We start from the raw sequence: 115343 nt of genomic DNA on the forward strand, positions 1-115343 counted from the left end.
CGCCTCACCGGGCGAACCCGGCTTGGCGTCGATTCTACTGCTCCGTGTCATCGCCTTCACCACGCCCTTCGGCAATCTGCGAGGCGCATTCCAGCAACCAACCACATTCTGCGTGCAGCCTGGCAAAACGAAAAAGGCCGCAGGAGAATTCCTGCGGCCTGTTCGGGCGCAAATTGCCAACGCAGCAGACTCACGCCCGCCGGTCCGTCACTTCTGGTTATGCATCCAGCTGACGATAATGCTGACCACGATGCCAGCGATTATCGGCGCCGCCAGATCGTCCCATAAGATCAGACCTAACTGTGTGAGCGTCATAGAGCCGCCTGTATTGCAATGGCAACCGTTCGCGGCTATCTTTAACTTGCTTGGAGTTAGTGATAGCCCTCGTTCAGTTGCCTGGTTAACACCAGCAACGTGCGAGGGTTTTCTCTTTCCAGCAACTTATCTATGCCGCCGGGGTTCAAGCCCCCGCAACATTGCGCCTCACCGGGCGAACCCGGCTTGGCGTCGATTCTACTGCTCCGTGTCATCGCCTTCACCACGCCCTTCGGCAATCTGCGAGGCGCATTCCAGCCCTCCCCCGCAGAATTCATCACGCGACAACCCGCCTACCATCACGCTCGCGCTTTCTCCGGATTCTCATCCTGATCAACGGCAAAGCAGGCCACCAGTTGGCCGCCGTAATCCTTTAGCTGCGGCTGAAGCTGGGTGCATGGGCCAAAGCGTCGGCGGCAGCGCGCATTGAAGGCGCAGCCCGGCGGCGGATTCAGCGGGCTCGGCAGTTCGCCGGTCAGCTTGATACGCTCGCGACGATCGTCCGGGTTCAGACGCGGCGTCGCCGACAATAGCGCCTGGGTATACGGATGACGTGGGTTATTAAAGATCTGGTCTTTGGTCCCCTTCTCCACGCAGCGGCCAAGATACATCACCATAACTTCATCAGCGATGTGCTCAACGACCGATAAGTCGTGGGAGATAAACACGTAGGACAAACCTAAATCCTGCTGCAGGTCCATCATCAGGTTCAGCACCTGGGCGCGTACCGAAACATCCAGCGCGGAAACCGGCTCATCGGCAATCACCACGTCCGGATCCAACATCAGCCCGCGAGCAATGGCGATACGCTGACGCTGACCGCCGGAGAACATATGCGGGTAGCGATCGTAATGCTCCGTTTTGAGGCCCACCTTCGCCATCATCGCCAGCGCCTTTTCACGTCGCTGCTCTTTGCTCAGACTGCTGTTAATCAACAGCGGCTCTTCCAGAATCTGCCCCACTTTTTTACGTGGGTTCAGCGAGCCATACGGGTTCTGGAACACAATCTGGATTTTTTGCCGCCGCAGCTTTTGCGCCTGCGGGTCGTGCTTAAGCAGATCCTGCCCTTGATAATACAGCTCGCCGCCGGTGGGAATTTCAATCATCGTCAGCAAACGACCCAGCGTCGATTTGCCGCAGCCTGATTCCCCCACCACTGCCAGCGTTTTACCGCGCTCAAGAGTAAAGGAGACGCCGTCCAGCGCTTTCACCAGCCGTTCCGGAGCGAACAGCCCCTTCTTTACCGGATAGTGTTTTTTCAGATCAATGGCCTGCAACAGCGGTTGTTGCGTGGCGACCTTTTGCGTACTCATAATCCAGGCCTCCCGGCATCATCGAGTGGGTAGTGGCATTTAGACTGACGGCCGCCGTCGAGATCCGCGAGCGCGGGCTCTTCGCTCCGGCATTTATCCGTTGCATAGGGGCAGCGCGGGTTCAGCAGGCAACCATTCGGACGATCGTATTTCCCCGGCACCACGCCCGGTAACGACGCCAGACGCGCTTTATCCTGGGCAAACTCCGGCAGCGCGCGCAGCAGCGCCTGGGTGTAAGGATGACGCGGCGCGCGGAAGATATCTTTCGCATCGCCGGTCTCCACCACCTGACCCGCGTACATGACGATAATTTTATGCGCGGCTTCCGCTACGAGCGCCAGATCGTGGGTAATCAGCACCAACGCCATATTCTCTTGCTGCTGCAACTCCAGCAGCAGTTCGATAATCTGCGCCTGGATGGTCACATCCAGCGCGGTGGTCGGTTCATCGGCAATCAGTAGCTTTGGCCGGCAGGCGATCGCCATCGCGATCATCACGCGCTGGCTCATCCCACCGGAAAGCTGGTGCGGATAAACGTCCAGCCGCGACGCCGGGTCAGGAATACCCACCAGGTTCAGCAGATCGATCGCCCGCTGGCGCCGGGTTTGCTTATTGCCGCCCTGATGGACCTTAATCGCTTCCATAATCTGGTAGCCGACGGTAAAGCACGGGTTGAGGCTGGTCATCGGATCCTGGAAGATCATCGCCACTTCCGCCCCCACCAACTGGCGCCGCTCTTTTTCCGAAATTCGCTGCAAATCGCGGCCGTTAAATTCCAGTTTGTCCGCCATCACCCGGCCGGGGTAATCAATCAGCCCCATAATCGCCAGCGAGCTCACCGACTTACCGGAACCCGATTCACCCACGATGCCAACTACTTCACCCTGCTTCACGCTATAGCTGATGCGGTCTACGGCGCGGAACGGCGCATTCTCATCGCCGAAATGCACCGATAACTTATCTACATTTAATAACGCCATCTCGAACCTCTTACTGCTTCAGTTTGGGATCGAGCGCGTCACGCAGACCGTCACCCATCAGGTTAAATGCCAGCACCGTCAGCAGGATCGCCACACCCGGGAAGGTCACCACCCACCAGGCGCTTTGCGCGAACTGCAATACGTCGGAAAGCATAGTGCCCCACTCAGGCGTCGGCGGCTGCGCGCCCATACCGAGGAACCCCAGCGCTGCCATGTCGAGAATGGCGTTAGAGAAGCCCAGCGACGCCTGAACAATCAGCGGCGCAAGACAGTTAGGGAGAATATTAACGAACATCTGGCGCATCGCGCCGGCGCCCGCCACGCGGGAAGCGGTAACGTAATCGCGGTGCACTTCCACCAGCACCGCCGCGCGCGTCAGACGCACATAGTGCGGTAGGGCAACGAAGGTGAGCGCCAGCGAAGCATTGACGATTGATGGTCCGAAGATAGCCACCAGCACCAACGCCAGTAGCAGGCTCGGCAGCGCCAGCATGATATCGACCACGCGCATGATGATGGAGTCCACCACCCCGCCGAAATAGCCAGCAACCAGCCCCAGCACCACGCCGAGGATCAGCGACAGCACCACCACCAGACAGCCCACCAGCAGCGACAGGCGCGCGCCGTACATCAGGCGCGAGAGAATATCGCGACCCACGTCATCGGTGCCTAGCAGATGCGTCAAGCTACCGCCATCCTGCCAGAACGGCGGCGCCAGCAGCGAATCACGGAACTGATCTGCCGGGTTATAAGGGGCGAGAAAGTTGGCGAATACCGCGATGATAATCATCACCGCCACATACACCAACCCGACGACGGCACCCTTATTGCGTTTGAAATAGTGCCAGAACTCCTGCAGCGGGGTCATTGGCACCGGTGCGGCGACAACTTTATTTTCTGTAATTTGTGACATGATGGCCCCTTACTTCTTATGCCGGATACGCGGGTTCACCACGCCATACAGCAGGTCGACCAGCAGGTTGACGAGAATAATCATCGTCGCCACCAGCAGAACCCCGCCCTGCACAACTGGATAATCGCGGCGCTGTAGCGCATCGATGAGCCAGCGGCCTAAACCTGGCCACGAAAAAATAGTTTCGGTCAGAATGGCGCCCGCCAGCAGCGTGCCCACCTGCAGACCAATCACCGTCACCACCGGCAGCATCGCGTTGCGTAGCGCATGGATGACAATCACCCGCATGCGGGTCAACCCCTTAGCGCGTGCGGTACGGATGTAATCCTCGCCCAGCACTTCAAGCATCGACGATCGGGTCATACGCACGATCACCGCCAGCGGAATCGTGCCCAGCACGATGGCGGGTAGGATCATATGCATTAAGGCATCGATAAAGTCGCCCTGCTCGCCCCAGATGGCGGTGTCAATCAGCATAAAACCGGTCAGCGGCAGGGTATCATCAAGGAATACCGTATCACTGATACGCCCGGAGACCGGCGTCAGGTTCAGCTGTACCGAAACCAGCATAATCAGCATCATGCCCCACCAGAAGATAGGCATCGAGTAACCAGTCAGCGCCAGGCCCACGGCGGTGTGGTCAAAGATGGAGCCGCGTTTTACCGCAGCCAGCACGCCCACCGGAATACCGACCGCGACGGCGAAAATCATCGCGCAGACGCCCAGTTCGAGGGTGGCCTTGAAGCGCGGCACAAACTCTTGCCACACGGGAATTCGGCTTTTCAGCGAGATCCCTAAATCACCGTGCAGTACGCCCCAAATATAATGGGCATATTGCTGCCACAGCGGCTTATCAAGGCCCATTTCGGCCAGCAGCTGCGCGTGACGTTCGGGGGAAATACCACGTTCGCCCGCCATAATCATCACCGGATCGCCGGGGATCATATGAACGAAAGCAAAGGTGAGAAGGGTAATACCGATAAATGTCGGGATGACGAGTCCCAAACGTCGGAGAATAAACTGCAACATAACCCGGTTTCTCTATAGTGACGCCAGGCCTGGTGACAAGGCGTCTGTATTGCTCACAAAAGTATTCCCCGAATAGCGGGAATACGCCCCCCCCTCTCCCGCGCGGGGAGAGGGGGTCAGGCATCGTGCTTATTATTCGACAGAGACGTTATCGAAGTGGTGTTTGCCAAGCGGATCAACCACATAGCCTTTGACTTCTTTACGCACTGGCTCGTAAACGGTGGAGTGGGCGATGATCAGCGCCGGAGCCTGGTCATGCATCACTACCTGAGCCTGTTTGTACAGTTCAATACGCTTGTTGTGGTCGTCGGTGGCGCGCGCCGGTTGAATGAGGTCTTCAAACGGCTTATAGCACCAGCGAGAGTAGTTAGAGCCGTCTTTCGCCGCGGCGCAGCTGAACAGGGTCGCGAAGAAGTTATCCGGATCCCCGTTGTCGCCGGTCCAGCCCATCATCACGGTCTGATGCTCGCCCGCTTTCGCGCGTTTCAGGTACTCGCCCCACTCGTAGGTGACGATCTTGGCCTGTACGCCGACTTTCGCCCAGTCGGCCTGGATCATTTCAGCCATACGGCGCGCGTTCGGGTTATACGGACGCTGTACCGGCATTGCCCACAGGTCAATGGTGAAGCCTTTTTCCATGCCTGCTTCTTTCAGCAGTTGCTTCGCCTTCTCAGGATCGTAGGTATAGTCTTTAACGTCATCGTTATAGCCCCACATGGTCGGCGGGATCAGGTTCTTCGCCGACTGGCCTGCGCCCTGGTAAACGGCTTTGATGATCGCTTCTTTGTTCACCGCATAGGTCAGCGCCTGGCGAACTTTGACGTTATCCAGCGGTTTTTTCTCGGTGTTGAAGGAGAGATAACCCACGTTCAGACCCGGCTGTTCCAGCAGGTTGATGTTTTTATCTTCCTTCATGCGCGCGATGTCAGCCGGGTTCGGATACGGCATCACCTGGCATTCGTTTTTCTGCAGCTTGGCGTAGCGTACGGAAGCGTCCGGAGTGATGGAGAAGACCAGGCGATCGATCTGCGGCTTGGTGCCCCAGTAGCCCGGGAAGGCTTTATACAGAATGCGCGAGTCTTTTTGGTACTGCAGCAGCTGGAATGGACCGGTACCGATTGGGTTAAGGTCTACTTTTTCCGGCGTGCCGGCTTTCAGCATATTGTCGGCATACTCTTTCGACAGGATAGAAGCAAAGTCCATCGCCAGGTCAGCAAGGAACGGCGCTTCCGGGCGAGTCAGCACGAACTGGACGGTATTATCGTCCACTTTCTTCACTTCGCTAATCAGGTCCTGCAGGCCCATCCCTTCGAAGTACTCATAGCTGCCGCCAGAGACTTTATGGTACGGGTTTTTGTCATTTTTCTGGCGGTCGAAGGAGAACACCACGTCGTCGGCATTCAGCTCGCGCGTTGGTTTAAAGTCTTTATTATCCTGCCACTTCACGCCTTTACGCAGGTGGAAGGTATAGGTTTTACCGTCCTCGCTGACATCCCACTTCTCAGCCAGGCCAGGAATAACTTCTGTCGTACCGGTTTTGAATTCAACCAGGCGGTTGTAAATAGGCACCGAGCTGGCGTCATAGGTGGTACCAGAGGTGAATAGCTGTGGGTTAAAGCCTTCCGGCGAACCTTCAGAACAATAAACCAGGGTTTTAGCTTGTACGCTTGCGGCGACGGTCATGGCGACCAGGCTCAGACCAAGCTTCAGCATCCCTGACTTTTTCAAGGAAATACTCATTATTCTGCTCCAAAACTGTGATGTTGTTTGCATATAGCCGCCAGACCTTTATTTATTTTTTACCCGGTCTGGTCGGTGGTGCCCGAAGGCGTTGAGAGAGATGGGGATTCCGTTCGCTAAAACGACTGAGTTGCAGTACGGATTCTCCATGAAATGCCCCTCATGCCGTACAATCTGTCAACAGAATGGAGAAACGTCAATACAGCTAACCGGGTTTTGCGTCAGGGGTGAGAATCGGTGGGCAAAGATTAAAAAAACTTGATGGCGCTATTTTCAGCAGAGAAATTTATGCTACCGGCAATAAACCAGAATAAAGCCCTTAATAGTTTGCAACATCTGGTGATAAACAATTCTTAAAAATGGTGAAAATTTCTTCCCGTGTGACCATTATGTGAGCGATTAATAGCGCGAACGTTAAAACGCACAGCGGAAAATGCTGTAGTTAGCCATAAGCTTCGCGAAAAAAGATCTGTTCATCGATAAAAAAATGCAATGGAAGATGTCACAAAATAGCGAACAGCTGGCGAGATACCTGGGGAGATGCGATTTTTGTGACTCTGGCGGGGTTTTCGCCCCGGCTTGCGCTGCGCTGAGCCGGGCTACCGGGCTGCGATCGAGTCGAACCTCTGCCCCCGGAGGTTCTCATCCTCTTCGGACCGCAGATGCAAAAAAGCCTGCTCATTGAGCAGGCTTTTCGAATTTGGTCGGTGATAGAGGATAACTCGCCACTTCGTGGCTCGCCCTACGGGCCGTTGCTGACGCAACGTTCTCTCGCTACGCTCGAGTCGAACCTCTGCCCCCGGAGGTTCTCATCCTCTTCGGGCCGCAGATGCAAAAAAGCCTGCTCGTTGAGCAGGCTTTCGAATTTGGTCGGTGATAGAGGATAACTCGCCACTTCGTGGCTCGCCCTACGGGCCGTTGCTGACGCAACGTTCTCTCGCTACGCTCGAGTCGAACCTCTGCCCCCGGAGGTTCTCATCCTCTTCGGGCCGCAGATGCAAAAAAGCCTGCTCGTTGAGCAGGCTTTCGAATTTGGTCGGTGATAGAGGATTCGAACCTCCGACCCCTTCGTCCCGAACGAAGTGCGCTACCAGGCTGCGCCAATCACCGAATGCGGGGCGCATCTTACTGCTGGGATGCACACCCGTCAATGCCTTATTAGCAAAAAATCAATCAAGCGACGAAAAACTCAGCAACTTATCGCTCGCTTCGCTTTTTCAGTTTCTTCAATGACACTTCGCCTCAAACTCTTTGCGGTGTTCCGATACCGTGCAGGTTACCGTTTGTCCCATATATTGCGTCCCTGCAGGCTTAAATTCAAAACTGCCCAGCAGCATGGTCAATTGCCCTAGCCCAGGACAATCCTGCCGATGCATCATAATGTCTGGACGAGAATCACCGCTAATCGAACGGGCAATATCCGAATAAGCGAGTGAATCCGCTAACTTATTCGCACAGAACCGGAGCTCGCTTTGCGCCATCAGCGCAACCTGTCCCGTTAAATCAGCATGATTATCGATTAATAACTGGCGTATTTCTCCGCTACGGCTATATCCTATCGCCGTATATCCCGCTTTGTTTTTAAGATTGACGTTAGCACCAGCGGCAAGCAGGGCAACAACGCTCGATTTTTTCTCCATTTTCACGGCCATCATCAACGCGGTGAAATCTTTTGAAGAGAGAAAATCAACCTTTGCCCCTCGCTCCACCAGCGCTGAAATTACAGCTGGCGCACCATAGGCGGAGGCAATCTGCAAGGGTGTCAACCCATCGCGGTTGGTTTGATCGACATCCAGCCCCGGTAACGCCAGCATGTTTATCAGTGTAGGGTCAGTGCTTACCGCAGCCAGCATCAGAGGCGAAGTTCCTTCGTTGTCCGCCTTGTTCACATCCGCGCCAGCATCTGTTAACGCTTTAATCACCGACGCTGAACGATTGTGGTTAATCGCCTGGTAAAACGCCGTCTCGCCATCATTATTGACCGCATTCACATCCGCTCCGGACTTTAAAAGCAGTGCGACGATCTCCTCACCATTTTTCTTCAATATACCGGGCGCGGCTTTTAAGGCCATATCTTCGGTCATCAGCGCGCTACCGTTTCTGGCCAGCGACCGCTCCGCTGTCGCTGCGACTATTTTATCAAGCACGCTCTCTTCTTCTTGAGGGGCGCCCGGTTTTTTCAACTCGATAATATGCAGATAGTCATCCTTAACCTCCTCACCATCAGAAATAGCAGACATCAGTGCCGTATTCTTGTTTCGGGTAACCAGATTCACATCCGCTTTTGCATGAATCAAATCGGAGATAATGGCAGCTTCACTTCCCCTTGCTGAAGCCAGCATAAGAGCCGATGTACCGGCGCGAGTCTGGATATTTGGTTTAGCATGATGCTTCAGCAGCAGTTCAACGACTTCCCGGCGATTTTCTGCAGCCGCCAACATTAACCCGGTAATGCCTGCTTTGCTTTTACCATTAACATCAATGCCGTTATTCAGCATGGTTTCAATATTTACGACGCTGTCGTATTTACAGGCCAGCAGAAACGACAGGGTTTCCTCCTCTGACTGACAACCAGCCAGTAAAAACAAAAATAACAGGCTCAAACACTTAATGAGGTTCATTCTTTCTCTCCATGAAAGCACGAGCACAGGGTGGAACGAGAGAAACAGGAAAGGAACAGCGAGGAGAAACAGCCTGGTAAACGCGTCCATTGTGCGAAATAAAAAATCCCTCACACGGCACAAGCCTTGTGAGGGATTAACTTATCCTGGTCTCAGGAAACGAAAACAGACCCGAGATTCTGAAAATAGACCGTACGTCTTACTTTTTCCGACACCAATTGTTGTTTTCATTAATCCCGCCATCCGGCGAGGTATAACCAAGACAACCCATAATGGTGTCATACAGCTCAACGTGACGGTGCGGAGCCTTCGTCGCCGCCTGCTGCTTGAGACGCGCAAAGGAGGCGGCATGGTCCGGGTTCGCCAGATATTTATCCGACATCCAGACCATCATCGGCACGCGGAACTGCTCCGGCGGCGCCATCATGCGCGGCGTACCGTGCAGATGTTCGTGTTCATTAATCGACTCGCCGTGATCGGCGGCGTAGAACACGATAGCCTTTTTATCCCGCAGTTGGTCCAGCACGCTGACGATAAAGTGATCCACGTAGGTGACGCTGTTATCGTAGGAGTTAATCAACTCGGCCTTCGAGCATTTGCTGTCCACGCCGATACACTCCGGTTTCCATTGCGCGAAGCTGCGCGGATAACGCTGGGTGTAGTTAAAGTGCGATCCCTTGGTATGCAGGATAATCAAGCGCTTGCCATCAGGATTTTGCTCCATGCCGCGCTTCATTTCATCGACCAGCAGCATATCATCCACGTTCTTGCCGCGATTGCGCGGCTCGGCGCCGATCTGCTCGCGATAGGCGATATTGTTGGCCATCGTATTGCTGTAGAACCACATCTCACTCTGCATGGCGTACAGGTCGCCTGCAAAGCCCAGCTGATGCAGTACGGCAAACACATTCTGCTCTTTCAGCGTCCGTTGCGGATTATCATCCGCCCCGCCCTCGCGTACGAACATACAGCGCAACGATAACTTGGTGGCGGTATCGCAAGAGGTGCCGCGGAAGGCGACAAGATTCTTCTCCTGCGCCAGCTTCGGCGTGGTATTACGGTTATAGCCGAGAATACCCATATGATCCCAGCGGGTGGTCTCGCCGATAATAAACACCACGTAAGTATCATCAAGATCCTGCGGCGCCACATAGGTAAATTTTTTCGCTGGGTTAATCAGCGACTTATTATCAGACGATTCATCCACCTGCGCCCAGGCGTACAGCCCAAGCGCCGACAGCCAGTTCGAAGGCAGATACGAGTTGGCAATGACGCCGCCGTAGCTTGGCATATCGACTTCAGAGTTACGCTCGATATCATGCTGACGTAGCTCAAGCAGGCGAATCGGCCCCCAGACCATCAGCCCGGCCAGCACGACTATCAGGATATTTTTCACCCGCTGACCCGGCGTTTTGACCTGTTGCAGCAGCGTCTTACGGCAGCGGTTGCTCCAGATAAGAAGGAGCGGCAAAACGCTAACCGCGGCCAGCCACAGGATCAGATGCCAGCCGATAACCTCTTTCGACAGGTCAATATCGGTGGTCATCACCGAAGCGATTATGCCGTAGCCAATGACCACATTAAGGAAAGTCATGTAATAACTTGCCCCAGCGGAAAACAACACCACCAGCGTAGCTAAGATGCGCCAGACCCGGCGACCAAATAACGAGAGCAGACGCAGCAGGAAGAAGGTGACCAGCACCGTCGCCACCAGTTCCACCACTCCGGACAACCCTTTCCAGACGGTAAACTCTTGAGCGTAACCATCGAAACGACGGAAAAACACCGCGGCGTTCATAAACCAGCCGATGTACAGCGCAAGCCAAAAACTCAGCTTCTGCTGTGACATCGTTTTAATGTATTTCATGCAAGCAAACCTGGGAAACGAAGAGATAAAACCGCCCTGATTAAAACGATATAAACAGGAAGATTAATTAAGTGCGTCTGGGTTGGTTATCGGAAACCTCTACAAAGCGCGCTAAGTAGACCACAGCAAATGGCAAAAGTATCCGCGAGGAATGTGATTCAGCCAGATATTTACAAAATATCTGGCTGGCAAGGCATTATTAGCTTAGGAAAGGTGACGCTATCAGGCGTGCGCCTGGTGGTAAATTTCGCTTTTCGGCTGGCGAATTGTGGTGGAAAGCGCCAGTGACAAAATCAGCAGAGCGAAGATGACACAGAAGGTGACATAGAAGCCGCCGAACACGGAGGCAATCAGCGAACCGCAAATACTACCGATACCGAAGCCGAGATAAATCACACCGTAGTTTTTCGCCAGGTTATTGAGGCCAAAGAACTCGCTTACCAACGAAGGGAAGACGGTAATGGTGCCGCCGAAGTTAAAGGCCACACAGGCAATCGCCGCAAAGAAGGTCATCGCATTTAGCGGCGCGAACAGCAGGGCCGCCATACCGACCAGGGAGACCACCTGACCGATGGTAATCACGCGGATACGGGAGATCTTATCAGACAGGATGCCCAGCACCAGGCGGCCGCTCAGGTTGGCGATAGAAATCACGGTAACCGCATTCGCCGCCGTCGCCACATCGAGGTGCACCATACCCTGGGCGATATCTTTTGCTACGCCAATCACATACAGTCCGCTCATGCAGGCCGTCAGGAACATCACCGCCAGCATCCAGTACTGCGGTTTACGCATGGATTCAGCGAGGGTGAAATCATTTTCGACGACGCCGTTAGCGGTGGTCGTCGCGGGATGATTCGGCGCATCTTTCATCAGGGTGGCGCCAAAGACGATCATCACCAGTACGATAGCGCCCCAGATAACAAAGGTTTTTTCCAGCCCGACCGTCGCCAGCAGGTGGCTATCGATAAATTTAAAACCGAGGCTGCCAAGGCCATAAGCGCCAATCGAGAAGGCGGAAATCAGACCTTTACGCTCCGGGAACCACTTCACGCAGTTCGACAACGTCAGCAGATAGCCCGCGCCGTCCGCCAGACCGACCAGCAGGCCGGCGCTCAGCCACAGCATCATCAGGCTGTTGGCATGGGCCGTGAGGAAAAACCCGACGCCAAGCAGGATACCGGATGCCATGGTGACGCGCTTCACGCCAAAGCGTTCCTGCAATTTACCGGCAACGGAAGAGGATAACGCCAGCCCAAGACTTAACAGGCCGAAGGAAAATGCCACCTGGCTTACTGGCTCGTCCAGTTTGCTGGCCAGAGAACTATTAAACAAACTCCATGTATAAACCGATCCCAGTGCGAATTGCGTAATGATCGTGCCAATCAGCGTGAGCCAACGGGTATATTGAGTGTTTGCAGCGTTCATAGCAGATGTCCTGAAGGATTAACTGCCGCCACAATAACCAAATCCCCAAATCCGGTGGGGGAAAACGGCATGAACTGCCATCAACGAGGAATGAAATGCATTTATGGCGGAATGAATGACATTGCAAAACATTCATTCCCTAAATTTTACCTAAAAAGTTAGTGTGCGCTATCTCACAGAAACGCGCCGTTACTGAGATTTAACAGTAACGACTGAGTTTCAAATGCGTAACAAAATAGGTTAGAAATTGGCGCTGACGCCCATCAGATATAGCGTGTTTTCACCCGACGGCACATTATCCGCCTGCGAAAGTGTGGCCCATGCCGCCAGATGAGAACCAAGCGGCATATCGGCGCCCAGCGTCACATCGCCCCAGCTACCGTCTTTGCCGCGGCTAATCGACGCATTGTTATCGATAGAGATAGACTGGTTATAGCTCACCTGCGCCCATGGATGCACGCCCCACAGCTGCTGATAATCCATACGCCAGCCGAGCGTGTTGACGTAAATACTTTCGCCCGCGCGACGCGTCGCTGGCGGCGGGTTGAGATCGCTACGCAAGCTGGCGACCGGCCCGGAGGTCACGCCGCTGGCCAGTGAATAGTTCCATCCCACGCTCATGCCGTGCCCCAAATCCGGCGGCGCCAGCGCCTGATTCAATGCCAGTCCGGCGGGCGCTTCTGACGCTCTCATACGCTCGGCAAGAATGTCTTCATAACGCGGTTGGTGATCGCTATCCCATGTATAGCGTTCGGACGTATTACTTTTTGTATCGTTAGCGATATATTCCTGTTGCCAGGCATTAGCGCCTGAAACACACGACACCCAGATAGTGATGCACGCCGGGATCAACCCACCCCGGAGGCCATTGCATTTCTTTATTATCATTAATGCGACTCCAAAAGAGCCGAATCGGCAATGTTGCTGTGTTTTTATACTCAAAATAATTCGAGCTGCCGCCCACTTCTACGCAACTTGAAGTATAAGGAGTTGATGGGAAGTGGTTTCCCTGTATTAACTATTATCTTTATCTTTCAGCCGTCAAGGCGGATGAAAAAGTTTTCTGACGAAAGGGAGAGAAACATGCAACGTTGCGGATGGGTAAGCCAGGATCCTCTTTATATCCAGTATCACGATAACGAATGGGGAGTCGCCGAGAGAACGCCGCAAAAGCTGTTTGAAATGATCTGCCTCGAAGGCCAGCAGGCGGGGCTTTCGTGGATAACCGTACTGAAAAAACGGGAAAACTATCGTCAGGCCTTTCACCAGTTCGACCCAGTTCGCGTAGCGGCCATGGATGAAGCAGACGTCGAGCGCCTGCTACAGGATGCGGGCATCATCCGCCATCGGGGAAAGATCCAGGCCATCATCGGCAATGCGCGGGCGTTTCTCGCCATGGAAGCCAACGGCGAAGCATTCAGCGATTTCGTCTGGTCATTTGTCGAGAACCAGCCGCAAATTACCCATGCCGCGACGCTCGCCGAAATCCCCACCACCACACCAGCCTCTGATGCCCTATCTAAGGCGCTGAAAAAGCGCGGCTTTAAGTTTGTCGGCTCCACCATCTGTTATTCGTTTATGCAGGCCTGCGGGTTAGTCAACGATCACGTGACAGGCTGCTTTTGCCACCCAGGGAGACCTGCATGATCCAAAAATGGGATGCCACAGAGACCGGCCCGCTGCTCGAGTTGTGGCTGGAAAGCACCATTTATGCGCATCCGTTTATTGCCGAAAGCTACTGGCGGGAGAGTCTGGAAGTCGTGCGTGATGTCTATCTCCCCGCCGCCGCCACCTGGGTGTGGCAGGAGAATGACGCGCTGAAAGGGTTTGTAAGCGTGATGGATTCGCGCTTCGTCGGGGCGCTTTTCGTCGCCCCGCAAGCGATCCGCCACGGTATCGGCCGCGCGCTGCTTGATGAGGTCAAGCAGCACTACGACTGGCTAAGCCTGGAGGTTTATCAGAAAAACGTGCGGGCGGTGAATTTCTACCACGCGCAGGGCTTCCGAATAGAAGACTGCGCATGGCAGGACGACACCCAGCACCCAACCTGGATTATGCATTGGCCGGCGGATCAAATGCGCTGAGCGCCAGCGCGGGCCCATCATATTTTTCCAGCCATGCCAGCGCCGTATTCCCGGCGCAACCGTTGCCCAGACGCGAGGTCGGAATATCTTTCGTCAGCACGTTCACCGCACCGTTTTTGCATATTCCGGCATCGGGGTCGATATCCGGCCATGCGCCTTCATGCAGGCAAATCACCCCCGGACGAATACCTTCCGTGACCACCGCGCCGGCCAGTACCTGACCACGTGAATTCCACACCCGCACCAGATCGCCGTCGGTGATATTGCGCGCCTGCGCGTCCAGCGGATGGATAGTCAGCGGCTCACGCCCGGCCACCGCATACCTTTCGCGCAGCGAGGTCTGGTTCAACTGGCTATGCAGGCGGTGCGCCGGATGGGCGGAAAGCACCTGTAGCTGACCTTCCTCGGCGTTGCCGTGCCACTCATCAGGTTCGAGCCACATCGGGTGCGGCGGACAATCGGCATAGCCAAAGCCGGCAATGGTCGGCGAGTGAATTTCAATTTTCCCGCTCGCGGTTTTTAACGGGTTAGCCTGCGGGTCTGCGCGGAATGCCGCGAAACGAGAGAAACGGGCGTTATCCGGGTTTTCCGGCATTTCAATTAGCTGGTTAGCCTGCCAGAATTCGGCAAACGGCGGCAGCGTCACCTGCTGCTGCGCCCCGCGCTGGGCGGCAATCTGGTAGAAGCTCTCCAGCCATTGCAAATCGTTTTTTCCTTCGGTGAAACGTTCGCGGCCGCCCGCCTCCCAGCGTTCGCTCAGATCCGCAAAGACATCAAAATCGTCGCGCGCTTCATCGCGTGGCGCGACCACCCGCTTCATCGGCACCAGATGCTGATTGCTGTAGTCCCCGGTCATGGTCAGATCGTTGCGCTCAAACGAAGTGGTCGCCGGTAAGACGATATCGGCATGGCGCGCGGCGGCGGTCCAGAAGCATTCGGAAATCACAATCAGCTCCGGCTTCTGCCAGGCCTGAATCAGGCGGTTGGTATCTTGATGATGGGTAAAGTTGGCGCCGCCCGCCCACCAGATAAAGCGGATGTCGGGAAAGCGCCGCGTCATCCCGTTGTGCTGATAGCTTGCCCCTGGGTTTTCCAGCGCCTCAACGATGCGGGCAACCGGGATTTTTTCCACCGCGTCTACGCCGCCCGCTACGCTGCCCTGCATGGAGGCCAGCACCGCGGCGCGGCGCGTGGGGTTGCCGCCGTTGGCAAAGTGGTAAGAAAGACCAAAACCGCCGCCGGGCGTGCCAATCTGCCCCAGCATCGCCGCCAGCGTCACCAGCATCCAGTGTTTTTGCTCGCCAAACTGCTGGCGCTGCATGCCCCAGCCGGACATCAGCATGGTGGTGTTTTCGTGGAAAAGTTTCGCCAGTTCGCGGATTTTTTCCGCCGCTACGCCGCAGATTGCCGCCGCCCATTCGGCGGTTTTGGCGACGCCATCGCTTTCACCACTCAAATAGCGGGCGAAAATGTCATAACCGCTGGTACAGCGGGCGAGGAATTCATCGTCCTGCCAGCCATGCTCTACCAGCGTATGGGCGATCCCCAGCATCAACGCAACGTCAGTGCCCATATGCGGCGCGATCCATTCCATCGATTCGCCAAAGAAATCAACGCTTTCCGATCGCATAGGATCGATACAGATCAGCCGCTTGCCGCTCTGGCGCAGGCGATCAAACCAGGGGATCCCCTGTTCATCCGAGGCGTTCCAGGCGATTTTCAGCGTATTCAGCGGATTAGCGCTCCACAACACCACCACCTCGCTGTGCTCCAGGATAAGCGGCCAGCTGGTTTGCTGTTGATAAACTTCATTACCGCCAACCACATAAGGCATGATCGCCTGCGCCGCGCCGGTTGAATAATCGCCGAGGTGTCCGGTATAGCCCCCGGTAAGACTCATATAGCGCTGCAGCAGGGTTGCCGCCTTATGCAACACGCCGTTAGAACGCCAGCCATAGGAACCGGCGAAAATCGACTGCGGGCCGAAGCTTTCGCGGATCCGTCGATGCTGAGCATCAATCAGGTCAAGCGCCTGCTCCCAGCTTACCCGCACGAATTCATCCTGGCCGCGTACGCCCTGCGGCTGTTGTGGCGAAGCAAGAAAGCCCTTTCGCACCATCGGATAGCGAACGCGAGTTTTACTGTGCACCTGTTCGCGCACCGCCGTTTGCAGCGAGTTGGCGAAGGGGGTGTCCAGCGCGCCGCGGGACGAAATCACATTTTCACCATCCGTCTCCACCAGCATTGGCCCCCAGTGGGCCGCGGTTAAGATGGTTTTAGTTGCAGATGAGGTTGGCAAAGCAGGCTCCTGGGTCAGCGAATGCAGGTGTTGTGACGGTTTGTTAGTCAACCGTTCAATGTTACTTACAAAAAGAGATACCCTGCGGGGAATTTTCTCCGTATTCGGACGTCATAATCAACCGTCACGCTTGCGGTGGCAAAGAATAAAAAGGATTAAGGAAATAAGATGAAAAAACGCGTACTCATGATTGCTGCTATCGTTAGCGGCACACTGGCTATTTCTGGTTGTACTACCAACCCTTATACCGGCGAACGCGAAGCGGGAAAATCCGGCATCGGCGCGGGTATCGGCTCCTTAGTGGGCGCAGGCGTCGGCGCGCTCTCCTCTTCCAAGCATGACCGCGGCAAAGGCGCGCTGATTGGCGCAGCAGCAGGCGCGGCGCTCGGCGGCGGCATCGGTTACTACATGGACGTGCAGGAAGCGAAGCTGCGCGAAAAAATGCAGGGAACCGGCGTCAGCGTGACGCGAAATGGCGACAACATCGTGCTTAACATGCCGAATAACGTCACTTTTGACAGCAGCAGCGCCAACCTGAAACCTGCAGGCGCCAACACCCTGACCGGCGTCGCGATGGTGTTGAAAGAGTACGAGAAAACCGCCGTTAACGTCGTCGGCTACACCGACAGCACCGGCAGCAACGATCTGAACATGCGTCTGTCGCAACAGCGTGCCGATAGCGTCTCCAGCGCGCTCATCACTCAGGGCGTGGCGGCCAACCGTATTCGCACCACCGGCATGGGCCCGGCGAACCCGATCGCCAGCAACAGCACGGCGGAAGGCAAGGCGCAGAACCGTCGCGTGGAAATTACCCTCAGCCCGCTGCAGTAATCCTCTTGTTTCCGGCCCGGCAGCCTTCCTGCCGGGCAAAATGCTTGATATCGCTATTTTTCGCGCTAAGGTGTTGGCAGATTTTCAGCAAAGGAAGCCATCATGGCGAAAGCGGCGCGAGCAACCATCAGCGACGTGGCGAAAGCCGCGAAAACCGGTAAAACCAGCATTTCACGCTATCTCAACGGCGAAAAGCATCTGCTTTCCGACGATCTGCTTGCGCGGATTGAGAAAGCGATTGCCGAGCTCAACTACCGTCCCAGCCTGATGGCCCGTGGCCTAAAACATGGTCGTACCCGCCTGATTGGCCTGATCATCGCCGATATCACCAACCCTTACTCCGTGAACGTGTTAAGCGGGATTGAAGCCGCCTGCCGCGAAAAAGGCTTCACCTTGCTGGTGTGTAATACCAACAACGAAATCGATCAGGAGCTTCACTATCTCGACCTCCTACGCAGCTATCAGGTTGAAGGGATTGTGGTTAATGCGGTCGGCATGCGCGAAGAAGGCCTCAACCGCCTGCAGCAATCCTCGCTGCCGATGGTGCTTATCGACCGTAAAATCCCCGATTTCGCCTGTGATGTCGTGGGGTTGGATAACACTCAGGCCGCCACCACCGCCACCGAGCATCTGGTGGAAAAGGGTTTCGAAGCGCTGTTGTTTTTAAGCGAGCCGATAGGCTCCGTAAACACCCGCCGCGAGCGCCTGGACGCCTTTCGCGCGACCCTGCAGCGCCATACCGGAATAGTGGCGGAAAACGCCGAGGTCCCGCTCAACGACGGCGCCATGATGGATAACGTCCTGCGTCAGTTCCACGCCCGCCACCGCGGAATGCGCAAAGCGGTGATTTCCGCCAATGGCGCCCTGACGTTACAGGTCGCCCGTTCACTGAAGCGCGTTGATCTCATCTGGGGCAGCGATATCGGCCTGCTGGGCTTCGATGAGCTGGAATGGGCGGAGCTGGCGGGCGTCGGTATCACCACCCTCAAACAGCCAACCTGGCAGATTGGCTATGCCGCGGTCGAACAGGTCGTCAGACGTATCGAAGGCGGCAGCGACCCCATCTGCGAGCGGGTCTTCTCCGGCGAACTTATCGTCCGGGGATCAACGTCTCGTTAACGATTCATCGTGATGACGATCATAAATTAAACATCCTGGCCTTTTCTTTGGAACCGGTACCATCTAGCGTAATAGGGAGTTAAGCCCCACCACGCCAGGAGTTTGTTCAATGGCCAGAAAAATCATTGTCGTCACCGCCGCTTATGGCAACGACCACGTTAAAGCGCTTGGCGGGCAGTCCGCCGTATTACCCTTTATCGCCGGTTCCGGCGCCGATGGCGTGGAAATTCGCCGCGAGCTGTTCAGCGCGGCGGAACTGAAGCAGTTGCCAACGCTGGCGGCCGACATTGAAAAACAGGGGCTGCTGGCCTGCTACTCCGCGCCGCAAGCGCTGTTCGCCGACAACGGCGAGCTCAATCCCCATCTCCCCTCGTTACTTGAGGAAGCGCAAACCCTCAATGCTCTGTGGCTGAAGCTCTCCCTCGGTCATTTCATCCATAACCAACAGCTGGAGACGCTGCGCGACATTCTGAGCGCCAGCGGCATGGCGCTGGTGGTGGAAAATGACCAGACCGATTGCGGCCAACTGGCGCCGATGCAGCGTTTCAAAGCCGCCTGTCGGGTCCATCAGATGCCGGTGACGCTGACTTTCGACATGGGGAACTGGCTGTGGGTCGGCGATTCGCCGGAAGAAGCCGCGCGCTACCTCGCCCCTGCAGTCAGCTATATTCATGTGAAGGCGGCGGAGCCTCATCATGAGAAGTATCGCGCCGTCCCACCGGACCAGGCGGACGCTCGCTGGCTGGCGCTGCTCGATAACCTGCCCGCCGACGCGCCGCGCGGTATTGAATTCCCGCTGGTCGGCGACGATCTGACCGCCGTCACCCGCCATTATGTTGATCTGTTACGCGAGGATTAAGCCATGGAAAACTTAGATGTCATTACCATTGGCGAAGCCATGGCGATGTTTGTCGCCACCGAAACCGGCGAACTGGCGGAAGTCGAACGCTTTATCAAACGCGTCGCCGGCGCTGAACTGAACGTGGCGACCGGCCTGGCGCGCCTGGGGCTGAAGGTGGGCTGGGTAAGCCGCGTCGGCAACGATAGCTTTGGCCGCTTCGTGCTGAATTCGCTGGCCAAAGAAGGTATTGACGCGCGCGGCGTAGCCGTTGACGAGCGCTACGCTACCGGCTTCCAGATGAAATCTAAAGTCGAAAATGGAACCGATCCCATCGTGGAATATTTCCGTAAAGGATCGGCTGCCAGCCATCTGTCGACGGAAGATTTCCGCGCCGATTACTTCACCAGCGCCCGCCATTTGCATTTAAGCGGCGTCGCCGCCGCGCTGTCCGATAGCTCGTATGCATTGCTGGAACATGCGGCCAGGGTGATGAAAGCCGAAGGGAAAACCCTCTCTTTTGACCCAAACCTGCGCCCGGTACTGTGGAAAAGCGAAGCCGAGATGGTGGAGAAACTGAACCGCCTCGCCTTCCAGGCTGATTGGGTTTTGCCAGGCTTAAAAGAGGGCGTCATTCTCACCGGCCAACAGACGCCGGAAGGTATCGCTGATTTCTATCTGTCGCGCGGCGTTAAGGCGGTGGTGATTAAAACCGGCTGCGACGGCGCATGGTTCAAGACCGCCGACGGCGAACAGGGTGCCATCGCCGCGATTAAAGTCGATAACGTGGTGGACACCGTCGGCGCGGGCGATGGCTTTGCCGTCGGGGTGATCAGCGCGCTGCTGGAAGGCAAAACGCTGACGCAAGCCGTGAACCGCGGTAACAAAATTGGCTCGCTGGCCATTCAGGTACAGGGCGATAGCGAAGGGCTGCCCACCCGCGAAACGCTGGGCGAATAAACTTTTCACCTAAAACAGCCGTCCTGTACCCTACATGCAGCGCGGCACAGCAGCGCCCGTCCCGGCGGGCGTATGTCACCTCATTGACAGAGGCAAGCCTATGAACAGTTCAACAAATGCAGCAAAACGTTGGTGGTATATCATGCCTATCGTGTTTATCACGTATAGCCTGGCGTACCTTGACCGCGCCAACTTCAGCTTTGCATCGGCCGCGGGCATTACCGAAGACCTTGGCATCACTAAAGGCATCTCATCGCTGCTTGGCGCCCTTTTCTTCCTTGGATATTTCTTCTTCCAAATCCCTGGGGCAATTTACGCCGAACGCCGCAGCGTGCGTAAACTTATCTTTATCTGTCTGATCCTTTGGGGCGGCTGCGCCTCGCTGACCGGCGTAGTGCATAACATTCCGGCGCTGGCGGCCATCCGCTTTATCCTTGGCGTGGTGGAAGCGGCGGTCATGCCGGCGATGCTGATTTACATCAGTAACTGGTTCACAAAATCAGAGCGCTCGCGCGCCAACACCTTCCTGATCCTCGGCAACCCGGTCACCGTACTGTGGATGTCGGTCGTATCGGGTTATCTGATCCAGGCCTTCGGCTGGCGTGAAATGTTTATCCTTGAAGGGATCCCTGCGGTGATTTGGGCCTTCTGCTGGTGGGTACTGGTGAAAGACAAACCGTCGCAGGTGAACTGGCTGGCGGAAAGTGAAAAAGCGGCGCTGCAGGAACAGCTGGAGCGCGAACAGCAGGGTATCAAAGCGGTGCGTAACTATGGCGAAGCCTTCCGTTCACGCAACGTGGTACTGCTGTGTATGCAATATTTCGCCTGGAGCATCGGCGTGTACGGTTTCGTACTGTGGCTGCCGTCAATCATCCGCAGCGGCGGCGAAAACATGGGGATGGTCGAGGTAGGCTGGCTCTCTTCAGTACCCTATCTGGCGGCAACGATTGCGATGATCGCCGTCTCCTGGGCTTCCGATAAGATGCAGAACCGTAAGCTGTTTGTCTGGCCGCTGCTGCTCATTGGCGGGCTGGCGTTCATCGGCTCGTGGGCCGTCGGCGCCAACCATTTCTGGGTCTCTTATACCCTGCTGGTGATCGCCGGCGCGGCCATGTACGCCCCGTATGGCCCGTTCTTTGCGATTATCCCGGAGATGCTGCCGCGCAACGTCGCCGGCGGCGCGATGGCGCTGATCAACAGTATGGGAGCGCTGGGTTCCTTCTTTGGCTCGTGGTTCGTCGGCTATCTCAACGGCGCAACCGGCAGTCCGTCCGCCTCGTACATTTTCATGGGTGTGGCGCTTTTCGCCTCGGTATGGCTTACTTTAATTGTTAAGCCTGCTAAGAATCAAAAACTTCCGCTTGGCGCTCATCACGCCTGAACTACTTACGCTACGGAGATTCGCATGAAGCCGTCTGTCATTCTCTATAAAACGCTTCCCGACGACCTGTTACATCGTCTGGAGGAACATTTTTCCGTCACCCAGGTGAAAAACCTGCGTCCGGAAACCGTTTCGCAACACGCGGAGGCCTTCGCCCAGGCGGAAGGTTTACTGGGTTCGAGTGAAAAGGTTGACGCCGCGTTACTGGAGAAAATGCCGAAGCTGCGTGCGACCTCTACCGTTTCCGTCGGCTACGACAATTTTGATGTCGATGCGTTGAACGCGCGCAAGATTTTGCTGATGCATACGCCGACCGTGCTGACCGAAACCGTCGCCGATACGGTGATGGCGCTGGTGCTGAGCACCGCGCGTCGGGTGGTTGAGGTCGCTGAACGCGTGAAAGCGGGCGAATGGACCAAAAGCATCGGGCCGGACTGGTTCGGCTGCGATGTGCACCATAAAACCTTAGGCATCGTCGGCATGGGCCGCATTGGCATGGCGCTGGCGCAGCGCGCGCATTTCGGTTTCGGCATGCCGATTCTGTATAACGCGCGTCGTCAGCATCCGCAGGCGGAAGAGCGCTTTAACGCCCGCTACTGCGATCTCGATACCCTGTTACAGGAAGCGGATTTCGTCTGCCTGATCCTGCCGCTGAGCGAAGAGACCCACCACCTGTTCGGCGAAGCGCAGTTTGCCAAAATGAAATCTTCCGCCATCTTCATTAACGCCGGGCGCGGTCCGGTCGTTGACGAGCAGGCGCTGATTGCGGCGCTGCAGGCCGGTGAGATTCACGCCGCCGGTCTTGATGTCTTTGAACATGAACCACTGGCAAAAGATTCGCCATTACTGAAACTGCCGAACGTGGTCGCGCTGCCGCATATTGGTTCAGCTACCCACGAGACCCGCTATAACATGGCGGCCTGCGCGGTAGACAATCTGATTGACGCGTTGAACGGCAAGGTAGAGAAGAACTGCGTGAACCCGCAGGTGAAGTAAGCGAGGAAAGGAAAAGCCCGGCTGACGGCGTTTGCGCAGTCAGCCGGGAGAACAGCGATATACTGATTAACGCGTGGCGTTAACCGCCGCCGTCCAGGCCTGATTAAAGGCCTGATGCTGAGCGGCCAGCGGAGCAATCAGCGCATTATACTGACTCGCCTGTTGAGACGTCGGGAACTGAATACCGTTAGCCACGAAGCTCACCTGCGTCCCCTGCTGAGCGACAAAATCACCCACCTGGACCAGCTGCTGAGTAAAGATCTGCGCGGCCGGGATCAGCGGCTGCAGCGCATTCGCCGGCGCCGTCACGACTTTATTAAACACCTGGTCATAAACCGGCTTAAGGTCTTCAGCCTGCTTCAGCGCGCCATGCGCAGCATCGGCCTGCATTTTGGCGTTTTCCAGCTGCTGGCTCAGCACGCCCAGCGCGCCGTTAGCCTGACGCAGCGGTTCACGCTGAGTGGTATAATCCTGCGCCACGCGAATGGCGTTAACGCTATCAACCACCGGGCGCAAACCCGCATCCATCGCCTGGCTGACCTGCTGTGAATAAGCGTAAATCACCGCATAATCGGAAACGAAGGGGCCGAACTGTTTTTTCTGATCGGCAGTAAGCGTTGGCAGACGTTCGCCGCTACGCATCGCCGTATTCTGCAGGAAGTCGATGAACGCTTTGCGCTGATCGCCTTCTTTATCAAAACACCCACTCAGGCTAACCACCATTAATATGGCCGCAACGGCCGCAAACCAGCGAGAGCAGGACTTTCCTGTCGCCATTTTTTTACTCCTTCAGCCAAAAAAAGCGCAAACAGGCACACGCGTGCCAGACGCTGACAAGGATAGTCCAGGACGGGCTTGCAGGATACCCTTTCCTGATAATCTTACCGCGGAAAACGCCCTTTTTCGCCTCCCCGCGTAAGCCAGGCCCGCTGTTAAGTTCATCACATTTAACGCGATAACGTAACCCGCAAAAATAGTAAATATCTTTTTGATTTAATTAAAATTAATGAAATCACCAGCCAAATAAATGGGCAAAGCGGACGATAATCGCACGCTTCCTGAAGGCGGCGCATTGTCTACAGGCAGGTTCAATGGTTTGATTAATGAGCGATTAACGGCGTTATGTTCGATTATCGCACAAACAACATCAATGACAGCGAGGGAGACTATAACAATACCTCTGTCCCCCGCTCAGCCTGCCAGGAATGCCGTATGAAGAAAACAACCATCGATATTCAGGCTTTTATCAACGAACATCCATTCACGAAGTACCAATGGATGATTCTCGCCTTATGTTTTATTACCGTCGCGATGGACGGATTTGATACCGCGATTATTGGTTTTATCGCCTCAGACCTGGTACAGGAATGGGGCGTTGAGAAATCCGCGCTGGGCCCGGTAATGAGCGCCGCTCTGGTCGGGCTCGCCGTCGGCGCGCTGACGGCCGGGCCGCTCGCCGACCGTATTGGCCGCAAGAAAGTGTTGATTATGTCGATCCTGGTATTCGGCGGCTTTAGTTTGTTAACCGCGTTTGCCAGCAGCCTTAACCAGCTGACATTATTACGCTTCCTCACCGGGTTGGGCTTAGGCGCGGCAATGCCGAATGCCGCGACGCTAATGAGCGAATATGCTCCGGAACGCCGCCGCGCGCTGATGGTAAACCTGATGTTCGTCGGCTTTCCGATGGGGTCGTCGCTGGGAGGGTTTCTGTCAGCCTGGATGATCCCGCATTATGGCTGGCAAAGCGTGCTGGTGCTTGGCGGCGTGATGCCGCTGCTGCTGGCGGTAGCGTTAATATTCCTGCTGCCGGAATCCGCCCGCTATATGGTCGTGAAACGACAGCCGGCACAGCGGATCGCCGCTATCCTGAAGCGTATCGCGCCGCTGCCGGATGCGGTTGAATTTGAGCTACGTGAAGCAGGCCAGGTGAAGGAAAAGTCAGCCATTGGCGTGATTTTCTCCCCGCGCTACGCCGTGGGCACCGTGATGCTGTGCCTGACCTATTTTATGGGATTGCTGATTTTCTATCTGCTGACCAGTTGGCTACCGCTGCTGATCCGTGAAACCGGAGCCTCGATGAGCCAGGCTTCTATCATCACCGCCCTGTTCCCACTCGGCGGCGGGATTGGCGTGCTGATCCTCGGCGCGCTAATGGACAAGATCAACCCTAACAAGGTGGTTGCCGTCGGCTGGCTGCTCACCGGCGTCTTTGTTTGCCTGGTCGGATTCTCAACCAGCAGCCTGCTGTTGATGGGAGTAATGGTGTTTATCGCCGGCAGCATTATGAACGGCGCGCAATCATCAATGCCGGCGCTGGCTGCCGGTTTCTATCCAACCCAGGGCCGTGCCACCGGCGTTGCCTGGATGCTCGGTATCGGCCGCTTCGGCGGGATCCTCGGCGCCTTCAGCGGCGCTTTCCTGATGCAGGCGCAATTGTCGTTTGAGACCATCTTCACGATGCTGGCGATCCCGGCGTTTTTATCCGCCATCGCCCTGGTAGTGAAATACAAAATGAGCCAGCGCCAACCTGCCGTTAAGCCAAATGACGGTAAAAACCTACAGAAAGCCTAATCAATCCAGCCAGCGCCTGCGCTGGCTTTTTCTTCCGCTAACCATCATTTACATAAATTTTCCAAAGCCGCTGTCGATGTTAGTAATCATCACCTTAGCTTTCACACCCGCCTCTTTTGCGGGTGATTAACGAAACCACGCTAACAAATAATCACAGTGGTTATTATTTTCCTTGCTTTTGCGACTATTCTTAAATGGCTCGATGTATTTTCCTCTCCGCAGTGAGACAGAATAGGAGCTCTCAATGGAATATAAAGATCCCGTATTTGATTTGTTGAGTAACCTGGAACAAATTGTTTTTAAAGATCAGCCGCAAACGGCCACGCTTGCCCGTACCCCAAGCGTTTTTAATGAATTTGAACAGCTGCGTAAGGGCACAGGACTTAAGACCGATGATTTCGCCAATGCCATGGGCGTCAGCGTGGCGATGGTTGAAGAGTGGGAGTCGCGACGGGTTAAACCGTCATCCACTGAGCTCAAACTGATGCGCCTGATGATGGCCAATCCGCAGCTCTCAAGGCAGCTAATAGATTGAAAAACTGGTTTACTATCTTCTTTTGGTAACGGTCCTGATGCAGGGCCGTTTTATATCCTGATGAAAAAAAGTTTGCTATCCGACTGAGAACATGCGTTAATGCTCGCAGGTTTGATTTACAGACCACAGAGCAGTCGAATAGAGCAGTCCTTCAAAGGTTATCCATTAGATATCCCCGTAGTGAACTTTCCCTTTATCGCTTTAAATCTGTAGTCCAGACCACTACGCCGCAAGGCTCACTAATTTTTTTAAAGGTAATTCACTATGTCCGGTAAAATGACTGGTATCGTAAAATGGTTCAACGCTGACAAAGGTTTCGGCTTCATCACTCCTGACGATGGCTCTAAAGACGTGTTCGTACACTTCTCTGCTATCCAGAACGATGGCTACAAATCCCTGGACGAAGGTCAGAAAGTTTCCTTCACTATCGAAAGCGGCGCTAAAGGCCCGGCAGCTGGCAACGTAACTTCTCTGTAAGTTCAAGCCGCTAAGAATAATAAATCCCTGCCTTATGGCGGGGATTTTTTTTATCTGTCGTCAACAGGCGCCATCAGCAGATGGCGCCTGTTGTCATTCAGAGGACGGCAAAATGCCAGCCCGTTTCCCTCCACTCCAGACAATGGGTCAGCTTCAGACCCTGTAAAAATGCCTCGTCATGCGATACCACCAGCATCGCGCCGGGAAACGTCGCCAGCGCGCTTTCAATTGCCTGGGTCGACGCCAGATCGAGGTGATTGGTTGGCTCATCCAGCAGCAGCAATTGAGTTGACTCCCGCCGCCAGAGCACGCAGGCAAGCGCCGCTTTCAGTCGTTCGCCGCCGCTTAGCGCCGCTAGCGGAAGACTCACCTTGTCAGCCCCCAACTGGAGCTGCGCCAGACGGCTACGCAGCATTCCTTCATCCAGCGGAGTGTTTCCTAAGTTCAAGTGCTCCATTGCCGATAGTGATAAATCCAGCTGCGTCAGATGCTGATCGAGATACGCCGCGCTCACCGACAGCCGAACGTCGCCAGCAGTTGCCTGCTCCAGCCCCATCAGGGTTTTCAACAATGTTGTTTTGCCGCAGCCGTTTGGCCCCCTTAGCGCAATTCGCATCGGGCCATCCACCCGCCAGTCGAGCGGGGCGGGGGATGAGTGAGCTAACTGCAGTGATTCCAGCACCAGTACCTGCTTGCCGGCGGCCACTTCACTGCCCGGCAGCGTAAACATCACCGGATTATCTTCTTCTACCCGCTCCCGCGCCTGCTGCACGGCGGCATTCAGGCTACTGTTCTGCTCTCGATGCTGACGGCGCAGCGTTCCCGGACGCTCTTTTGCCGCCCCTTTGTACTTCACGCGTTCGAAAGAAGCGATATTCAGCGTATCGACGGTACGCAGCGTCTGCGCCGATCGCCGCTGGGCCGCATCATGCTCCTTTTGCATCCGCGCCCGGGTGCGCCGCCGTTCGATTGCGGCATGCTCCAGCGCCGAGCGGGCGGCCTGTTGCTCCGCTTCATGCTGCTGCTGATATTCGGCATAATTACCACCGTAGCTGCGTAGCGCCGCCGGCGTCAGCTCAATAATCTTCGACATTCGAGCCAGCAATTCACGGTCGTGGCTGGCGATTAATGCCCCGCCACGCCAGATTTCCAGTTGCTGATACAGCCACTCCCGGCCCTGACGATCGAGATGATTAGTAGGTTCATCCAGCAGCAGATAGTCCGCGCCGGAAACTAACGCGCCGCACAGCAGCGCCTTCATCCGTTCGCCGCCGCTGAGTGAAAAAGCGGGACGATCGGCGGAGAATGCCGGGAGATCGGCATCGCGAAAGGCTGAACTCAGGCGATCGGGCAGATCCCAACGACCATCTAACAGTTCGAAGTCATCCGCCAGCCCTTTCCCCTGTTCAAGACGGGACAAGGCGTCAAATAGCGGTGCATAACCCAATAGCGAGGCAATGGTGGTCCCGGCCATGAGGGTCGGCTGCTGCGCCACCCAGGCAACCGTAGCCGACCGTTCGATATGCCCGCCGGAAGGGGAATCAAGGCCCGCCAGCAGACGCAACAGGCGCGTCTTGCCAACGCCGTTGCGTCCAACAAGGCCGCAAAGCAACGGTTCCAGCGATAAATTCAGCGGGCCAAAAAGCGTCTGTCCCGTCGCGAACTGACAGGTGACCTGATGTAAAACAAAAGAGGGGGTGTGGGCGCAATGAGCCATAAGCACTCCTGAATGAAATCAATACTCCCCTACCCGCAGCCTCTGCGAGGTAAGGCGTGAAATTCATCAGTCGTGTTTGTTCATTTGTCGTGTGCGCTCCAGTGAGACGAGGGATTCGTCGGGACATAGGATAGCCAGGCCTGAACCTGGATTTCAAGATTATTTTTTCACCATCGCGATAAGGCAAAAAAAAGCCTGCCGGATGGCAGGCTTTTGACCTTTCTCGAGATAGTTACTGCAGCAGTGAAATATCCGCAACCTGCAGGAACAGCTCGCGCAGTTTGGACAGCAGCGTCAGACGGTTGATGCGAACATCTTTGTCTTCAGCGTTAACCATCACATTTTCGAAGAACTCATCAACCGGCTCGCGCAGCGCAGCCAGCTCAATCAGCGCATCCTGATAACGGCCTTCGGCGAAGTACGGCTGCAGCTTATCGCGCAGCACCACCAGATTACCGGCCAACTTGATTTCCGCCGCTTCTTTCAGCACCGAGGCATGAACGATATCGTTCAGGGTCTCGTCGGATTTCGCCAGGATGTTGGATACGCGTTTGTTTGCCGCCGCCAGGGCGGAGGACTCTTCCAGCGTACGGAAGTGTGACACGGCCTTCATGCGCGCATCGAAATCCGCCGGGCGGGTCGGACGACGCGCCAGTACCGCCTGGATAGTGTCAACACCGTAGCCTTCGTCCTGATACCAGGCACGGAAGCGGCCCAGCATGAAGTCGATAACGTCATCAACGACGTTGGCGTTAGTCAGCTTCTCGCCGTACAGACGCACTGCTTCTTCAGTCAGCGTTTGCAGATCGAGATTCAGGTTCTTCTCAACGATGATACGCAGCACGCCCAGCGCGGCGCGGCGCAGCGCAAACGGGTCTTTATCGCCTTTCGGATGCTGGCCGATACCGAAGATACCCGCCAGAGTGTCCATCTTGTCGGCAATAGCCACCGCGCAGGCAACCGGGTTAGACGGCAGCGCATCGCCGGCAAAACGCGGCTGATACTGCTCGTTCAGCGCCACTGCGACATCTTCCGCTTCGCCGTCATGACGCGCGTAGTGCATACCCATCACGCCCTGCGTGTCGGTAAACTCGAAGACCATGTTGGTCATCAGGTCACACTTGGAGAGCAGACCCGCGCGGGTCGCATGGTTAACGTCAGCGCCAATTTGTTCGGCAATCCAGCCCGCCAGCGCCTGAATGCGATCGGTCTTGTCGCGCAGGGTTCCCAGCTGCTGTTGGAACAGCACGGTTTCCAGACGCGGCAGGTTATCTTCCAGACGTTTTTTACGGTCGGTATTGAAGAAGAACTCGGCATCGGCCAGGCGCGGACGAACGACCTTCTCATTACCAGAGATGATCTGCTGCGGATCTTTGGACTCGATATTCGCCACGAAGATGAAGTTCGGCAGCAGTTTGCCGTCATTAGCGTAGACCGGGAAGTACTTCTGGTCGCCCTTCATGGTGTAAACCAGCGCTTCGGACGGCACCGCGAGGAATTTCTCTTCAAACTTCGCCGTCAGCACTACCGGCCACTCGACCAGAGAGGTCACTTCTTCCAGCAGGCTTTCGCTCAGATCAGCGTTACCGCCAATCTTACGCGCCGCCGCTTCAGCATCCGCTTTGATTTTGGCTTTACGCTCGGCGTAGTCCGCCATCACTTTACCGCGCTCCAGCAGAATCTGCGGATACTGGTCGGCATTGTCGATGGTGAATTCCGGCTCGCCCATAAAACGGTGTCCGCGAATGATACGGTCGGAAGCGATACCCAGAATGGTCGCCGGGATAACCTGATCGCCCAACAGCAGGGTTACGGTGTGTACCGGACGCACGAAGTGAACGTCGGAAGCGCCCCAACGCATCAGTTTCGGGATTGGCAGCTTCGCCAGCGAGGTCGCAACCATGTTCGGCAGCAGCGTTTGCGCGCTTTCACCTTTAACGTGGGCGCGATACAACAGCCATTCGCCTTTATCGGTGGTCAGACGTTCAGCCTGATCGACGGTAATACCACAGCCACGCGCCCAGCCTTCGGCCGCTTTGCTTGGTTTACCTTCCGCGTCAAACGCCTGGGCAATGGCCGGGCCGCGTTTTTCGACTTCACGATCCGGCTGCGAGGCGGCCAGATCCGCCACTTTCAGCGCCAGGCGGCGCGGCGCGGCAAACCATTCGACGGCGCCGTGCGCAAGGCCAGCGTTGTCCAGTTCCGCAGTAAAGTTGGCAGCGAAGGATTCAGCCAGGCTGCGCAGTGCTTTTGGTGGCAGCTCTTCGGTGCCGATCTCCACCAGGAAAGTTTTCTCAGACATGGCCGCCTCTTATTTATCTTTGTTGCACATCGGGAAGCCAAGGGCCTCACGGGAAGCATAGTAAGCTTCTGCCACTGCTTTAGTCAGGGTGCGAATGCGCAGAATATAGCGCTGACGCTCGGTGACGGAGATGGCTTTACGCGCATCCAGCAGGTTAAAGCTATGGGCGGCTTTCAGAATACGTTCGTAGGCTGGCAGCGGCAGCGGGTTTTCCAGCGCCAGCAGTTGCTGCGCTTCTTTCTCATACTGCTCGAAGCAGGTGAACAAGAAGTCTACGTCCGCATATTCAAAGTTATAGGTGGATTGTTCCACTTCGTTCTGGTGGAACACGTCGCCGTAGGTGGTTTTGCCCAGCGGACCATCGCTCCAGACCAGATCGTAGACGCTGTCCACGCCCTGGATGTACATCGCCAGACGCTCCAGGCCGTAAGTGATTTCACCGGTCACCGGTTTACATTCCAGGCCGCCAACCTGCTGGAAGTAAGTGAACTGCGTCACTTCCATACCGTTCAGCCACACTTCCCAACCCAGCCCCCAGGCGCCCAGCGTCGGGTTTTCCCAGTTATCTTCAACGAAGCGGATATCGTGGATAGTCGGGTCCATACCCAGCTCTTTCAGAGATCCGAGGTACAGCTCCTGAATGTTGTCCGGAGACGGCTTAATCACCACCTGGAACTGGTAATAGTGCTGTAAGCGGTTCGGGTTTTCGCCATAGCGACCGTCGGTCGGGCGACGAGATGGCTGCACGTAAGCGGTCGCCATCGGCTCTGGCCCCAACGCGCGTAAGCAGGTCATCGGGTGAGATGTGCCGGCGCCGACTTCCATGTCCAGTGGTTGAACAATGGTGCAGCCCTGACGAGCCCAGTAATCCTGTAAGGTCAGGATCAGGCCCTGGAAGGTCCTGGTATCAAACTTTTGCATATTATTTCGTGCTGGATACGTGTGGATTTAAAGGAAGGGATCAGTATACCCGCTGGCTGCGAGATATACAGTATGAAACGCCTTTGTTTAGCGAAATTTGAGCAAAGCGGCGCCATCATGCGGCGTTTAAGCCGCATTTAGCGCATAGAAAGATGCAAAAACTGGCCGTCCGGATCAAAAGAACAGATAAAACGCTCATTCCGCGAAGTCAGGCCGGAAAGCTCATAGCTTGCCTGGAACTGCTCGAAATGATTAACGTCGACGCGACGGGTGTCTGTGCTATAACGTAACGCCGCCTGATCCTTGCATAGTTTCTCCATGTTCAGCGTCGTTTGCGGCGTGATACGTGCCTTTTGCGCTTTTTGGACAGGTTGAGCAGGTGTCTGGCTGCAGCCAACCAGCAGCAGCGCCACCAGGGCAGATACGAAATATTTCATCACCATTTTTCTCAACCGCCTTGTTAGCCAATTGTTATCGTGCAGACCATGTAAAACCAGACAAACATTTTGCGAATCTCGCGGATGCTCTACAAGAGTGTGGCGATAAACTCAGAATATTCCATTGTGATGACGACAAACTACGGGAGTCAGACTCTTTTTACGCAGGAGCCAATGAGGTACAGATGCAGGAAAAAATAAGCTGGATTACCAACTTGCGCGGCATAGCATGTCTGATGGTCGTGATGATTCACAGCACCACCTGGTACATTACCCATCCTCATAACATCAGCTTGTTTGAATGGGATATCGCTAACCTGCTTAACTCGGCATCGCGCGTCAGCGTCCCGCTTTTTTTCATGATTTCAGGTTATCTGTTTTTTGGCGAGCGCAGCGCCCAGCCGCGCCATTATCTGCGCATCGGGCTGTGCATTCTGTTCTACAGCGCGCTGGCGCTGCTCTATATCACCCTGTTTACCCATATCAACGTTGAGCTGTCATTAAAAAATTTACTGCAAAAGCCGGTGTTTTATCACCTGTGGTTTTTCTTTGCCATTGTGGTGATTTATCTGCTCTCGCCGCTGATTCAGGTGAAGCAGGTCAGCGGCAAAATGCTGCTGGCGCTGATGCTGGTGATTGGCCTCATCGCCAACCCCAATACGGTAAGCATTAAAGCCGGCGGCATTGAATGGCTACCGGTAAACCTCTACATCAACGGCGATACCTTTTACTACATACTGTACGGAATACTGGGCCGGGCGATCGGCGCCATGAACACCGACAGAAGAGGATTAACCCTGCTGTGCGCGCTGCTGTTTACCGCCGCGGTGTGGATCATTTCACGCGGCACGCTGCATGAACTGCAATGGCGCGGTGATTTCGGCGATACCTGGTATCTGTACTGCGGGCCGGCAGTGTTTGTCTGCGCGACCTCGTTGCTGACGCTGGGCAAAAACGTCCTCAATAGCCGTGAGCTTCCGGGTATTGCGTTAATTTCCAGACATTCATTAGGCATTTATGGTTTTCACGCGCTGTTTATACACGCGCTACGCGCAAGTGGCCTGGAACTTAACCGCTGGCCATTACTGGATATTGCATGGATTTTCGCCGCCGCGCTGTTGGGTAGCCTGGCGCTATCTATACTGGTTCAACGAATTGATCGTCGCCGGTTAGTGAGCTAAAAAAAGCGCCCGCCGTTTAACGCGGGCGCCGTCGATTACTCCGCGGTCTCTTCTGTTACTGCGCTCCCCTCACTTAGCGGCGAGCGATCCCAGGCATCGCGAATATTCTTCTGTACTGCTACCGCGCCGAACAGGCTCAAAAAGAATGCCAGGCCATAAAAGCCTTTCTCGCTTAGCATCAGCGTTGCGTTCCACAATCCCACCACCAGCAGACCCACCGCAATCACGAAAGCGATCAAGCAGGACATGTAATACATAGCGGTGGTTGGAATTTTGTCGTATTTATCACGAACCGTTTTCTGATAAGAAGCGGCGGAAAAAAGACCCAGCACCAATACGGCAAAATAGTAGCCCTTTTCATTGAGCTCCATTGGCGCATTCCACAGGCCAATCAAATACACGAGGATACCGCCCACCAGCGCAATCCATGAGATTAGGTGAAACGCGGGTGAATATGTCGTCGCTTTCATTTCCATTGCTGACTACCTCTCTTCGCTGTCGACTGACAGCTTATTCCACTGAGCTATTGCGAGCTTTATCCGCGACTCTGGCGGGATAAGATATCGCTGAAGCGCCATACATACAGACAAACCATGCCACCACGTAGATGCTTTTTTCACGCCACGGCGCCGGGACAAACCAGGCGCCGACCAGCAGCAATCCCACCGATAGCAACAGCACCAGCCGGCACAGAGAGATAAAATCATCGTCTCGCTGCGCTTCCAGCTCCGTTCGCTGATGCGTAAGTACGGCAAACATTCCCATCACCAGTACACCAAGAAAGTAACCTTTGCCGCTGAATAGCGGGCACGTTCGCCAGATACCGATTAAGTAAACCAGCGAGCCCAGCAGCATGACTAATCTTGCCGTCGTACGTTTTAATTTCATTGCGCCTCCCTGGCCATGGTAGCGCTCATTATGACCGGGGAATTGCCGGTTGCGGCAGTTTCCGCAAATTGAAACCCACAATTCGGAATAAATAAATATGTGAATTAAATCAATGCAAAGCGAATCATTCAGAAAGGAAATTCGCCCCAATAAATGGGGCGAGAACAACTTATGACATCAGTGGCTTAAGCTGCTGATAGATCTGGCGGAACGTTTCACGACGCGGCGCATAACGGGCAAACCGTTGAGCATCAGGCAGGTGCGCCTGCTCCAGCGGCAGCTGCGGCAGGAGGTCAGAGAAAGCCGCATCGTGATGAACGCCCAACTGCGCCAATCTTGCCGCGCCTAACGCCGGGCCGACATCGCCGCCGGTGCGGAAATCCAGCTGCTGGCCGCTGATATCGGCAAGCATTTGCCGCCAGTATGCGCTACGCGCGCCGCCGCCGATAAGGGTAACGCTGTTCGGTTTCACGCCGCAGGAGTGCACAACATCCATGCCGTCGGCCAGCGCGTAGCCCACCCCCTCAAGCACCGCCCGCGCCAGTTCGGCGGGACCATGTTGATGGGTAAGGCCGAAGAACACGCCTTTAGCCTGCGGATTGTTGTGCGGGGTACGCTCGCCGGAAAGATAAGGGAGAAACCACACCGGATCGCTATTGTCATCCGCCGACTGCGCCGCGGCGATCAGCGCCGGTACGCTGCTAAGGCCGGTCAACTTCGCCGCCCAATCCAGACAAGACGCGGCGCTGAGCATCACCGACATCAGGTGCCAACGGCCCGGTAGCGCGTGGCAGAAACTATGCACCGCGCTTTCCGGTTTACTCAGAAAACCATCGCTGACGGCGAAATAAACGCCGGAGGTCCCCAGCGATAACATCGCCTGACCGGCATCGGCCATGCCAACACCGACAGCGCCTGCCGCGTTATCACCGCCGCCCGCTACCACCAGCGCCCGCGGCATATTCCACGCCTGGGCTACCTCAGCACGCAGTTGGCCGGTCACTTCGCAGCCTTCAAAAAGGGCCGGCATATTGTCACGGCCGAGCCCGCAGGCGGCGAGCATCTCATCGCTCCAGTCGCGTCGCGCGACGTTCATCCACATCGTGCCGGCGGCGTCGGACATATCGCTGGCGAATTCGCCGCTCATGCGTAGCCGCAGGTAATCTTTCGGCAACAGGACCTTATCGACCTGTTTAAAAATTTCGGCTTCGTGACGCTGTACCCACAGCAGCTTCGGCGCCGTAAAACCCGGCATCATCAGGTTGCCGGTGATTTGCCGCGAAGCGCCGACTTTTTCTTCCAGCAGCATGCACTCTTCGCCGCAGCGGCCGTCATTCCACAAAATCGCCGGACGCAGGACCCGCTGCTGTTTGTCGAGCAACGTGGCGCCATGCATCTGTCCGGCAATCCCTAAAGCTTTTACCTCGCGCAGGGAATGTTGCGCGCCCAGCGCTTGCATCGCGGTATTCGTCGCCTGCCACCACTGTTCGGGATCTTGTTCGGACCAGAGCGGATGTGGGCGCGAGACGGTCAGTTTTTCGGTATGCGTCGCCAGTACGTCGCCCTGTTCATTGAGCAGAATGGCTTTTACGCCCGAGGTCCCTAAATCAATCCCGATATACATGCAGCGTCTCCTTAACACGAACGCCACGGCAAAGCGTGGCGCAGCAAAAATGGTTACAGCCAGCGCCCGGATTTACCGGGCGCTTTTGTCGGCATTACTTATCGAACAGGTAATGATTCACCAGGTTTTCCAGCAGTTCCTGGTGCCCGCTGTGGTGCTGCGGCGCCAGGTTGTGCTGAGTCGCATAGTGCGCGATGTCGGTCAGCGTCATCTGGCCTTTAAGGATCTGCTGGCCCAATTCACCGTTCCAGCCGGCGTAGCGTTTCGCCACGCGTTTATCCAGCTCGCCATCTTCAATCATGCGCGCCGCGACCTTCAGCGACAGCGCCATGGTGTCCATCGCGCCGATATGACCGTAGAACAGGTCGTATTTGTCGGTGCTCTGGCGACGAACTTTAGCATCAAAGTTCAGGCCGCCGGTGGTGAAGCCGCCCGCTTTGAGGATCTCATACATCACCAGGGCGTTCTCTTCCACGCTGTTCGGGAACTGGTCGGTGTCCCAGCCCAGCTGCGCATCGCCGCGGTTAGCATCAACCGAACCGAACAGGCCCAGCGCAATAGCCGTGGCGATTTCGTGATGGAAAGAGTGGCCGGCAAGGGTGGCGTGGTTGGCTTCAATGTTCAGTTTAATCTCTTTTTCCAGACCAAACTGTTTCAGGAACCCGTAAACCGTGGAGGCATCATAATCATATTGGTGCTTGGTCGGCTCCTGCGGCTTCGGCTCGATCAGCAGGGTGCCCTGGAAACCAATTTTGTGTTTGTGTTCAACCACCAGTTGCATAAAGCGGCCGATCTGCTCGCGTTCCTGACGCAGGTCGGTATTAAGCAGGGTTTCGTAGCCTTCGCGACCGCCCCACAGCACGTAGTTTTCACCGCCCAACTTGTGGGTCGCATTCATTGCGGTAACTACCTGAGTCGCCGCCCAACTGAAGACTTCCGGATCGGGGTTCGTCGCCGCGCCTGCGCCATAACGTGGGTTGGTAAAGCAGTTTGCCGTCCCCCACAGCAGTTTCACGCCGCTCTGCTGCTGTTTTTCCGCCAGCACGTCCACCATCTGAGCAAAGTTGTTGCTGTACTCTTTCAGCGAAGCGCCTTCCGGGGAAACGTCGACATCATGGAAGCAGTAATACGGCACATTCAACTTATGGAAAAACTCAAATGCCACTTCGGCTTTACGTTTCGCCATTTCCAGCGCTTCGCCCGGCTGCTGCCATGGACGATCGAAGGATCCCACGCCAAACATATCCGCGCCATTCCAGCAGAAAGTGTGCCAGTAGCAGGCGGCGAAACGCAGGTGGTCTTCCATGCGCTTACCCAGTACTAATTCATCCGGATTGTAGTGACGAAAAGCCAGCGGGTTAGTCGATTTCGGGCCTTCATAACGAACGCGATCGAGTTGATCGAAATAGGTTTGCATAGAGAACTCCATATTCAGGGGTGCGGCGAGTAACAAGTGATACGCCAATATAGAATTCCATTTTCACCTTCCTCAATTACGTTATTTCACACCGCCATTGAGAGAATCCACAAACGTGCGCCAGCTCGCAAAAACAATTCCTCTTTGCATCATTTCTGGAACCCTATGATGGAAGAAGAATGAAATAACCTGCATACTCTTGAATAAAATACGATCGCGGTCATAAATTACGAAACAAACTAAATTTCATAATGCGAAAATAAGAACAGGTAATTGCCAGCCCTCGCTTCCCCGTTAAGAATCTGCAACGTATCTGCAACCTGAAGTTTATTCCTGTTCGCCTTACCTACCCTTTGAAAAGGTATCGTTATTATGAAGATAAAGAACCTTTGCCTTACGCTCTGCGCCTCATCGCTCCTTCTCGCCAGCATGGCGGGTATGGCTAAAGAAGTTAAGATTGGGATGGCCATCGACGATCTTCGTCTGGAACGTTGGCAAAAAGATCGCGATATTTTCGTTAATAAAGCGGAATCCTTAGGCGCCAAAGTATTTGTGCAGTCCGCCAATGGCAACGAAGAAACGCAAATGTCGCAAATTGAAAATATGATCAACCGCGGCGTCGATGTTTTAGTGATTATTCCTTACAACGGCCAGGTGCTCAGCAACGTTATTAAAGAAGCGAAACAAGAAGGAATTAAAGTTCTCGCCTACGATCGCATGATTAATAATGCTGACATCGATTTTTATATTTCTTTCGATAATGAAAAAGTCGGTGAAATGCAGGCCAAAAGCCTGGTCGACAAAGTGCCGCAGGGAAATTATTTCCTGATGGGTGGCTCGCCGGTGGATAATAACGCCAAATTGTTCCGCGCCGGTCAGATGAAGGTGCTCAAACCTTATGTTAATGACGGCAAAATTAAGATCGTCGGCGATCAGTGGGTCGACGGCTGGCTGCCGGAAAACGCGTTAAAAATCATGGAAAACGCGCTGACGGCGAATAACAACAAAATTGACGCGGTAGTGGCTTCCAATGATGCGACCGCCGGCGGCGCTATCCAGGCGCTTAGCGCCCAAGGGCTGGCGGGTAAAGTCGCCATTTCCGGGCAGGATGCCGATCTGGCTGGCGTGAAACGTATTATTTCCGGCACCCAGACGATGACCGTTTATAAACCGATTACCACGCTTGCCACTAACGCTGCCGAAATCGCCGTTGAATTAGGCAACGACCAGCAACCCAAGGCCGACGCCACATTGAATAACGGCTTAAAAGATGTCCCTTCGCGCCTGTTAACGCCAATTGAAGTCAATAAAGAGAATATTGACGCCACGGTAATTAAAGACGGTTTCCACAAAAAGAGTGAACTGTAATGGCTGACGCCCCGCCTCGGGGCGTCGTTTTCGTCCTGCCGGATATCGCTTTTGCGGAGTCTCTATGTCCTGGTTACTCGAAATGAAGAACATCACCAAAGCCTTCGGCGCGGTTAAGGCCGTGGATAACGTCAGCCTGCGGCTGAATGCCGGGGAAGTGGTGTCGTTATGCGGTGAAAATGGTTCGGGAAAATCGACGCTAATGAAAGTGCTGTGCGGCATCTATCCACACGGCAGTTACGAAGGTGAAATCATTTTCGCCGGCGAGTCGCTGCAGGCGAATCATATTCGCGATACCGAGCGCAAAGGTATCGCCATTATTCACCAGGAGCTGGCGTTGGTGAAACATCTCACGGTGCTGGAAAATATCTTTCTCGGCGCCGAGATCTCACGCCATGGCCTGCTGGATTACGAAACCATGACCCTGCGCTGCCAGAAACTATTAGCGCAGGTGAATTTATCGATCTCGTCCGATACCCGCGTTGGCGATTTAGGCCTCGGCCAGCAGCAGTTGGTCGAGATCGCCAAGGCGCTGAATAAACAGGTACGGCTGCTGATCCTCGATGAACCCACGGCATCGTTAACCGAACAAGAAACCGCGACGCTGCTGGCGATTATTCGCGATCTACAAAACCACGGCATCGCCTGTATTTATATTTCGCACAAGCTCAATGAAGTTAAAGCCATCTCCGACACTATCTGCGTGATACGTGACGGCCAGCATATTGGCACCCGCGACGCCAGCGGGATGAACGAAGATGACATCATCACCATGATGGTCGGGCGCGAGCTCACGGCCTTGTATCCAAACGAACCACATAATCATGGCGATGAGATATTGCGGGTCGAGCATCTCACCGCCTGGCACCCGGTTAACCGCCATATCAAGCGCGTCAACGACGTGTCGTTTTCCCTCCGCCGCGGCGAAATCCTCGGCATCGCCGGGTTAGTCGGCGCCGGGCGCACCGAGGCGGTACAGTGTCTGTTTGGCGTCTGGCCGGGGCGCTGGCAGGGAAGCATCTTTATCGACGGACAGCCGGTAACGATTAAAAACTGCCAACAGGCGATTGCCCATGGTATCGCCATGGTGCCGGAAGACCGCAAAAAAGACGGCATCGTGCCGGTGATGGCAGTCGGCAAGAACATCACTCTCGCGGCGTTAAATCAGTTCACCGGCCCGGCGAGCAGCCTCGACGACGCCGCGGAGCAGCACTGCATTCAGCAATCGATTCTGCGGCTGAAAATCAAAACGTCATCGCCGGATCTGGCGATTGGCCGCCTGAGCGGCGGCAATCAACAAAAGGCGATTCTGGCCCGCTGCCTGCTGCTCAACCCGCGCATTTTGATCCTCGATGAACCAACCCGCGGCATCGATATCGGCGCGAAATACGAAATCTACAAGCTTATCAATCAACTGGTGCAGCAAGGCATCGCCGTCATCGTGATCTCATCCGAATTGCCTGAAGTGCTCGGGCTAAGCGATAGGGTACTGGTGATGCACGAAGGCAAGCTTAAGGCCAATTTGCATAATCAAGGTCTGACCCAGGAACAGGTGATGGAAGCCGCGCTGAGGAGCGAACGCCATGTCGAAAAACACGTCGTCTGAAATCAAACTTACCCCATCCGCCCCTGCCGCTTTCCCGGCGCTGAAAGGGCTTAACCTCCAGGTTTTCGTGATGATCGCCGCGATTATCGCCATTATGCTGTTCTTTACCTGGGTTACCGACGGCGCCTATTTGAGCGCGCGTAATATTTCCAACCTCCTGCGGCAAACCGCCATCACCGGCATCCTCGCCGTCGGCATGGTGTTCGTGATCATTTCGGCGGAAATCGACCTCTCCGTCGGCTCAATGATGGGTTTGCTCGGCGGGGCGGCGGCGATTTTCGACGTTTGGCTCGGCTGGCCGCTGCCGCTCACCATTCTCGTTACGTTGGTCATGGGGCTACTGCTCGGCGCGTGGAACGGATGGTGGGTCGCCTATCGCAAGGTGCCCTCTTTCATTGTGACCCTTGCCGGCATGCTGGCGTTTCGCGGAATTTTAATCGGCATTACCAACGGTACCACCGTCTCGCCCACCACGCCGGCGATGTCACAAATCGGTCAAAGTTATTTACCGGACGGCATCGGCTTTGGAATCGGCGTTATTGGCATGGCGGCTTTTATCATCTGGCAATGGCGCGGTCGGATGCGCCGACAGGCGTTAGGGCTGGCGACCACCAGTTCTACCGGCGCGGTTGGCCGTCAGACCATCACCGCGGTTATCGTGCTGGGCGCTATCTGGCTGCTCAATGATTATCGCGGCGTGCCGACGCCGGTACTCATACTCGCCGCCCTGCTGCTGGCGGGCATGTTTATGGCGACCCGTACCGCTTTTGGCCGCCGCATCTATGCCATTGGCGGTAATCTGGAAGCGGCCCGCCTCTCCGGGATTAACGTCGAGCGCACCAAGCTTGCGGTCTTCGCCATTAACGGCCTGATGGTCGCCATCGCCGGGTTGATTCTCAGCTCGCGACTGGGAGCGGGATCGCCTTCTGCCGGTAATATCGCCGAACTCGACGCTATCGCCGCCTGCGTGATTGGCGGCACCAGTCTGGCCGGCGGCATCGGCAGCGTGGCAGGGGCGGTAATGGGGGCGTTTATTATGTCGGCGCTGGATAATGGCATGAGCATGATGGACGTCGCCACCTTCTGGCAATACATCGTTAAGGGCGCCATTTTACTGTTGGCGGTCTGGATGGATTCGGCTACCAAACGGAGAACATAACGGTATCACGATGAAAAATGCCCGAATAACTTGCGCCACCGCCAAACTTCGCCATAAGGCGCTTGAAATAATTCGGGCATTATCCGGTATTGTATGACCGGAGTAAGAGCAGGAATATCATCTATGTTTGAAAAGCGTCACCGCATTACGCTGTTATTCAACGCCAACAAAGCCTATGACCGTCAGGTGGTTGAAGGCGTTGGCGAATATCTGCAGGCATCGCAGCTGGAATGGGATATTTTTATCGAAGAGGATTTTCGCGCGCGTATTGAAAACATCAAAGAGTGGCTGGGTGATGGCGTTATCGCCGATTACGACGACCCGGAGATAGAAAAACTGCTGGCAGATGTCAAAGTACCGATTGTCGGCGTCGGCGGCTCCTATCATCAACCAGAGTGCTACCCGCCAGTCCACTATATCGCCACCGATAATGCCGCGCTGGTCGAAAGCGCGTTCCTGCATCTGAAAGAAAAAGGGGTGAACCGTTTCGCTTTTTACGGGCTGCCGACCTCCAGCGGCAAGCGCTGGGCGAGGGAGCGCGAACATGCCTTCTGCCAGCTAGTCGCCAAAGAGAAATACCGTGGCGTCGTCTATCAGGGGCTGGAGACCGCGCCGGAAAACTGGCAGCATGCGCAAAATCGGCTCGCCGATTGGCTGCAAACGCTGCCGCCGCAAACCGGCATTATCGCCGTGACCGATGCCCGCGCCCGTCACGTCCTGCAGGCCTGCGAGCTGCTGCATATTCCGGTGCCGGAAAAATTGTGCGTTATCGGTATCGATAACGAAGAACTGACCCGCTACCTCTCCCGCGTCGCGCTCTCTTCCGTGGCGCAGGGTACCCGGCAGATGGGCTACCAGGCGGCGAAACTCCTGCATCGATTACTGGAAAACGAAGCGCTACCGCTGCAGCGGCTGCTGGTGCCGCCGATGCGCGTCATTGAGCGGCGCTCCACCGATTATCGCTCGCTCACCGACCCTGCGGTGATTCAGGCGATGCATTACATCCGCAATCACGCCTGCAAAGGCATTAAGGTTGAGCAGGTGCTCGACGCCGTCGGTATTTCCCGATCGAATCTGGAGAAACGCTTTAAAGAAGAGGTCGGGGAAACCATCCACACGGTGATCCACAGCGAAAAGCTGGAAAAAGCGCGCAGCCTGCTGGTCTCCACCACGCTATCGATAAACGAAATTTCGCAGATGTGCGGTTATCCGTCGCTGCAGTATTTCTATTCGGTGTTTAAGAAAGAGTACGATGTGACGCCGAAAGAATACCGCGATCGGCACAGTGAAGTGATGATGTAGCGGGAAAGAAAAATGCCCGGGCTTACGCACCGGGCATTGATGATTACATATGAGCGGCAATTAAGCGCTGATTGTCCTGATACATGGCGAAGAGATAGTTGTTATAGCTCGACCCTTTCGTCGAGTACCCCTTCAGCTTGTGGATCATCGCGCTGGCAGTTACTTCCTGGTCCGTCTTACGCAGCTGTGCGCGAGACTTACGGAAGGATGAATAAGCCGGGTGCGTATTCAGGTTTTTAACATAGGCCTGAACCGACTGCTCGACAGATTCAAACTGGGAGTAGCCTTTCATTGCACCGCGGCAGTTGCCGCCGCCACACTTCATACCAAACAGGTTGTTGTTCTCACGCGCCAGCTTCGAGGTGCCCCAACCGCTTTCCGCAGCCGCCATGGTTGCCACCATGCTGTTCGGAATAATGTCGACGCGCTCAAGCAGCGAATTCCACGGTATATGACGAGTATTGCCAGACCACTTCACTTTGTAACGTGAAGCGATGTCTTTCAGACGCGCCTGCTCGCTCGGCGACCAACGGCCGTCGTATTGCTTAGAGACAAGCCAGTTACGATCTGCCGTGATCGCTTGATTTTGCTTTGTAATGTAAGGCATAACCGTCCGGAGAAACGCTTTTTTCCTTGGTGTCCCGGAAGGGTATTTTCGCAAATCAGGAAGTGAACTGCTCTTTACACTATTGCGAGAATACTCTTGTTTACTGCTAACCTTGATACTACTGGGCTTCTTTACTTTCTTAACTACTGAGGCTTTATGACTCTTTGTTGCTGTGTGCGTTGTCGCCAACACACTACCTGAAAATATACAGGTAAGTAACATGAGTATCGCAGCCCCATATCGTCGCATGGGAATCGATATCATTAGGTCTCCTGGTCGGATTTACTCATTCCAACACCTTGTTTTTCGCAAAAAATCGATAGTTGAATCGCGAATAGTATCAAAAATACCCAGAGAGAGCATCAAGAGAAATAGTCCAATTCCGAATCGCTGTCATCTGAAATCGGTTTCTGCACCGTCGCGAAGGTGCAGAAATGCTATCTCCGTCTCATTTATAGCTCATTTTTTGAACTAAATCACTCACCCCTTTTCATCCTCCCCGCAAAATTACCGGCAGGATGAGTTCAACCTTATGGCGCGCAGGCACACTGTGATAAAAACCGCTAACAGGACTCCGGCATGAAACTCGCTGCGCTCGCCTCGCTACTGCTGCCCGGGATGGCCTTTGCCGCCTGGACAACCGCTGACTTTCCCACCTTCACTGAACAGGATACTGGCCGCTTCACGACGCAAAATGAGGTGACGAAGGGTACCCGCCCTTTGCGGATAAGTTTTGACCAACAGTGCTGGCAGCCTGCGGGGGCGATAAAACTCAATCAGATGCTGTCGCTGGAACCTTGTCGGGATACGCCACCGCAGTGGCGCGTGTTCCGCGACGGGCGCTATACGCTGGAAGTCGATACCCGCTCCGGCACGCCAACGCTGATGCTGTCGCTGGCGGCACAGGACACGGCCAGCACGCAGCCGCTGATGCGCCAGTGTCCGAAATGGGATGGTAAACCGCTGACGCTCGATGTCGGCCAGACGTTTGCCGAGGGAAGCCAGGTGCGTGATTTTTACAGCGGTAATCTCGCCACGGTGAAAGCAGGTAAAATCACGCTGCAGCCCGCCGCAGGCAGTAATGGGCTCGTGCTGCTTGAAAAAGCGGATAGCGCCGCCAGCGCGCCGTTTAACTGGCATAACGCCACTATCTATTTTGTCCTGACCGATCGCTTCGTTAACGGCAATCCGGCCAACGACAACAGCTACGGGCGCCATAAAGACGGTATGCAGGAGATAGGCACCTTCCACGGCGGCGATTTACAGGGGCTGACCAGCAAGCTGGATTATCTTCAACAGCTTGGCGTCAACGCGCTATGGATAAGTTCACCGCTGGAGCAAATTCACGGCTGGGTCGGCGGCGGCACCAAAGGCGACTTTCCCCACTACGCCTATCACGGTTACTACACCCAGGACTGGACCCGTCTTGACGCCAACATGGGCGACGAAGCCGATCTTCGGCAACTGGTTGATGAGGCCCATCGGCGCGGCATGCGCGTCCTGTTTGATGTCGTCATGAACCATACTGGTTACGCCACGCTTGCCGATATGCAGGAATTTCACTTCGGCTCGCTGTACCTGAAAGGCGATGAACTGAAAAAAACGCTTGGCGAGCGCTGGACCGACTGGAAACCGGCGCCAGGGCAAAGCTGGCACAGCTTCAATGATTACATCAACTTCAGCGATAAAGCAGGCTGGGAACAATGGTGGGGAAAAAAATGGATCCGCACCGATATCGGCGACTACGACAATCCCGGTTTCGACGATTTCACCCTGTCGCTGGCGTTCCTGCCGGACCTGAAAACCGAATCGACGCTCCCTTCTGGCTTGCCAAATTTCTACCGTCACAAGCCGGATACCGCCGCCAAAGAGATAGCCGGCTTCACGCCGCGCGACTATCTGACCCACTGGCTCAGCCAATGGGTACGCGATTACGGTATTGACGGCTTTCGCGTCGATACCGCAAAACACGTCGAACCGGACGCCTGGCAACAGCTCAAAACGCAGGCCACGGCCGCGCTGGCGGAATGGAAAAAAGCGAATCCTCAGAAAGCGCTGGATGACGCGCCATTCTGGATGACCGGCGAGGCCTGGGGCCACGGCGTGATGCAAAGCGACTACTATCGCCACGGCTTCGACGCGATGATCAATTTCGATTATCAGGATCGGGCGGCGAAAGCGGTGGACTGTCTGGCAAACATGGACGCCACCTGGCAGCAGATGGCGGACAAGCTGCAGGATTTCAACGTGCTGAGCTATCTCTCCTCGCACGATACCCGCTTGTTCCGCGAAGGCGGCAGCCGGGCGGCGGAACTGTTATTACTCGCCCCAGGCGCCGTACAACTCTTCTATGGCGATGAGTCTTCGCGCCCGTTCGGCCCCACGGGTTCCGACCCGCTGCAGGGTACCCGCTCCGATATGAACTGGCAGGATGTTGCCGGTAGCGCATCCGATAACGTCGCGCACTGGCAAAAAATCGCCCAATTCCGCGCCCGCCATCCGGCCATTGGTATGGGGAAACAACAGACGCTGACGCTAGAGCAGGGCTATGGTTTCGTACGTGAAAGCAGCGCTGATAAAGTGATGGTTGTCTGGGCCGGACAGCAATAGCAGTCGCTTACCGGGCTCCTTGCCGCTGGCTGGAGCCTTTTCAGCACAAATGACTAAAACTTACACTGTTAGCAGAACAAAAAATAAATCGCTCCCTCCTGTGCCGATTTGCACCGCGTTGACGCTGGCGTTATGGTAATTCCCTTTCCAGAAGACCAACAGAATATCCGCGATGACATTTTCACTTTTCGGCGACAAATTCACCCGTCATTCAGGCATCACCCGCCTGATGGAAGACCTCAATGACGGCCTGCGCACACCGGGCGCGATCATGCTGGGCGGCGGCAACCCCGCGCAAATCCCGGAGATGAATGAATACTTCAATAGCCTGCTGGCCGATATGCTGGATAACGGCAAAGCCCTTGATGCGCTTTGCAATTATGATGGTCCGCAAGGGAAAAGCGAGCTTCTGACCTTGCTTGCGCAAATGCTGCGCGAAGAATTAGGTTGGGAGATCGAACCACAGAATATTGCTCTAACGAATGGCAGCCAGAGCGCATTTTTCTACTTATTTAACCTGTTTGCCGGCCGCCGTGCCGACGGCACCACCCGCAAGGTGCTGTTCCCGCTGACGCCGGAATATATCGGCTACGCCGATTCCGGGCTGGAAGAGGATCTGTTTGTCGCCACCCGCCCCAACATTGAGCTGCTGCCGGAAGGCCAGTTCAAATATCACGTGGACTTCGAACACCTGCAGATCACCGAAGAGACGGGAATGATCTGCGTCTCCCGGCCAACCAACCCGACCGGCAACGTCATTACCGACGAAGAGCTTATTAAGCTGGATGCCCTCGCCAATCAGCACGGCGTGCCGCTGGTTATTGATAACGCCTATGGCGTGCCTTTCCCGGGCATTATTTTTAGCGAAGCGCGCCCGCTGTGGAACCCGAACATCGTGCTATGTATGAGCTTATCCAAGCTCGGGCTGCCGGGCACCCGCTGCGGAATCATCATCGCCAACGAGAAAATCATCACCGCGATCAGTAATATGAACGGCATTATCAGCCTCGCTCCTGGCGGGATTGGGCCAGCGATGATGTGCGAAATGATCAAGCGTAAGGACCTGCTACGGCTGTCGGAGACGGTGATTAAACCGTTCTATTATCAGCGTGTTCAGGAAACTATCGCTACCATTCGCCGCTATTTACCGGAAGAACGCTGCCTGATTCATAAACCGGAAGGGGCGATTTTCCTGTGGCTGTGGTTTAAGGATCTGCCGATCTCCACCGAGCTGCTGTATCAGCGCCTGAAACAACGCGGCGTGCTGATGGTGCCGGGCGATTACTTCTTCCCGGGGCTGGACAAGCCGTGGCCGCATACGCATCAGTGCATGCGCATGAACTACGTGCCGGACCCGGAGAAAATCGAGGCGGGGGTTAAAATTCTTGCCGAAGAGATTGAGCGCGCCTGGCAGGAACAAGACGCCTGATGATGTTCCCGGCCATCGCTGGCCGGGAACATGCAGTTACATTGCCTGCGCCGCCCAACGGCGGCGCTCAGCGCTTAATCTTTCCAGCTCGGCGGACTCAATACAGCGCAGCGCCTGAGTCGGACAGGCCGCTACGCACGCCGGCCCCGTTTGCCGGTGCGCGCACAGATCGCACTTCAGCGCCTGCACGCCTTCGTCGGTCAACATCACCGTCATCGCCCCATAAGGGCACGCCACCATACAGCTTTTACAACCAATGCACAGCCGTTGATCGACACGCCAGACGTCGCCTTCATGGCGTATTGCCCCTTCCGGGCAGACGTTCGCGCAGGGTGCATCCTCGCACTGACGGCACAGCGTCGCCGTTGATAGCTCATCGCTCTTCACTACCCGGATCCGCGGCGCAAAGCGTCTTGCAGAAACGGTAGAACAATCCTGCCCCTGCTGATGCGACACCACGCAGGCCACCTCGCAGGTTCGACAGCCGATACACTTTTGTGCATCAGCGATAATAAACCGGTTCATCCTCAACTCCATTCGGGATAAAAACGCAGCGTGCCAGAAAAACCCCGCTGTGCGCTTTGATCCTGAATGGAATCAGCAACGTTTTAGGCAAATACCCAGCAAGATCTCGCCAGTTGCCTTAGCCTTCGCGAATAACAAACCCCAGCTCGCGGGAAATCGCCTCTGCCGTTTCACGCAATGGTTTGAGCAGGTTTTTCTCACCAACCTGTTTCAGACGCGAAGTCGACAGCGAAATCGAAATGGCGTAAGGCACGCGGCCGTGAATATCGAATACCGGTACCGCCAGGCACGAGACGCCGAGTTCGTTCTCTTCGCGGTCCATCGCCATATTACGTTCGCGAATCTGCGCCAGCTCGTCATTCATCGCCGGCAGGCCGGTAATGGTGTTACGGGTCAACGGCTGAATAATATCCTGATGACTGTCCCAGTAGCTGGCAACGTAGTCAGGATGGCCGAACGCCATGTAGATCTTACCCATCGCCGAACAGTACAGCGGCATATGCTGGCCAATATAGGCGCGGGTACGCAGCATACCGGTAGTCGGCTCCAGCTTGTAAATCAGAATCGCGTGGTCGTCCTCACGGCTGGAGAAGTTCACCGTCTCGCCGGTGGCGATGTTTAAAGCTTCAAGATGCGGCGCAGCGACATGAATAATATTCAGCGACGACAGCGCCTTTTGCCCAACGGCAATAAATTTGGTGGTCAGGCGGTAACTTCCGGCGGCAGGCGCCGGAGTAACGTAGCCGCAGGACTGCAGGCCCTGCAACAACCGATGCACGGTACTTTTATTCAGGCCCGCCAGTTCAGACAGATGCGCCAACGGACAACCGTTTGGATAGTTACTGAGGATCTCAATCAGCATTAACCCGCGAAATAGACTCTGGCTTCCGGCTGGCCTCTCTTTCTCTTGCGTCATTTCACTCTCTTTTGTGCCCATCGCTTCGGCTTCCTTTTTAATCGCGCTCTGATGGTAGCGCAAAGTGTGGTTCAGTTCACGATCTGAACCGAAAAAACACAACCAACTGATTTTAATGATTTTTAAAAATAGCATCTGCCGTTGATCTGTCAAAAATTGATCGTTATATTTGAAATCAGATTTCGACATGTGAAACGTGAAGATAAAAAATCACTCAAACCCTAAGGGGAACACGGGAATGAAAGTAACTTTTGCGCAGCTAAAAGAGGCGTTCAATCGGGTATTACTCTCACGCGGTATTGCGGCGGAAACCGCCGACGCCTGCGCGGAAATGTTCGCCCGCACCACGGAATCCGGCGTCTACTCACACGGAGTGAATCGCTTTCCACGTTTTATTCAGCAACTGGATAACGGCGATATCATTCCGGATGCGAAACCTCAGCGCGTCACCAGCCTTGGCGCTATTGAGCAGTGGGATGCCCGGCGTTCGATTGGCAATCTGACGGCGAAAAAGATGATGGATCGCGCCATTGAATTGGCCTCCGACCATGGCATTGGCCTGGTGGCATTACGCAACGCCAATCACTGGATGCGCGGCGGCAGCTACGGCTGGCAGGCGGCGGAAAAAGGCTATATCGGCATCTGCTGGACCAACTCTATCGCCGTCATGCCGCCGTGGGGCGCTAAAGAGTGCCGCATTGGCACCAATCCGCTGATCGTGGCAATTCCATCCACTCCGATCACAATGGTCGATATGTCGATGTCGATGTTCTCCTACGGCATGCTGGAGGTTAATCGCCTGGCTGGTCGCACGCTGCCGGTAGATGGCGGGTTTGATGATGACGGTAATTTGACGAAAGAGCCCGGCGTGATTGAGAAAAATCGCCGTATCCTGCCGATGGGCTACTGGAAGGGTTCCGGTTTATCAATTGTGCTGGATATGATAGCCACCCTACTTTCCAACGGTTCCTCCGTTGCTGAAGTCACCCAGGACAATAGCGACGAATATGGCGTATCGCAGATTTTCATCGCTATTGAAGTCGACAAGCTCATTGATGGCAAAACGCGTGACGCCAAACTACAGCGGATCATGGACTTCATCACCACCGCCGAACGCGCCGATGAAAATGTAGCGGTCCGCCTACCGGGCCACGAGTTTACGCGATTACTGGAAGAAAACCGCCGTAACGGGATCACCGTCGACGACAGCGTATGGGCCAAAATTCAGGCTCTGTAGGGGAAACCACTATGATTTTCGGCCATATTTCACAACCGAATCCTTGCCGTCTACCGGCAGCGATTGAAAAGGCGCTCGATTTTCTTCGCACTACCGATTTTCGCCACCAGCCCCCCGGCGTCGTCGAAATTGATGGTAAGAATATTTTTGCGCAGATCATCGATCTGACTACCCGTACGGCGACAGAAAACCGTCCGGAGGTACATCGGCGTTATTTAGATATTCAATTTCTCGCTTCCGGTGAAGAAAAAATAGGTATCGCCATTGATAATGGGAATAACCAGATCAGCGAATCGTTATTAGAACAGCGCGATATTATTTTTTATCACGATAGTGAACACGAATCGTTTATTGAAATGATACCCGGTAGCTATGCCATATTCTTCCCACAAGATGTACATCGACCTGGGTGTATTAAAAGCACCGCCACCCCTATTAGAAAAATCGTCGTTAAGGTAGCTATCGATATTCTGTAAAAGAACTAATCATCTCATTAAATTTACAGGAGCACATAATGAATATTACTACCGGTTATATTATCGGTGCGTATCCCTGTGCACCCTCATTTCACCAAAAGAGTGAAGAGGAAGAGAAGGAATTCTGGCGACAACTTGCCGATACTCCAGATATTCGTGGCATAGAACAGCCTTGTCTTGAGCATATCCATCCATTAGGCGATGAGTGGCTGCTGCGCCATACGCCGGATAACTGGCAAATTGTGATTACCGCCATTATGGAAACCATGCGCCGCCGCGGAGAAAACGCCGGCTTCGGCCTGGCCTCCAGCGATGAACAACAGCGTGTAGCCTGCGTTGAATACTACCGCCTCCTTCATCGCAAAATTAATAAAATCAACGGTATTCAACCCGGTAAAGTCACCGCGCTTGAGCTACAGGCCGCGCCGCTGGCGGGAGATCAAAACATCGCCCAGGCAACGGACGCCTTTTCACGCTCGCTCAAAGAAATCGCCAGTTGGGACTGGCGCTGCGATCTGGTGCTGGAACACTGTGACGCGATGAATGGCCCAGCGCCGCGTAAAGGCTTTCTGCCACTGGATAATGTACTGGAAGTCATTGCCGACCATGAGATAAGCGTGTGCATCAACTGGGCGCGCTCGGCCATTGAAGGCCGCGATACCGCGCTGCCGTTGGCCCATACCCGGCAGGTTAAACAGGCCGGTAAACTGGGTGCGCTGATGTTTTCCGGCACCACCCGCCAGGGTGAATATGGCGAATGGCAGGATTTACACGCGCCATTTGCGCCCTTCTGCCCGCAAAGCCTGATGACCGCGCAGCATGCCCGCGATATTTTCGCCTGCGCTGCAGGCGCATCGTTGCAGTTCGCCGGTATTAAATTATTGGAAATAGACCCAAATGCCGATGTTAACCACCGCATAGCCATTTTGCGTGACGGTATCAGCATATTAAAAAACGCATAAGAACAACTACGTTTTCATTGTCATAATATTTACTCTACGAGAATATTAATATGAACATGACCTCTCGCCCTACAGCAAAAGATATTCCACGCCAGCGTTGGCTGAGAATTATTCCACCGATTCTTATTGCCTGTATTATTTCCTATATGGACCGCGTTAATATCGCATTTGCGATGCCGGGCGGTATGGATGCCGAACTGGGTATTTCCGCTACCATGGCGGGGCTCGCTGGTGGTATTTTCTTTATTGGTTATTTATTCTTACAAGTCCCTGGCGGAAAAATCGCCGTACACGGCAGCGGCAAGAAATTTATCGGCTGGTCGCTGGTCGCCTGGGCCATTATTTCCGTGCTGACCGGTTTAATCACCAATCAATACCAACTGCTGATCCTGCGCTTCTTATTAGGGGTGGCGGAAGGCGGCATGCTGCCGGTGGTGCTAACGATGATCAGCAACTGGTTCCCGGACGCTGAACGCGGCCGCGCCAACGCCATTGTGATTATGTTTGTGCCGATTGCCGGGATTATTACCGCCCCGTTGTCAGGCTGGATCATCACCGTTCTCGACTGGCGCTGGCTATTTATTATCGAAGGCTTGCTCTCGGTGGTCGTGTTGGCGCTGTGGGCATACACCGTTTACGACCGCCCGCAGGAAGCGCGCTGGATATCAGCAGCGGAAAAAAACTATCTGGTCGAAACGCTGGCGGCGGAACAAAAGGCGATTGCCGGTACTGAAGTCAAAAATGCCTCGCTCGGCGCGGTGCTCTCTGACAAAACCATGTGGCAGCTCATCGCCCTTAACTTTTTCTATCAAACCGGGATTTACGGTTACACCCTGTGGCTACCGACCATTCTGAAAGAGTTGACCCATAGCAGTATGGGGCAAGTCGGCGTGCTCGCTATTCTGCCCTACGTTGGCGCGATTGCCGGTATGTTCCTTTTCTCTTCGCTCTCCGACCGTACCGGCAAACGCAAGCTATTCGTCTGCCTGCCGCTGATCGGCTTCGCACTGTGCATGTTCCTCTCCGTGGCGTTGAAAAATCACATCTGGCTGGCCTATGCCGCGCTGGTTGGCTGCGGATTCTTCCTGCAATCCGCCGCAGGCGTGTTCTGGACCATACCGGCGCGCCTGTTCAGCGCCGAAATGGCCGGCGGCGCCCGCGGGGTGATCAACGCTCTCGGTAACCTCGGCGGCTTCTGCGGCCCTTACGCCGTAGGCGTACTGATCACCCTCTACAGCAAAGATGCCGGCGTTTATTGCCTGGCTATCTCACTGGCGCTGGCGGCCCTGATGGCGCTGCTGCTGCCGGCAAAATGCGATGCCGGCTCTGCACCCGCAAAGACCATGACTCCGCGTAACCACGCAGCTTAAAACTGCCCCGGACGGCCAGGCGTCGTCCGGAAAACAGGAAAACTAAGATGAGTGAAAAAGAGACCTTCTGGCTGGGTATCGATTGTGGCGGTACTTATCTAAAAGCCGGTTTATATAACAGCCAGGGCGTAGAGCGGCGTATCGAACGCTGCCCTTTACGCACCCTCAGCGCGCAGCCGGGCTACGCCGAGCGGGAAATGGATCTGCTCTGGCAACGCTGCCATGAAACCATCGCCAGGCTGCTCAACGCCGCTAACGTCAATGGTAAGCAAATCAAGGGCATCGCTATCTCCGCGCAGGGTAAAGGGCTATTTCTGCTTGATAAACAGGATCGCCCGTTAGGTAACGCAATACTCTCCTCCGATCGCCGGGCGTTAGATATCGTTCAGCGCTGGCAGCAGGATGGCATCCCTGAGCGGCTGTACCCCCTTACCCGCCAGACGCTGTGGACCGGCCATCCCGCTTCACTGCTGCGGTGGCTGAAAGAAAATGAGCCGCAGCGCTATGGGCAAATCGGCTGCGTCATGATGGCCCATGATTATCTTCGCTGGCGTTTGACCGGCATAAAAGGCTGCGAAGAAAGCAACATTTCTGAGTCCAATCTCTACAACATGAATAGCGGGCAATACGACCCGCGCCTGACCCGGTGGTTAGGCATTAGTGAAATTGACGAGGCGCTGCCGCCGATCGTCGGCTCTGCGGAAATATGCGGGGAAATCACCGCTCAGGCGGCTGCCGTTACCGGTCTGGCGGCGGGAACGCCCGTCGTCGGCGGTCTGTTTGATGTGGTTTCTACCGCGCTCTGCGCGGGCCTCAACGATGAATCAGTGCTCAATGCGGTGATGGGAACCTGGGCGGTCACCAGCGGGATCACCCACGGGCTGCGTGAGCATGAGGCTCATCCTTACGTCTATGGCCGTTTCGTCAATGACGGCGAATACATTGTGCACGAAGCGAGCCCCACCTCTTCCGGCAATCTTGAATGGTTTACCGCGCAGTGGGGAGGGCTCTCATTTACCGAGATTAATGAGGCCGTCGCCAGCCTGCCAACAGCCGGTAGCGAGCTCTTCTTTCTGCCGTTCCTTTACGGTAGCAACGCCGGCCTGGAGATGACCGGCGGTTTTTACGGCATGCAGGCCATGCACACCCGCGCGCATTTGCTACAGGCGGTGTATGAAGGCGTGGTCTTCAGCCATATGACGCATCTCAACCGCATGCGTGAGCGCTTTACCCATGTCCAGGCTCTGCGCGTCACCGGCGGACCGGCGCATTCCGATGTATGGATGCAAATGCTGGCGGACGTCAGCGGCCTGCGCATCGAACTGCCGCAGGTTGAAGAGACCGGTTGTTTTGGCGCCGCGCTTGCCGCCCGCGTCGGCACCGGCGTCTATCGCCACTTTCGCGAGGCTCTGAGCAGCCTGCAGCATCCGGTACGAACCCTGCAGCCCGACATGACCGCACACCGTCTTTATCAGCGTAAATACCGCCAATACCAGCAATTGATTAGCGCACTACAGGGCTACCACGCCCGCATTAAGGAGCACACATTATGAGCCGACCATTACTGCAACTGGCGCTCGACCATACCAGCCTGGAAGCCGCCCAGCGCGATGTCGCCGTACTGCGCCATCACGTTGATATCGTGGAAGCGGGCACAATTCTGTGTCTGACCGAAGGACTCAACGCGGTAAAAGCCCTGCGCGCCCAGTGTCCGGATAAAATTATCGTCGCCGACTGGAAAGTCGCCGACGCTGGCGAAACGCTGGCTCAACAGGCCTTTGCCGCAGGCGCCAACTGGATGACCATTATCTGCGCCGCGCCGCTGGCGACCGTTGAGAAAGGCCATGCCGTCGCCCAGTCCTGCGGCGGCGACATTCAGATCGAACTCTTCGGTAACTGGACGCTGGACGACGCGCGCGACTGGTACCGCATCGGCGTCCGCCAGGCGATTTATCACCGCGGCCGCGATGCGCAGGCCAGCGGCCAGCAGTGGGGCGACGCCGATCTGGCGCGTATGAAAGCGCTGTCGGATATCGGCCTGCAACTGTCTATTACCGGCGGCATCACGCCGGCCGACTTATCCCTGTTTAGCGATATTGACGTCAAAGCGTTTATTGCCGGACGCGCGCTGGCGGGCGCGGCGCAGCCCGCGCTAGTGGCAGGTGATTTCCACGCCCAAATCGACGCCATCTGGGGAGAACAGCATGCGTAATCATCCCTTAGGTATCTATGAGAAAGCGCTGGCGAAAAACCTTAGCTGGCCGGAACGGCTGGTGCTGGCGAAAAGCTGCGGTTTTGATTTTGTCGAAATGTCGGTCGATGAAACCGATGAGCGTCTGGCGCGCCTGGAGTGGAGCGCCACCCAGCGCGCCTCGCTGGTCGCGGCGATGCTGGAAACCGGGGTAGCCATCCCCTCAATGTGCCTGTCTGCCCATCGTCGCTTCCCGTTTGGCAGCCGCGATGAATCAACCCGGCTGCGGGCGCGCGAGATCATGACCAAAGCCATTCAACTGGCTCGCGATTTAGGGATCCGCACCATCCAACTGGCAGGCTATGACGTCTATTACGAAGAACACGATGACGGCACACAGCAGCGTTTTGCCGAAGGACTGGCGTGGGCGGTCGAACAGGCGGCCGCGGCGCAGGTCATGCTGGCGGTCGAAATCATGGATACCGCATTTATGAATTCCATCAGCAAGTGGAAAAAATGGGACGAGATGCTTGCCTCGCCGTGGTTCAGCGTCTATCCGGATGTCGGCAACCTGAGCGCCTGGGACAACGACGTCAGCGCCGAGCTCAAACTGGGCATCGACCGCATCGCCGCTATCCATCTTAAAGACACGCTCCCCGTAACCGCACAATCGCCGGGGCAGTTTCGCGACGTCCCCTTCGGCGAGGGTTGTGTCGATTTTGTCGGCATCTTCAAAACGCTGCATGAGCTGAACTATCGCGGTTCATTCTTAATTGAAATGTGGACGGAAAAAGCCAAAGAGCCGGTACTGGAAATTATTCAGGCGCGCCGCTGGATAGAAGCGCGGATGCAAGAAGGAGGTTTCACATGTTAGAACAATTGAAGTCTGAGGTATTAGCCGCCAACCTGGCGCTACCTGCGCATCAGCTGGTGACGTTCACCTGGGGCAACGTGAGCGCCGTCGACGAAACGCGCAAACTGATGGTTATCAAGCCATCCGGGGTAGAGTACGACGTCATGCAGGCTGACGACATGGTGGTCGTCGATATCGCCAGCGGCCATGTGGTTGAAGGCGCAAAAAAACCCTCCTCCGATACGCCAACCCACCTTGCGTTGTACCGCCGCTACCCGCAAATCGGCGGTATCGTTCACACCCATTCGCGCCACGCGACGATCTGGTCGCAGGCAGGGTTGGATTTACCGGCTTGGGGCACCACGCACGCGGATTATTTTTATGGCGCGATCCCCTGTACCCGCCTGATGACTGCCGATGAAATTAATGGTGAATATGAATATCAAACCGGAGAGGTGATCGTTAAAACCTTTGAAGCGCGCGATCTCGATCCCATGCAAGTCCCGGCAGTGCTAGTGCATTCACACGGTCCGTTTGCGTGGGGTAAAAACGCCGCCGACGCTGTGCATAACGCCGTCGTCCTCGAAGAGTGCGCCTATATGGGGCTTTTTTCCCGTCAGCTAGCGCCACAACTGGCCGATATGCAGCAAGAACTGCTCGATAAACATTATCTGCGTAAGCACGGCGCGAATGCCTATTACGGGCAAAACTAACATCACCCGGCGGCATATCACCGCCGGGGAGTTTTTCGGATTACATCGCGGCGCGGAAAATCGCCATGATTTCTTCGTGGGTCGCCTGAATCGGATTGGTTAAACCGCAGGCATCTTTCAGCGCGTTGCTGGCCAGCAGCGGAATATCCTCTTCTTTAACGTTCAGATCGCGCAGACCAGCCGGGATGCCGACTTTACGCGCCAGCTCGCGGATGGCCGCGATGCAGGCTTCCGCACCCTGTTTGTCATTCAGCCCGGCTACGTTCACGCCCATCGCCTGCGCGCAGTCACGCAGACGCGCGGCGGCGACGCTGCAGTTGTACTCCTGCACAAACGGCAGCAGGACGGCGTTGCAGACGCCGTGCGGCAGATCGTAGAAGCCGCCCAGCTGGTGCGCCATCGCGTGGACATAGCCCAGCGACGCGTTGTTGAAGGCCATCCCGGCGAGGAACTGCGCATAGGCCATTGCTTCACGCGCCTGTTCATTACCGCCATCTTCCACTGCGTGAGTTAAATTCTGTGAAATCATGGTCATCGCTTTCAACGCGCAGGCATCGGTGATCGGCGTCGCCGCGATAGAAACATAGGCTTCGATAGCGTGAGTCAGCGCGTCCATACCGGTAGCGGCGGTCAGTGATTTCGGCATCCCCATCATCAGCGAAGAGTCGTTAACCGACAGAACCGGCGTCACGTGCTTATCGACAATCGCCATTTTGATGTGGCGATCGACATCGGTGATGATGCAGAAGCGGGTCATTTCAGAAGCCGTACCGGCGGTGGTATTGATAGCGATCATCGGCAATTGCGGTTTCGCCGAACGGTCCACCCCTTCATAGTCACGGATGTTGCCGCCGTTTGCCGCGACCAGCGCGATGCCTTTCGCGCAATCGTGCGGCGAGCCGCCGCCCAGGGAAATTACGCAGTCGCAGTTATTTTCTTTTAGCAGCGCCAGACCGCTTTCGACGTTCAGGGTCGTCGGGTTCGGGTGCACGCCGTCATACACCACGCTGAAAATATCCCGCTCCTGTAACGCCTTTTGTACTTCACCCGCCATACCTAATTTATTCAGCATCGCGTCGGTGACGATTAATGCCCGACGATATCCGTATTGCTGGATAGTATTCATCGCTTCAGTAACAGAACCAGTGCCAATGACGTTCACTGGCGGAATATAAAAAGTCGATGCAGCCATGATGATTCCTTCATTTAGGTGAATATCATGGAAGGGTACGAGGATGTCGTAATAAAAAACATGACCTGAACGCCATTTCTGGCAAGAAATTGGATGAAAAACAGTACGTTAATATTTCCTTTTTTAACGTACTGTTAAACATTACCGGCTTAATTTTTCATTTGCGTTATTATTCGCCGTTTTTATTTTCAGGGAATAACAGCGCATCGCGAAGTAGATGATCGTTGCCCCGGCGGCGGGTAAAGCCAATGCGGTCGAAATATTCGAGTATTTGAATCGCCAGTTTACGGCCAATATTTAACGTATCGCGAAAATCCGCCGCGCAGGTGGAACCGCGCTGCAGATCCAGACGGCGGATCAATTGCGCAAATTCAACAATCCGATCGTTGCGATAATAACGATCTTTCACGATCGCCGTAATCATCCCCTGCTGCGCCGCCTGGCGCAGCACCGCGCGCATCAACGACTCTTCGACGTTCAGATCGCGCGCCAGGTCGCGTACCCACCATGGCTCATCGGCGAAGAGCGGCTCCGCCCGCTGCCAGATGGCCTGCTGCTCATCGGTAAACCCGGCTTTATGCTCCGGCAGGTGCAGCCAGCCGTGATGGCTTTGAATGACGCCGCTGCTGCGCATCTGCTCAATCAGCAGCAGTACCAGCGCTTCATCTTCCATCGGCAGCGCAATCCGCCGCAGGCGTTCACGCCCCGGCCCCGGCTCATCGCGATGCTGGTCGTGATAACGGGCCAGCGCGTCGAGCAGTTTTTTCTGCCAGCGGGCGGCCAGCGGCGCGCTAAGCAGGCTATTCCCGGCCTGCAGGTAGTCCGGACGGTTAATTAATGCCGTCAGGCCGTCGGCGCTCAGCTGCCGCGCCCAGGCAAACTCGTCAAGACGCACCGCATCGCGCTGCAGATGAATATCCAACGCCTGCGCATCGTCGCCCTGCGCTGCCGCCAGCGCGTAAAGCCACTGCAGATACTCCGGCTTGCGTTTACCGCGGCGCGGCGGATTCAGCGTCACCACCCGCGCGCCGGCCAACGTCAAACGGGCGGAGATATCGCGCAACACCAGACGATCGTTATCCGCCAGCCACAGCGGCGTATCCAGCACCAGCTCGGCCAGATTGCCTTCCAGTAGCGAAACGCGGCCGGTGATATGGCTGGCGGCATGGTGGATATGCAGCGACTGCCACTGGCTGAGCGGCGCGTGACAGGTCAGCTCGACGATCGCCCGCTCGCAAGGTTCTGCGGGCTGAGCCGAGAGCAGCCAGTCACCGCGGCTGAGATCCTCTTTTTGCGCATCGCCAACGATATTCAGCGCGATGCGCTGCCCGGCCCGCGCCTGTTCAACCGGCTGATTCTGCGCATGTAGCCCGCGGACGCGCATGGGTTTATTGGCGCCGGTCAGCCAGAGGGTATCGCCGATTTTTACCTCGCCGGATAACGCCGTCCCGGTCACCACCAGCCCCGCGCCCTTGACGGTAAAGGCGCGATCCAGCGCCAGACGAAAACGCTGCTGTCGCGGATGCTCGCGCTCCGTCAGCTGAAGCAAATGGCTGCGCAGTTCGGCAATGCCGAGATTTTCCGTTGCCGCGGTAGCGAAGAAAGCGGCGGCGTCGAACCCCAGCTCGCTCAGCGTGGATTCCACCTGCGCCCGAACTTCGGCAACCCGCGCCGCTTCCACGCGGTCCGTTTTGGTCAACGCGACGGTTAACGTCGGTTTTCCCGTCAGCTGCAGAATCGCCAGATGCTCGCGGGTTTGCGCCATCACGCCGTCATCGCAGGCCACCACCAGCAGCGCGTGATCGATCCCGCCCACGCCGGCCAACATGTTGGACAAAAACTTTTCATGCCCCGGCACATCGATAAAACCTAACACCCGGCCATCAGGCTGCGGCCAATAGGCGTAGCCGAGATCGATAGTCATCCCGCGCGATTTCTCTTCCGGCAGGCGATCGGCGTTAACGCCGGTAATCGCCTGCAGCAGCGTGGTTTTGCCGTGGTCCACATGTCCGGCGGTGGCAATAATCATCTCAATAACATCTCCATAAACCGGGGTTCATCTTCAAGACAGCGCAGATCCAGCCATAAGCGGCCATCATAAATTCTGCCGATCGTCGGTATCGGCAAGGCGCGCCAGCGGGCGGCCAGCGCTTCCAGCTGGCTGCCGCGACCATCGCGCGGCGTAAAGGTTAACGCGGCGCTGGGCAGTCGGTCGACCGGCAACGACCCGCTGCCGATCTGCGACAAACACGCTTCGACGCGCACGTCAAAATCGCTATAGTGCGCCGCTAACGCAGGCTGAATACGCTCGCCCTGCTGGCGGATATCCTCGGCGCGGCGGGTTAGCAGACGTAGCGTCGGCAGATCGTTGGTCAGCGCTTCCGGATGCAGATACAGCCGCAGAGTCGCCTCCAGCGCCGCCAGCGTCATTTTATCCGCCCGCAGCGCGCGCTTAAGCGGATGACTCTGTAACTTCGCGATCAACGCCCGATCGCCGACGATAATCCCCGCCTGCGGCCCGCCAAGCAGCTTATCGCCGGAAAAGCTCACCAGGTTCACGCCCGCCGCAATCAATTCCTGCGGCATCGGTTCTTTCGGCAAGCCGTACTGGCTCAAATCCACCAGCGAGCCGCTGCCGAGATCGGCCACCACCGGCACGCCATGTTCGCGGCCAATTTCCGCCAGCTCCGCCTCATCGACCGCTTTGGTAAAGCCTTCAATGCTGTAGTTGCTGGTATGCACTTTCATTAGCAGGGCGGTCTGCTCATTGATAGCCTGACGATAATCTTTGGCGTGGGTGCGGTTAGTGGTGCCCACTTCATGTAGCAGACAACCGGCCTGGCGCATGACATCGGGGATGCGAAATGCGCCGCCGATCTCGACCAGTTCGCCGCGCGAGACCACCACTTCTTTCCCGCTGGCCGTCGCCGCCAGCATCAGCAGCACCGCCGCCGCGTTGTTATTGACGATACAGGCATCTTCCGCGCCGGTGATCCGGCACAGCAGATCGGCCAGCGCCCGGTCGCGATGACCGCGCCCGGCATCGTCGAGATCGTATTCCAGCGTGACCGGCGCGCGCATCGCCTGCGCCACCGCCTGCACCGCGGCTTCCGCCTGAATGGCTCTCCCCAGATTGGTGTGCAGCACGGTGCCCGTCAGGTTGAATACCGGACGCAGCGCGCTCTGCTGGCTATGGTTCAGCCGGCTGGCGGTCTCCTGAGGCCAGTCGTCGCACCACTCTGGCAATGCCTGCGCCTGGCGGATATGCTCCCGCGCCTCATCCAACATCTGGCGCAGCAGCGCCACAATTTGCGAATGGCCATGGCGATCGAGCAGTAAAGCAAAAGCGGGATCGCGAAGTAAACGATCAATGGCCGGAAGCCGGGTATAAAGCGCGCGAGTATCGGTAGACATGAGTGAACCTGACGATAAGTTATTTTCCCCCCTCCCGACGGGAGAGGGAGTCAACAATGAGTGGCGATTGTAACGCCTGCGCGAGGAAACTGTTACCTGCCTGGGTCAACTCCCTGGCGGTTCGGTACGTGCAAAACTGGCGCGCTGAAATAACGTCTCGACCAGTTTGACCAGTTTTGGCCGCGTCGCGCACCAGCCGGGCGCCACGCGACGGAAATTGAGATAAGCAATGGCGCAGGCGGCAGTAATGGTCGCCAGATTCAGCTCACCGTGACGCAAGGTGCCGTCGGCGGCGTACCCTTCCAACATATCAAGACCGCGGGCGATTTTTTCCCGCTGGCGGAGCAGTTCGGTTTCTGACTGCTGCGCCGCCGGACGCGCTTTTTCCCGCACCAGCGCGATCGCCGCCTCCATGATGCCGTCAGACAAGGCTTCAAGCTGCCGCATCTTCAGCGCCGCCAGAGGTTCCGTAGGCAGCATCGCCGGCGCGACGTTAAGCAGTTCAAGATATTGCGCAATAATGGGCGAATCAAACCAGCATGCGCCGTCATCGGTCAGCAGCGCCGGAACTTTACCCAGCGGGTTGTACTGCGCCACGCCGTTGACGTCGTTATAGGGGAATTCGTTCACAAACTCGAAGGGGATCGCCTTTTCCAGCAAGATGACAGAAATTTTGCGTACAAAAGGACTGGTGTAGCTGCCGATAAGTTTCATTGCCTGCTCCTTTCGCCAACGAAAAGATCAGTATGGTTCAGGCGCAGGCAAATGGCAGGCGCGACATTGTCTCAACCTGCCGCCGATCGCATTAATGATCGAGATAGAGGTAGTGCATCCAGCTGGTCATGCGCAGCAGCACTTTTCTCATCACCGACACGTGGGTGAAATGGTCGGAATAGACCGCCACCTGGGCATAGATGCCGTCGGGTAGCGCATCGACCTGCGCATCCGGATCCAGCTCAATTGTCGCCAGCACGCCATCGCTACCCGGCGTGACGCTCAGCGACTGCAGCGAACCCTGCGCCTGATAAGTCCCACCCGGTACCACCGGCAATACGTTGACCAGTTTACCGTGGAACACCTGCCCTGGCAGGGCGTTAAACACCGCTTCGGCATCATCGCCAGCCTCCAGCCTGAGCAACGAATTCTGGCGGAACTGAGCGACAATCAGCCGTTTTTGTTGCGGAATAAAGACCATCACCGGGCGCAGCGGCAGCGACGCGGCGTAGGTTCCCGGGCGAATCAGGACTTGGGTAATGTAACCATCGCTCGGCGCGCGAACGGTGGTCTGGTCGAGGTTATATTTCGCTTCCGCCAACTGCGCGCGCAGGCTCACCACCTGCGACTGTTCGCCATTCAGCGTACTATCCAGTTGGCTCTGAATCTGCGCCTGCTCGGCGACCGAGGCTTTCACCAACGCATCCTGGGCAAGGTAGTTTTGCCGCGCATTATCGATATCGCTTTCCGAAAACGGATTGACCCGCGCCTGGCTGCCTTTCAAATAGCGCTGATAATCTTTATACAACCGGTCGCGCTCGGCGGAGACGCGCACGGTGTTCGCCTGCGCTTCCTGCAGTTGGGCTTTCAGGGTATTGATACTGTGCAGAGCGGTGACCAGATCGGCCTGCAGCCTGTCGACACGCGCCTGGTAGCGCGCCGGGTCGATAGTAAATAGTACCTCGCCCTTTTTCACCCGCTGGTTGGCTTTATCGGTCACGCTGCTAACAATGCCGGTAACCTGCGGCGTAATAGGAATGGAAATAACCGCTTTCTGCGCGGTAAAAGTATAAGGGTGGTTATAGTTCATTAATAAAATAAGCGCGCTAACAATAAATACGCCACCCAGGGCCGCGGTCGGGACCGTCCATTTATTTACCGGAATATGGAATATTTTAAATACCGACCACGCAATGGCCACGTACGTCAAAATGATCAACAGGTCCATGATTATTTCTCCGGCGAGGACGGCGGCGCTGTCGGCTGCAAATGCGCGATTTTATGTTCAAGTTCCGCGATACGCTGATTGAGCTGCGCCAGCTCGCTGTCGGTGCCATCAGGCTCTGCGTCATTCGGCTTATGCTGCATTCCCCAGCCGCGTTCCGGCTGATAAAGGGTCGCCCAAATCCATAAAAATGGCCATATTACGTGCAGCGTAAACAGGCTAACCCACCCTGCGACGTGAATCGCATCAGAGTGCGGGTGATTACGTTTCTTCGCGATCAGATACGGAATATCGTGCAAAATAATAATCCCGTAAAAAATAACCAGGAAAACGAAGATCAGAACGCCCAGCGCAAAATAATTGAGAAACATAATTTCCTCGATTCACGCTAATAGATTATTGGAATTGTGAGCGTCGCTGAAGCGACGCCTGACTGACAATTTGAGCATAATTCACCGCTTTCATTTCCGCCATTAGCGGCAAAAAATGTTCTTCGCCCAGACGGGTTGCAAAGTTACATCGTTGGCCGCTGGGGAAAGCAGAACTTGCGGTGGATCACACACAGCGGAATTGAGTGCAAAATATTTTGTGATGTACGTCACAAACAAATAACAAAAACACAAAGTTATAATGTGATAAACATCACATAAAAATGCGATTTATGGCCATTCATCTCCTGTTGTTGTTTTTTTACACATCATTTTTGTGATGAAGATCACTACATATAAGTACCAGACACCTATATTCATGTGACGCAAATCACATAAGAAGCCGCTCGCTGGACAGCTTAACGATTCAGTGCCAGATTTCGCACTATCAATCAGGGTCCGGCTACCTCTGCCGCCACATTAACAACAAACCTCGGGCGTTCAGCCTGCGCGATAAGCAAAACAGAAGAAGGGGTGTTTTATGTCATCCGATATCAAGATCAAAGTGCAAAGCTTTGGTCGTTTCCTCAGCAATATGGTGATGCCGAATATCGGCGCGTTTATCGCGTGGGGGATTATCACCGCGTTATTTATTCCAACAGGGTGGTTGCCGAACGAGACGCTGGCGAAGCTGGTCGGCCCGATGATCACCTACCTGCTGCCGCTGCTGATCGGTTATACCGGCGGTAAGCTGGTTGGCGGCGAACGAGGCGGCGTCGTCGGCGCTATCACCACCATGGGCGTTATCGTTGGTGCGGATATGCCGATGTTCCTCGGCTCGATGATCGCCGGCCCGCTCGGCGGCTACTGCATTAAGAAATTTGACGCCTGGGTAGACGGTAAGATCAAATCCGGTTTCGAAATGCTGGTGAATAACTTCTCCGCCGGCATTATCGGGATGATCCTTGCCATTCTGGCGTTCCTCGGCATCGGCCCGGCGGTTGAAGTGCTGTCAAAACTGCTGGCGGCCGGCGTTAACTTCATGGTGGCGCACGACATGCTGCCGCTGGCGTCTATCTTTGTTGAACCGGCGAAAATCCTGTTCCTCAATAACGCGATTAACCACGGTATCTTCTCGCCGCTGGGTATCCAGCAGTCCCATGAGCTTGGCAAATCTATCTTCTTCTTGATTGAAGCTAACCCGGGTCCGGGGATGGGCGTTCTGCTGGCGTACATGTTCTTTGGCCGCGGCAGCGCGAAGCAGTCTGCGGGCGGTGCGGCAATCATCCACTTCCTGGGCGGTATTCACGAAATTTACTTCCCGTACGTGCTGATGAACCCGCGTCTGATTCTGGCCGTTATCCTCGGCGGTATGACCGGCGTCTTCACCCTGACTATCCTCAACGGCGGCCTGGTTTCCCCTGCTTCCCCGGGTTCCATTCTGGCGGTACTGGCGATGACGCCAAAAGGCGCCTACTTCGCTAACATCGCGGCCATTATTGCGGCGATGGCGGTCTCCTTTATTGTCTCTGCCATCCTGCTGAAAACCAGCAAAGTGAAAGAAGAAGACGATATCGAAGCGGCGACTCGTCGCATGCACGACATGAAGGCCGAGTCCAAAGGCGCGGCGACGCCGCTGGCGGCGGGCGACGTGGCTAACGACCTGAGCCACGTGCGTAAAATCATCGTTGCCTGCGACGCCGGTATGGGTTCCAGCGCCATGGGCGCCGGGGTACTGCGTAAGAAGGTGCAGGATGCCGGACTGAGCAACATTTCGGTTACCAACAGCGCGATTAACAACCTGCCGCCGGATGTCGACCTGGTGATCACCCACCGCGATCTGACCGAGCGCGCCATGCGCCAGGTACCACAGGCGCAGCATATTTCGCTGACCAACTTCCTCGACAGCGGCCTGTACACCAGCCTGACCGAGCGTCTGGTGGCGGCCCAGCGCCACATCGACAACGAAGTGAAAGTCACCGATAGCCTGAAAGATAGTTTTGATAATGACGACAAAAATCTGTTCCAGCTGGGCGCGGATAACATCTTCCTTGGGCGCAAAGCGGCCACCAAAGAAGAGGCGATTCGCTTCGCCGGTGAACAACTGGTGAAAGGTGGATACGTTGAGCCGGAATATGTGCAGGCGATGCTCGACCGCGAGAAGCTGACCTCGACCTATCTTGGCGAATCCATCGCGGTACCGCACGGTACCATCGAAGCGAAAGACCGGGTGCTGAAAACCGGCGTCGTCTTCTGCCAGTATCCGGAAGGCGTGCGCTTCGGTGAAGAAGAAGATGAAGTCGCACGTCTGGTCATTGGTATCGCCGCCCGCAACAACGAACACATTCACGTTATCACCAGCCTGACCAACGCGCTGGATGACGAAACCGTGATTGAGCGGCTGGCGAAAACCACCAGCGTCGAAGAAGTCCTGTCGCTGCTGAATAAATAACCCGCGAGGTCCATTCCCTCTCCCTCTGGGAGAGGGTTGGGGTGAGGGAAATGCCTCACCCCAGCCCTCTCAGGTAAAAACATTAATTGAAGGTTAATACTATGAAAGCATTACATTTTGGCGCAGGTAATATCGGACGTGGCTTCATTGGCAAACTGCTGGCTGACGCCGGTATCACCCTCACGTTCGCCGATGTTAATCAGGTGGTCCTTGACGCCCTGAATGCCCGTCATAGCTATCAGGTTCACGTGGTGGGCGAAAACGAACAGGTTGACACCGTCTCCGGCGTGAATGCCGTCAGCAGCATTGGCGATGAAGTGGTGGATCTGATCGCCACTGTCGACCTGGTGACCACCGCCGTCGGTCCCGTCGTTCTGGAGCGTATCGCTCCGGCCATCGCCAAAGGCCTGGTGAAACGCAAAGCGCAGGGTATTGAACGCCCGCTGAATATCATCGCCTGCGAAAACATGGTGCGCGGCACCACCCAGCTGAAAGGCCATGTGTTTAACGCGCTGGCGGAAGAAGATAAAGCATGGGTTGAAGCGCATATCGGCTTCGTCGATTCCGCCGTAGACCGCATCGTGCCGCCATCGGCTTCCGCTACCCACGATCCGCTGGAAGTCACCGTTGAAACCTTCAGCGAATGGATTGTGGATAAAACCCAGTTTAAAGGCGAGCTGCCGAACATCCCAGGAATGGAATTAACCGATAACCTGATGGCATTTGTCGAACGTAAGCTATTCACCTTAAACACCGGGCATGCTATAACCGCCTACCTCGGGAAACTGGCGGGCCATCAAACGATTCGCGACGCGATTCTTGATGAGAAAATTCGCGCCGTCGTAAAAGGCGCGATGGAAGAGAGCGGCGCGGTGCTGATCAAACGCTACAGCTTTGATGCGCAGAAACACGCGGCTTATATCCAGAAGATCCTCGGTCGTTTCGAGAACCCGTATCTGAAAGATGATGTGGAGCGCGTCGGCCGCCAGCCGCTGCGTAAACTGAGCGCGGGCGATCGTTTGATCAAGCCGCTGCTTGGCACGCTGGAATACGGCCTTCCGAACCGGAACCTGGTGAAAGGAATTGCCGCGGCCATGCATTTCCGCAGCGAAGACGATCCGCAGGCGCAGGAGCTGGCGGCGCTGATTGCCGAAAAAGGGCCACAGGCCGCGCTGGCGCAGATTTCCGGTCTGGATGCCGCAAGCGCTGTAGTGGCGGAAGCCGTTAACGACTACAACGCGGTAAAATGATGTACAACCTGGCGCGGCCGATGCCGCGCCCAATACCACTCCTGTCCGATATGCAGGCAATAATGGAAGAAACACAGGCATTTGAAAACCGCGTACTTGAGCGTTTAAATGCTGGTAAGACCGTAAGAAGTTTCCTGATAGCCGCCGTCGAACTCCTGACGGAGGCGGTCAATATTCTGGTACTTCAGGTATTCCGCAAAGACGATTACGCGGTGAAATACGCAGTGGAGCCATTGCTGGACGGCAGTGGGCCGCTGGGCGACCTTTCCGTACGCCTGAAGCTTATCTACGGCCTTGGGGTGATAAGCCGCGCCGAATACGAAGATGCCGAGCTATTGATGGCCCTGCGTGAAGAGCTCAATCATGACGGCAATGAGTACGCTTTCACCGACGATGAAATTCTCGGGCCGTTAGGCGAGCTGCACTGCGTCGCCGCGCTTCCGCCGACGCCGCTGTTTGATGAGAGCGATAAGGAACTGCTGGCAATGCAGAAACTGCGCTACCAGCAGATGGTACGTTCTACGATGGTGTTGTCTCTGACTGAGCTGATTTCCCGAATCAGCTTAAAAAAAGCCTTCCAGAAATCAACGCTCTGACTCCGTTTCTTGCTGGTCGCACGTCGGCCGGTACAGCTGCCGGTAATACTCCAGACGACTCAGAAATAGCGCTTTTTTATCCTCAGGAATATCGCGCGGTATCCGCTGTAAACGCGGGCATTTTTTCAGATATTCCATAAACGCCTGGCTCGAGGCCATGAAATCTACCGTTTTATCGATGATACGTGGGATGCCGTCGCCGATTTTCGCCATCACGCTCTCCTCTGTTCAGGGGGATCTGATTAAGGATTGGCGAAAAAAAGGGAGCAAGTTGAGGAAAACGTGCGGAATGGCCGTCAGGCTTCACAAAAATGACAAACAGCTGAGTTAAAACGACAATATCATTATTATTCAGTCAATTATAAGATATTGATTCTTATGCTTATGGCCGTGTCGCCGCGAGTATTTCGATAAAAAACTATCAACAAAGGCCCGCCCGGCCCATACTATGTAACGTCGAAGCCCTTTTATTCACAGATAAAATTACCATGAAAGAAGTCGAAAAGAATGAAATCAAGCGTTTGAGCGACCGTCTCGACGCCATCCGCCACCAGCAGGCCGACCTGTCGCTGGTCGAAGCCGCCGATAAATACGCGGAGCTGGAAAAAGAAAAAGCGACCCTGGAAACGGAAATCGAACGTCTGCGTTCCGTTCAGTCGCAGAAGCTGAGCAAAGAAGCGCAGAAGCTGATGAGCATGCCGCATCGTCGCGCCATTACCAAGAAAGAGCAGGCCGATATGGGCAAGCTGAAGAAAAGCGTGCGCGGACTGGTTGTCGTCCACCCGATGACCGCGCTGGGCCGTGAAATGGGCCTTAAAGAGATGACCGGCTTCGCGAAGAGCGAGTTTTAATCTTTTGCCCGCTGTGAGTTCGTCGTCTATTACCCGGTAGCCCTACCGGGCCGTGAACTCACAGCCAATTTCCCCTTTCTCGCCAAATTGGCCCAACCAATTATTTCTTAAACCGTCAATCGGTTCACACATCCATCACTTTGCATCACAAACGCGTTGCCATGCCATAACATTTGGTTAACCATCAATTGTCGTTAACCCTACAATCGCAATTTGGCTGGGCCAATTTTACAAACAGTGTGATCGGCAATGGGCGCAGACCCAACCTGACGCATTGGATGTGGCCCGATGGAGACCTGCATGAACCTCTGGCAACAAAATTACGATCCGGCTGGTAATATCTGGCTATCGAGCCTTATCGCCTCACTACCGATTCTGTTTTTCTTTTTCGCCCTGATTAAGCTCAAGCTTAAAGGCTATGTCGCCGCCACCTGGACCGTAGCCATCGCGCTGCTTGTCGCCCTGCTGTTCTACAAAATGCCGGTCGATCGCGCCTTATCGTCGGTGGTATACGGCTTCTTCTACGGCCTGTGGCCTATCGCGTGGATTATTATCGCCGCGGTCTTCGTCTATAAAATCTCGGTGAAGACCGGGCAGTTCGACATTATCCGCTCGTCGATTCTTTCAATTACGCCGGACCAGCGCCTGCAGATGCTGATTGTGGGCTTCTCCTTTGGCGCCTTCCTCGAAGGGGCCGCCGGTTTCGGCGCGCCGGTGGCGATCACCGCCGCGCTGCTGGTCGGGCTTGGTTTCAACCCGCTGTACGCCGCCGGGCTGTGCCTGATTGTTAACACCGCGCCGGTGGCCTTCGGCGCCATGGGGATCCCGATTCTGGTCGCCGGTCAGGTGACCGGCATCGATAGTTTCGCCATCGGCCAGATGGTTGGCCGCCAACTGCCGTTCCTGACCATTATCGTGCTGTTCTGGATCATGGCGATTATGGACGGCTGGCGCGGGGTGAAAGAGACGTGGCCTGCGGTGATGGTCGCGGGCGGCTCGTTCGCTATCGCACAGTACCTCAGCTCTAACTTCCTCGGCCCGGAACTGCCGGACATCATCTCTTCGCTGGTGTCGCTGGTATGCCTGACGCTGTTCCTCAAACGCTGGCAGCCGGTACGTATCTTCCGCTTTGGCGACATGGGGGCAGCGCAGGTTGATCAAACCCTGGCGCGTACGCATTACACCGCCGGTCAGGTTATTCGCGCCTGGTCGCCATTCCTGTTCCTCACCGCCACCGTCACCCTGTGGAGCGTACCGCCGTTCAAAGCGCTGTTTGCGCCGGGCGGGGCGATGTATGACTTCGTGGTTAACATCTCGGTACCGTTCCTCGACAAAATGGTCGCCCGCATGCCGCCGGTGGTGAGCGCCGCGACGCCATACGCCGCGGTGTATAAATTCGACTGGCTGTCGGCGACCGGCACCGCCATTCTGTTCGCCGCTATACTGTCTATCGTCTGGCTGCGTATGAAGCCAAAGGATGCGCTGACCACCTTCGCCGGGACGTTGAAAGAGCTGGCGCTACCGATTTACTCCATCGGCATGGTGCTGGCGTTCGCCTTTATTTCAAACTACTCCGGGCTGTCATCGACGCTGGCGTTGGCGCTGGCGCATACCGGCCACGCGTTTACCTTCTTCTCGCCGTTCCTCGGCTGGCTGGGGGTCTTCCTGACCGGCTCAGATACCTCGTCTAACGCGCTATTCGCCGCGCTGCAGGCGACGGCAGCCCAGCAAATCGGCGTCTCCGATATTCTGCTGGTCGCCGCGAATACCACCGGTGGGGTGACAGGCAAGATGATTTCGCCCCAGTCGATCGCCATTGCCTGCGCCGCGGTAGGCCTGGTGGGTAAAGAGTCGGACCTGTTCCGCTTTACCGTCAAGCACAGCCTGATATTCACCTGCATGGTGGGCCTGATTACCACCCTGCAGGCTTATGTCTTAACCTGGATGATTCCGTGAAAGTGATGCCAAAACGCCTGGCCGACGACGTCGCAAACCGCGTCCGGGCGCTGATAGAAGAACAACAGCTGGAGGCGGGCATGCGTTTGCCCGCCGAGCGCCAGCTTGCCGTCCAGCTCGGTGTTTCACGCAATTCGCTACGTGAAGCGCTGGCGATGCTGGTCAACGAAGGGGTGCTGCTTAGCCGTCGCGGCGGCGGCACCTTCGTGCGCTGGCAGCATGAACCCTGGTCGGAGCAAAACATCGTCCAGCCGCTGAAAACGCTGCTCGCCGACGACCCCGACTACAGTTTTGATATTCTCGAAGCCCGCCACGCCATTGAAGCCAGCACCGCCTGGCACGCGGCGATGCGGGCCACCGACGCCGAAAAAGAAAAAATCCGCCTCTGTTTTGAAGCCACCCTCAGCGATGACCCGGATCTCGCCTCACAGGCGGATGTTCGCTTCCACCTGGCGATCGCTGAAGCCTCGCATAACGTGGTGCTGCTGCAAACCATGCGCGGTTTCTTCGAGCTTCTGCAATCCTCGGTGAAGCAGAGCCGTCAGCGCATGTATCTGGTGCCGCCGGTGTTCGCGCGTCTGACCGAACAACATCAGGCGGTGATGGAAGCGATATTCGCCGGCGACGCGGAAGGCGCCCGCCAGGCGATGATGGCCCACCTCGGTTTTGTCCACGCCACCATTAAACGTTTTGATGAAGACCAGGCCCGCCAGGCGCGCATTACCCGCCTGCCCGGTGACCACAATGAAAATTCCAGGGAGAACTCGTGATGATTATTTCCGCCGCCAGCGACTATCGCGCCGCCGCACAGCGTATCCTGCCACCGTTTCTGTTCCACTATATCGACGGCGGCGCCTACGCCGAACATACCCTGCGCCGCAACGTTGAAGACCTCTCCGACGTGGCGCTCCGTCAGCGCATTCTGCGCAATATGTCGGATCTGAGCCTGGAGACCACGTTATTCAACGAGAAGCTAGCGATGCCGACGGCGCTGGCGCCGGTCGGACTGTGCGGCATGTACGCGCGCCGCGGCGAAGTGCAGGCGGCGGGCGCGGCGGACGACAAAGGCATCCCGTTTACCCTCTCTACCGTTTCCGTTTGCCCGATTGAAGAGGTCGCCCCGACCATCAAGCGCCCAATGTGGTTCCAGCTGTATGTCCTGCGCGATCGCGGATTTATGCGCAATGCGCTGGAGCGCGCCAAAGCCGCGGGCTGCTCCACGCTGGTCTTTACCGTGGATATGCCGACCCCCGGCGCGCGCTATCGCGACGCCCATTCTGGCATGAGCGGTCCGAACGCCGCCATGCGCCGCTACTGGCAGGCCGTCACTCATCCGCAGTGGGCATGGGACGTCGGTCTCAACGGTCGCCCGCACGATCTGGGCAATATCTCCGCCTACCTCGGCAAACCGACCGGGCTTGAGGATTACATCGGCTGGCTGGCGAATAATTTCGATCCGTCGATTTCATGGAAAGACCTGGAGTGGATCCGCGACTTCTGGGACGGCCCGATGGTGATCAAAGGGATCCTCGACCCGGAGGACGCCCGCGATGCGGTGCGCTTCGGCGCTGACGGTATTGTCGTCTCTAACCACGGGGGCCGTCAGCTTGACGGCGTGCTCTCTTCCGCCCGCGCCCTGCCCGCCATTGCCGATGCGGTTAAAGGCGACATCACTATTCTCGCCGACAGCGGCATCCGCAACGGTCTCGACGTGGTGCGGATGATCGCCCTGGGCGCTGACAGCGTGCTGCTGGGCCGCGCGTATCTGTACGCGCTGGCGACCCACGGCAAGCAAGGGGTGGCGAATCTGCTCACTCTTATCGAGAAAGAGATGAAAGTGGCGATGACGCTGACCGGGGCGAAATCCATCAGCGAAATCAGCCGCGATTCGCTGGTGCAGAATGCCGAAGCGCTGCAGACCTTTGATGCGCTCAAGCAGGGCAACGCCGCGTAATTCCCCGCGTTTTCCCTTACACCGCCCCTGCTGGAATCGGTTTTCTCCCTCTCCCTCAGGGAGAGGGTCAGGGTGAGGGTTCAACAAATATCTGCTATTCTGCCCCCCGCAATTAAGGGGGCAGTATGCTGAACATCGTATTATTCGAACCAGAAATCCCGCCGAACACCGGCAATATCATCCGCCTGTGCGCCAACACCGGCTTCAATTTACATATCATTGAGCCGATGGGCTTTACCTGGGACGATAAACGCCTGAGACGCGCCGGGTTGGATTATCACGAGTTCACCGCCGTACAGCGCCACGCGGATTACGCGGCATTTGTCGCCAGCGCGAAGCCGCAGCGGCTGTTCGCCCTCACCACCAAAGGCACGCCCGCCCACAGCGCGGTAAGCTATCAGGATGGTGATTTCTTGATGTTTGGTCCGGAAACGCGCGGCCTACCGGCCAGCATTCTCGATGCCCTACCGGCGGAGCAAAAAATCCGTATTCCGATGATGCCGGACAGCCGCAGCATGAACCTGTCAAACGCGGTGTCGGTGGTGGTGTATGAAGCCTGGCGTCAGTTGGGATACCCTGGAGCCGTGTTGCGCAGCTAACCTGAGCGGTTCCCGGATTGCGGCGCGTTGCGCCTTATCCGGGCTACCTCTCTGAGCTTAACAGCGGCAAATGGCAATAAATCAAATCCCGTCGCCGTACTCGAAGGTATGGTGGATGCCATTAAAATGCTGATCCATATCCATTGCAGGCTTGTCGCTCTCCGGCTTGCCGACGATGCGCGCCGGTACGCCTGCGGCGGTGGTATGCGGCGGCACAGGTTGCAGCACCACGGAACCGGCGCCAATCTTCGCCCCGCGCCCGACTTCGATATTGCCGAGGATCTTCGCCCCGGCGCCAATCATCACGCCTTCGCGAATTTTCGGGTGACGGTCGCCGCTGGTTTTACCGGTACCGCCGAGGGTCACAGACTGCAGGATGGATACGTCGTCTTCAATCACCGCCGTTTCACCGACCACGATACCGGTGGCGTGGTCGAGCATGATCCCACGGCCAATCTTCGCCGCCGGATGGATATCGACCTGGAAAGAGACGGAGACCTGGTTTTGCAGGAAAATAGCCAGCGCGCGACGCCCCTGATTCCACAGCCAGTGGCCAATGCGGTAGGCCTGCAGCGCATGGAAGCCTTTCAGGTAGAGCAACGGCGTTGAGTATTTATCGACCGCAGGGTCACGGGTACGTACCGCCTGGATATCGCAGGCGGCGGAAGCGATCATCTCCGGGTCAGCGGCATAGGCCTCTTCCACCACTTCGCGAATGGCGATAGCGGGCATAATCGGCGAGGCCAGCTTATTCGCCAGCATATAGCTCAGGGCGCTGCCCAGATTTTCGTGCTTGAGTAGCGTTGCGTGGTAAAAACTGGCGAGCATCGGCTCACAGTCGGCCAAAGCCCGGGCTTCGGCTTTAATATTGTTCCAGACGATATCCAGTTCTTCACACGGCATTGCATACTCCAGACGGTAAGAATTATGACCGGTCAGTTCTTCGCTGACCGGGTCATACAGGTAACAGACTTTCCCTGCGGCTAGTTGGCGCTGCGTTCGTCCTTGCGTGCGCGACCTAATAAGGTCAATGCTGCCTCGCGCGCAATTTTTCCGCAATACAATACCTGATAAATTTCCTCGGTTATTGGCATTTCGACGCCTAAACGCTGCGCCAGAACGCGAACCTCTTTGGTATTGCGATAGCCTTCAACCACCTGGCCAATCTTGTCCTGCGCGCTTTGCACGTCCATGCCCTGTCCGAGCATCATGCCAAAACGGCGGTTTCGCGATTGGTTATCGGTACAGGTCAGTACCAGGTCGCCCAACCCGGCCATGCCCATGAAGGTTTCCGGATCGGCGCCCAGCGCCGCGCCGAGACGGGACATTTCCACCAGCCCACGGGTGATCAACGCCGTACGGGCATTCGCGCCAAAGCCGATACCGTCAGACATTCCGGCGCCGATGGCGATAACGTTTTTCACCGCGCCGCCCAGCTGTACGCCGATAAAGTCCGGGTTGATGTAGACGCGGAAGCTTTTACCGCAGTGCAACAGGCGCTGAAGGTCTTCCGCAAACTGCGGATCCGTCGCCGCCAGCGAAATCGCCGTCGGCAGGCCGGCGGCCAGCTCTTTGGCGAAAGTCGGACCGGAGATGACCGCTAATGGGATGTCATCGCCCAGCGCTTCACGCGCCACGTCCTGCAGCAGACGGCCGGTTTCGGCCTCCAGACCTTTCGTCGCCCACACCAGACGCGCATCGGAACGCATCAGCGGTTTAATCTGGCGCAGAACCTGGCCGAAGACATGGCTCGGCACCACCACGAGGATATCGCGGCTGGCGGCCAGCGCCGTCGCTAAATCGCTCTCAAGGCGCAGCGTGTCCGGGAAGGGCACATCGGGAAGGAACGCGGCGTTGCAGCGATCGTGTTGCAGCGTCGCGATATGTTTCGGGTCATGACCCCAGAGGACGACCTCGTGGCCATTTCTTGCCAGGGTGATGGCAAGAGCGGTGCCGTAAGAGCCGGCACCGATCACAGTCATTGCAGCATTAAGCGCGTTCATCAGGCATCCTGATGTTGTTCAGCACCTTCGCCAGCCTGCTGTTGCAGATAGTTCATAAACAGCGCGTCAAAGTTCACCGGCGCAAGGTTCAGTTGCGGGAAGGTGCCGCGGGAAACCAGGCTGGTAACGGTCTCGCGAGCGTACGGGAACAGAATGTTCGGGCAGTACGCGCCGAGGCAGTGCGCCATCTGGTTGCCATCGATGCCGTCGATGGAGAAGATGCCGCCCTGCTGTACTTCGCACAGGAATGCGGTTTCTTCGCCCAGCGAAGCAGTTACGGTGACACGCAGCACCACTTCATAAACGCCTTCAGCCAGCTGGCTGGAAGCGGTATCCAGATCAAGTTTAACTTCAGGCTGCCAATCTTTCTGGAAAACTTGCGGCGCATTTGGCGCTTCGAAGGAAACGTCTTTGGTGTAGATGCGCTGAATCTGGAAAGTCATTTCGGTGCTGTTTTGTTCTGACATAGTAAAACCCTTTCGTGTTGTCCTTAAATACGCGCCCCTGAATGGGGAAAGCGTAAAAATTAGCGCAAGAGGGGATCAAGTCCACCACGTGAATCAAGCGCATACAAGTCGTCACAGCCGCCAATGTGCTGCGCATCAATAAAAATCTGCGGAACCGTCGTCCGGCCGCTGCGCTGGATCATCTCTTCGCGCTTCGCGGCATCGCCATCGATAGGCAGTTCGTTGAACGTCACGCCCTTGCTGTTCAGCAGCGCTTTGGCGCGGATGCAGAACGGGCAGGTCGCTTTGGTATAGATCTCAATATTGGCCATGACTCACTCCTGTTTTTACCCCGAGGGATTTTACGCCGCAGAGGCTCCCCGCCGCCTGAGAGGTTATCGGGGGAACCGCTGCGCCATAACGACGCGGGGGTAAATTATTTGCCGCGTACCAGCGGAAGGTTCTCGCCGCTCCAGCCTGCGATGCCTTCTTTCAGTACAAAGACTTTTTCGAATCCGGCTTTATTCAGCAGGCTGGCAGGTTCTTGCGCCTGCATGCCGGACCCATCCACAACAATAATGGGTTGTGCTTTGTGTTTTTCCAACTCGCCGACGTTATTTGCTTTGATATCGGCAGGCAGCAGGTTGATAGCGCCGGCGATATGGCCTTTACGGAAGTCGTCACGCTGACGCAGGTCGACAACAACGGCTTCTTCTTTGTTGATAAGACGCGTCGCTTCACCACGGGTGATGACTTTAACTTTCGACATCAAGCCCTTAAAGGTGGTGAACAGTACCGCACCCAGCAGCGCGATCCACGCGATGCTCAGGACCGGGTGACGGCCGATGAATTGCATAATTTCTTGCATGGGGGGTTACAACTCCCGACTAAGTGATAAAAAAAACCAGGGAAGGAGTATACCTGTGCATTGCGGCAAATACAGCCAGTGAGCGCGATGTAATGTATTTTCTGCGGCCCGTCACGAAAAAAAAGCCGACTTCGCCATCAGCTCTGGCGTCGCCTCTTCCCTTTCTTTGATCTTTTACGGTGATTTGATCGATTCAGCTGTAGTAAAATTACGCAAATTTTCTGTCTTTGAGCATGAGGTTGTCGCAATGTCGGTTACTAAAAAACCTATGGTACTGGTGATTCTGGATGGCTACGGCTACCGTGAAGACCAACAGGATAACGCCATTTATAGCGCTAAAACGCCGGTAATGGACGCGCTGTGGGCAAAACGTCCGCACACCCTGATTGACGCATCCGGTCTGGAAGTCGGCCTGCCTGACCGCCAGATGGGTAACTCCGAAGTGGGCCACGTAAACCTCGGCGCGGGTCGTATCGTGTATCAGGATCTGACCCGTCTGGACGTTGAAATCAAAGAACGCACCTTCTTCGCCAATCCGGTGCTGACCGGCGCGGTCGACAAAGCCGTCGCCGCCGGTAAAGCGGTACACATCATGGGCCTGATGTCGCCAGGCGGCGTTCACAGCCACGAAGACCACATCATGGCGATGGTAGAACTGGCCGCCGAACGCGGCGCAGAGAAAATCTATCTGCACGCTTTCCTCGATGGCCGCGACACGCCGCCGCGCAGCGCTGAAGCCACGCTGGCTAAATTCGAAGCTAAATTCACCGCGCTGGGCAAAGGCCGTATCGCCTCTATCATCGGCCGCTACTACGCCATGGACCGCGACAACCGCTGGGATCGCGTAGAACAAGCCTATGACCTGATGACGCTGGCCAAAGGCGAATTCCAGGCCGACACCGCGGTGGCGGGCCTGCAGGCAGCCTACGCGCGTGATGAAAACGACGAGTTCGTCAAAGCGACCGTTATCCGCGCCGCCGGCCAGGCCGATGCCGCGATGGAAGACGGCGACGCGCTGATCTTCATGAACTTCCGCGCTGACCGCGCGCGCGAAATCACCCGCGCCTTCGTTAATGCCGACTTCGACGGCTTCGCGCGTAAGAAAGTGGTTAACCTCGATTTCGTGATGCTGACCGAATACGCCGCCGACATCAAAGTCGCTTGCGCGTATCCACCAGCTTCACTGGTTAACACTTTCGGCGAGTGGATGGCGAAGCACGACAAAACCCAGCTGCGCATCTCCGAAACCGAGAAATATGCGCACGTGACCTTCTTCTTTAACGGCGGCGTAGAAGATCCGTTCAAAGGCGAAGACCGTATTCTGATTAACTCGCCGAAGGTTGCCACTTACGACCTGCAGCCGGAAATGAGCTCTGCCGAGCTGACCGAAAAACTGGTTGCGGCCATCAAAGGCGGCCAGTATGACACCATCATCTGTAACTACCCGAATGGCGATATGGTTGGCCATACCGGGGTGATGGAAGCGGCGGTGAAAGCGGTTGAAGCGCTGGATCACTGTATCGAACAAGTGGCCGCGGCCGTTGAATCTGTCGGCGGTCAGCTGCTGATCACCGCCGACCACGGCAACGCCGAGCAAATGCGCGATCCGGCGACCGGACAGGCGCACACCGCGCATACTAACCTGCCGGTTCCGCTGATCTACGTTGGCGACAAAACCGTGAAAGTAGCCGAAGGCGGCAAGCTTTCCGACATCGCGCCAACCATGCTGTCGCTGATGGGAATGGAAATCCCGCAAGAGATGACTGGCAAGCCGCTGTTCATCGTGGAATAATCCTTCCCCATGAGGGGAAAGGCGACTTATTCAAATACATGGATCGCAACGGCTGTTCGATCCGTTCTTTACGCCAGCGCGCTTAGCGCTGGCGTATTGCTGTGCGCCGCATCCGCTCACGCCGATGACCGCGACCAGCTGAAATCCATTCAGGCCGATATCGCCGCCAAACAGCGCGCGATTCAGCAACAGCAGCAGCAACGTTCCTCTCTGCTCGCCCAGCTAAAAGCGCAGGAAGAGGCGATCTCCGCCGCCGCGCGTAAGCTGCGTGAAACTCAGGATACCCTCAACCAGCTCAATAAGCAGATCGACGAGATGAACGCGTCTATCGCTAAGCTGGAGCGCCAGCGTGCCTCCCAGGAACGTAACCTCGCCGCGCAGCTTGACGCCGCCTTCCGCCAGGGGCCGCATACCGGCATGCAGATGATCCTCAGCGGCGAAGAGGGGCAGCGCAACCAGCGCCTGCAGGCCTATTTTGGTTACTTTAACCAGGCCCGTCAGGAGACCATCGCCCAGCTCAAGCAGACGCGCGAAGAAGTCGCGGTACAGAAATCGATGCTGGAAGAAAAACAAAGCCAGCAGCAAACGCTGGTTTACGAGCAAAAAGCGCAGCAGGCCAAGCTTGAGCAGGCGCGCAACGAGCGTAAAAAGACGCTCTCCAGCCTCGAATCCTCCATTCAGAAAGGCCAACAGCAGCTCAGCGAACTGCGCGCTAACGAATCGCGCCTGCGCGGCCGCATCGCCCAGGCGGAAGCGGCAGCCAAAGCCCGCGCCGATCGCGAGGCTCGTGATGCCCAGGCGGTACGCGACCGTCAGCAGGAAGCCTCGCGCAAAGGCACCACCTATAAACCAACCGAAAGCGAACGTTCATTGATGTCGCGAACCGGCGGCCTCGGCGCGCCGCGCGGTCAGGCCTTCTGGCCGGTTCGCGGAACAATTCTTCATCGTTATGGCGAACAGCTGCAAGGTGAACTACGTTGGAAAGGGATGGTTATCGCTGCGTCTGAGGGCACCGAAGTCAAAGCCATTGCCGACGGTCGGGTGATCCTCGCCGACTGGCTGCAGGGCTACGGCCTGGTGGTCGTCGTTGAACACGGCAAAGGCGACATGAGTCTTTACGGCTATAACCAAAGCGCGCTGGTCAGCGTCGGTACCCAGGTCCGCGCGGGCCAGGCTATCGCGCTGGTAGGCAGTAGCGGCGGTCAGGGTCGTCCGTCGCTCTATTTCGAAATTCGCCGCCAGGGTCAGGCGGTCAATCCACAGCCGTGGTTGGGAAGATAAGTTTTGCTTCAATTTCGCATGATTGCACTTGCTGTAGCCGGTTCACTGGCTATGGCTGCGCCGGTTTTCGCCGGTAAACTCTCCATCGTTATCGATGATTTCGGCTACCGTCCGCAGACGGAAAATAAGGTGCTGGCGCTGCCGCCCACCATCTCCGTTGCCGTGCTGCCGAATGCCCCCCACGCCCGGGAAATGGCCACCAAAGCGCATAATCTGGGCCATGAAGTATTGATCCACCTGCCGATGGCGCCGCTCAGCAAGCAACCGCTGGAAAAAGACACCCTGCGCCCGGATATGAGCAGCGATGAGATCGAACGTATTATTCGTGAGGCTTACGGTAAAGTGCCTTACGCGGTCGGGTTGAACAACCACATGGGTAGCGCCATGACTTCTAACCTGTTCGGCATGCAGAAGGTGATGCAGGCGCTGGAACGCTACAATCTCTATTTTCTCGATAGTGTGACTATCGGCAACACCCAGGCCATGCGTGCCGCTCAGGGAACCGGCGTGAAGGTAATTAAACGCAAAGTGTTTCTCGACGACACCCAGAACGAGGCGGACATCCGCACTCAGTTCAATCGCGCCATCGCGCTGGCGCGGCGTAACGGTTCGGCTATCGCCATTGGTCATCCCCATCCTTCAACGGTGCGGGTACTACAGCAAATGGTTTATAACCTGCCGCCAGATATCACGCTGGTGCGCCCGAGCAGCCTGCTAAACGAACCGCAGGTCGACAACTCGACGCCGAACACGCCTGCCCAGCCAAACGTGCCGCAGCAGCAGAAGCCGCGTAACCCGTTCCACGGCGTGAAGTACTGCAAACCGAAGCGTCCGCTGGAGCCGGTGAACGCCAGCCGCTTCTTTAGCATTCTGAGCGAAAGCATCAGCCAGAGCGCACTGGTCCAGTATTACCAGCTTAAATGGCAGGGCTGGGATAGCCCCACCAACTAATCTTCATCAGGGATCCGTGCGCTTCTCCGTCACGGTTCCCTGCCGCTTACCGTCGTGAGCATACCAGGCTTTAAAATACTTCATGAAGCTGTACAAGGTGGCGTACAAGCCGGTTACTGCCCCCACTTTGCCGCTGCGCCACGCGCCGCTGAACAGATACCACTTAAAAAATGCGCCGATAGCGCTGATGATCCCGCGACTGAGCGACGGCCTGACCTTCTGCGCCTTCACCAGCCGGGTGGTATAGCTGTTGAGCTTGTTAAACACCTCATGCAGTGAATAGAAGGTGTCGTGGCGGACAAAGCCCGGCAGCCTTATCGAGGTCAGATGGCCGACCACCTGATCGTCTACCGGCCGCTGGTTAAAACTGGCCCGCTGGCGGTTGAACAGGCGTACCGGGTAATCCGGCGATGAGATGGGATAAATAGTCCGCACCTGTTCGCCAAGCACGAACCAGTAGCGCGGCAGGCGCCATGCACAACTGGGGTCCGGCTCCTCTCCCGCCTTAAGCGCCAGAATCGCCGCAACCACTTGTTCATCCAGAATTTCATCGCTATCCATACATAGCACCCAGTCATGGGTCGCCAGCGAGGTCGCATAGTTCATCTGCAGGCCGTGGGCGGCATAGGGGTGGTGATGAACCGTTATGCCAAACTGCTGACATATCTGCAGCGTTTCATCCGTACTGCCTGAATCAACGACAATAAACTCATCCGCCACCCGCAACAGCGGCGGCAAGACTTCCCGTAATAAGCGGGCCGAATTACAGGTAAGCAAGCATACTGAGAGCTTAAACATAGGGTTTATGCGATTAAACGAAGAGTAAACCAACTGTATAAACGAATAGGCAAAAGATCGATGCGGAAATAGTGCGGTAGATACGTATTATTTTAGAAATGTTATCCAAATCTAAATAAATCTACCTTGAGATAAATTTCATCACCTTGCCCGATACCGCCAGGTGTCAGTTATCGGGTTTGAGATGCTCCCTCCTGATGTACCCCCGTTTATCACTCATACGGTCCGCTTTGCTGTCATCGTAAAGAGCGGCATAGATCCAGTATTTGTTAATAGTGCGTATTTTAACCACCACGTCATCAGCCATAACGGAATATGTATTATTCGCATTATCATCTGGCCATTCTTTGAATGAATGCTGATTCCATTCATGCTGTAAATGATATGTCGTTAACCAGGGATAGCGTCCGTCCCCGCCGCAGGGGACCTGAGCATGCATATCGTCGATATTGGATACAGGTTTATTTTGCGCAGGAACAAAAGAAAGCAATACGGCGCTATAATTCTCACTGCTGCATTCAGTATACTGCGCGATATTATTAACCAGCAGACTTCCCTGCTGGTTAACGTACCACTCGCGAAATCTGATAAAATTTTCCGGGATATCACTAAAGTTCTGCCGAATAAACAGCAACTGTTCTTTCAGCGTTCCCTTAACATATATATTGATGACTTTTTTAAATTTCCCCTGATCATCCAGCCAATAATAGCGAAATCCGAGGGCCGGAACATTAATGGTCGCATTATCGCTCCATTGCGCCTTCCAGTAGGCTTGCAGCACGCCATGTTCAAGCCTTTGCTCAGCCAGGATGCTGAAACTCATAAAAAACAGTAACGCCGGTAAAACAATACTCTTCAATTGCCAAAGACGGTTGATAAAAATAGGGTGCGCCATATATACCATCCTTGTTAAATGAAGATATGGCAGAATATAAATAAAACTGGGTTCAGTTCAATAGTGGCTGTGGTAATAACAAAAACTTTATTATCAATATATATGTGAAGAATATGCTGCCCATAAACTATGGGCAGCAAGAATGCTTATTAGCGTCATCCTGACAATAATAAGTTTAATCCCAGCTCAGTACCACTTTGCCAGACTGGCCGGAGCGCATCGCGTCAAAGCCTTTCTGGAAGTCATCAATACCGAAACGGTGGGTGATAATTGGCGAAAGATCGAGGCCAGACTGGATCAGCGCCGCCATCTTATACCAGGTTTCAAACATTTCGCGGCCGTAAATCCCTTTGATAAACAGCCCCTTGAAGATGACCTTGGTCCAGTCGATAGACATATCCGACGGAGGAATACCCAGCATCGCAATACGTCCGCCGTGGTTCATGGTATCAAGCATGGTGCGGAACGCCGGCGGCGCGCCGGACATCTCCAGACCCACGTCGAAGCCTTCGGTCATCCCCAGCTCCGCCATCACATCGTTCAGATTCTCTTTGGCGACGTTAACCGCACGGGTGACGCCCATTTTACGCGCCAGCTCCAGGCGATATTCGTTAACATCGGTAATCACCACGTTACGCGCGCCGACATGTTTCGCCACCGCCGCGGCCATCACGCCAATCGGGCCAGCGCCGGAAACCAGAACATCTTCACCGACCAGGTCGAAGGAGAGCGCGGTATGCACAGCGTTGCCGAACGGGTCGAAGATGGATGCCAGATCGTCAGAGATATTGTCCGGGATTTTGAAAGCGTTGAAGGCCGGGATCACCAGATATTCAGCGAAACAGCCCGGGCGGTTTACCCCCACGCCGATGGTATTACGGCACAGATGCGTGCGACCGCCGCGACAGTTACGGCAGTGTCCGCAGGTGATATGCCCTTCGCCGGAAACGCGATCGCCAAGCTTAAAGCCGCGAACTTCCTGACCGATACCCACGACTTCGCCGACATACTCATGCCCCACCACCATTGGTACCGGGATGGTTTTCTGCGACCATTCGTCCCAGTTATAGATGTGTACGTCGGTACCGCAAATCGCGGTCTTACGGATTTTAATCAGCAGATCGTTATGGCCGACTTCCGGTTCCGGTACGTCGGTCATCCAGATGCCTTCTTCCGCTTTCAGTTTGGATAACGCTTTCATCTCACACCCTTATTAGGCGATGACGCCCAGTTGTTTGCCGATGCGGGTAAAGGCTTCCACCGCACGTTCAATTTGTTCAGGGGTATGCGCCGCCGACATCTGGGTGCGAATACGCGCCTGGCCTTTTGGAACCACCGGATAGAAGAAACCGGTGACGTAAATACCTTCTTTTTGCAATTCGCGCGCGAACTCCTGGGCGACGGTAGCTTCACCGAGCATCACCGGGATAATCGCGTGGTCGGCGCCTGCCAGGGTAAAGCCTGCTGCGGTCATTTTTTCGCGGAACAGGCGCGCGTTAGCCCACAGGCGATCGCGCAGTTCGCTGCCCGCTTCCACCATCTCCAGCACCTTGATGGAAGCGGCGACAATGGCCGGCGCCAGGGAGTTGGAGAACAGATAGGGACGAGAACGCTGGCGCAGCCACTCAACGACTTCTTTGCGCGCGGCGGTGTAACCGCCTGACGCGCCGCCCAGCGCTTTACCCAACGTGCCGGTGATGATGTCGACGCGGCCCATCACGTCGCAATATTCATGGGAACCGCGGCCGTTTTCGCCGACAAAGCCCACGGCGTGAGAATCATCGACCATCACCAGCGCATCATATTTATCCGCCAGGTCGCAGACGCCTTTCAGGTTGGCGATCACGCCGTCCATCGAGAAAACGCCATCGGTAGCGATCAGCACGTGGCGAGCGCCGGCTTCGCGCGCTTCTTTCAGACGCGCTTCCAGCTCCTGCATATCGTTGTTGGCATAGCGGAAACGCTTAGCTTTACACAGGCGCACGCCGTCGATGATCGACGCGTGGTTCAGGGCATCAGAGATAATGGCATCTTCCGGCCCCAGCAGCGTTTCAAACAGGCCGCCGTTGGCATCAAAGCAAGAGGAGTAGAGAATCGCGTCTTCCATACCGAGGAAATCCGCCAGCTTCTTCTCGAGCTGCTTATGTGTGTCCTGGGTACCGCAGATGAAGCGCACCGAGGCCATCCCGAAGCCGTGGCTGTCCATGCCGGATTTCGCCGCGGCAATCAGTTCCGGGTGGTTCGCCAGGCCCAGATAGTTGTTGGCGCAGAAGTTAATGACGTGGCTGTCGCCGACGGTGATGTCCGCCTGCTGAGCCGAAGTAATGATACGCTCTTCTTTAAACAACCCTTCCGCGCGCGCGGTATCCAGGTCATTGGTTAACTGTTTGTAGAAATCACCACGCATTGCAACTCTCCAGATTCGGCAAAATTTGGCACATATTACCCAAAGCTATACGTTGATACGAGATGATGCATGCCTGAATGAATAATTTGCAGCATAAATCACGCACGGCCAGCACCTTTTCGGCGAATGGCTGAAGCCTTTCGGATGTAGTGATATGATAGGAGTATTCATGTCCGGATTGTTTCCGGGCTTTCTACTTCAAAGGTACAGTTATGATCATCGTAACCGGCGGCGCAGGCTTTATCGGCAGCAACATCGTTAAAGCCCTGAATGACAAAGGCATCACCGATATTCTGGTTGTAGACAATCTGAAAGACGGCACCAAATTCGTAAACCTGGTGGATCTGGACATCGCTGACTACATGGATAAAGAAGATTTTCTGATCCAGATTATGGCCGGCGAAGAGTTTGGCGAGATTGAAGCGGTATTTCACGAAGGCGCCTGCTCTTCCACTACCGAGTGGGACGGCAAGTATGTGATGGATAACAACTATCAGTACTCCAAAGAGGTGCTGCACTACTGCCTGGAGCGCGAAATCCCGTTCCTGTACGCCTCTTCCGCCGCCACCTACGGCGGGCGCACCAGCGACTTTATCGAGTCCCGCGAATTTGAAAAACCGCTGAACGTCTACGGCTACTCTAAATTCCTGTTCGACGAATACGTCCGTCAGATCCTGCCGGAAGCGGATTCGCAGATCGTCGGGTTCCGTTATTTCAACGTCTATGGGCCGCGCGAAGGGCACAAAGGCAGCATGGCGAGCGTGGCCTTCCACCTCAATACCCAGCTGAATAATGGCGAAAGTCCGAAACTGTTCGAAGGCAGCGACGGCTTCAAACGCGACTTCGTCTATGTCGGCGACGTCGCCGCGGTGAACCTGTGGTTCTGGGAAAATGGCGTTTCCGGTATCTTCAACCTCGGTACCGGCCGCGCGGAATCTTTCCAGGCCGTCGCCGATGCGACCCTGGCGTACCATAAGAAAGGCAGCATTGAATACATCCCGTTCCCGGACAAACTGAAAGGCCGCTATCAGGCATTCACGCAGGCCGACCTGACTAACCTGCGTAAAGCGGGCTATGACAAACCGTTCAAAACCGTTGCCGAAGGCGTAACGGAATATATGGCCTGGCTCAACCGCGACGCGTAAGAAACAAGCATGAAAATATTGGTGATAGGCCCGTCTTGGGTGGGCGACATGATGATGTCGCAAAGTCTTTATCGTACGCTCAGGGCGCGCTATCCCCAGGCGATTATCGACGTGATGGCGCCGGCATGGTGCCGTCCGTTGTTATCGCGCATGCCGGAAGTCAACGAAGCGATCGCCATGCCGCTCGGCCACGGCGCGCTGGCTATCGGCGAACGCCGCAAACTCGGCCACAGTCTGCGCGATCGTCGCTACGATCGCGCTTACGTGCTGCCGAACTCGTTTAAATCGGCATTGGTGCCATTCTTTGCCAACATCCCGCTGCGCACCGGCTGGCGCGGCGAGATGCGCTATGGCCTGCTTAACGACGCCCGCGTGCTGGATAAAGACGCCTGGCCGCTGATGGTGGAGCGCTACGTGGCGCTGGCCTACGACAACGGCGTCATGCGCTGCGCTAAAGACCTTCCGCAGCCGCTGCTATGGCCACAGCTGCAGGTCAACGACGGCGAAAAATCACAGGCCTGCAACGCCTTTAATCTTTCAAACGATCGGCCCATTATCGGCTTCTGCCCCGGCGCAGAGTTCGGCCCTGCCAAACGCTGGCCGCATTACCACTACGCCGCGCTGGCGAAAAAGCTCATTGACGATGGTTATCAGATTGCGCTCTTCGGCTCGGCGAAAGATAACGATGCCGGCAAAGAGATCATCGCCGCGCTTAGCAGCGAGCAGCAGGCCTGGTGTCGTAACCTGGCTGGCGAAACCCAGCTGGAACAGGCCGTGATTCTGATTGCCGCCTGTCAGGCCGTGGTCAGCAACGATTCGGGGTTGATGCACGTCGCCGCCGCGCTGGACCGCCCGTTGGTGGCGCTTTACGGCCCGAGCAGCCCGGACTTTACCCCGCCACTGTCGCATAAAGCGCGGGTTATTCGCCTGATTAGCGGCTACCACAAGGTGCGCAAAGGCGATGCCGCTGAGGGCTATCATCAAAGCCTGATCGACATCACTCCAGAACGCGTCCTGCAAGAGCTGAACGAACTGTTAGCGGAAAAAACCGAGCACGAGGAAGCGTAGCGGATGCGGGTATTGATCGTAAAAACCTCGTCCATGGGCGACGTGCTGCACACGCTTCCCGCGCTGACCGACGCCGCCCAGGCCATTCCCGGCATCCGCTTTGATTGGGTGGTTGAAGAGGGCTTCGCGCAGATCCCTTCATGGCATGCCGCCGTCGAGCGGGTGATTCCGGTGGCGATTCGCCGCTGGCGCAAAGCCTGGTTTTCCGCGCCTATCAAAGCGGAAAGAAAAGCCTTTCGCGATGCCGTAAAGGCCGTCAACTACGATGCCATTATTGATGCGCAGGGGCTGGTGAAAAGCGCCGCGCTGGTAACGCGTCTGGCGCACGGCGTCAAACATGGCATGGACTGGCAGTCCGCCCGCGAGCCGCTGGCAAGCCTGTTTTATAACCGTCGCCACCATATTGCTGTCGAGCAGCACGCAGTAGAGCGTACGCGCGAACTGTTCGCCAAAAGCCTGGGCTATGCCAGGCCGCAAACGCAGGGTGATTACGCCATCGCGCGCCACTTTATTCGCCCTGACGCACCGGCAACAGAGCCGTATCTGGTCTTCCTGCACGCCACCACCCGCGATGATAAACACTGGCCGGAAGCATGCTGGCAAGCGCTTCTCGATCTACTGGCAGGTAGCGGCGTACGTATTAAGCTGCCGTGGGGCGCGCCGCACGAAGAGGCGCGGGCAAAACGGCTGGCGGAAGGACGCGATAACGTCGATGTACTGCCGCGCATGAGCCTTGAGCAGGTTGCGCAGATTCTGGCTGGCGCACGCGGCGTGGTTTCCGTCGACACCGGGTTGAGCCATCTGACCGCGGCGCTCGATAAACCCAATTTCACGCTCTACGGCCCAACCGATCCGGGACTGATTGGCGGATATGGTAAAAATCAGCATATTGTCCGCCCGCCGCACGGTAGCAGCACCGGCGATATTACCGCTGAGCATGTTCAGCAACTGTTGCAAGCACAGGGATTGGTTTAATGGGATCGCTATTCAAGCAAATTTATCGCTATACCCGCCCGCGCACCTACCGCCACAATGAAAACCTGTGGCCGTGGGTAAAGATCCGCCGGGCGGAAAGCGGTGAAATTTGTGCCTTACAATACAAGGGCGAATCGGTACCGCTCTGTAGCCTAAGTGAATTAAAAAACGCTTTCTCCGGGCCAATGCTGCTCACCGCGACCGGCCCATCGATCAACGATGTCGATTTTTCGATTATCCCGTCATCGTTGCCGGTAATGGGCGTCAACGGCGCTTACTTTCTCGAAGGAAAGCTAGGGTTTTCTCTGTATCTGATCGTTGATATGGAGTTTTTTGATCGTAAACCCGAGGTTATCGCCGGTATTGTCAGTAATCCGCGAATCCTCTTTTTTACCACTACCCACGGTATTGCCAAAATCATTGAGCGCATCGGGCTCAACAATATTCAGTGTCGACTCGCCCTGATTGAAGATGCCTGTTATAAGATTTACCAGCCGAAGATCCCCGGTAACGATATCGCAACGGCCTTTAGCCGCTCCCCAAGTGCGCTTTTGCACCAGCACTTAAGCCATATTGGTTTCTCAACCGATATTCGCAAAGGGATATTTGATGCGGGAACGGTGGCTTACTGGGCGCTGCAGATTATCGCCTGGCTGGGATTCAACAGAATTATTATTGCCGGTCTGGATATGAATAATTTTGAGCAACCGCGATTTTATGAAAACGGCGACAATAAGCTCCCATCCTATCTCGCAGATAAAGTAGATGGTATGGTTTTCCCCGCCTTTGAACTCGCCAGCCGTCATTTACAGGCAAAGGGTATTACGGTAATTAATCTTTCCCTTAATAGCGCAATTCCTGAACAGGTATTTCCTAAAATGCCGTTATCTCAAGCGCTACATGAAGTGGCCTGAACGGCCACTTCATCATTCCATCACGATTCTTCCGCAGACTTTTCCGGCGATAACGCCGTGAAAACGGCTAACGCCACAATAAACATAATGATAAATCTGTCGTGGATAAACAGAGTATCGACGCAGCCAAAAAGAATCACCGGCGCGCCAATAAACGCCAATGCACATTTCAGCGTCGCCTTTCTGTAAACATAGAGCAGCATCGCGCCATACAACGCCAGCAAGAAGAGGCCGCCAATAACGCCCTGTAGCGACATGGTTTCGATCAAATCATTATGAAGATGATAAACAATGTTGCGCAGCCCCTCGGGATTCCCCTGCTCTTTCTCATACATCAATTGCGAGAGGATCTGGAAACGCTGCTGCGAGCTTACGCCACCGGGATGAGCAATAATTTCATAGATCCCGGTATGCCACATACTGAGCCGGGAACCCATCGAGGTATTGTTATCGCTTTGATAATCCGAGATCTCGGTGACCGCTTCACTCGCCCGATCTTTCAGCGAGGGAAACGCCAACTCAATCACTGCCAGGCCAGCAACTAACAGCATCAGGCACGCCAACGCTGATTTTTTCTTCGACATCACGTTACCGGTCAGTAGGGCATAGAGCAGTACCGCCGGATAAATAAGCAGCGCCGAGCGAGTTTCGGTCAGGAAAATAATCCACAGCGAGAAAAATATCACACCGCTGGCAATATAGTTGCGATAGCGGATATTGACGCAAGCTAAAGCATACAGCGTCAATAACGAGTATATCGTATAAAGATAGGCGCTTAGAGTTGCGGAGTTATCGATTCTCAGACGATCGCCGGAAACAAAAAAATGATAATGTAAAGCGTACAACGTCAATACTGAAAAGCCCGCGACTAATGCGTAACTCAAGCTTTTGCCATATTGTATTGCTGTTGTCCGTAATACCGCTGGCAAGAGTAGCATCATCACCGAGCCGATCATCAAATAAGCACCTGAGCGAGGATAGCTAACATCAGCCATATAAATTTCAGACGGATTACCCGGAAAGCGATATGACCAAATAAGCTGTGAGGCCCCTAACATCAATAACGTCAGAGACAGAAATATCTCCTCTTTTTTAAAAGTAAGACGCTTTCTGTTAATTACGGCATAAATTAAGGTAATCACCGAAGACAGGTAAAAAAGATTCCTACCCATGATTTTCTCCGGCATCACAAAAACACATGACAATATTGCCAGAAGCAATATTGTCACAGGCGACATCACTTTACTCATAAATAATTAAGCTTTCTCAAATGGTGGCACCCAGGCTTCACCGCAGTCCCAAGGACGTGGTTTTCCATGGAAACAGACAATTCGCGTCCCCGCAGGCACGGTGCCATCACCGGTGGCATGTTCATTCTTCTTCTTATGAATGACATGCTTTTTATAGCTAACGATCTGTCCGGGTAAAATGTCCTGCCAGATAGCGGCGTGTGGATAGATTTTGCTGATAAACTCCTGGTCGCCACCGCTCTGATAGCGCGTCATGAATAGCTCAGGATAGCGCTTAAACGCTTCCCAGACCTTGTACTTTTCCTCATGCGGAACGCGCATGATGGCGGAGTTTTTCGTTTTCTGAGGAAAGAAAAAATCACTCAGCATGGTCAGCTGTTTATTTGCCAGAATATCGCTAATATCACCGACAACGACGACATCTAAATCAAGATAAAAAATATCTTCGGCAACCGAATCCGGATTAAACATCTCGATTTTTGACCACCAACCTGGCAAATCTTCAGTTAGTTTAATGGTGTTAACGCCAGGAATAGTTAAATCGGTAAAGCACACTTTCTCGATGTCTGCTGGCAATTGTTTGTATAACCACTGCACATGGCTTTGGTTATAATCACCGCCAGAGCGTAGTACGGTTGCTATCTTCATAAAACCTCAGTATCTTAATAATTCAGGCGTTAATTATTCATTAGACTGATGATATTACACCAGATTAACGCCGCACCTCTATCAGTAATGATTGTTTTATGTAAGATTTCTCTTGAAATTATAATATTCTGCTAAAGACATTCCGCGGACCTGCGGCGCAAGCCAGCTAAAGAACGCTTCCAGATCGGCATATAAACGTTCAATATCTTGTTCATTCTTAAAGGTCGGACTACCGCCTGGCATATACTCCGATGAATGCAGCATATACTCAACATAATCATTACCCTGCGCCAGCGTCTGCTGAACTACTTTTTTCATGGTTTCGACGTTGCCGCCCATTGGACGCAGCCAGTGCACGGACGGCGAACGAACTTTACCGCGTAGTCTATCGTAACCCTGCTTCACGCTATTCATCCACGCCGAGTGCTTATACTGAATGCTCATCGGCACTTCCAGCAGCGGGGAATGCCCTTCGCGGCTGATATCATTTTCATCGAGAAAATAAGCATGTTGCGGGAAGCGGCGATAATCCGTACCGCCATCGCCCTGCGGCGCGCCCTTAGCGGTTTTCCAGTTCACTCGCGGCGTCACCGAGCAATCCACCTGATAACCGTACTCCACCAGCAGGCGCGCATAGCGCTCGTCAAACGCCCAGCGCCCGGCGCGATGGCTCACCATTTTGGTCTGGAAGGTATCTTCCAGTAGATGGGTCATATAGTCGACCTTTTCACGCATGGCGGCATCGCTGTACTCGATGAGATAAGGCTTATGACGCCAGTCATCCGCGGTCAGCGGCTCGGTTGGCGGGCTGTTCCAGGCGTGCAGATGCATACCGATTTCCGCGGTGCCGCGCGCAATCACATCTTTAGCAAATTCGATATAAAAAGGGTCGATGGCCATTTCATAATTGGTCAAATAGACCGGTTTGAAGCCATACTTTTCGCAAAGCTGCTGAAAACGCGGAAGATAGCGCGCATTCTCCGTGGTGATGCTGTCATGTTTTTGCCAGAGGTTATCACCCTCTGTATCAATCGTGATGAGAAATGCGGGATTGTGCACGAAAACGTCCTCAGGCCATACGTATCGGTCCATGGTAGAGCAATACAACGCTTCTCTCAATCTACGCGATCCCCTAGAATCGGAACCCTTATCCTGGATGAAGAACAGAGTATGACGCCTGAAACCCTCTCCCCCGGCCAGCAGAACCCGGCGCGGATCCTGGTCATTAAGCTGCGCCACCACGGCGACATGTTGCTGATCACCCCGCTTGTAAACGCGCTCAAACAGCAGTATCCCGCCGCTCGCGTCGATGTACTGCTGTATGCTGAGACCAGGGATATGCTGGCGGCAAACCCGGAGATTAACCAGATTTACGCGATCGATCGCAGCTGGAAAAAGCAGGGCAAGCGGCATCAGCTTAAGATGGAATGGCAGCTCATTCGCAGCCTGCGCCAGCAGCGCTACGACATGGTGCTCAACCTTGCCGATCAATGGCCCAGCGCGATCATTAGCAAATTAACCGGCGCGCCGACGCGCATCGGTTTCGATTTCCCTAAGCGCCGTCATCCGTTCTGGCGATACTGCCACACCGCGCTTGCTTCTACCCAGCAGCACAATCAGCTGCATACGGTGCAGCAAAACCTCTCTATTCTGGCGCCGCTGGGGCTTGAGATAAACGATGCGCCGGCGCGGATGGGCTACAGCGAATCTGACTGGGCCTACAGCCGCGCGCTGCTGCCGGATGGCTTCCAGGAAAATTACATCGTGATTCAGCCGACTTCGCGCTGGTTCTTTAAATGCTGGCGCGAAGAGCGCATGAGCACGCTGATTAATGCGCTGTCAGCAGAAGGCTACGCGGTGGTGCTTACCTCTGGCCCTGACGCCAAAGAAAAGCAGATGGTAGAGAACATCATCAGCGGCTGCCCGCAGGCGCGACTGCACTCGTTAGCCGGCCAGTTGACGCTCCGCCAGCTGGCCGCGGTTATCGATCACGCCCGCCTGTTTATCGGCGTAGATTCGGTGCCGATGCATATGGCGGCAGCCCTGGGTACGCCGCTCGTCGCGTTATTTGGCCCATCAAAGCTGACCTTCTGGCGGCCGTGGCAGGCGAAAGGCGAGGTTATTTGGGCAGGCGACTTCGGCCCGCTGCCCGACCCTGACGACATCAACACCAACACCGAAGAACGCTATCTTGATTTAATCCCTACCGACGCGGTCATCGCGGCGGCGAAAAAGGTACTGGCATGAGTAAATTCCGGCTGGCTCTGGTACGGCAAAAGTATCGCCCTGACGGCGGCGCGGAGCGCTTTGTCTCCCGCGCGCTGGAAGCCCTCGACAGCAGTAATCTGGAACTGAACGTCATCACCCGCGAGTGGCAAGGGCCTGTCAAACCGGACTGGCATATTCACATCTGCAACCCGCGCAAATGGGGGCGCATCAGCCGGGAACGCGGTTTCGCCAACGCCGCGCGCGCGCTCTGGCAGAGTGAATCATTCGACCTGGTGCAAAGCCATGAGCGTATTCCGGGTTGCGATCTCTACCGCGCTGGCGACGGCGTCCATCGCCGCTGGCTGCAGCAGCGCTCGCGCATTTTACCGGCCTGGAAAAGCCGCCTGCTGTTCGCCGACCGCTACCACCGTTATGTGATGCAGGCGGAACGCGAGATGTATCAGGACGCGCACCTGCGCGGGGTGATTTGCAATGCGGAGATGATTAAGCAGGAAATCATTGAAGACTTCGGCCTGCCGGCTGACAAAATCCACGTCATCTACAACGCTATTGATAACCAGCGGTTTCTGCCGCCAGGCGAAGAAACCTTTGCCGCTTTACGCGCCAAATGGCAGCTACCGCTGCAGGCAAGCTGCCTGATTTATGTCGGTTCCGGATTTGAACGAAAAGGGCTGGATGCGGCAATCCGCGCCATCGCCCCCACCGACCGTTATCTGTTGGTGGTCGGCAAAGATAAAGAACAGAACCGCTATCAACAGCTAGCAAAATCGCTGAACTGCGAAGATCGCGTGCGCTTCTTCGGCATGCAGTCCGAAACGCTACCGTTCTATCAGATGGCCGATGGTCTACTGCTGCCAACGCTATACGACCCGTTCCCGAATGTGATCCTTGAGGCGATGGCCTGCGGTCTGCCGGTTATCACCACCACCGGCTGCGGCGGCGCGGAGTTCATCACCGAGGGCGATAACGGCTACGTTTGCGACGCGCTGGATATTGCCGCGTTACAGCAGGCTGTTATGGCGCTGCCCGCGCGCGCGCTGGGCTCCGCTGAAGGCGCACGCGCCCGCGAACGTATTATGGATTGCACTAGCGAGCGACTGTCGACGCAGCTGCTTTCCCTCTATCAGGATCTGGTGAAATAACGATGCGTATATTGTTTGTTATCGACGGTCTGCCGGGCGGCGGCGCGGAAAAAGTCGTGCTCACGCTGGCGGAACATTTTCTTAGCCAGGGCGAACAGGTATCGCTGTTTTCGCTGCGCGACGTCTGCGATTATCCGCTGCCGGAAGGGCTCGATTATCAGATTATCGCCGACCGCTGCCGCAAACCGTGGCGCAAGCTAACGGAACTCTCCCGCCGCGCGCGCCAGCTTGATCGCGCGATTGAACAAGCAGAACAGCATGGTCGCTTCGATCTGGTACTTTCAAATCTGCACAAAACCGATCGCATCGTCGCCCGCAGCCGGGCATTGCAGGGGCGAAACGTCTGGTTCTGTCTGCACGGCGTTTTCTCTACCTCTTATCTTGGCCATCGCAGCGGTTTTGACCGCTGGATGAAGCAGCAGAAAATCAAGCGGGTATACCAGGGACGCAACGTGGTGGCCGTTTCCGATGCGGTTGGAAAGGATTTAGTTGAGCAGTTCGCGCTTCGCCCGGCACAGCTTAAAACCATCTATAACCCGTTCGATATCGCCGCCATTCGCGCGGCGGCAGAGGCGCCGGCCGATATTCCTCAAGGGGACTATGTTATCCACGTCGGCCGCTTCCATCCGGGTAAACGCCATGACCGGCTGATTGAAGCCTACGCCCAAAGCGGTATCGACGCGCCGCTGGTCCTGCTCGGTCAGGGAAAACCGGAGCAGGAACAGCGGCTTCGTCAACTGGCCCAGCAGCTGCAGGTCGGCGATCGGGTGCTGTTTAAAGGCTTTCAGCCCAACCCGCTGCCGTGGATTAAACATGCGAGAATGCTAACGCTCAGCTCCGACAGCGAAGGGTTTGGCAACGTCATTGTTGAAGCGCTACTGCTGAATACGCCGGTTGCCAGCACCCGCTGTCCTGGCGGGGTCAGCGAGATCCTCAGCGGCGAGCTGTCCCGCGGTCTGGCCGATCTCAACAGTTCTGCGCTAGCCCAGACGATGCAAAGCATTTACCATAGCCCGCCGGCCATTGATTCCGCCGCGCTGGAAAAATTCAGCGTAGAGTCGATTTGCCAACAGTACCGTCAGTTGCGCAGCGCCTGACGTCGTTTTTTAACCAGGATCGAATGAGTTATGAGTCAAACGCCTTTATTGAGCATCGTGGCCGCCGTGTATAACGGTGAAAAATTCCTTGCGCAATTCTTTGAATGCCTCGAACAACAGCAGTTGGCAAGCTATGAGCTGATCCTGGTGAACGACGGTTCTACCGACGGTAGCCTGGCGGTTATCGACCAATGGAAAGACAGGCTGCAGAACGTGACCGTGCTGGAGCAGGAGAATCAGGGCGTCTCGGTAGCGCGTAATACCGGTATGGCGGCGGCAAGGGGTAAATACCTCGCCTTCCCGGATATTGACGATAAGTTCTATCCCGGCATGTACCGCACGCTGCTGGAAATGGCCGAGAAGGGCAATCTCGATGTCGCGACCTGTAATGGCCGCTATGTGTACGAAAGCCGCGACGATATCCACCCAATTTTCCCGCCGGAACGCCTGCAGTCCACAGGCGTCCTGCCGGGTTACGTCTGGCTAAAGCAGGCGCTCGACTCGCGTAAGTTCCTGCACGTCACCTGGCTGAACATCTATCGCCGTGATTTTATTAACCAGCACCATTTCCACTTTGAGCCGGGCCTGCGCCATCAGGATATTCCCTGGACGACGGAAGCATTGCTGGCCGCCGAACGCGTGCAGTACACCAGCGAGCAATTTTACGACTATTACATTCACTCGGAATCGGTGTCGCATAAGCCAGACAACGACGATACGCTGATGCGCTCAGCGCGCCATTATATGAAGATCCTCGAGATGCTCAGTGCCATCAACCAACGCTATCCGGACAAGGTACGGCACATTTCCGCCTGCCGCTGGCAGATAGCCAAAGAGGGGTTGGGGATTATTCATACCTTCGACTGCATGAAAGATGAGTCGAAAAAGCATATTATCATCAAAGAATTCTTCGAACGCGGCATCTGGCGCCTGATCTGGACTAACGCCTGCACGTTCCGTTTACGCTGGCGTCTGGGACGCCGCTATTTGCGCATTAAGCGCTATCTCAACGCCGCATAGGCCGAAATCCCTCGGTTTCCGCCAAAGAGATAGCTTTACGCGGGTTAAATGCTTAGAATTTGCCCGCAAAAAACCTAAAACGGATAAATAGTTTGGAATTGCTTTATACCACCCTACTCTACCTCATTCAGCCGCTGGTATGGCTGCGACTGCTGCTGCGCAGCCGTAAGGCGCCGGCCTACCGTAAACGCTGGGCTGAACGTTATGGCTTCTGTCAAAACAAGGTAGTGCCGGATGGCATTCTGCTGCACTCCGTTTCCGTCGGTGAAACGCTGGCGGCTATCCCGCTGGTGCGCGCGCTACGCCATCGTTATCCGTCACTGCCGATCACCGTCACGACCATGACGCCGACCGGTTCTGAACGCGCCATGTCCGCTTTTGGCAAAGATGTTCACCACGTCTATCTGCCGTATGACCTCCCCTGCGCCATGAACCGTTTCCTCAACAGCGTGCAGCCGAAACTGGTCATCGTGATGGAAACCGAGCTGTGGCCGAATATGGTCAGCGCGCTACATAAGCGTAAAATTCCGCTGGTGATCGCCAACGCGCGCCTGTCAGAACGTTCCGCGAAAGGCTATGCCAAACTCGGCGGCTTCATGCGCCGCCTGCTCAGCCGTATCACGCTTATCGCCGCGCAGAATGAAGAAGACGGCAACCGCTTCCTCGCGCTCGGCCTTAAACGTAACCAACTGGCGGTCACCGGCAGCTTGAAATTCGATATCTCCGTCACCCCTGAACTGGCGGCCCGCGCCGTTACCCTGCGTCGCCAGTGGGCGCCGCACCGTAAAGTGTGGATAGCCACCAGTACCCACGATGGCGAAGAACAAATCATCCTGCAGGCGCATAAAAAACTGCTGGAAACCTTCCCCGACCTGCTATTAATCCTCGTACCGCGCCATCCGGAACGCTTCGGCGACGCTCGCGATATGGTGCAAAAGGCCGGTATGAGCTTCACCATGCGCAGCACCGGTGAAATTCCGTCTAACAGCACCCAGGTGGTGATTGGCGATACCATGGGCGAACTGATGCTGCTCTACGGCATTGCCGACCTGGCATTCGTCGGCGGCAGCCTGGTAGAACGCGGCGGGCATAATCCGCTCGAACCCGCCGCCCATGCTATTCCGGTGCTGATGGGCCCGCACACCTTCAACTTTAAAGATATCTGCGCCAAGCTGCAGCAGGACGATGGCCTGATCACCGTCACGGACGCCGACTCGCTGGTCAGAGAGGTTTCTACCCTGCTGACCGACGAAGATTATCGACTGTGGTACGGCCGCCACGCGGTGGAAGTGCTGCATCAAAACCAGGGCGCGCTGTCGCGTCTGCTACAGTTACTGCAACCCTACCTGCCGCAGCGGAGCCACTAATGTCGACCCGACTCTCCGTCGTGATGATCGCCAAAAACGCCGCCGACCTGCTCGCCGATTGCCTGGCATCGGTAAGCTGGGCGGATGAAGTGGTGGTACTGGACTCCGGCAGTACCGACAATACCGTCGAACTGGCCCGTAGCCTCGGCGCCCAGGTCTATAGCAATACCGACTGGCAAGGCTACGGCATTCAGCGCCAGCGCGCGCAAGACTTCGCCACCCACGACTGGGTGCTGATGATTGATACCGACGAGCGCGTTACGCCGGAACTAAAAGAGGCTATCCTCAAGGTACTGGACGCGCCGCAGCGCGGCGTTATCTACAGTATCGCCCGGCGTAACTACTTCCTCGGACGCTTTATGCGCCACAGCGGCTGGTATCCCGATCGGGTGATGCGCCTGTACGAACGCGCGCGTTACCGCTATAACGATAATCTGGTGCATGAATCTTTGGATAGCCTTGGGGCCGAAGTGGTGCCGCTCAGCGGCGATCTGCTGCACCTGACCTGCCGCGATTTCTCCGGCTTCCAGCAGAAACAGCTCGCTTATGCCGCGGCCTGGGCGCTTGAGCGCCATCAGAAGGGCAAGAAGACCTCGATGGCGGGGATTTTCAGCCATACGCTGGGCGCCTTCGTCAAAACGCTGCTGCTGCGCGGCGGCGTGCTGGATGGAAAACAGGGTTGGCTGCTGGCGGTAGTCAATGCGCAATACACGTTTAATAAATACACCGAGCTGTGGGCACTGAGCCGCGGCTACTCGGAGAAAGTGTAATTATGGGCACAAAAGCGATCTATCCGGGCACCTTTGACCCTATCACCAACGGCCATATCGATATCGTCACCCGCGCCGCAGGCATGTTTGATAAAGTTTTGCTGGCTATCGCCGCCAGCCCGAGCAAAAAACCGATGTTCAGCCTCGATGAACGAATTGCGCTGGCGGAGCAGGCAACGGCGCATCTGGTCAACGTTGAGGTGATTGGCTTTAGCGATTTGATGGCCAATTTCGCCCGCGCGCAGCAGGCGAATATTTTAATCCGCGGCCTGCGGGCAGTGGCGGATTTCGAATATGAAATGCAGCTGGCGCACATGAACCGCCATCTGATGCCCACGCTGGAAAGCGTGTTCCTGATGCCGTGCAAAGAGTGGTCGTTTATCTCTTCATCGCTGGTTAAGGAAGTGGCGCGCCACCAGGGCGACGTCTCCCACTTCCTGCCGCCTAACGTACATCAGGCGTTGTTAAATAAGCTGAAGTAGGCATTTCCTGCCCCGCTCGCGCTGCACGTAGCGGGGCTACCAGCTTACCCGGCCTGGCATAATCCCCAACCCTCTCCACTACTTCTGACACTGGCGGCAATAAAAGGTCGCTCGCTGAGCGTGTTTGCTGGCGATAATCGGCGTACCGCAGATCCGGCACGGCTCGCCTTTGCGGCCATAAACCTGTAGCTCCTGGGCGAAATATCCCGGTTTGCCGTCGCTTTGCAGGAAATCCTTCAGCGTCGTTCCACCTTGCTCAATTGAGCGTAGCAGCACCAGCTTAATCATCTTCACTAACCACTCGCACTCTTGATGCGAGAGCGACGAGGCCAGCCGATCGGGATGGATCCCGGCGGAAAACAGTGATTCGCTGGCGTAGATATTCCCCACGCCCACCACCAGCTTGTTATCCATCAGCCAGGGTTTAATGGCGGTTTTCTTCTTCGCGCAACGCTGCTGGAGATAGTCGGCGTTGAATTCATCGCTTAGCGGCTCCGGGCCGAGATGCGCCAGCACCGGATGACCATCCAGCTCTTTGGTCCATAGCCAGGCGCCAAAGCGGCGAGGATCGGTATAGCGCAGCACTTTACCGTTACTCAGCACCAGGTCGACGTGGTCGTGTTTTTCAGCCGGCTGCTCTTCACTGAGGATGCGCAGGCTGCCGGACATGCCAAGATGAATAATGATCCAGCCGTGACGCAGCTCCAGCAGCAGGTATTTGGCGCGTCGGCGCACGCTCAGCACCGGTTCGTCGCTGAGGCGGTAAATCTCTTCGGATACTGGCCAACGCAGGCGCCCGTTGCGCACTACGGCATGCAGGATGTTAGCGCCCACCAGATGCGGCTCAATGCCGCGACGGCTGGTTTCGACTTCGGGTAATTCAGGCATTTTTTTCCTCTTAACCACACAGTTTCGGGTGACAGGGAGGCAGCGGGAAGAGAGGCCGGAAGGCTTAATAAAGCAAGCGGCCAGACTGAACGCATGCAGCCAACGCACCTGTAGCTCGAAGGATGAAGCATAAAACAAAAAACCCCGCCGGGGCGGGGTTTTAGTACAAGGAGACTAAAATTATTTGATTTTAGCTTCTTTGTAGATAACGTGCTGACGTACAACCGGATCGTACTTTTTCAGTTCCATTTTTTCCGGTTTGGTACGCTTGTTCTTCGTGGTGGTATAGAAGTGACCAGTACCAGCGGAAGAAACCAGCTTGATTTTCTCACGAATACCTTTAGCCATGATTTATTTCCTCTAAGTACTTAGTACTTTTCGCCACGGGCACGCAGTTCAGACAGAACTGTATCGATGCCTTTCTTATCGATTACACGCATACCTTTAGCAGATACGCGCAGGGTGACAAAACGCTTCTCGCTCTCAACCCAGAAACGGTGAGAGTGCAGGTTCGGCAGGAAACGGCGTTTAGTCGCGTTCAGTGCGTGGGAACGGTTGTTACCGGTCACCGGACGCTTGCCAGTAACTTGGCAGACTCGGGACATGTCTATTCTCCAAAAATCAAATTAGCTCGAGCTTCGTATGGGGTATTGGCGCCTCGTCAGGCTTTACAGCCCGGTCATCGCATAGTTCTATTGAACTCTCGATTGCCAGGCCCAAATGCCAAACCCGAGATTCTCAAAGGTGGCGTAGTATACGCTGACTCGGCGGTGTGCTCAAGTCCCGAACAGACAAAGATCCCGATAGATCGCATGATCGGGGCTAAATCCAGCCACGTTCGGCAAAAGAGACGTACGCGCCGCGGCCAATAATCAGATGATCAAGCACGCGTATCTCCATGAATCTACAACACTTAACCACCCTGTCGGTCATCAACTTATCCGACTTACTCGGTTCAGGACTACCTGAAGGATGATTATGGGCAAGGATCACCGCGGCGGCGTTCACTTTGATTGCTTCGCGTACAATTTCTCGCGGATGCACCTCTACGTGGCTAAGAGTACCAGAAAAAAGGCGGCTATGTTTCAATACCCGGTTCTGATTATCTAAAAAGATCGCCATAAAGATCTCCCGCTCTTCATCGGCGAGCTGGCTTTGTAAAAATTCTCACGTCATGAGCGGCGTCACCAGCGACGGTTCTTCTCTCATCCGCAGGCTAAAATAGCGCCGCGCCAGCTCGGCAATACCTTTAAGTTGCGCATATTTTGCTATACCGATACCGTCGATATCTGCAAATTGTTCTATCTCAGCCGATAACAGTCCGTACAGCGAACCGAAGCGCTGTAGCAAGCTGTGTGAAAAAGCCAGCACATCCTGAGTACGTGTACCGGTACGCAGAAACAACGCCAGCAGCTCAACATCACTCAACGTTTCAATGCCGTCGCGCAGCATTTTTTCCCGCGGCATCAATGATTCCTGTATATCCATTACCCTGTCTCCTTATCCGTCCATCACCCATCCTGGCATACCCTTTCCGCGCTGCCGACCGGTGATTTCAGGGCCTGCGTAGCCGCTCGCAAAGTGAGTGCCCGGCATACGCACGATGCCACAGGGATTGTGATAAGATGCGCGGATTCTGGTGTATTTCAACAGGACAAAATCATGATGAGTCTGGCTGGTAAAAAAATCGTTCTTGGCGTGAGCGGCGGCATCGCCGCCTATAAAACGCCGGAACTGGTGCGCCGACTGCGAGAACGCGGCGCCGATGTACGCGTCGCCATGACGGAAGCCGCCAAGGCCTTTATTACCCCGTTGAGCCTGCAGGCGGTTTCCGGTTATCCGGTCTCCGATAGCCTGCTGGATCCGGCTGCCGAAGCGGCAATGGGCCATATTGAACTGGGCAAGTGGGCCGATCTGGTTATCCTTGCCCCGGCAACCGCCGATTTAATCGCCCGCGTCGCCTCCGGTATGGCGAACGATCTGGTCTCCACGATTTGCCTGGCTACGCCCTCGCCGGTGGCCGTCGTCCCGGCGATGAACCAACAGATGTATCGCGCCGCCGCCACCCAAGACAACCTTGCCACTATTGCCGCACGCGGCCTGCTGGTATGGGGCCCGGATAGCGGCAGCCAGGCCTGCGGCGACGTCGGCCCGGGCCGCATGCTCGATCCGCTGACTATCGTGGAAATGGCAGCGCAGCATTTCTCGCCTGTCAAAGATTTGCAACATCTCAACATCATGATTACCGCGGGCCCAACCCGCGAGCCGCTGGACCCAGTACGCTACATCACCAACCATAGCTCCGGCAAAATGGGCTTCGCGATTGCCGCCGCCGCCGCACAACGCGGTGCGAACGTCACGCTGGTTAGCGGCCCGGTGTCGCTGCCGACGCCGCCGTTTGTGCAACGTATAGATGTGGGTACCGCGCTGGAAATGGAAGCTGCGGTGCAGAATGGCGTGCAACAGCAGCATATTTTCATCGGCTGCGCCGCCGTTGCCGACTACCGCGCAGCGATTGTCGCCGACGAGAAAATCAAAAAACAAGGTGATGAATTAACAATAAAAATGGTCAAAAATCCGGATATCGTCGCCGGGGTGGCCGCACTAAAAAATCACCGCCCGTACGTTGTTGGATTTGCCGCCGAAACGAATAATGTGGAAGAATACGCCCGGCAAAAACGTGCCCGCAAAAATCTCGACCTGATTTGCGCCAATGATGTTTCTCAGCCAAATCAAGGTTTTAATAGCGATAACAACGCATTACACCTTTTCTGGCAGGATGGGGATAAGCGCTTACCACTTGAGCGCAAGGAATTCCTGGGCCAATTATTACTCGACGAGATCGTTACCCGTTATGATGAAAAAAATCGACGTTAAGATTCTGGACCCGCGTGTTGGCAAGCAGTTCCCATTGCCGACTTATGCCACCTCCGGCTCGGCCGGACTTGACCTGCGCGCCTGTCTTGACGACGCCGTAGAGCTGGCGCCGGGCGCAACTACCCTGTTGCCAACAGGCCTTGCGATTCATATCGCCGATCCGTCTCTGGCGGCGGTGATTCTGCCGCGTTCTGGTCTGGGCCATAAACATGGCGTGGTGCTGGGCAACCTGGTCGGCCTTATCGACTCCGACTACCAGGGGCAGCTGATGGTTTCCGTGTGGAACCGCGGCCAACAGAGCTTTACTATCGAACCAGGCGAGCGCATCGCGCAGATGGTCTTTGTGCCGGTGGTACAGGCGGAATTTAATCTGGTGGAAGAGTTTGACGCCACCGACCGCGGCGAAGGCGGCTTCGGCCACTCAGGGCGCAAATAAGCCCGGCTATACGGAACCCGCATCCCAAAGCGCATAATGCAATAACATCACCGCAAACTAAGGTTTGCGGTCGCTTTGTGGATGCCTGCCTGACAAGTGCTTATTTTCAGGGGTATTTTAAAACATGGCAGAAAAACAAACTGCGAAAAGGAATCGTCGCGAAGAAATACTTCAGTCTCTGGCGCTGATGCTTGAATCCAGCGATGGTAGCCAACGTATTACCACGGCGAAGCTGGCGGCCTCCGTCGGTGTTTCCGAAGCGGCGTTATACCGTCATTTTCCCAGTAAAACCCGCATGTTTGACAGCCTGATCGAGTTCATTGAAGACAGTCTGATTACGCGCATCAATTTGATTTTGAAAGATGAAAAGGACACCACGGCTCGTCTGCGCCTGATTGTTCTGCTGATTCTTGGGTTTGGCGAGCGTAATCCTGGGCTGACGCGTATCCTCACCGGCCACGCCTTAATGTTCGAACAGGACCGTCTGCAGGGCCGTATCAACCAGCTATTTGAACGCATCGAAGTTCAATTACGTCAGGTGATGCGTGAAAAGAAAATGCGTGAGGGAGAGGGCTACACCCTCGACGAGACGCTACTGGCAAGCCAGCTGCTGGCATTTTGCGAAGGCATGCTGTCGCGTTTTGTGCGTAGCGAGTTCAAGTACCGCCCAACGGATGATTTCGATGCCCGCTGGCCGCTGGTCGCGGCGCAACTACAGTAAAGCTTTATATGCAGCCGCAAGGCTGCATGACTCATCATTCACATTCTCAGCGTGCTCTGGCTATACCGGCAGCCGCTGGCTGCCGGGCTCATCATCAGACGCCGTAGGCTTCGCGGTAAGCGCGTACCGATGCCAAATGCTCAGCCATCTCAGGCTTTTCTTCCAGATAGGCGATAAGATCTTTCAGAGTGACAATAGAAATCACTTTGCAGCCATAATCACGTTCCACTTCCTGAATCGCAGAGATCTCGCCGCGGCCGCGTTCCTGGCGATCAAGCGAAATGAGTACGCCAGCCAGCTCCGCGCCATTAGCCTGAATAATTTCCATTGATTCACGAATTGCGGTACCGGCGGTAATCACGTCGTCCACCAGCATCACGCGGCCCTGGAGCGGGCTACCGACCAGGTTGCCGCCTTCACCGTGGGTCTTCGCTTCTTTACGGTTGAAGCAGTACGGCAGGTCGCGGTCATGATGCTCAGCCAGCGCGACGGCGGTGGTGGTGGCGATAGGGATACCTTTATAGGCCGGGCCGAACAGCAGGTCGAACTCGATCCCGGAATCCACCAGCGCCTCGGCGTAGAAACGGCCCAGCAGAGCCAGATCGCGCCCGGTATTAAACAGGCCGGCGTTGAAGAAATAGGGGCTTTTACGCCCGGATTTCAGCGTAAATTCGCCAAACTTAAGAACCTGCTTGCTAAGCGCAAACTCAATAAACTGGCGCTGATACGGCTTCATGGATTCGCTCCTTTTAGTACTGTCATCATTGTCGGACTACGCGCCCTATCCTTCGCAGGTGTCATGAGGGATAAAGCGCAAAAAAAAGGCGACTTCTCAGTCGCCTTAATCATTAATTTTCTAACGCCGCTTTCTGCGTCGTAATAATGGATTCGATTCCCCCTCGCGCTAACGCCAGGAGAGTGAGGAGCTCTTCATGGGTGAACGGCTCGCCTTCCGCCGTGCCCTGCACCTCAATAATGCGGCCGTCTTCGGTCATGACCACATTCATATCGGTTTCCGCGGCGGAATCTTCCACGTACTCCAGATCGCAAATGGCTTCACCATTAACGATACCAACGGAAACGGCGGCCACCATCCCCTTCATCGGGTTGGTTTTCAGTTTACCGGCAGCAACCAGCTTGTTCAGCGCATCGGCCAGCGCAACGCAGGCGCCGGTAATGGACGCGGTACGGGTACCGCCATCGGCCTGCAGCACGTCGCAATCGAGCGTAATGGTGAACTCGCCCAGCGCTTTCAGATCCACCGCGGCGCGCAGCGCGCGAGCGATCAGACGCTGAATTTCCATAGTGCGGCCGCCCTGCTTGCCTTTTGCGGCTTCGCGAGCGTTACGGGTATGGGTGGAGCGCGGCAGCATGCCATATTCGGCGGTGATCCAGCCCTGGCCCTGACCTTTCAGGAAGCGCGGCACGCCTTCGTCGATGGAGGCGGTGCACAGCACTTTGGTGTCGCCAAATTCGACCAGCACGGAGCCTTCAGCGTGTTTTGTATAGTTACGGGTCAGGGTTACTGGACGCACCTGATTAGCGCTACGGCCTGCTGGACGCATGATTACTCTCCGGCTTGAAACGAATGTGGCTGCGCATTATACACAAATTCGGCCAAGTTGCATCGCGACGACACGCGCCAGCCAATGTGGATAATGCGCGCTTATTCCTATCCTGAAAGGGCCTCGAAAGCTATAATCCTCCCCACTCTCCTTTAAAAACAGGAACGTCTATGATCCGCAGTATGACCGCCTATGCCCGGCGTGAAATCAAGGGTGACTGGGGTAGCGCCGCGTGGGAACTGCGCTCGGTAAACCAACGCTATCTGGAAACCTACTTCCGCCTGCCGGAACAGTTCCGGAGCCTGGAACCCGTGGTTCGCGAGCGCATCCGCTCTCGCCTGACTCGCGGCAAAATCGAATGTACCCTGCGTTTTGAGCAGGATCCCAGCGCCCAGGGTGAGCTGATTCTTAACGAAAACCTGGCCAAGCAGCTGGTTAACGCCGCTAACTGGGTAAAAATGCAGAGCGATGAAGGCGAAATCAACCCGGTTGATATCCTGCGCTGGCCTGGCGTGATGGCCGCTCAGGAGCAAGACCTTGATGCCATCGCCGCTGAAATCCTCAACGCCCTGAATGGCGCGCTGGATGATTTTATTGTCGCTCGCGAGACCGAAGGCCAGGCATTGAAAACGCTGATCGAACAGCGTCTGGAAGGCGTCAGCGCCGAAGTCAGCAAAGTCCGCGCCCATATGCCGGAAATCCTGCAGTGGCAGCGCGAGCGCCTGGTCGCCAAGCTTGAAGACGCCGAAGTGCAGCTGGAAAACAACCGCCTCGAGCAAGAGCTGGTGTTGATGGCGCAGCGTATTGACGTCGCCGAAGAGCTCGATCGCCTGGAAGCGCATGTTAAAGAGACCTACAACATTCTGAAGAAGAAAGAAGCCGTCGGTCGCCGCCTCGACTTCATGATGCAGGAATTCAACCGCGAGTCGAACACTCTGGCCTCCAAATCCATCAATGCCGAAGTGACCAATTCAGCGATTGAGCTGAAGGTGCTGATCGAGCAGATGCGCGAGCAGATCCAGAATATCGAGTAATCTCTTCCCCGGCTGGCCTGCTCCGCGGGCCAGCATTACTTTTTCTTATTCATTTTTGAAGAGCAAAAGCCAAGCTCCCCATAGTGATTGACCATATCAATCATTCATCATTAGCTTTTTTCATGAAAATCAGCTCACTTTAGAAAAACTCAATCGTGATCTGCCGCACAAATCGCTACCCTTTGCCCATCATTGTGGGGGATTTATGCTGCTTCATGTTCTTTATCTGATTGGTATTACGGCGGAAGCGATGACCGGCGCCTTAGCGGCCGGGCGTCGCCGGATGGACACTTTTGGGGTAATTATTATCGCTACCGCCACCGCGCTCGGCGGGGGCTCCGTGCGGGACATCCTGCTCGGCCATTATCCGCTCGGTTGGGTGAAGCATCCGGAATACGTCATCATTGTGGCGGTTGCCGCCGTTCTCACTACCATCGCCGCGCCGGTGATGCCGCACCTGCGCCGCCTGTTCCTGGTGCTGGATGCCCTGGGCCTGATCGTGTTCTCGATTATCGGCGCGCAAATCGCGCTGGATATGGGCGAAGGGCCAATAATCGCGTCTATTGCCGCTGTGATCACTGGCGTCTTTGGCGGCGTGCTACGCGATATGTTCTGTAAGCGTATCCCGCTGGTGTTTCAGAAAGAACTGTACGCTGGTATCTCTTTTGCCGCCGCGGTGCTCTATATCGCATTACAGCACTACGTCAGCAGCCACGACGTAGTGGTCATCGCCACGCTGCTCTTCGGCTTTACCGCGCGTATGCTCGCCCTGCGCTGGAAGCTCGGCCTGCCGGTCTTCTACTACAAGCACGACGCTCATTAATTCCTCAGAAACCCGGGATACGTTGCCCGCTGAGCCACTGCGCCAGCGCGGCAATATCCGGGTTTTGCAAAAAGACGACCAACTGCCGTGCCCTTTCCTGCCCCACTCCCGGTAATCGTCGCCACTGAGACTCATTGCGCTCCCGCAGCTGCCGCCAGTTTTCTGCCGCAACGCTTGCCTGCGCGGCCTGAGGTATCGGTACCCCCAGCGCCAACACCCAACGAATAAACGGCTGCTCACGGGTCAAATTGAACTGATGCCACAGACGCAGGCCGCGCTCGCCGCTAATTCCTGGCACGCTCTGTAGTTGTTCAGGCGTCCAAGCCAACCATGAGAAAAGATGTATCATGTGGCGATCTTCCATTAATGTGCGCCAAAGCGCCTCTCCTGCGCCTGCAATATCCAGAACTGGCTTAGACGATAGCCAAACAAGGCGGGAGAGAAACTGCCCGGCGCACTCGGGCGTCGCAAAATAACAAGTTAAGGAATGAAAGCGAGGCGAAGGCGGTTGCGGCCCATCGCGTTGGCTGGCCCGCCAGACCACGCTATCCAGACGCGGGATCCCCTGTCCGGCCAGGCTTATTAACACCTGGTCTCCGGCGACGATGTCTAACTGCCGCCAGCGGGACACCGAACCAATATTGACCCGCCGCACCAGCTTGTCGTCCAGTTTTACCGGTTCGAGATGCGCCACAACGGCTATTTTACCGCTACGCCCGATGGCAAACTGGATAGTGGTCACTTCCGTCACCTGCGAAAACGGTAGATATTTCCAGGCCACCACCCAGAACCCCTGTCCTGGAAGCCAACTGCCCCCGGCGGGTTCTTTTTCCGCACGGATCACAATGCCGTCGGTGACAAAGGGCAGCGGCGAGCTAAACCAGCGCTCCCGCCAGGCGGCAGCCTGCTGCCAATCTTTAACCGGATGGGAATAGCGCTGCGCCAGAGGAAACCCGCCAGCGGCAAGCAGCGCCAGACGAGAAGGCATCTGGGCCGGGCCATCGGGCCAGGCCCAGATAAACAGCCCCAGCGTTTTCAGCTCAGCCGACGACGCTTTGCGCATCAGTATCCCGGCCACTTTCGCCCGTGAATTCATACCGCCCGCCTGTTTTTGTATATGCCCCTCTTGCAGCTGAAAAATTTCTCCCTGTAATACACTGTTTGCCAGCGCTCCTGCGGTAGTTTGCGGTACGCCGGGGATCTGGCGCACTTTTGCCGTCCAGTCTTCCCCTGCCAGACCGTCACCGCGGCTAATCGCCCGTATTAACCTGCCGCCGCGATATACCAGCGTCACCGCTACACCGTCGACTTTTGGTTGTAGCCACAGGTCTGCTTTATCGCGCATCCAGCGCCCGACGCTCATGGCGTCAGGCAGCTTGCGCACGCCGGTATGCGCGATGGGGTGCTTGACTTCGCCGCGCGGCGGCGGCAGATCGTCTTCAGTCGGCGTCTCCTCACCGAAGCAGCGCCGCCACTGCGCCAACCGGGCCGAAAGCATGTCGTAGACTTCGTCGCTGACTCCGCTACTGCCCTGCTGCCAGTAGGCCGCTTTCCAGTCGGCAATCTGCAGGCTCAGGCGGTCTATCTCCTGCCCGGCTCGTTGCGAAGACCACGCCGGGCAGGCCGCCGTTGCCAGTGCCGCCGCCATCCATAACGCTGCCGCTATCAGCCATTTGCACATGCCTTTACCTCCTTGTTTTACCTTGCGGCATCGTGCGCTAAAGACCGAAGCCGCGGCGACAGGCAAATCATTACGCTGCGAGCGGCTTTCCAGGATTTACGCATCGTTGCTGCAACTGCTTAAGAAATCAGGAAAGCGGCAGGCAAAATGAAAGAAACAGCGGCAAAAAGTGTGACAATGACTGCGTCACGCAGCGGCGGCGTGTATAATAGGCTCGTATGTAGCATCTCTTTCGACAATCACATACAAAAGACACTCATGGCTCAAGGCACGCTTTATATTGTTTCCGCCCCTAGCGGCGCGGGTAAATCCAGCCTGATTCAGGCTTTATTGAAAACCCAACCGTTGTACGATTCCCAGGTTTCTGTTTCGCATACCACGCGCGATCCGCGCCCGGGTGAAGTTCACGGTGAACACTATTTCTTTGTGGATCACGATAAATTCAGATCGATGATTAGCGAAGACGCTTTCCTTGAGCATGCAGAGGTTTTCGGCAACTATTACGGCACCTCTCGTGAAGCTATCGAGCAGGTTCTGGCGACTGGCGTCGATGTTTTCCTCGATATCGACTGGCAGGGCGCCCAGCAAATTCGTAATAAAATGCCCGGCGCGCGCAGTATCTTTATTCTGCCGCCGTCAAAAGACGAGCTTGACCGCCGCCTGCGCGGCCGCGGTCAGGACAGCGAAGAAGTCATCGCAAAACGTATGGCGCAGGCAGTTGCAGAAATGAGCCATTACGCGGAATATGATTACCTTATTGTGAATGATGATTTTGATACCGCTTTAGGCGATCTGAAAAACATTATCCGCGCTGAACGTCTGCGCATGAGCCGCCAAAAGCAGCGACATGGCGCTTTAATCACCAAACTATTGGCAGACTGAACCCACATTCAGTATCATGCCCAGTCATTTCTTCACCTGTGGAGCATTTTAAGTATGGCACGCGTAACTGTTCAGGACGCTGTAGAGAAAATTGGTAACCGTTTTGACCTGGTACTGGTCGCCGCGCGTCGCGCTCGTCAGATGCAGGTAGGCGGAAAGGATCCGCTGGTACCGGAAGAAAACGATAAAACCACCGTTATCGCACTGCGCGAAATCGAAGAAGGTCTGATCAACAACCAGATCCTCGACGTACGTGAGCGCCAGGAACAGCAAGAGCAGGAAGCCGCTGAATTACAAGCCGTTACCGCGATTGCTGAAGGTCGTCGTTAATCACACAGCGGGTCGCCCTTGTATCTGTTTGAAAGCCTGAATCAGCTGATTCAAAACTACCTGCCGGAAGAGCAAATCAAGCGCCTTCGGCAGGCGTATCTCGTTGCACGTGACGCTCACGAGGGTCAGACACGTTCAAGCGGTGAACCCTATATCACGCACCCGGTAGCGGTGGCCTGCATTCTGGCCGAGATGAAACTCGACTACGAAACGCTGATGGCCGCGCTGCTGCATGATGTGATTGAAGATACCCCTGCCACCTACCAGGACATGGAACAGCTTTTTGGTAAAAGCGTCGCCGAACTGGTAGAGGGGGTGTCGAAACTTGATAAGCTCAAGTTCCGCGATAAGAAAGAGGCGCAAGCCGAAAACTTCCGCAAAATGATCATGGCGATGGTGCAGGATATCCGCGTCATCCTCATCAAGCTTGCCGACCGCACCCACAACATGCGCACCCTGGGCTCACTACGCCCGGATAAACGCCGCCGCATCGCCCGCGAAACGCTGGAAATTTATAGCCCTCTGGCGCACCGTTTAGGTATCCATCACATCAAAACCGAGCTCGAAGAGCTGGGCTTTGAAGCGCTGTACCCTAACCGCTACCGCGTCATTAAAGAAGTGGTCAAAGCAGCGCGCGGTAATCGTAAAGAGATGATTCAAAAGATCCTCTCTGAAATCGAAGGGCGTTTACAGGAAGCGGGGATCCCCTGCCGCGTCAGCGGTCGCGAAAAGCATCTGTACTCCATTTATTGCAAAATGGTGCTCAAAGAGCAGCGTTTTCACTCGATCATGGACATCTACGCCTTCCGCGTTATCGTTCACGATCCTGATATTTGCTATCGCGTGCTAGGCCAAATGCACAGCCTCTACAAGCCGCGTCCAGGTCGTTTCAAAGATTACATCGCCATTCCAAAAGCGAACGGCTATCAATCTTTGCACACCTCGATGATTGGTCCCCACGGCGTCCCGGTTGAGGTGCAAATCCGTACCGAAGATATGGACCAGATGGCGGAGATGGGGGTAGCGGCACACTGGGCTTATAAAGAGCACGGCGGCGAAAGCAGCACGACCGCGCAAATCCGCGCCCAGCGCTGGATGCAAAGCCTGCTGGAACTGCAGCAGAGCGCCGGTAGTTCGTTTGAATTTATCGAGAGCGTTAAATCCGATCTGTTCCCGGATGAGATTTACGTTTTCACCCCGGAAGGGCGCATTGTCGAACTGCCTGCCGGCGCCACGCCGGTGGACTTCGCCTACGCGGTGCATACCGATATCGGCCATGCCTGCGTCGGCGCGCGCGTCGACCGCCAGCCCTATCCGCTGTCGCAGCCGCTCTCCAGCGGTCAGACTGTCGAAATCATTACCGCGCCGGGCGCACGCCCGAATGCCGCATGGCTGAACTTTGTCGTTAGCTCGAAAGCGCGCGCCAAAATCCGCCAACTGCTGAAGAACCTTAAGCGCGACGATTCGGTCAGCCTTGGCCGCCGATTGCTCAACCACGCGTTAGGCGGCAGCCGCAAGCTGGCAGAGATCCCGCAGGAGAACATCCAGCGCGAACTTGACCGCATGAAGCTGGCCACGCTTGACGATCTGCTGGCGGAAATCGGTCTCGGTAACGCAATGAGCGTCGTGGTAGCTAAAAATCTGCAGCAGGGCGAGGCCTCTGCCGCACCGGTGCCGGCCAACGCGTCGAATCACGGCCATCTGCCGATTAAAGGCGCCGACGGCGTACTGATTACTTTCGCCAAGTGCTGTCGTCCGATTCCAGGCGATCCGATCATCGCCCACGTCAGCCCAGGCAAAGGGTTGGTTATCCACCATGAATCCTGTCGTAACATCCGCGGCTACCAGAAAGAGCCTGAGAAGTTTATGGCGGTCGAATGGGATAAAGAAACTGCGCAGGAATTTATCGCCGAAATTAAGGTGGATATGTTCAACCACCAGGGCGCGCTGGCTAACCTGACGGCCGCAATCAACACCGCGTCTTCCAATATTCAGAGCCTGAATACGGAAGAAAAAGATGGCCGCGTTTACAGCGCCTTTATCCGCCTGACCGCGCGCGACCGCGTGCATCTGGCGAATATCATGCGCAAAATTCGCGTCATGCCGGACGTGATTAAAGTCACTCGTAACCGAAATTAGCTTTTACAAAAATCGAATCCCCAGGAAGGTACTGAAGTACGTGACTGGGGTGAGTGAGTGCAGCTAACGCCGAGGCAGTTCGAAGGATTAAGTAGAATGAATTCACAGCGTTATGCGCGTATCTGCGAGATGCTCGCCAGGCGTCAGCCTGATCTGACGGTCTGCATGGAGCAGGTCCATAAACCCCATAACGTCTCTGCGGTCATCCGCACCGCAGACGCCATCGGCGTACACGAAGTACACGCCATCTGGCCTGGCAGCCGTATGCGCACCATGGCCTCTGCCGCCGCCGGCAGCAATAGTTGGGTGCAGGTGAAAACGCACCGCACTATCGGCGATGCCGTCAGCCACTTAAAAGGCCGGGGCATGCAAATCCTCGCGACGCACCTTTCCGACAAAGCCATCGATTTTCGCGAAATCGACTATACGCGCCCGACCTGCATCCTGATGGGCCAGGAGAAAACCGGCATCACCCAGGAAGCACTGGCGCTGGCAGACCAGGACATCATTATCCCAATGGTCGGTATGGTGCAGTCGCTGAACGTCTCCGTCGCCTCCGCGCTGATCCTTTACGAAGCGCAGCGTCAGCGGCAGAACGCCGGAATGTACCAACGCGCCAATAGCATGCTGCCGCCAGAAGAGCAGCAGCGGCTGTTATTTGAAGGCGGTTACCCGGTGCTGGCACGCGTCGCCAAACAAAAAGGTCTGCCTTATCCCCACGTCAACGAGCAGGGCGAAGTAGAAGCCGATGCCTCGTGGTGGGCAACGATGCAGGCGGCGAGGTAAATCCGATGTCAGGCCGCCTGTTAGATGCCGTCCCGCTCAACTCGCTGACCGGCGTTGGCGCCGCACAGAGCAGCAAACTGGCGAAAATCGGTCTGCATACAGTTCAGGACCTGCTACTTCATCTGCCACTGCGCTATGAAGACCGGACTCACCTGTACCAAATCGGCGAACTGCTGCCGGGCGTCTACGCAACCGTAGAGGGGGAAGTGCTCAACAGCAATATCACCTTCGGCGGCCGCCGGATGATGACCTGTCAGATAAGTGACGGTTCCGGCATCCTGACCATGCGTTTTTTCAACTTCAACGCGGCGATGAAAAACAGCCTGGCGACCGGTCGTCGCGTGCTGGCCTACGGCGAAGCTAAACGCGGCAAGTTTGGCGCCGAGATGATCCACCCGGAATATCGCGTGCAGGGCGATATGAGTACCCCGGAGCTGCAGGAAACCCTGACTCCGGTCTACCCGACCACTGAAGGCATTAAGCAGGCGACGCTGCGCAAACTCACCGATCAGGCGCTTGAGCTGCTGGAAACCTGCGCGATTAGCGAACTGCTGCCGCCGGAGCTGGCGCAGGGGATGATGAGCCTGCCGGAGGCGCTGCGTACGCTGCATCGCCCGCCGCCGTCGCTACAGCTCAGCGAGCTGGAGAGCGGTAAACATCCGGCACAGCAGCGTCTTATCCTGGAAGAGTTGTTAGCGCATAATCTCAGCATGCTGGCGCTCCGCGCCGGCGCCCAGCGCTATCATGCGCTGCCGCTCAGCGCCAACGACACGCTGAAAACCCAGCTTCTGGCTTCCCTGCCCTTTAAACCAACGGGCGCGCAGGCGCGCGTCACCGCTGAGATCGAGCGCGATATGGCGCTGGACGTGCCGATGATGCGCCTGGTGCAGGGCGACGTCGGATCCGGCAAAACGCTGGTCGCCGCGCTGGCCGCCCTGCGCGCTATCGCCCATGGCAAACAGGTGGCGCTGATGGCGCCGACCGAACTGCTCGCCGAGCAGCACGCCAATAATTTCCGCAGCTGGTTCGCGCCGCTGGGCATTGAAGTCGGCTGGCTGGCGGGCAAGCAGAAAGGCAAAGCGCGCCAGGCGCAGCAGGAGGCCATCGCCAACGGCGAAGTGCAGATGATTGTCGGCACCCACGCCATTTTCCAGGAGCAGGTGCAGTTTAACGGCCTGGCGCTAGTGATTATCGACGAACAGCACCGTTTTGGCGTTCATCAACGCCTGGCGCTGTGGGAAAAGGGCCAGCAGCAGGGCTTCCACCCGCATCAGCTGATCATGACCGCTACGCCGATTCCACGCACCCTGGCGATGACCGCCTATGCCGATCTCGATACCTCGGTTATCGACGAGCTGCCGCCGGGCCGTACCCCGGTAACGACCGTCGCTATCCCCGATACCCGCCGCAGCGACATTATCGACCGCGTGCGCAACGCCTGCACCCAGGAAGGTCGTCAGGCCTATTGGGTCTGTACGCTGATTGAAGAGTCCGATCTGCTGGAAGCCCAGGCGGCGGAAGCCACCTGGGAAGAGCTCAAACTGGCGCTGCCGGAACTTAATATCGGCCTCGTCCACGGGCGGATGAAACCAGCGGAAAAGCAGGCAGTGATGCAGGCCTTCAAGCAGGGCGAGATGCACCTGCTGGTCGCCACCACGGTGATTGAAGTCGGCGTTGACGTCCCTAACTCAAGCCTGATGATTATCGAAAACCCGGAGCGTCTGGGTCTGGCGCAGCTGCACCAGCTACGCGGGCGCGTCGGGCGCGGCGCCGTCGCCTCCCACTGCGTGCTACTCTATAAATCGCCGCTTTCCAAAACGGCGCAGAAGCGCCTGCAGGTGCTGCGCGACAGCAACGACGGTTTCGTCATCGCCCAGAAAGACCTGGAAATCCGCGGCCCCGGCGAGCTTCTCGGCACCCGCCAGACCGGCAACGCCGAATTTAAAGTAGCGGACTTGCTGCGCGATCAGGCCATGATCCCCGATGTTCAGCGCATTGCTCGTCATATTCACAAACGCTATCCGCTGCAGGCGCAGGCGCTGATTGAGCGCTGGATGCCGGAAACCGAACGCTATTCCAACGCGTAGCGCGTCCTTTTTGCCGCGCTACGGGCAACTTTTCTACACAATGAGTGGATTATGAAACGAGAACTGGCCATCGAATTTTCGCGTGTCACCGAAGCCGCCGCGCTGGCGGGCTATAAATGGCTGGGCCGCGGCGATAAAAATACCGCCGACGGCGCAGCGGTTAACGCCATGCGCATTATGCTTAACCTCGTCAATATCGACGGCACCATCGTCATCGGCGAGGGCGAAATCGATGAAGCGCCGATGCTCTATATCGGCGAAAAAGTGGGTACCGGCAAAGGCGACGCGGTAGATATCGCCGTCGATCCAATTGAAGGTACCCGCATGACGGCCATGGGCCAGGCCAACGCGCTGGCGGTGATGGCGGTTGGCGATAAAGGCTGCTTCCTCAACGCGCCGGATATGTATATGGAAAAGCTGATTGTCGGCCCCGGCGCTAAAGGCGCCATCAATCTCAATCTGCCGCTGGAAGAGAACCTGCGCAACATCGCCCGCGCGTTGAATAAACCGCTCGACGAACTGACCGTCACCGTGCTGGCAAAACCCCGCCACGACGCGGTCATTGCGCAACTGCAGCAGTTGGGCGTGCGCGTGTTCGCGATCCCCGATGGCGACGTGGCGGCCTCTATCCTGACCTGTATGCCGGATAGCGAAGTCGACGTGCTGTACGGCATCGGCGGCGCGCCGGAAGGCGTGGTTTCGGCGGCGGTGATCCGCGCGCTGGACGGCGATATGCAGGGCCGCCTGCTGGCTCGTCACCACGTGAAGGGCGACAGCGAAGAGAACCGCCGTATCGGTGAAAACGAACTGGCGCGCTGCAAAACCATGGGCATCGAAGCGGGCAAAGTGCTGCGTCTTGATGAGATG

The 115343-nt window shown here is 55.8% G+C and carries 107 protein-coding genes, 1 tRNA gene, 2 other RNA genes and 1 pseudogene (1 of these 111 running past the window's edge); 59 read left to right on the forward strand and 52 right to left on the reverse strand.

The genetic code is table 11. The features are described 5' to 3' along the window. Positions 1-207: 207 nt before the first annotated feature. The 13 genes from PGQ95_RS12815 to PGQ95_RS12875 form a co-directional block, all read right to left on the reverse strand. Positions 208-315, reverse strand: coding sequence for a type I toxin-antitoxin system toxin Ldr family protein (locus PGQ95_RS12815; protein WP_015703763.1), 108 nt, complete (start codon positions 313-315; stop codon positions 208-210). Between the two features lie 299 nt (positions 316-614). Then, a complete protein-coding gene (gene dppF, locus PGQ95_RS12820) occupies positions 615-1628 on the reverse strand; it encodes a dipeptide ABC transporter ATP-binding subunit DppF (RefSeq protein ID WP_045386512.1) in 1014 nt (337 codons plus the stop codon). Then, a complete protein-coding gene (gene dppD, locus PGQ95_RS12825; RefSeq protein WP_015703765.1) occupies positions 1625-2608 on the reverse strand; it encodes a dipeptide ABC transporter ATP-binding protein in 984 nt (327 codons plus the stop codon). The genes dppF and dppD overlap by 4 nt, the downstream gene beginning before the upstream one ends. 10 nt (positions 2609-2618) lie before the next feature. Next, positions 2619-3521 (reverse strand): dipeptide ABC transporter permease DppC, encoded by a 903-nt coding sequence (gene dppC / locus PGQ95_RS12830; protein ID WP_213794179.1) that lies wholly within the window; start codon positions 3519-3521, stop codon positions 2619-2621. Between the two features lie 9 nt (positions 3522-3530). Further along, complete coding sequence (dppB, locus tag PGQ95_RS12835) at positions 3531-4550, reverse strand: dipeptide ABC transporter permease DppB (protein ID WP_002921786.1); 1020 nt, start codon at positions 4548-4550, stop codon at positions 3531-3533. Between the two features lie 132 nt (positions 4551-4682). Further along, complete coding sequence (gene dppA / locus PGQ95_RS12840; RefSeq protein WP_015369230.1) at positions 4683-6290, reverse strand: dipeptide ABC transporter periplasmic-binding protein DppA; 1608 nt, start codon at positions 6288-6290, stop codon at positions 4683-4685. Between the two features lie 701 nt (positions 6291-6991). Next, positions 6992-7124: non-coding RNA, RtT sRNA (locus PGQ95_RS12845), on the reverse strand. A 33-nt stretch (positions 7125-7157) separates the two neighbouring features. Further along, a non-coding RNA gene (locus tag PGQ95_RS12850) (RtT sRNA) lies at positions 7158-7290 on the reverse strand. 33 nt (positions 7291-7323) lie between these two features. Next, positions 7324-7400, reverse strand: a tRNA-Pro gene (locus PGQ95_RS12855). 116 nt (positions 7401-7516) lie between these two features. Then, positions 7517-8911 (reverse strand): ankyrin repeat domain-containing protein, encoded by a 1395-nt coding sequence (locus PGQ95_RS12860; RefSeq protein WP_430918320.1) that lies wholly within the window; start codon positions 8909-8911, stop codon positions 7517-7519. Positions 8912-9110: 199 nt separating this feature from the next. Further along, complete coding sequence (gene eptB, locus PGQ95_RS12865) at positions 9111-10778, reverse strand: kdo(2)-lipid A phosphoethanolamine 7''-transferase (protein ID WP_213317580.1); 1668 nt, start codon at positions 10776-10778, stop codon at positions 9111-9113. Positions 10779-11000: 222 nt separating this feature from the next. Further along, the gene (locus PGQ95_RS12870) at positions 11001-12206 is read right to left on the reverse strand and encodes an L-lactate MFS transporter (RefSeq protein WP_020077719.1); all 1206 of its coding nucleotides are present in this window, start codon (positions 12204-12206) and stop codon (positions 11001-11003) included. Positions 12207-12446: 240 nt separating this feature from the next. After that, the gene (locus PGQ95_RS12875; RefSeq protein WP_162750192.1) at positions 12447-13031 is read right to left on the reverse strand and encodes an autotransporter outer membrane beta-barrel domain-containing protein; all 585 of its coding nucleotides are present in this window, start codon (positions 13029-13031) and stop codon (positions 12447-12449) included. Positions 13032-13289: 258 nt separating this feature from the next. Here PGQ95_RS12875 and tag point away from each other — a divergent pair, with 258 nt between their 5' ends. Together tag and PGQ95_RS12885 are read left to right on the forward strand one after the other, a co-directional pair. After that, entirely contained in the window at positions 13290-13853 is a 564-nt protein-coding gene (tag, locus tag PGQ95_RS12880) for a DNA-3-methyladenine glycosylase I (protein WP_087859093.1), read from the forward strand. Further along, on the forward strand, positions 13850-14290 hold the full coding sequence (locus tag PGQ95_RS12885) for an N-acetyltransferase (protein WP_042893599.1): 441 nt from the start codon (positions 13850-13852) through the stop codon (positions 14288-14290). Before tag ends, PGQ95_RS12885 begins: the two co-directional genes overlap by 4 nt. Here PGQ95_RS12885 and PGQ95_RS12890 read toward each other — a convergent pair. After that, entirely contained in the window at positions 14259-16589 is a 2331-nt protein-coding gene (locus PGQ95_RS12890) for a molybdopterin guanine dinucleotide-containing S/N-oxide reductase (RefSeq protein WP_430918323.1), read from the reverse strand. The genes PGQ95_RS12885 and PGQ95_RS12890 overlap by 32 nt on opposite strands. A 168-nt stretch (positions 16590-16757) precedes the next feature. On the opposite strand from PGQ95_RS12890, the gene PGQ95_RS12895 reads away from it, so the two are divergent. From PGQ95_RS12895 to ghrB, 6 genes are all read left to right on the forward strand, one after another. After that, complete coding sequence (locus tag PGQ95_RS12895; RefSeq protein ID WP_430918325.1) at positions 16758-17420, forward strand: OmpA family lipoprotein; 663 nt, start codon at positions 16758-16760, stop codon at positions 17418-17420. Positions 17421-17522: 102 nt separating this feature from the next. Continuing rightward, positions 17523-18539, forward strand: coding sequence for a LacI family DNA-binding transcriptional regulator (locus tag PGQ95_RS12900; RefSeq protein WP_087858980.1), 1017 nt, complete (start codon positions 17523-17525; stop codon positions 18537-18539). Between the two features lie 109 nt (positions 18540-18648). Next, complete coding sequence (locus tag PGQ95_RS12905) at positions 18649-19398, forward strand: sugar phosphate isomerase/epimerase family protein (RefSeq protein WP_045375376.1); 750 nt, start codon at positions 18649-18651, stop codon at positions 19396-19398. Between the two features lie 3 nt (positions 19399-19401). Beyond that, positions 19402-20337, forward strand: coding sequence for a sugar kinase (locus PGQ95_RS12910; RefSeq protein ID WP_087858978.1), 936 nt, complete (start codon positions 19402-19404; stop codon positions 20335-20337). 100 nt (positions 20338-20437) lie between these two features. Next, the gene (locus tag PGQ95_RS12915; RefSeq protein ID WP_087858977.1) at positions 20438-21718 is read left to right on the forward strand and encodes an MFS transporter; all 1281 of its coding nucleotides are present in this window, start codon (positions 20438-20440) and stop codon (positions 21716-21718) included. Between the two features lie 24 nt (positions 21719-21742). Beyond that, positions 21743-22714: a glyoxylate/hydroxypyruvate reductase GhrB gene (gene ghrB / locus PGQ95_RS12920; RefSeq protein WP_087858976.1), complete on the forward strand. Its 972-nt coding sequence runs from the start codon at positions 21743-21745 to the stop codon at positions 22712-22714. A 66-nt stretch (positions 22715-22780) separates the two neighbouring features. On the opposite strand, the gene PGQ95_RS12925 is transcribed toward ghrB, so the two are convergent. Continuing rightward, complete coding sequence (locus PGQ95_RS12925) at positions 22781-23491, reverse strand: DUF3053 domain-containing protein (RefSeq protein ID WP_045375371.1); 711 nt, start codon at positions 23489-23491, stop codon at positions 22781-22783. A gap of 435 nt (positions 23492-23926) precedes the next feature. Between PGQ95_RS12925 and PGQ95_RS12930 the strand changes: the two genes are divergently transcribed. From PGQ95_RS12930 to cspE, 3 genes are all read left to right on the forward strand, one after another. Further along, positions 23927-25285 carry an MFS transporter gene (locus PGQ95_RS12930; protein ID WP_430918328.1) on the forward strand — a complete coding sequence of 453 codons (1359 nt, stop codon included), beginning with the start codon at positions 23927-23929 and terminating at the stop codon, positions 25283-25285. Between the two features lie 244 nt (positions 25286-25529). Then, positions 25530-25820: an HTH-type transcriptional regulator gene (locus tag PGQ95_RS12935; RefSeq protein ID WP_087858974.1), complete on the forward strand. Its 291-nt coding sequence runs from the start codon at positions 25530-25532 to the stop codon at positions 25818-25820. Positions 25821-26084: 264 nt separating this feature from the next. Further along, entirely contained in the window at positions 26085-26297 is a 213-nt protein-coding gene (gene cspE / locus PGQ95_RS12940) for a transcription antiterminator/RNA stability regulator CspE (RefSeq protein ID WP_000014594.1), read from the forward strand. A gap of 97 nt (positions 26298-26394) precedes the next feature. Here the strand turns inward: cspE and PGQ95_RS12945 are convergent, their stop codons facing one another. The 4 genes from PGQ95_RS12945 to PGQ95_RS12960 form a co-directional block, all read right to left on the reverse strand. Further along, positions 26395-28014, reverse strand: coding sequence for an ABC-F family ATP-binding cassette domain-containing protein (locus PGQ95_RS12945; RefSeq protein WP_430918330.1), 1620 nt, complete (start codon positions 28012-28014; stop codon positions 26395-26397). 232 nt (positions 28015-28246) lie between these two features. Next, on the reverse strand, positions 28247-30316 hold the full coding sequence (glyS, locus tag PGQ95_RS12950) for a glycine--tRNA ligase subunit beta (protein WP_430918332.1): 2070 nt from the start codon (positions 30314-30316) through the stop codon (positions 28247-28249). A gap of 9 nt (positions 30317-30325) precedes the next feature. Further along, positions 30326-31237, reverse strand: a complete 912-nt coding sequence (glyQ, locus tag PGQ95_RS12955; protein ID WP_001168551.1) for a glycine--tRNA ligase subunit alpha — start codon at positions 31235-31237, stop codon at positions 30326-30328. Between the two features lie 137 nt (positions 31238-31374). Next, the gene (locus PGQ95_RS12960; protein WP_162750193.1) at positions 31375-31674 is read right to left on the reverse strand and encodes a YsaB family lipoprotein; all 300 of its coding nucleotides are present in this window, start codon (positions 31672-31674) and stop codon (positions 31375-31377) included. Between the two features lie 185 nt (positions 31675-31859). Between PGQ95_RS12960 and PGQ95_RS12965 the strand changes: the two genes are divergently transcribed. Continuing rightward, complete coding sequence (locus tag PGQ95_RS12965; protein ID WP_430918334.1) at positions 31860-32855, forward strand: acyltransferase; 996 nt, start codon at positions 31860-31862, stop codon at positions 32853-32855. A 35-nt stretch (positions 32856-32890) separates the two neighbouring features. Here PGQ95_RS12965 and yiaA read toward each other — a convergent pair whose 3' ends face one another. From yiaA to xylA, 4 genes are all read right to left on the reverse strand, one after another. Next, on the reverse strand, positions 32891-33331 hold the full coding sequence (gene yiaA / locus PGQ95_RS12970; RefSeq protein ID WP_087858970.1) for an inner membrane protein YiaA: 441 nt from the start codon (positions 33329-33331) through the stop codon (positions 32891-32893). Between the two features lie 34 nt (positions 33332-33365). Then, entirely contained in the window at positions 33366-33743 is a 378-nt protein-coding gene (gene yiaB, locus PGQ95_RS12975) for an inner membrane protein YiaB (RefSeq protein ID WP_087858969.1), read from the reverse strand. A gap of 169 nt (positions 33744-33912) precedes the next feature. Then, positions 33913-35367 carry a xylulokinase gene (xylB, locus tag PGQ95_RS12980; RefSeq protein WP_087858968.1) on the reverse strand — a complete coding sequence of 485 codons (1455 nt, stop codon included), beginning with the start codon at positions 35365-35367 and terminating at the stop codon, positions 33913-33915. Positions 35368-35461: 94 nt separating this feature from the next. Continuing rightward, on the reverse strand, positions 35462-36784 hold the full coding sequence (gene xylA / locus PGQ95_RS12985; RefSeq protein WP_087858967.1) for a xylose isomerase: 1323 nt from the start codon (positions 36782-36784) through the stop codon (positions 35462-35464). Between the two features lie 372 nt (positions 36785-37156). On the opposite strand from xylA, the gene xylF reads away from it, so the two are divergent. The 4 genes from xylF to xylR all read left to right on the forward strand — a co-directional run bounded on the left by xylF (position 37157) and on the right by xylR (position 42219). Next, positions 37157-38152 carry a D-xylose ABC transporter substrate-binding protein gene (gene xylF / locus PGQ95_RS12990; RefSeq protein ID WP_430918337.1) on the forward strand — a complete coding sequence of 332 codons (996 nt, stop codon included), beginning with the start codon at positions 37157-37159 and terminating at the stop codon, positions 38150-38152. Positions 38153-38216: 64 nt separating this feature from the next. Beyond that, complete coding sequence (locus PGQ95_RS12995) at positions 38217-39758, forward strand: xylose ABC transporter ATP-binding protein (RefSeq protein WP_430918339.1); 1542 nt, start codon at positions 38217-38219, stop codon at positions 39756-39758. After that, entirely contained in the window at positions 39736-40917 is a 1182-nt protein-coding gene (gene xylH, locus PGQ95_RS13000) for a xylose ABC transporter permease XylH (RefSeq protein WP_213317590.1), read from the forward strand. Before PGQ95_RS12995 ends, xylH begins: the two co-directional genes overlap by 23 nt. Before the next feature lie 123 nt (positions 40918-41040). Continuing rightward, positions 41041-42219, forward strand: a complete 1179-nt coding sequence (gene xylR, locus PGQ95_RS13005) for a D-xylose utilization transcriptional activator XylR (RefSeq protein ID WP_087858964.1) — start codon at positions 41041-41043, stop codon at positions 42217-42219. 43 nt (positions 42220-42262) lie between these two features. On the opposite strand, the gene PGQ95_RS13010 is transcribed toward xylR, so the two are convergent. Beyond that, positions 42263-43090 (reverse strand): protein bax, encoded by an 828-nt coding sequence (locus PGQ95_RS13010; RefSeq protein ID WP_063447255.1) that lies wholly within the window; start codon positions 43088-43090, stop codon positions 42263-42265. Positions 43091-43405: 315 nt separating this feature from the next. Here PGQ95_RS13010 and PGQ95_RS13015 point away from each other — a divergent pair, with 315 nt between their 5' ends. Continuing rightward, the gene (locus PGQ95_RS13015; RefSeq protein WP_430918341.1) at positions 43406-45436 is read left to right on the forward strand and encodes an alpha-amylase; all 2031 of its coding nucleotides are present in this window, start codon (positions 43406-43408) and stop codon (positions 45434-45436) included. A 172-nt stretch (positions 45437-45608) separates the two neighbouring features. Further along, positions 45609-46865 (forward strand): valine--pyruvate transaminase, encoded by a 1257-nt coding sequence (gene avtA / locus PGQ95_RS13020; RefSeq protein ID WP_015369199.1) that lies wholly within the window; start codon positions 45609-45611, stop codon positions 46863-46865. Between the two features lie 36 nt (positions 46866-46901). Here avtA and PGQ95_RS13025 read toward each other — a convergent pair whose 3' ends face one another. Next, positions 46902-47390: a 4Fe-4S binding protein gene (locus PGQ95_RS13025; RefSeq protein WP_430914917.1), complete on the reverse strand. Its 489-nt coding sequence runs from the start codon at positions 47388-47390 to the stop codon at positions 46902-46904. Positions 47391-47508: 118 nt separating this feature from the next. Next, complete coding sequence (gene yiaJ, locus PGQ95_RS13030; RefSeq protein ID WP_045390824.1) at positions 47509-48327, reverse strand: IclR family transcriptional regulator YiaJ; 819 nt, start codon at positions 48325-48327, stop codon at positions 47509-47511. A 217-nt stretch (positions 48328-48544) separates the two neighbouring features. On the opposite strand from yiaJ, the gene yiaK reads away from it, so the two are divergent. The 8 genes from yiaK to araD are packed head-to-tail and all read left to right on the forward strand — an operon-like array spanning position 48545 to position 56108. Next, on the forward strand, positions 48545-49543 hold the full coding sequence (gene yiaK / locus PGQ95_RS13035; RefSeq protein ID WP_045390698.1) for a 3-dehydro-L-gulonate 2-dehydrogenase: 999 nt from the start codon (positions 48545-48547) through the stop codon (positions 49541-49543). Positions 49544-49554: 11 nt separating this feature from the next. After that, positions 49555-50019: a YhcH/YjgK/YiaL family protein gene (locus PGQ95_RS13040; protein ID WP_113374022.1), complete on the forward strand. Its 465-nt coding sequence runs from the start codon at positions 49555-49557 to the stop codon at positions 50017-50019. 38 nt (positions 50020-50057) lie between these two features. Further along, the gene (locus PGQ95_RS13045) at positions 50058-50981 is read left to right on the forward strand and encodes a DUF4862 family protein (RefSeq protein ID WP_430918343.1); all 924 of its coding nucleotides are present in this window, start codon (positions 50058-50060) and stop codon (positions 50979-50981) included. A gap of 50 nt (positions 50982-51031) precedes the next feature. Beyond that, positions 51032-52351, forward strand: a complete 1320-nt coding sequence (locus PGQ95_RS13050) for an MFS transporter (protein WP_430918345.1) — start codon at positions 51032-51034, stop codon at positions 52349-52351. A gap of 47 nt (positions 52352-52398) precedes the next feature. Then, positions 52399-53904, forward strand: coding sequence for an FGGY-family carbohydrate kinase (locus PGQ95_RS13055; RefSeq protein ID WP_430918347.1), 1506 nt, complete (start codon positions 52399-52401; stop codon positions 53902-53904). Further along, positions 53901-54563: a 3-keto-L-gulonate-6-phosphate decarboxylase UlaD gene (gene ulaD / locus PGQ95_RS13060; protein ID WP_430918349.1), complete on the forward strand. Its 663-nt coding sequence runs from the start codon at positions 53901-53903 to the stop codon at positions 54561-54563. The genes PGQ95_RS13055 and ulaD overlap by 4 nt, the downstream gene beginning before the upstream one ends. Continuing rightward, positions 54556-55416 carry an L-ribulose-5-phosphate 3-epimerase gene (locus PGQ95_RS13065; protein ID WP_430918351.1) on the forward strand — a complete coding sequence of 287 codons (861 nt, stop codon included), beginning with the start codon at positions 54556-54558 and terminating at the stop codon, positions 55414-55416. Before ulaD ends, PGQ95_RS13065 begins: the two co-directional genes overlap by 8 nt. After that, positions 55410-56108: an L-ribulose-5-phosphate 4-epimerase gene (araD, locus tag PGQ95_RS13070; protein ID WP_430918353.1), complete on the forward strand. Its 699-nt coding sequence runs from the start codon at positions 55410-55412 to the stop codon at positions 56106-56108. Before PGQ95_RS13065 ends, araD begins: the two co-directional genes overlap by 7 nt. A gap of 40 nt (positions 56109-56148) precedes the next feature. Here araD and yiaY read toward each other — a convergent pair whose 3' ends face one another. From yiaY to PGQ95_RS13100, 6 genes are all read right to left on the reverse strand, one after another. Next, a complete protein-coding gene (gene yiaY, locus PGQ95_RS13075) occupies positions 56149-57300 on the reverse strand; it encodes an L-threonine dehydrogenase (protein WP_430918355.1) in 1152 nt (383 codons plus the stop codon). A 169-nt stretch (positions 57301-57469) separates the two neighbouring features. Further along, on the reverse strand, positions 57470-59329 hold the full coding sequence (selB, locus tag PGQ95_RS13080) for a selenocysteine-specific translation elongation factor (protein WP_430918357.1): 1860 nt from the start codon (positions 59327-59329) through the stop codon (positions 57470-57472). Next, entirely contained in the window at positions 59326-60714 is a 1389-nt protein-coding gene (gene selA, locus PGQ95_RS13085; RefSeq protein WP_308957652.1) for an L-seryl-tRNA(Sec) selenium transferase, read from the reverse strand. The genes selB and selA overlap by 4 nt, the downstream gene beginning before the upstream one ends. A gap of 105 nt (positions 60715-60819) precedes the next feature. After that, positions 60820-61428 (reverse strand): glutathione S-transferase, encoded by a 609-nt coding sequence (locus tag PGQ95_RS13090; RefSeq protein WP_113374033.1) that lies wholly within the window; start codon positions 61426-61428, stop codon positions 60820-60822. 91 nt (positions 61429-61519) lie between these two features. Continuing rightward, the gene (locus tag PGQ95_RS13095; protein WP_087858948.1) at positions 61520-62656 is read right to left on the reverse strand and encodes an HlyD family secretion protein; all 1137 of its coding nucleotides are present in this window, start codon (positions 62654-62656) and stop codon (positions 61520-61522) included. 2 nt (positions 62657-62658) lie between these two features. Further along, entirely contained in the window at positions 62659-63024 is a 366-nt protein-coding gene (locus PGQ95_RS13100; protein ID WP_087858947.1) for a DUF3302 domain-containing protein, read from the reverse strand. Positions 63025-63562: 538 nt separating this feature from the next. Here PGQ95_RS13100 and mtlA point away from each other — a divergent pair. From mtlA to mtlR, 3 genes are all read left to right on the forward strand, one after another. Further along, positions 63563-65473 carry a PTS mannitol transporter subunit IICBA gene (gene mtlA / locus PGQ95_RS13105; protein ID WP_047047680.1) on the forward strand — a complete coding sequence of 637 codons (1911 nt, stop codon included), beginning with the start codon at positions 63563-63565 and terminating at the stop codon, positions 65471-65473. 101 nt (positions 65474-65574) lie between these two features. Next, positions 65575-66723, forward strand: coding sequence for a mannitol-1-phosphate 5-dehydrogenase (gene mtlD, locus PGQ95_RS13110; RefSeq protein ID WP_430918359.1), 1149 nt, complete (start codon positions 65575-65577; stop codon positions 66721-66723). Then, positions 66723-67319 carry a mannitol operon repressor MtlR gene (gene mtlR, locus PGQ95_RS13115; RefSeq protein ID WP_020077694.1) on the forward strand — a complete coding sequence of 199 codons (597 nt, stop codon included), beginning with the start codon at positions 66723-66725 and terminating at the stop codon, positions 67317-67319. The genes mtlD and mtlR overlap by 1 nt, the downstream gene beginning before the upstream one ends. Here mtlR and PGQ95_RS13120 read toward each other — a convergent pair. Further along, a complete protein-coding gene (locus PGQ95_RS13120; RefSeq protein ID WP_087858945.1) occupies positions 67308-67532 on the reverse strand; it encodes a hypothetical protein in 225 nt (74 codons plus the stop codon). The genes mtlR and PGQ95_RS13120 overlap by 12 nt on opposite strands. Before the next feature lie 275 nt (positions 67533-67807). Here PGQ95_RS13120 and PGQ95_RS13125 point away from each other — a divergent pair, with 275 nt between their 5' ends. The 5 genes from PGQ95_RS13125 (at position 67808) to trmL (ending at position 72679) form a co-directional block, all read left to right on the forward strand. Further along, on the forward strand, positions 67808-68170 hold the full coding sequence (locus PGQ95_RS13125; RefSeq protein WP_015369186.1) for a YibL family ribosome-associated protein: 363 nt from the start codon (positions 67808-67810) through the stop codon (positions 68168-68170). Between the two features lie 300 nt (positions 68171-68470). Then, positions 68471-70126 carry an L-lactate permease gene (gene lldP / locus PGQ95_RS13130; protein ID WP_087858944.1) on the forward strand — a complete coding sequence of 552 codons (1656 nt, stop codon included), beginning with the start codon at positions 68471-68473 and terminating at the stop codon, positions 70124-70126. Next, positions 70123-70896, forward strand: coding sequence for a transcriptional regulator LldR (gene lldR / locus PGQ95_RS13135; RefSeq protein WP_015369184.1), 774 nt, complete (start codon positions 70123-70125; stop codon positions 70894-70896). Before lldP ends, lldR begins: the two co-directional genes overlap by 4 nt. Continuing rightward, complete coding sequence (gene lldD, locus PGQ95_RS13140) at positions 70896-72080, forward strand: FMN-dependent L-lactate dehydrogenase LldD (protein ID WP_113374036.1); 1185 nt, start codon at positions 70896-70898, stop codon at positions 72078-72080. Before lldR ends, lldD begins: the two co-directional genes overlap by 1 nt. Positions 72081-72205: 125 nt before the next feature. Next, positions 72206-72679, forward strand: a complete 474-nt coding sequence (gene trmL / locus PGQ95_RS13145; protein WP_015369182.1) for a tRNA (uridine(34)/cytosine(34)/5-carboxymethylaminomethyluridine(34)-2'-O)-methyltransferase TrmL — start codon at positions 72206-72208, stop codon at positions 72677-72679. A gap of 81 nt (positions 72680-72760) precedes the next feature. On the opposite strand, the gene cysE is transcribed toward trmL, so the two are convergent. The 5 genes from cysE to PGQ95_RS13170 all read right to left on the reverse strand — a co-directional run bounded on the left by cysE (position 72761) and on the right by PGQ95_RS13170 (position 75996). Then, the gene (cysE, locus tag PGQ95_RS13150) at positions 72761-73582 is read right to left on the reverse strand and encodes a serine O-acetyltransferase (RefSeq protein WP_004106845.1); all 822 of its coding nucleotides are present in this window, start codon (positions 73580-73582) and stop codon (positions 72761-72763) included. An 80-nt stretch (positions 73583-73662) separates the two neighbouring features. Then, positions 73663-74682: an NAD(P)H-dependent glycerol-3-phosphate dehydrogenase gene (gene gpsA / locus PGQ95_RS13155; RefSeq protein ID WP_015369181.1), complete on the reverse strand. Its 1020-nt coding sequence runs from the start codon at positions 74680-74682 to the stop codon at positions 73663-73665. Next, on the reverse strand, positions 74682-75149 hold the full coding sequence (secB, locus tag PGQ95_RS13160) for a protein-export chaperone SecB (protein WP_015369180.1): 468 nt from the start codon (positions 75147-75149) through the stop codon (positions 74682-74684). The genes gpsA and secB overlap by 1 nt, the downstream gene beginning before the upstream one ends. 59 nt (positions 75150-75208) lie before the next feature. After that, positions 75209-75460 (reverse strand): glutaredoxin 3, encoded by a 252-nt coding sequence (gene grxC / locus PGQ95_RS13165; RefSeq protein WP_015369179.1) that lies wholly within the window; start codon positions 75458-75460, stop codon positions 75209-75211. A 104-nt stretch (positions 75461-75564) separates the two neighbouring features. Beyond that, complete coding sequence (locus PGQ95_RS13170; RefSeq protein ID WP_015369178.1) at positions 75565-75996, reverse strand: rhodanese-like domain-containing protein; 432 nt, start codon at positions 75994-75996, stop codon at positions 75565-75567. A 247-nt stretch (positions 75997-76243) separates the two neighbouring features. Here PGQ95_RS13170 and gpmM point away from each other — a divergent pair, with 247 nt between their 5' ends. The 3 genes from gpmM to PGQ95_RS13185 are packed head-to-tail and all read left to right on the forward strand — an operon-like array spanning position 76244 to position 80020. Beyond that, positions 76244-77788 carry a 2,3-bisphosphoglycerate-independent phosphoglycerate mutase gene (gpmM, locus tag PGQ95_RS13175; protein WP_020077692.1) on the forward strand — a complete coding sequence of 515 codons (1545 nt, stop codon included), beginning with the start codon at positions 76244-76246 and terminating at the stop codon, positions 77786-77788. A 9-nt stretch (positions 77789-77797) separates the two neighbouring features. Beyond that, complete coding sequence (gene envC, locus PGQ95_RS13180; RefSeq protein ID WP_045390637.1) at positions 77798-79069, forward strand: murein hydrolase activator EnvC; 1272 nt, start codon at positions 77798-77800, stop codon at positions 79067-79069. 3 nt (positions 79070-79072) lie between these two features. Next, positions 79073-80020: a divergent polysaccharide deacetylase family protein gene (locus PGQ95_RS13185; protein WP_430918362.1), complete on the forward strand. Its 948-nt coding sequence runs from the start codon at positions 79073-79075 to the stop codon at positions 80018-80020. 6 nt (positions 80021-80026) lie between these two features. Here the strand turns inward: PGQ95_RS13185 and PGQ95_RS13190 are convergent, their stop codons facing one another. The 4 genes from PGQ95_RS13190 to kbl form a co-directional block, all read right to left on the reverse strand. Next, a complete protein-coding gene (locus PGQ95_RS13190) occupies positions 80027-80818 on the reverse strand; it encodes a glycosyltransferase family 2 protein (RefSeq protein WP_087858941.1) in 792 nt (263 codons plus the stop codon). A 166-nt stretch (positions 80819-80984) separates the two neighbouring features. Continuing rightward, positions 80985-81713 (reverse strand): hypothetical protein, encoded by a 729-nt coding sequence (locus tag PGQ95_RS13195; protein WP_213317601.1) that lies wholly within the window; start codon positions 81711-81713, stop codon positions 80985-80987. A 175-nt stretch (positions 81714-81888) separates the two neighbouring features. Further along, positions 81889-82914, reverse strand: a complete 1026-nt coding sequence (gene tdh / locus PGQ95_RS13200; protein WP_015369171.1) for an L-threonine 3-dehydrogenase — start codon at positions 82912-82914, stop codon at positions 81889-81891. Between the two features lie 12 nt (positions 82915-82926). Then, entirely contained in the window at positions 82927-84120 is a 1194-nt protein-coding gene (gene kbl, locus PGQ95_RS13205) for a glycine C-acetyltransferase (protein WP_113374040.1), read from the reverse strand. Between the two features lie 212 nt (positions 84121-84332). Here kbl and rfaD point away from each other — a divergent pair, with 212 nt between their 5' ends. From rfaD to PGQ95_RS13225, 4 genes are read left to right on the forward strand one after another with little or no spacing between them, the layout of a single operon-like run. Beyond that, the gene (rfaD, locus tag PGQ95_RS13210; protein ID WP_045390625.1) at positions 84333-85265 is read left to right on the forward strand and encodes an ADP-glyceromanno-heptose 6-epimerase; all 933 of its coding nucleotides are present in this window, start codon (positions 84333-84335) and stop codon (positions 85263-85265) included. A gap of 9 nt (positions 85266-85274) precedes the next feature. Next, entirely contained in the window at positions 85275-86333 is a 1059-nt protein-coding gene (gene rfaF / locus PGQ95_RS13215) for an ADP-heptose--LPS heptosyltransferase RfaF (protein WP_015703797.1), read from the forward strand. A 3-nt stretch (positions 86334-86336) separates the two neighbouring features. Beyond that, a complete protein-coding gene (gene rfaC, locus PGQ95_RS13220) occupies positions 86337-87308 on the forward strand; it encodes a lipopolysaccharide heptosyltransferase RfaC (RefSeq protein ID WP_087858938.1) in 972 nt (323 codons plus the stop codon). Beyond that, the gene (locus PGQ95_RS13225; RefSeq protein WP_430918364.1) at positions 87308-88222 is read left to right on the forward strand and encodes a sugar glycosyltransferase; all 915 of its coding nucleotides are present in this window, start codon (positions 87308-87310) and stop codon (positions 88220-88222) included. Before rfaC ends, PGQ95_RS13225 begins: the two co-directional genes overlap by 1 nt. A 20-nt stretch (positions 88223-88242) precedes the next feature. Here the strand turns inward: PGQ95_RS13225 and PGQ95_RS13230 are convergent, their stop codons facing one another. From PGQ95_RS13230 to PGQ95_RS13240, 3 genes are all read right to left on the reverse strand, one after another. Continuing rightward, positions 88243-89472, reverse strand: coding sequence for an O-antigen ligase family protein (locus PGQ95_RS13230; RefSeq protein ID WP_087858936.1), 1230 nt, complete (start codon positions 89470-89472; stop codon positions 88243-88245). 6 nt (positions 89473-89478) lie between these two features. After that, positions 89479-90120, reverse strand: a complete 642-nt coding sequence (locus tag PGQ95_RS13235) for a hypothetical protein (RefSeq protein WP_045386549.1) — start codon at positions 90118-90120, stop codon at positions 89479-89481. 96 nt (positions 90121-90216) lie between these two features. Next, positions 90217-91179 carry a polysaccharide deacetylase family protein gene (locus PGQ95_RS13240; protein ID WP_045390617.1) on the reverse strand — a complete coding sequence of 321 codons (963 nt, stop codon included), beginning with the start codon at positions 91177-91179 and terminating at the stop codon, positions 90217-90219. A gap of 111 nt (positions 91180-91290) precedes the next feature. On the opposite strand from PGQ95_RS13240, the gene rfaQ reads away from it, so the two are divergent. The 7 genes from rfaQ (at position 91291) to coaD (ending at position 98227) form a co-directional block, all read left to right on the forward strand. Beyond that, positions 91291-92367 carry a putative lipopolysaccharide heptosyltransferase III gene (rfaQ, locus tag PGQ95_RS13245; RefSeq protein ID WP_213794209.1) on the forward strand — a complete coding sequence of 359 codons (1077 nt, stop codon included), beginning with the start codon at positions 91291-91293 and terminating at the stop codon, positions 92365-92367. Further along, complete coding sequence (locus PGQ95_RS13250; protein WP_087858934.1) at positions 92364-93491, forward strand: glycosyltransferase family 4 protein; 1128 nt, start codon at positions 92364-92366, stop codon at positions 93489-93491. The genes rfaQ and PGQ95_RS13250 overlap by 4 nt, the downstream gene beginning before the upstream one ends. Before the next feature lie 2 nt (positions 93492-93493). Further along, positions 93494-94588 (forward strand): glycosyltransferase, encoded by a 1095-nt coding sequence (locus tag PGQ95_RS13255; RefSeq protein ID WP_430918368.1) that lies wholly within the window; start codon positions 93494-93496, stop codon positions 94586-94588. A 30-nt stretch (positions 94589-94618) separates the two neighbouring features. Beyond that, positions 94619-95608, forward strand: coding sequence for a glycosyltransferase (locus tag PGQ95_RS13260; protein ID WP_087858932.1), 990 nt, complete (start codon positions 94619-94621; stop codon positions 95606-95608). Positions 95609-95700: 92 nt separating this feature from the next. Continuing rightward, a complete protein-coding gene (gene waaA / locus PGQ95_RS13265; RefSeq protein ID WP_087858931.1) occupies positions 95701-96975 on the forward strand; it encodes a lipid IV(A) 3-deoxy-D-manno-octulosonic acid transferase in 1275 nt (424 codons plus the stop codon). Beyond that, complete coding sequence (locus tag PGQ95_RS13270; protein ID WP_087858930.1) at positions 96975-97745, forward strand: glycosyltransferase family 2 protein; 771 nt, start codon at positions 96975-96977, stop codon at positions 97743-97745. The genes waaA and PGQ95_RS13270 overlap by 1 nt, the downstream gene beginning before the upstream one ends. 2 nt (positions 97746-97747) lie before the next feature. Further along, positions 97748-98227, forward strand: a complete 480-nt coding sequence (gene coaD / locus PGQ95_RS13275) for a pantetheine-phosphate adenylyltransferase (protein WP_015703808.1) — start codon at positions 97748-97750, stop codon at positions 98225-98227. A 78-nt stretch (positions 98228-98305) separates the two neighbouring features. On the opposite strand, the gene mutM is transcribed toward coaD, so the two are convergent. The 4 genes and pseudogenes from mutM to radC form a co-directional block, all read right to left on the reverse strand. Continuing rightward, the gene (gene mutM, locus PGQ95_RS13280; protein ID WP_015369156.1) at positions 98306-99115 is read right to left on the reverse strand and encodes a bifunctional DNA-formamidopyrimidine glycosylase/DNA-(apurinic or apyrimidinic site) lyase; all 810 of its coding nucleotides are present in this window, start codon (positions 99113-99115) and stop codon (positions 98306-98308) included. Positions 99116-99295: 180 nt separating this feature from the next. Continuing rightward, positions 99296-99463: a 50S ribosomal protein L33 gene (gene rpmG, locus PGQ95_RS13285; protein ID WP_002922510.1), complete on the reverse strand. Its 168-nt coding sequence runs from the start codon at positions 99461-99463 to the stop codon at positions 99296-99298. 20 nt (positions 99464-99483) lie between these two features. Continuing rightward, a complete protein-coding gene (gene rpmB, locus PGQ95_RS13290; protein ID WP_002436699.1) occupies positions 99484-99720 on the reverse strand; it encodes a 50S ribosomal protein L28 in 237 nt (78 codons plus the stop codon). A gap of 217 nt (positions 99721-99937) precedes the next feature. After that, positions 99938-100603 (reverse strand): annotated as a pseudogene (radC, locus tag PGQ95_RS13295) (RadC family protein). A 177-nt stretch (positions 100604-100780) separates the two neighbouring features. On the opposite strand from radC, the gene coaBC reads away from it, so the two are divergent. From coaBC to slmA, 3 genes are all read left to right on the forward strand, one after another. Continuing rightward, complete coding sequence (coaBC, locus tag PGQ95_RS13300) at positions 100781-101992, forward strand: bifunctional phosphopantothenoylcysteine decarboxylase/phosphopantothenate--cysteine ligase CoaBC (RefSeq protein WP_430918449.1); 1212 nt, start codon at positions 100781-100783, stop codon at positions 101990-101992. After that, on the forward strand, positions 101970-102428 hold the full coding sequence (gene dut / locus PGQ95_RS13305) for a dUTP diphosphatase (RefSeq protein ID WP_020077682.1): 459 nt from the start codon (positions 101970-101972) through the stop codon (positions 102426-102428). Before coaBC ends, dut begins: the two co-directional genes overlap by 23 nt. Positions 102429-102552: 124 nt before the next feature. Next, the gene (gene slmA, locus PGQ95_RS13310) at positions 102553-103149 is read left to right on the forward strand and encodes a nucleoid occlusion factor SlmA (protein ID WP_015369151.1); all 597 of its coding nucleotides are present in this window, start codon (positions 102553-102555) and stop codon (positions 103147-103149) included. Between the two features lie 94 nt (positions 103150-103243). Here slmA and pyrE read toward each other — a convergent pair whose 3' ends face one another. Both pyrE and rph read right to left on the reverse strand, forming a co-directional pair. After that, a complete protein-coding gene (gene pyrE, locus PGQ95_RS13315) occupies positions 103244-103885 on the reverse strand; it encodes an orotate phosphoribosyltransferase (protein ID WP_015703811.1) in 642 nt (213 codons plus the stop codon). A gap of 112 nt (positions 103886-103997) precedes the next feature. Continuing rightward, positions 103998-104714, reverse strand: coding sequence for a ribonuclease PH (gene rph / locus PGQ95_RS13320; protein WP_045390593.1), 717 nt, complete (start codon positions 104712-104714; stop codon positions 103998-104000). A gap of 170 nt (positions 104715-104884) precedes the next feature. Between rph and PGQ95_RS13325 the strand changes: the two genes are divergently transcribed. After that, on the forward strand, positions 104885-105748 hold the full coding sequence (locus PGQ95_RS13325) for a YicC/YloC family endoribonuclease (RefSeq protein WP_045390591.1): 864 nt from the start codon (positions 104885-104887) through the stop codon (positions 105746-105748). 205 nt (positions 105749-105953) lie between these two features. Continuing rightward, positions 105954-106571: a trimeric intracellular cation channel family protein gene (locus tag PGQ95_RS13330; protein ID WP_015703812.1), complete on the forward strand. Its 618-nt coding sequence runs from the start codon at positions 105954-105956 to the stop codon at positions 106569-106571. 4 nt (positions 106572-106575) lie between these two features. Here PGQ95_RS13330 and ligB read toward each other — a convergent pair whose 3' ends face one another. Next, positions 106576-108252, reverse strand: a complete 1677-nt coding sequence (gene ligB / locus PGQ95_RS13335; RefSeq protein ID WP_430918370.1) for an NAD-dependent DNA ligase LigB — start codon at positions 108250-108252, stop codon at positions 106576-106578. 258 nt (positions 108253-108510) lie between these two features. Here ligB and gmk point away from each other — a divergent pair, with 258 nt between their 5' ends. From gmk to glpX, 6 genes are all read left to right on the forward strand, one after another. Then, positions 108511-109134 (forward strand): guanylate kinase, encoded by a 624-nt coding sequence (gene gmk / locus PGQ95_RS13340; protein ID WP_045375273.1) that lies wholly within the window; start codon positions 108511-108513, stop codon positions 109132-109134. 54 nt (positions 109135-109188) lie between these two features. Continuing rightward, positions 109189-109464 carry a DNA-directed RNA polymerase subunit omega gene (rpoZ, locus tag PGQ95_RS13345; RefSeq protein ID WP_000135058.1) on the forward strand — a complete coding sequence of 92 codons (276 nt, stop codon included), beginning with the start codon at positions 109189-109191 and terminating at the stop codon, positions 109462-109464. Between the two features lie 18 nt (positions 109465-109482). Continuing rightward, entirely contained in the window at positions 109483-111603 is a 2121-nt protein-coding gene (gene spoT, locus PGQ95_RS13350; protein ID WP_087858926.1) for a bifunctional GTP diphosphokinase/guanosine-3',5'-bis pyrophosphate 3'-pyrophosphohydrolase, read from the forward strand. 96 nt (positions 111604-111699) lie between these two features. Next, on the forward strand, positions 111700-112389 hold the full coding sequence (gene trmH / locus PGQ95_RS13355) for a tRNA (guanosine(18)-2'-O)-methyltransferase TrmH (protein ID WP_015369142.1): 690 nt from the start codon (positions 111700-111702) through the stop codon (positions 112387-112389). Between the two features lie 5 nt (positions 112390-112394). Beyond that, positions 112395-114476, forward strand: a complete 2082-nt coding sequence (gene recG / locus PGQ95_RS13360) for an ATP-dependent DNA helicase RecG (RefSeq protein WP_430918372.1) — start codon at positions 112395-112397, stop codon at positions 114474-114476. A 51-nt stretch (positions 114477-114527) separates the two neighbouring features. Beyond that, on the forward strand, positions 114528-115343 hold the 5' portion of the coding sequence (glpX, locus tag PGQ95_RS13365) for a class II fructose-bisphosphatase (protein ID WP_430918374.1). Its footprint extends 195 nt past the window's final position; only the first 816 of its 1011 coding nucleotides appear in the window; the start codon lies at positions 114528-114530; the stop codon falls past the right edge of the window.

Origin of the sequence: Klebsiella sp. 141240, from assembly GCF_050600805.1 — a bacterium.
Classification (GTDB): domain Bacteria; phylum Pseudomonadota; class Gammaproteobacteria; order Enterobacterales; family Enterobacteriaceae; genus Klebsiella; species Klebsiella aerogenes.

Excerpts from the sequence above, each read along its gene's own strand:
- PGQ95_RS12815 (WP_015703763.1), bottom strand. The coding sequence starts at position 315 with ATGACGCTCACACAGTTAGGTCTGATCTTATGGGACGATCTGGCGGCG.
- dppF (WP_045386512.1), bottom strand. The coding sequence starts at position 1,628 with ATGAGTACGCAAAAGGTCGCCACGCAACAACCGCTGTTGCAGGCCATT.
- dppD (WP_015703765.1), bottom strand. The coding sequence starts at position 2,608 with ATGGCGTTATTAAATGTAGATAAGTTATCGGTGCATTTCGGCGATGAG.
- dppC (WP_213794179.1), bottom strand. The coding sequence starts at position 3,521 with ATGTCACAAATTACAGAAAATAAAGTTGTCGCCGCACCGGTGCCAATG.
- dppB (WP_002921786.1), bottom strand. The coding sequence starts at position 4,550 with ATGTTGCAGTTTATTCTCCGACGTTTGGGACTCGTCATCCCGACATTT.
- dppA (WP_015369230.1), bottom strand. The coding sequence starts at position 6,290 with ATGAGTATTTCCTTGAAAAAGTCAGGGATGCTGAAGCTTGGTCTGAGC.
- PGQ95_RS12860 (WP_430918320.1), bottom strand. The coding sequence starts at position 8,911 with ATGAACCTCATTAAGTGTTTGAGCCTGTTATTTTTGTTTTTACTGGCT.
- eptB (WP_213317580.1), bottom strand. The coding sequence starts at position 10,778 with ATGAAATACATTAAAACGATGTCACAGCAGAAGCTGAGTTTTTGGCTT.
- PGQ95_RS12870 (WP_020077719.1), bottom strand. The coding sequence starts at position 12,206 with ATGAACGCTGCAAACACTCAATATACCCGTTGGCTCACGCTGATTGGC.
- tag (WP_087859093.1), top strand. The coding sequence starts at position 13,290 with ATGCAACGTTGCGGATGGGTAAGCCAGGATCCTCTTTATATCCAGTAT.
- PGQ95_RS12885 (WP_042893599.1), top strand. The coding sequence starts at position 13,850 with ATGATCCAAAAATGGGATGCCACAGAGACCGGCCCGCTGCTCGAGTTG.
- PGQ95_RS12895 (WP_430918325.1), top strand. The coding sequence starts at position 16,758 with ATGAAAAAACGCGTACTCATGATTGCTGCTATCGTTAGCGGCACACTG.
- PGQ95_RS12900 (WP_087858980.1), top strand. The coding sequence starts at position 17,523 with ATGGCGAAAGCGGCGCGAGCAACCATCAGCGACGTGGCGAAAGCCGCG.
- PGQ95_RS12905 (WP_045375376.1), top strand. The coding sequence starts at position 18,649 with ATGGCCAGAAAAATCATTGTCGTCACCGCCGCTTATGGCAACGACCAC.
- PGQ95_RS12910 (WP_087858978.1), top strand. The coding sequence starts at position 19,402 with ATGGAAAACTTAGATGTCATTACCATTGGCGAAGCCATGGCGATGTTT.
- PGQ95_RS12915 (WP_087858977.1), top strand. The coding sequence starts at position 20,438 with ATGAACAGTTCAACAAATGCAGCAAAACGTTGGTGGTATATCATGCCT.
- ghrB (WP_087858976.1), top strand. The coding sequence starts at position 21,743 with ATGAAGCCGTCTGTCATTCTCTATAAAACGCTTCCCGACGACCTGTTA.
- PGQ95_RS12925 (WP_045375371.1), bottom strand. The coding sequence starts at position 23,491 with ATGGCGACAGGAAAGTCCTGCTCTCGCTGGTTTGCGGCCGTTGCGGCC.
- PGQ95_RS12930 (WP_430918328.1), top strand. The coding sequence starts at position 23,927 with ATGAAGAAAACAACCATCGATATTCAGGCTTTTATCAACGAACATCCA.
- PGQ95_RS12935 (WP_087858974.1), top strand. The coding sequence starts at position 25,530 with ATGGAATATAAAGATCCCGTATTTGATTTGTTGAGTAACCTGGAACAA.
- cspE (WP_000014594.1), top strand. The coding sequence starts at position 26,085 with ATGTCCGGTAAAATGACTGGTATCGTAAAATGGTTCAACGCTGACAAA.
- PGQ95_RS12945 (WP_430918330.1), bottom strand. The coding sequence starts at position 28,014 with ATGGCTCATTGCGCCCACACCCCCTCTTTTGTTTTACATCAGGTCACC.
- glyS (WP_430918332.1), bottom strand. The coding sequence starts at position 30,316 with ATGTCTGAGAAAACTTTCCTGGTGGAGATCGGCACCGAAGAGCTGCCA.
- glyQ (WP_001168551.1), bottom strand. The coding sequence starts at position 31,237 with ATGCAAAAGTTTGATACCAGGACCTTCCAGGGCCTGATCCTGACCTTA.
- PGQ95_RS12960 (WP_162750193.1), bottom strand. The coding sequence starts at position 31,674 with ATGAAATATTTCGTATCTGCCCTGGTGGCGCTGCTGCTGGTTGGCTGC.
- PGQ95_RS12965 (WP_430918334.1), top strand. The coding sequence starts at position 31,860 with ATGCAGGAAAAAATAAGCTGGATTACCAACTTGCGCGGCATAGCATGT.
- yiaA (WP_087858970.1), bottom strand. The coding sequence starts at position 33,331 with ATGGAAATGAAAGCGACGACATATTCACCCGCGTTTCACCTAATCTCA.
- yiaB (WP_087858969.1), bottom strand. The coding sequence starts at position 33,743 with ATGAAATTAAAACGTACGACGGCAAGATTAGTCATGCTGCTGGGCTCG.
- xylB (WP_087858968.1), bottom strand. The coding sequence starts at position 35,367 with ATGTATATCGGGATTGATTTAGGGACCTCGGGCGTAAAAGCCATTCTG.
- xylA (WP_087858967.1), bottom strand. The coding sequence starts at position 36,784 with ATGCAAACCTATTTCGATCAACTCGATCGCGTTCGTTATGAAGGCCCG.
- xylF (WP_430918337.1), top strand. The coding sequence starts at position 37,157 with ATGAAGATAAAGAACCTTTGCCTTACGCTCTGCGCCTCATCGCTCCTT.
- PGQ95_RS12995 (WP_430918339.1), top strand. The coding sequence starts at position 38,217 with ATGTCCTGGTTACTCGAAATGAAGAACATCACCAAAGCCTTCGGCGCG.
- xylH (WP_213317590.1), top strand. The coding sequence starts at position 39,736 with ATGTCGAAAAACACGTCGTCTGAAATCAAACTTACCCCATCCGCCCCT.
- xylR (WP_087858964.1), top strand. The coding sequence starts at position 41,041 with ATGTTTGAAAAGCGTCACCGCATTACGCTGTTATTCAACGCCAACAAA.
- PGQ95_RS13010 (WP_063447255.1), bottom strand. The coding sequence starts at position 43,090 with ATGATATCGATTCCCATGCGACGATATGGGGCTGCGATACTCATGTTA.
- PGQ95_RS13015 (WP_430918341.1), top strand. The coding sequence starts at position 43,406 with ATGAAACTCGCTGCGCTCGCCTCGCTACTGCTGCCCGGGATGGCCTTT.
- avtA (WP_015369199.1), top strand. The coding sequence starts at position 45,609 with ATGACATTTTCACTTTTCGGCGACAAATTCACCCGTCATTCAGGCATC.
- PGQ95_RS13025 (WP_430914917.1), bottom strand. The coding sequence starts at position 47,390 with ATGAACCGGTTTATTATCGCTGATGCACAAAAGTGTATCGGCTGTCGA.
- yiaJ (WP_045390824.1), bottom strand. The coding sequence starts at position 48,327 with ATGGGCACAAAAGAGAGTGAAATGACGCAAGAGAAAGAGAGGCCAGCC.
- yiaK (WP_045390698.1), top strand. The coding sequence starts at position 48,545 with ATGAAAGTAACTTTTGCGCAGCTAAAAGAGGCGTTCAATCGGGTATTA.
- PGQ95_RS13040 (WP_113374022.1), top strand. The coding sequence starts at position 49,555 with ATGATTTTCGGCCATATTTCACAACCGAATCCTTGCCGTCTACCGGCA.
- PGQ95_RS13045 (WP_430918343.1), top strand. The coding sequence starts at position 50,058 with ATGAATATTACTACCGGTTATATTATCGGTGCGTATCCCTGTGCACCC.
- PGQ95_RS13050 (WP_430918345.1), top strand. The coding sequence starts at position 51,032 with ATGAACATGACCTCTCGCCCTACAGCAAAAGATATTCCACGCCAGCGT.
- PGQ95_RS13055 (WP_430918347.1), top strand. The coding sequence starts at position 52,399 with ATGAGTGAAAAAGAGACCTTCTGGCTGGGTATCGATTGTGGCGGTACT.
- ulaD (WP_430918349.1), top strand. The coding sequence starts at position 53,901 with ATGAGCCGACCATTACTGCAACTGGCGCTCGACCATACCAGCCTGGAA.
- PGQ95_RS13065 (WP_430918351.1), top strand. The coding sequence starts at position 54,556 with ATGCGTAATCATCCCTTAGGTATCTATGAGAAAGCGCTGGCGAAAAAC.
- araD (WP_430918353.1), top strand. The coding sequence starts at position 55,410 with ATGTTAGAACAATTGAAGTCTGAGGTATTAGCCGCCAACCTGGCGCTA.
- yiaY (WP_430918355.1), bottom strand. The coding sequence starts at position 57,300 with ATGGCTGCATCGACTTTTTATATTCCGCCAGTGAACGTCATTGGCACT.
- selB (WP_430918357.1), bottom strand. The coding sequence starts at position 59,329 with ATGATTATTGCCACCGCCGGACATGTGGACCACGGCAAAACCACGCTG.
- selA (WP_308957652.1), bottom strand. The coding sequence starts at position 60,714 with ATGTCTACCGATACTCGCGCGCTTTATACCCGGCTTCCGGCCATTGAT.
- PGQ95_RS13090 (WP_113374033.1), bottom strand. The coding sequence starts at position 61,428 with ATGAAACTTATCGGCAGCTACACCAGTCCTTTTGTACGCAAAATTTCT.
- PGQ95_RS13095 (WP_087858948.1), bottom strand. The coding sequence starts at position 62,656 with ATGGACCTGTTGATCATTTTGACGTACGTGGCCATTGCGTGGTCGGTA.
- PGQ95_RS13100 (WP_087858947.1), bottom strand. The coding sequence starts at position 63,024 with ATGTTTCTCAATTATTTTGCGCTGGGCGTTCTGATCTTCGTTTTCCTG.
- mtlA (WP_047047680.1), top strand. The coding sequence starts at position 63,563 with ATGTCATCCGATATCAAGATCAAAGTGCAAAGCTTTGGTCGTTTCCTC.
- mtlD (WP_430918359.1), top strand. The coding sequence starts at position 65,575 with ATGAAAGCATTACATTTTGGCGCAGGTAATATCGGACGTGGCTTCATT.
- mtlR (WP_020077694.1), top strand. The coding sequence starts at position 66,723 with ATGTACAACCTGGCGCGGCCGATGCCGCGCCCAATACCACTCCTGTCC.
- PGQ95_RS13120 (WP_087858945.1), bottom strand. The coding sequence starts at position 67,532 with ATGGCGAAAATCGGCGACGGCATCCCACGTATCATCGATAAAACGGTA.
- PGQ95_RS13125 (WP_015369186.1), top strand. The coding sequence starts at position 67,808 with ATGAAAGAAGTCGAAAAGAATGAAATCAAGCGTTTGAGCGACCGTCTC.
- lldP (WP_087858944.1), top strand. The coding sequence starts at position 68,471 with ATGAACCTCTGGCAACAAAATTACGATCCGGCTGGTAATATCTGGCTA.
- lldD (WP_113374036.1), top strand. The coding sequence starts at position 70,896 with ATGATTATTTCCGCCGCCAGCGACTATCGCGCCGCCGCACAGCGTATC.
- trmL (WP_015369182.1), top strand. The coding sequence starts at position 72,206 with ATGCTGAACATCGTATTATTCGAACCAGAAATCCCGCCGAACACCGGC.
- cysE (WP_004106845.1), bottom strand. The coding sequence starts at position 73,582 with ATGCCGTGTGAAGAACTGGATATCGTCTGGAACAATATTAAAGCCGAA.
- gpsA (WP_015369181.1), bottom strand. The coding sequence starts at position 74,682 with ATGAACGCGCTTAATGCTGCAATGACTGTGATCGGTGCCGGCTCTTAC.
- secB (WP_015369180.1), bottom strand. The coding sequence starts at position 75,149 with ATGTCAGAACAAAACAGCACCGAAATGACTTTCCAGATTCAGCGCATC.
- grxC (WP_015369179.1), bottom strand. The coding sequence starts at position 75,460 with ATGGCCAATATTGAGATCTATACCAAAGCGACCTGCCCGTTCTGCATC.
- PGQ95_RS13170 (WP_015369178.1), bottom strand. The coding sequence starts at position 75,996 with ATGCAAGAAATTATGCAATTCATCGGCCGTCACCCGGTCCTGAGCATC.
- gpmM (WP_020077692.1), top strand. The coding sequence starts at position 76,244 with ATGTCGGTTACTAAAAAACCTATGGTACTGGTGATTCTGGATGGCTAC.
- envC (WP_045390637.1), top strand. The coding sequence starts at position 77,798 with ATGAGGGGAAAGGCGACTTATTCAAATACATGGATCGCAACGGCTGTT.
- PGQ95_RS13190 (WP_087858941.1), bottom strand. The coding sequence starts at position 80,818 with ATGTTTAAGCTCTCAGTATGCTTGCTTACCTGTAATTCGGCCCGCTTA.
- PGQ95_RS13195 (WP_213317601.1), bottom strand. The coding sequence starts at position 81,713 with ATGGCGCACCCTATTTTTATCAACCGTCTTTGGCAATTGAAGAGTATT.
- tdh (WP_015369171.1), bottom strand. The coding sequence starts at position 82,914 with ATGAAAGCGTTATCCAAACTGAAAGCGGAAGAAGGCATCTGGATGACC.
- kbl (WP_113374040.1), bottom strand. The coding sequence starts at position 84,120 with ATGCGTGGTGATTTCTACAAACAGTTAACCAATGACCTGGATACCGCG.
- rfaD (WP_045390625.1), top strand. The coding sequence starts at position 84,333 with ATGATCATCGTAACCGGCGGCGCAGGCTTTATCGGCAGCAACATCGTT.
- rfaF (WP_015703797.1), top strand. The coding sequence starts at position 85,275 with ATGAAAATATTGGTGATAGGCCCGTCTTGGGTGGGCGACATGATGATG.
- rfaC (WP_087858938.1), top strand. The coding sequence starts at position 86,337 with ATGCGGGTATTGATCGTAAAAACCTCGTCCATGGGCGACGTGCTGCAC.
- PGQ95_RS13225 (WP_430918364.1), top strand. The coding sequence starts at position 87,308 with ATGGGATCGCTATTCAAGCAAATTTATCGCTATACCCGCCCGCGCACC.
- PGQ95_RS13230 (WP_087858936.1), bottom strand. The coding sequence starts at position 89,472 with ATGAGTAAAGTGATGTCGCCTGTGACAATATTGCTTCTGGCAATATTG.
- PGQ95_RS13235 (WP_045386549.1), bottom strand. The coding sequence starts at position 90,120 with ATGAAGATAGCAACCGTACTACGCTCTGGCGGTGATTATAACCAAAGC.
- rfaQ (WP_213794209.1), top strand. The coding sequence starts at position 91,291 with ATGACGCCTGAAACCCTCTCCCCCGGCCAGCAGAACCCGGCGCGGATC.
- PGQ95_RS13250 (WP_087858934.1), top strand. The coding sequence starts at position 92,364 with ATGAGTAAATTCCGGCTGGCTCTGGTACGGCAAAAGTATCGCCCTGAC.
- PGQ95_RS13255 (WP_430918368.1), top strand. The coding sequence starts at position 93,494 with ATGCGTATATTGTTTGTTATCGACGGTCTGCCGGGCGGCGGCGCGGAA.
- PGQ95_RS13260 (WP_087858932.1), top strand. The coding sequence starts at position 94,619 with ATGAGTCAAACGCCTTTATTGAGCATCGTGGCCGCCGTGTATAACGGT.
- PGQ95_RS13270 (WP_087858930.1), top strand. The coding sequence starts at position 96,975 with ATGTCGACCCGACTCTCCGTCGTGATGATCGCCAAAAACGCCGCCGAC.
- coaD (WP_015703808.1), top strand. The coding sequence starts at position 97,748 with ATGGGCACAAAAGCGATCTATCCGGGCACCTTTGACCCTATCACCAAC.
- mutM (WP_015369156.1), bottom strand. The coding sequence starts at position 99,115 with ATGCCTGAATTACCCGAAGTCGAAACCAGCCGTCGCGGCATTGAGCCG.
- rpmG (WP_002922510.1), bottom strand. The coding sequence starts at position 99,463 with ATGGCTAAAGGTATTCGTGAGAAAATCAAGCTGGTTTCTTCCGCTGGT.
- rpmB (WP_002436699.1), bottom strand. The coding sequence starts at position 99,720 with ATGTCCCGAGTCTGCCAAGTTACTGGCAAGCGTCCGGTGACCGGTAAC.
- coaBC (WP_430918449.1), top strand. The coding sequence starts at position 100,781 with ATGAGTCTGGCTGGTAAAAAAATCGTTCTTGGCGTGAGCGGCGGCATC.
- dut (WP_020077682.1), top strand. The coding sequence starts at position 101,970 with ATGATGAAAAAAATCGACGTTAAGATTCTGGACCCGCGTGTTGGCAAG.
- slmA (WP_015369151.1), top strand. The coding sequence starts at position 102,553 with ATGGCAGAAAAACAAACTGCGAAAAGGAATCGTCGCGAAGAAATACTT.
- pyrE (WP_015703811.1), bottom strand. The coding sequence starts at position 103,885 with ATGAAGCCGTATCAGCGCCAGTTTATTGAGTTTGCGCTTAGCAAGCAG.
- rph (WP_045390593.1), bottom strand. The coding sequence starts at position 104,714 with ATGCGTCCAGCAGGCCGTAGCGCTAATCAGGTGCGTCCAGTAACCCTG.
- PGQ95_RS13325 (WP_045390591.1), top strand. The coding sequence starts at position 104,885 with ATGATCCGCAGTATGACCGCCTATGCCCGGCGTGAAATCAAGGGTGAC.
- PGQ95_RS13330 (WP_015703812.1), top strand. The coding sequence starts at position 105,954 with ATGCTGCTTCATGTTCTTTATCTGATTGGTATTACGGCGGAAGCGATG.
- ligB (WP_430918370.1), bottom strand. The coding sequence starts at position 108,252 with ATGTGCAAATGGCTGATAGCGGCAGCGTTATGGATGGCGGCGGCACTG.
- gmk (WP_045375273.1), top strand. The coding sequence starts at position 108,511 with ATGGCTCAAGGCACGCTTTATATTGTTTCCGCCCCTAGCGGCGCGGGT.
- rpoZ (WP_000135058.1), top strand. The coding sequence starts at position 109,189 with ATGGCACGCGTAACTGTTCAGGACGCTGTAGAGAAAATTGGTAACCGT.
- trmH (WP_015369142.1), top strand. The coding sequence starts at position 111,700 with ATGAATTCACAGCGTTATGCGCGTATCTGCGAGATGCTCGCCAGGCGT.
- recG (WP_430918372.1), top strand. The coding sequence starts at position 112,395 with ATGTCAGGCCGCCTGTTAGATGCCGTCCCGCTCAACTCGCTGACCGGC.